The 115,343-nt window shown below is 56.5% G+C and carries 98 protein-coding genes, 1 tRNA gene and 3 rRNA genes (2 of these 102 cut by a window edge); 31 read left to right on the plus strand and 71 right to left on the minus strand.

Features of this window, described 5'->3' with window-relative positions; all coding sequences use genetic code 11:
* From glgA to asd, 5 genes are all read right to left on the minus strand, one after another.
* Window positions 1-240, minus strand: the beginning of a protein-coding gene (gene glgA, locus N2K86_RS20960) for a glycogen synthase GlgA (protein ID WP_260661740.1). The gene continues 1,194 nt to the left of window position 1, outside the view; only the first 240 of its 1,434 coding nucleotides appear in the window; the start codon lies at window positions 238-240; its stop codon lies beyond the left edge, outside the window.
* Window positions 240-1,535 (minus strand): glucose-1-phosphate adenylyltransferase, encoded by a 1,296-nt coding sequence (glgC, locus tag N2K86_RS20965; RefSeq protein ID WP_042718928.1) that lies wholly within the window; start codon window positions 1,533-1,535, stop codon window positions 240-242. The genes glgA and glgC overlap by 1 nt, the downstream gene beginning before the upstream one ends.
* Before the next feature lie 17 nt (window positions 1,536-1,552).
* Window positions 1,553-3,526, minus strand: a complete 1,974-nt coding sequence (glgX, locus tag N2K86_RS20970) for a glycogen debranching protein GlgX (RefSeq protein ID WP_260659835.1) — start codon at window positions 3,524-3,526, stop codon at window positions 1,553-1,555.
* Window positions 3,523-5,709, minus strand: a complete 2,187-nt coding sequence (glgB, locus tag N2K86_RS20975) for a 1,4-alpha-glucan branching enzyme (protein ID WP_260659836.1) — start codon at window positions 5,707-5,709, stop codon at window positions 3,523-3,525. The genes glgX and glgB overlap by 4 nt, the downstream gene beginning before the upstream one ends.
* A gap of 249 nt (window positions 5,710-5,958) precedes the next feature.
* Window positions 5,959-7,062, minus strand: coding sequence for an aspartate-semialdehyde dehydrogenase (gene asd / locus N2K86_RS20980; RefSeq protein ID WP_260659837.1), 1,104 nt, complete (start codon window positions 7,060-7,062; stop codon window positions 5,959-5,961).
* 177 nt (window positions 7,063-7,239) lie between these two features.
* Between asd and yhgN the strand changes: the two genes are divergently transcribed.
* Together yhgN and N2K86_RS20990 are read left to right on the plus strand one after the other, a co-directional pair.
* Window positions 7,240-7,833 carry an NAAT family transporter YhgN gene (yhgN, locus tag N2K86_RS20985; protein WP_003861574.1) on the plus strand — a complete coding sequence of 198 codons (594 nt, stop codon included), beginning with the start codon at window positions 7,240-7,242 and terminating at the stop codon, window positions 7,831-7,833.
* A gap of 426 nt (window positions 7,834-8,259) precedes the next feature.
* Window positions 8,260-8,652, plus strand: coding sequence for a hypothetical protein (locus N2K86_RS20990; RefSeq protein ID WP_260659838.1), 393 nt, complete (start codon window positions 8,260-8,262; stop codon window positions 8,650-8,652).
* A 53-nt stretch (window positions 8,653-8,705) separates the two neighbouring features.
* Here the strand turns inward: N2K86_RS20990 and gntU are convergent, their stop codons facing one another.
* The 5 genes from gntU to N2K86_RS21015 form a co-directional block, all read right to left on the minus strand.
* Window positions 8,706-10,046: a gluconate transporter gene (gntU, locus tag N2K86_RS20995; RefSeq protein WP_010436459.1), complete on the minus strand. Its 1,341-nt coding sequence runs from the start codon at window positions 10,044-10,046 to the stop codon at window positions 8,706-8,708.
* A gap of 3 nt (window positions 10,047-10,049) precedes the next feature.
* Window positions 10,050-10,577 (minus strand): gluconokinase, encoded by a 528-nt coding sequence (gntK, locus tag N2K86_RS21000; protein ID WP_008503362.1) that lies wholly within the window; start codon window positions 10,575-10,577, stop codon window positions 10,050-10,052.
* A 126-nt stretch (window positions 10,578-10,703) separates the two neighbouring features.
* Window positions 10,704-11,699 carry a gluconate operon transcriptional repressor GntR gene (gene gntR / locus N2K86_RS21005; RefSeq protein WP_089598541.1) on the minus strand — a complete coding sequence of 332 codons (996 nt, stop codon included), beginning with the start codon at window positions 11,697-11,699 and terminating at the stop codon, window positions 10,704-10,706.
* A 91-nt stretch (window positions 11,700-11,790) separates the two neighbouring features.
* On the minus strand, window positions 11,791-12,486 hold the full coding sequence (locus tag N2K86_RS21010; protein WP_221552040.1) for a pirin family protein: 696 nt from the start codon (window positions 12,484-12,486) through the stop codon (window positions 11,791-11,793).
* Between the two features lie 123 nt (window positions 12,487-12,609).
* Window positions 12,610-13,647: an oxidoreductase gene (locus tag N2K86_RS21015; RefSeq protein WP_260659839.1), complete on the minus strand. Its 1,038-nt coding sequence runs from the start codon at window positions 13,645-13,647 to the stop codon at window positions 12,610-12,612.
* Between the two features lie 310 nt (window positions 13,648-13,957).
* Here N2K86_RS21015 and yhhY point away from each other — a divergent pair, with 310 nt between their 5' ends.
* The gene (gene yhhY / locus N2K86_RS21020; protein ID WP_260659840.1) at window positions 13,958-14,446 is read left to right on the plus strand and encodes an N-acetyltransferase; all 489 of its coding nucleotides are present in this window, start codon (window positions 13,958-13,960) and stop codon (window positions 14,444-14,446) included.
* A gap of 105 nt (window positions 14,447-14,551) precedes the next feature.
* Here yhhY and ggt read toward each other — a convergent pair whose 3' ends face one another.
* Window positions 14,552-16,297 (minus strand): gamma-glutamyltransferase, encoded by a 1,746-nt coding sequence (ggt, locus tag N2K86_RS21025; RefSeq protein WP_260659841.1) that lies wholly within the window; start codon window positions 16,295-16,297, stop codon window positions 14,552-14,554.
* A 123-nt stretch (window positions 16,298-16,420) separates the two neighbouring features.
* Between ggt and N2K86_RS21030 the strand changes: the two genes are divergently transcribed.
* Entirely contained in the window at window positions 16,421-16,798 is a 378-nt protein-coding gene (locus N2K86_RS21030; protein ID WP_260659842.1) for a DUF2756 family protein, read from the plus strand.
* Here the strand turns inward: N2K86_RS21030 and ugpQ are convergent.
* The 10 genes from ugpQ to livK form a co-directional block, all read right to left on the minus strand.
* Window positions 16,782-17,528: a glycerophosphodiester phosphodiesterase gene (gene ugpQ, locus N2K86_RS21035; RefSeq protein ID WP_260659843.1), complete on the minus strand. Its 747-nt coding sequence runs from the start codon at window positions 17,526-17,528 to the stop codon at window positions 16,782-16,784. The genes N2K86_RS21030 and ugpQ overlap by 17 nt on opposite strands.
* Window positions 17,525-18,595 carry a sn-glycerol-3-phosphate import ATP-binding protein UgpC gene (locus tag N2K86_RS21040; protein ID WP_047360482.1) on the minus strand — a complete coding sequence of 357 codons (1,071 nt, stop codon included), beginning with the start codon at window positions 18,593-18,595 and terminating at the stop codon, window positions 17,525-17,527. Before N2K86_RS21040 ends, ugpQ begins: the two co-directional genes overlap by 4 nt.
* A 1-nt stretch (window position 18,596) precedes the next feature.
* A complete protein-coding gene (ugpE, locus tag N2K86_RS21045; protein ID WP_260659844.1) occupies window positions 18,597-19,442 on the minus strand; it encodes a sn-glycerol-3-phosphate ABC transporter permease UgpE in 846 nt (281 codons plus the stop codon).
* Window positions 19,439-20,326, minus strand: a complete 888-nt coding sequence (gene ugpA, locus N2K86_RS21050) for a sn-glycerol-3-phosphate ABC transporter permease UgpA (protein WP_260659845.1) — start codon at window positions 20,324-20,326, stop codon at window positions 19,439-19,441. Before ugpA ends, ugpE begins: the two co-directional genes overlap by 4 nt.
* 134 nt (window positions 20,327-20,460) lie before the next feature.
* Complete coding sequence (gene ugpB, locus N2K86_RS21055; RefSeq protein WP_260659846.1) at window positions 20,461-21,777, minus strand: sn-glycerol-3-phosphate ABC transporter substrate-binding protein UgpB; 1,317 nt, start codon at window positions 21,775-21,777, stop codon at window positions 20,461-20,463.
* 252 nt (window positions 21,778-22,029) lie between these two features.
* On the minus strand, window positions 22,030-22,743 hold the full coding sequence (gene livF / locus N2K86_RS21060; RefSeq protein ID WP_260659847.1) for a high-affinity branched-chain amino acid ABC transporter ATP-binding protein LivF: 714 nt from the start codon (window positions 22,741-22,743) through the stop codon (window positions 22,030-22,032).
* A gap of 1 nt (window position 22,744) precedes the next feature.
* Entirely contained in the window at window positions 22,745-23,512 is a 768-nt protein-coding gene (gene livG / locus N2K86_RS21065) for a high-affinity branched-chain amino acid ABC transporter ATP-binding protein LivG (RefSeq protein WP_008500101.1), read from the minus strand.
* Window positions 23,509-24,786 carry a branched chain amino acid ABC transporter permease LivM gene (gene livM / locus N2K86_RS21070; RefSeq protein WP_260659848.1) on the minus strand — a complete coding sequence of 426 codons (1,278 nt, stop codon included), beginning with the start codon at window positions 24,784-24,786 and terminating at the stop codon, window positions 23,509-23,511. Before livM ends, livG begins: the two co-directional genes overlap by 4 nt.
* Complete coding sequence (gene livH, locus N2K86_RS21075) at window positions 24,783-25,709, minus strand: high-affinity branched-chain amino acid ABC transporter permease LivH (protein WP_040078237.1); 927 nt, start codon at window positions 25,707-25,709, stop codon at window positions 24,783-24,785. The genes livM and livH overlap by 4 nt, the downstream gene beginning before the upstream one ends.
* Before the next feature lie 46 nt (window positions 25,710-25,755).
* Window positions 25,756-26,865 (minus strand): high-affinity branched-chain amino acid ABC transporter substrate-binding protein LivK, encoded by a 1,110-nt coding sequence (livK, locus tag N2K86_RS21080; protein WP_260659849.1) that lies wholly within the window; start codon window positions 26,863-26,865, stop codon window positions 25,756-25,758.
* Window positions 26,866-27,289: 424 nt separating this feature from the next.
* Here livK and panM point away from each other — a divergent pair, with 424 nt between their 5' ends.
* Window positions 27,290-27,679 (plus strand): aspartate 1-decarboxylase autocleavage activator PanM, encoded by a 390-nt coding sequence (gene panM / locus N2K86_RS21085; RefSeq protein WP_260659850.1) that lies wholly within the window; start codon window positions 27,290-27,292, stop codon window positions 27,677-27,679.
* Window positions 27,680-27,783: 104 nt separating this feature from the next.
* On the opposite strand, the gene livJ is transcribed toward panM, so the two are convergent.
* The 6 genes from livJ to ftsY all read right to left on the minus strand — a co-directional run bounded on the left by livJ (window position 27,784) and on the right by ftsY (window position 34,769).
* Complete coding sequence (gene livJ, locus N2K86_RS21090) at window positions 27,784-28,884, minus strand: branched chain amino acid ABC transporter substrate-binding protein LivJ (RefSeq protein ID WP_260659851.1); 1,101 nt, start codon at window positions 28,882-28,884, stop codon at window positions 27,784-27,786.
* 197 nt (window positions 28,885-29,081) lie between these two features.
* A complete protein-coding gene (locus N2K86_RS21095; RefSeq protein ID WP_260659852.1) occupies window positions 29,082-30,347 on the minus strand; it encodes a 4-aminobutyrate--2-oxoglutarate transaminase in 1,266 nt (421 codons plus the stop codon).
* Between the two features lie 136 nt (window positions 30,348-30,483).
* Window positions 30,484-31,341, minus strand: coding sequence for an RNA polymerase sigma factor RpoH (gene rpoH / locus N2K86_RS21100; protein WP_126545876.1), 858 nt, complete (start codon window positions 31,339-31,341; stop codon window positions 30,484-30,486).
* 251 nt (window positions 31,342-31,592) lie between these two features.
* Window positions 31,593-32,648 (minus strand): permease-like cell division protein FtsX, encoded by a 1,056-nt coding sequence (gene ftsX / locus N2K86_RS21105; protein WP_126545877.1) that lies wholly within the window; start codon window positions 32,646-32,648, stop codon window positions 31,593-31,595.
* Window positions 32,635-33,306, minus strand: coding sequence for a cell division ATP-binding protein FtsE (gene ftsE / locus N2K86_RS21110; RefSeq protein WP_008500091.1), 672 nt, complete (start codon window positions 33,304-33,306; stop codon window positions 32,635-32,637). The genes ftsX and ftsE overlap by 14 nt, the downstream gene beginning before the upstream one ends.
* Window positions 33,307-33,308: 2 nt before the next feature.
* Complete coding sequence (ftsY, locus tag N2K86_RS21115) at window positions 33,309-34,769, minus strand: signal recognition particle-docking protein FtsY (protein WP_260659853.1); 1,461 nt, start codon at window positions 34,767-34,769, stop codon at window positions 33,309-33,311.
* 127 nt (window positions 34,770-34,896) lie between these two features.
* Between ftsY and rsmD the strand changes: the two genes are divergently transcribed.
* Both rsmD and N2K86_RS21125 read left to right on the plus strand, forming a co-directional pair.
* Window positions 34,897-35,499: a 16S rRNA (guanine(966)-N(2))-methyltransferase gene (gene rsmD / locus N2K86_RS21120; RefSeq protein ID WP_069303519.1), complete on the plus strand. Its 603-nt coding sequence runs from the start codon at window positions 34,897-34,899 to the stop codon at window positions 35,497-35,499.
* Complete coding sequence (locus N2K86_RS21125) at window positions 35,483-35,764, plus strand: DUF1145 family protein (RefSeq protein WP_010436509.1); 282 nt, start codon at window positions 35,483-35,485, stop codon at window positions 35,762-35,764. Before rsmD ends, N2K86_RS21125 begins: the two co-directional genes overlap by 17 nt.
* A gap of 60 nt (window positions 35,765-35,824) precedes the next feature.
* Here N2K86_RS21125 and N2K86_RS21130 read toward each other — a convergent pair whose 3' ends face one another.
* Window positions 35,825-36,181, minus strand: a complete 357-nt coding sequence (locus tag N2K86_RS21130; protein WP_260659854.1) for a DUF2500 domain-containing protein — start codon at window positions 36,179-36,181, stop codon at window positions 35,825-35,827.
* A gap of 129 nt (window positions 36,182-36,310) precedes the next feature.
* Between N2K86_RS21130 and N2K86_RS21135 the strand changes: the two genes are divergently transcribed.
* Both N2K86_RS21135 and zntA read left to right on the plus strand, forming a co-directional pair.
* Window positions 36,311-36,937, plus strand: a complete 627-nt coding sequence (locus N2K86_RS21135) for a lysoplasmalogenase (protein WP_260659855.1) — start codon at window positions 36,311-36,313, stop codon at window positions 36,935-36,937.
* Window positions 36,938-37,013: 76 nt separating this feature from the next.
* Window positions 37,014-39,185: a Zn(II)/Cd(II)/Pb(II) translocating P-type ATPase ZntA gene (zntA, locus tag N2K86_RS21140; RefSeq protein WP_260659856.1), complete on the plus strand. Its 2,172-nt coding sequence runs from the start codon at window positions 37,014-37,016 to the stop codon at window positions 39,183-39,185.
* Window positions 39,186-39,280: 95 nt separating this feature from the next.
* Here zntA and N2K86_RS21145 read toward each other — a convergent pair whose 3' ends face one another.
* The 4 genes from N2K86_RS21145 to tusA all read right to left on the minus strand — a co-directional run bounded on the left by N2K86_RS21145 (window position 39,281) and on the right by tusA (window position 42,502).
* On the minus strand, window positions 39,281-40,567 hold the full coding sequence (locus N2K86_RS21145) for a TRAP transporter large permease (protein WP_260659857.1): 1,287 nt from the start codon (window positions 40,565-40,567) through the stop codon (window positions 39,281-39,283).
* A gap of 9 nt (window positions 40,568-40,576) precedes the next feature.
* The gene (locus N2K86_RS21150; RefSeq protein WP_260659858.1) at window positions 40,577-41,086 is read right to left on the minus strand and encodes a TRAP transporter small permease; all 510 of its coding nucleotides are present in this window, start codon (window positions 41,084-41,086) and stop codon (window positions 40,577-40,579) included.
* A gap of 12 nt (window positions 41,087-41,098) precedes the next feature.
* Complete coding sequence (locus N2K86_RS21155; protein ID WP_260659859.1) at window positions 41,099-42,070, minus strand: TRAP transporter substrate-binding protein; 972 nt, start codon at window positions 42,068-42,070, stop codon at window positions 41,099-41,101.
* A 189-nt stretch (window positions 42,071-42,259) separates the two neighbouring features.
* Window positions 42,260-42,502: a sulfurtransferase TusA gene (gene tusA / locus N2K86_RS21160; RefSeq protein ID WP_119937551.1), complete on the minus strand. Its 243-nt coding sequence runs from the start codon at window positions 42,500-42,502 to the stop codon at window positions 42,260-42,262.
* Window positions 42,503-42,669: 167 nt separating this feature from the next.
* On the opposite strand from tusA, the gene N2K86_RS21165 reads away from it, so the two are divergent.
* Both N2K86_RS21165 and N2K86_RS21170 read left to right on the plus strand, forming a co-directional pair.
* Complete coding sequence (locus N2K86_RS21165; protein WP_260659860.1) at window positions 42,670-43,335, plus strand: 7-cyano-7-deazaguanine/7-aminomethyl-7-deazaguanine transporter; 666 nt, start codon at window positions 42,670-42,672, stop codon at window positions 43,333-43,335.
* 72 nt (window positions 43,336-43,407) lie between these two features.
* Window positions 43,408-43,965, plus strand: a complete 558-nt coding sequence (locus N2K86_RS21170) for a DcrB family lipoprotein (protein WP_042713320.1) — start codon at window positions 43,408-43,410, stop codon at window positions 43,963-43,965.
* Between the two features lie 4 nt (window positions 43,966-43,969).
* On the opposite strand, the gene N2K86_RS21175 is transcribed toward N2K86_RS21170, so the two are convergent.
* Window positions 43,970-45,187: an MFS transporter gene (locus N2K86_RS21175; protein ID WP_260659861.1), complete on the minus strand. Its 1,218-nt coding sequence runs from the start codon at window positions 45,185-45,187 to the stop codon at window positions 43,970-43,972.
* A 142-nt stretch (window positions 45,188-45,329) separates the two neighbouring features.
* Between N2K86_RS21175 and N2K86_RS21180 the strand changes: the two genes are divergently transcribed.
* Together N2K86_RS21180 and acpT are read left to right on the plus strand one after the other, a co-directional pair.
* The gene (locus N2K86_RS21180; protein ID WP_260659862.1) at window positions 45,330-46,379 is read left to right on the plus strand and encodes an AI-2E family transporter; all 1,050 of its coding nucleotides are present in this window, start codon (window positions 45,330-45,332) and stop codon (window positions 46,377-46,379) included.
* 104 nt (window positions 46,380-46,483) lie between these two features.
* Window positions 46,484-47,104, plus strand: coding sequence for a 4'-phosphopantetheinyl transferase AcpT (gene acpT / locus N2K86_RS21185; RefSeq protein WP_260659863.1), 621 nt, complete (start codon window positions 46,484-46,486; stop codon window positions 47,102-47,104).
* Here the strand turns inward: acpT and arnF are convergent.
* From arnF to N2K86_RS21225, 8 genes are all read right to left on the minus strand, one after another.
* Window positions 47,037-47,435: a 4-amino-4-deoxy-L-arabinose-phosphoundecaprenol flippase subunit ArnF gene (arnF, locus tag N2K86_RS21190; protein ID WP_260659864.1), complete on the minus strand. Its 399-nt coding sequence runs from the start codon at window positions 47,433-47,435 to the stop codon at window positions 47,037-47,039. The genes acpT and arnF overlap by 68 nt on opposite strands.
* Window positions 47,432-47,758 (minus strand): 4-amino-4-deoxy-L-arabinose-phosphoundecaprenol flippase subunit ArnE, encoded by a 327-nt coding sequence (arnE, locus tag N2K86_RS21195; RefSeq protein ID WP_260659865.1) that lies wholly within the window; start codon window positions 47,756-47,758, stop codon window positions 47,432-47,434. Before arnE ends, arnF begins: the two co-directional genes overlap by 4 nt.
* On the minus strand, window positions 47,755-49,410 hold the full coding sequence (gene arnT, locus N2K86_RS21200; RefSeq protein ID WP_260659866.1) for a lipid IV(A) 4-amino-4-deoxy-L-arabinosyltransferase: 1,656 nt from the start codon (window positions 49,408-49,410) through the stop codon (window positions 47,755-47,757). The genes arnE and arnT overlap by 4 nt, the downstream gene beginning before the upstream one ends.
* Window positions 49,407-50,309 carry a 4-deoxy-4-formamido-L-arabinose-phosphoundecaprenol deformylase gene (arnD, locus tag N2K86_RS21205; protein WP_260659867.1) on the minus strand — a complete coding sequence of 301 codons (903 nt, stop codon included), beginning with the start codon at window positions 50,307-50,309 and terminating at the stop codon, window positions 49,407-49,409. The genes arnT and arnD overlap by 4 nt, the downstream gene beginning before the upstream one ends.
* Complete coding sequence (gene arnA, locus N2K86_RS21210) at window positions 50,306-52,288, minus strand: bifunctional UDP-4-amino-4-deoxy-L-arabinose formyltransferase/UDP-glucuronic acid oxidase ArnA (protein WP_260659868.1); 1,983 nt, start codon at window positions 52,286-52,288, stop codon at window positions 50,306-50,308. The genes arnD and arnA overlap by 4 nt, the downstream gene beginning before the upstream one ends.
* Window positions 52,285-53,268 carry an undecaprenyl-phosphate 4-deoxy-4-formamido-L-arabinose transferase gene (gene arnC / locus N2K86_RS21215; RefSeq protein WP_260661741.1) on the minus strand — a complete coding sequence of 328 codons (984 nt, stop codon included), beginning with the start codon at window positions 53,266-53,268 and terminating at the stop codon, window positions 52,285-52,287. Before arnC ends, arnA begins: the two co-directional genes overlap by 4 nt.
* A 1-nt stretch (window position 53,269) precedes the next feature.
* Window positions 53,270-54,409, minus strand: coding sequence for a UDP-4-amino-4-deoxy-L-arabinose aminotransferase (gene arnB, locus N2K86_RS21220; protein ID WP_260659869.1), 1,140 nt, complete (start codon window positions 54,407-54,409; stop codon window positions 53,270-53,272).
* Between the two features lie 323 nt (window positions 54,410-54,732).
* A complete protein-coding gene (locus tag N2K86_RS21225; protein WP_042717241.1) occupies window positions 54,733-55,239 on the minus strand; it encodes a phenolic acid decarboxylase in 507 nt (168 codons plus the stop codon).
* A 99-nt stretch (window positions 55,240-55,338) separates the two neighbouring features.
* On the opposite strand from N2K86_RS21225, the gene N2K86_RS21230 reads away from it, so the two are divergent.
* The 3 genes from N2K86_RS21230 (at window position 55,339) to N2K86_RS21240 (ending at window position 57,816) form a co-directional block, all read left to right on the plus strand.
* Window positions 55,339-56,220, plus strand: a complete 882-nt coding sequence (locus N2K86_RS21230; protein ID WP_260659870.1) for a LysR family transcriptional regulator — start codon at window positions 55,339-55,341, stop codon at window positions 56,218-56,220.
* 32 nt (window positions 56,221-56,252) lie between these two features.
* Window positions 56,253-57,047: an SDR family NAD(P)-dependent oxidoreductase gene (locus N2K86_RS21235; protein ID WP_260659871.1), complete on the plus strand. Its 795-nt coding sequence runs from the start codon at window positions 56,253-56,255 to the stop codon at window positions 57,045-57,047.
* 106 nt (window positions 57,048-57,153) lie between these two features.
* Window positions 57,154-57,816, plus strand: a complete 663-nt coding sequence (locus N2K86_RS21240; RefSeq protein WP_089598690.1) for an HAD family hydrolase — start codon at window positions 57,154-57,156, stop codon at window positions 57,814-57,816.
* A 60-nt stretch (window positions 57,817-57,876) separates the two neighbouring features.
* Here N2K86_RS21240 and N2K86_RS21245 read toward each other — a convergent pair whose 3' ends face one another.
* Window positions 57,877-58,902: a TerC/Alx family metal homeostasis membrane protein gene (locus tag N2K86_RS21245; RefSeq protein ID WP_260659872.1), complete on the minus strand. Its 1,026-nt coding sequence runs from the start codon at window positions 58,900-58,902 to the stop codon at window positions 57,877-57,879.
* Window positions 58,903-59,005: 103 nt separating this feature from the next.
* Window positions 59,006-60,205, minus strand: a complete 1,200-nt coding sequence (locus N2K86_RS21250; RefSeq protein WP_260659873.1) for an NAD(P)/FAD-dependent oxidoreductase — start codon at window positions 60,203-60,205, stop codon at window positions 59,006-59,008.
* Window positions 60,206-60,433: 228 nt separating this feature from the next.
* On the opposite strand from N2K86_RS21250, the gene pitA reads away from it, so the two are divergent.
* Window positions 60,434-61,933, plus strand: a complete 1,500-nt coding sequence (gene pitA / locus N2K86_RS21255) for an inorganic phosphate transporter PitA (protein WP_042717227.1) — start codon at window positions 60,434-60,436, stop codon at window positions 61,931-61,933.
* Between the two features lie 54 nt (window positions 61,934-61,987).
* Here pitA and uspB read toward each other — a convergent pair whose 3' ends face one another.
* The gene (gene uspB, locus N2K86_RS21260; RefSeq protein ID WP_003861224.1) at window positions 61,988-62,323 is read right to left on the minus strand and encodes a universal stress protein UspB; all 336 of its coding nucleotides are present in this window, start codon (window positions 62,321-62,323) and stop codon (window positions 61,988-61,990) included.
* 283 nt (window positions 62,324-62,606) lie between these two features.
* Here uspB and uspA point away from each other — a divergent pair, with 283 nt between their 5' ends.
* Window positions 62,607-63,044 (plus strand): universal stress protein UspA, encoded by a 438-nt coding sequence (gene uspA, locus N2K86_RS21265; protein WP_003861223.1) that lies wholly within the window; start codon window positions 62,607-62,609, stop codon window positions 63,042-63,044.
* 92 nt (window positions 63,045-63,136) lie between these two features.
* Here the strand turns inward: uspA and rsmJ are convergent, their stop codons facing one another.
* Both rsmJ and prlC read right to left on the minus strand, forming a co-directional pair.
* On the minus strand, window positions 63,137-63,889 hold the full coding sequence (gene rsmJ, locus N2K86_RS21270) for a 16S rRNA (guanine(1516)-N(2))-methyltransferase RsmJ (protein WP_260659874.1): 753 nt from the start codon (window positions 63,887-63,889) through the stop codon (window positions 63,137-63,139).
* A gap of 7 nt (window positions 63,890-63,896) precedes the next feature.
* Window positions 63,897-65,939 carry an oligopeptidase A gene (gene prlC / locus N2K86_RS21275; RefSeq protein WP_260659875.1) on the minus strand — a complete coding sequence of 681 codons (2,043 nt, stop codon included), beginning with the start codon at window positions 65,937-65,939 and terminating at the stop codon, window positions 63,897-63,899.
* A gap of 208 nt (window positions 65,940-66,147) precedes the next feature.
* On the opposite strand from prlC, the gene N2K86_RS21280 reads away from it, so the two are divergent.
* From N2K86_RS21280 to N2K86_RS21290, 3 genes are all read left to right on the plus strand, one after another.
* Window positions 66,148-66,990, plus strand: coding sequence for a 23S rRNA (adenine(2030)-N(6))-methyltransferase RlmJ (locus N2K86_RS21280; protein ID WP_260659876.1), 843 nt, complete (start codon window positions 66,148-66,150; stop codon window positions 66,988-66,990).
* A gap of 71 nt (window positions 66,991-67,061) precedes the next feature.
* Window positions 67,062-68,414: a glutathione-disulfide reductase gene (gene gorA, locus N2K86_RS21285; protein WP_260659877.1), complete on the plus strand. Its 1,353-nt coding sequence runs from the start codon at window positions 67,062-67,064 to the stop codon at window positions 68,412-68,414.
* 183 nt (window positions 68,415-68,597) lie between these two features.
* Window positions 68,598-70,247 carry an alpha,alpha-trehalase gene (locus N2K86_RS21290; protein ID WP_260659878.1) on the plus strand — a complete coding sequence of 550 codons (1,650 nt, stop codon included), beginning with the start codon at window positions 68,598-68,600 and terminating at the stop codon, window positions 70,245-70,247.
* Window positions 70,248-70,306: 59 nt separating this feature from the next.
* On the opposite strand, the gene N2K86_RS21295 is transcribed toward N2K86_RS21290, so the two are convergent.
* A complete protein-coding gene (locus tag N2K86_RS21295) occupies window positions 70,307-71,896 on the minus strand; it encodes an STY4199 family HEPN domain-containing protein (RefSeq protein ID WP_260659879.1) in 1,590 nt (529 codons plus the stop codon).
* Window positions 71,897-72,043: 147 nt separating this feature from the next.
* Here N2K86_RS21295 and N2K86_RS21300 point away from each other — a divergent pair, with 147 nt between their 5' ends.
* Together N2K86_RS21300 and N2K86_RS21305 are read left to right on the plus strand one after the other, a co-directional pair.
* The gene (locus tag N2K86_RS21300) at window positions 72,044-72,583 is read left to right on the plus strand and encodes a GNAT family N-acetyltransferase (protein ID WP_260659880.1); all 540 of its coding nucleotides are present in this window, start codon (window positions 72,044-72,046) and stop codon (window positions 72,581-72,583) included.
* A gap of 71 nt (window positions 72,584-72,654) precedes the next feature.
* Window positions 72,655-72,993, plus strand: coding sequence for a lysozyme (locus tag N2K86_RS21305; RefSeq protein ID WP_260659881.1), 339 nt, complete (start codon window positions 72,655-72,657; stop codon window positions 72,991-72,993).
* On the opposite strand, the gene N2K86_RS21310 is transcribed toward N2K86_RS21305, so the two are convergent.
* On the minus strand, window positions 72,972-73,574 hold the full coding sequence (locus N2K86_RS21310) for a helix-turn-helix transcriptional regulator (protein WP_260659882.1): 603 nt from the start codon (window positions 73,572-73,574) through the stop codon (window positions 72,972-72,974). The genes N2K86_RS21305 and N2K86_RS21310 overlap by 22 nt on opposite strands.
* Before the next feature lie 173 nt (window positions 73,575-73,747).
* A complete protein-coding gene (locus N2K86_RS21315; protein ID WP_260659883.1) occupies window positions 73,748-74,506 on the minus strand; it encodes an SDR family NAD(P)-dependent oxidoreductase in 759 nt (252 codons plus the stop codon).
* Between the two features lie 119 nt (window positions 74,507-74,625).
* Between N2K86_RS21315 and N2K86_RS21320 the strand changes: the two genes are divergently transcribed.
* From N2K86_RS21320 to N2K86_RS21330, 3 genes are all read left to right on the plus strand, one after another.
* Complete coding sequence (locus N2K86_RS21320) at window positions 74,626-75,525, plus strand: LysR family transcriptional regulator (protein ID WP_260659884.1); 900 nt, start codon at window positions 74,626-74,628, stop codon at window positions 75,523-75,525.
* A gap of 52 nt (window positions 75,526-75,577) precedes the next feature.
* Complete coding sequence (gene yhjD, locus N2K86_RS21325; RefSeq protein WP_260659885.1) at window positions 75,578-76,603, plus strand: inner membrane protein YhjD; 1,026 nt, start codon at window positions 75,578-75,580, stop codon at window positions 76,601-76,603.
* A gap of 261 nt (window positions 76,604-76,864) precedes the next feature.
* The gene (locus N2K86_RS21330) at window positions 76,865-78,187 is read left to right on the plus strand and encodes an MFS transporter (protein WP_260659886.1); all 1,323 of its coding nucleotides are present in this window, start codon (window positions 76,865-76,867) and stop codon (window positions 78,185-78,187) included.
* Window positions 78,188-78,280: 93 nt separating this feature from the next.
* On the opposite strand, the gene N2K86_RS21335 is transcribed toward N2K86_RS21330, so the two are convergent.
* Together N2K86_RS21335 and pdeH are read right to left on the minus strand one after the other, a co-directional pair.
* A complete protein-coding gene (locus N2K86_RS21335) occupies window positions 78,281-80,323 on the minus strand; it encodes an AsmA family protein (RefSeq protein WP_218308698.1) in 2,043 nt (680 codons plus the stop codon).
* 65 nt (window positions 80,324-80,388) lie between these two features.
* Window positions 80,389-81,162, minus strand: coding sequence for a cyclic-guanylate-specific phosphodiesterase (gene pdeH / locus N2K86_RS21340; protein ID WP_126545933.1), 774 nt, complete (start codon window positions 81,160-81,162; stop codon window positions 80,389-80,391).
* A 230-nt stretch (window positions 81,163-81,392) separates the two neighbouring features.
* Here pdeH and N2K86_RS21345 point away from each other — a divergent pair, with 230 nt between their 5' ends.
* Window positions 81,393-82,322 (plus strand): sugar kinase, encoded by a 930-nt coding sequence (locus tag N2K86_RS21345; RefSeq protein ID WP_260659887.1) that lies wholly within the window; start codon window positions 81,393-81,395, stop codon window positions 82,320-82,322.
* A 67-nt stretch (window positions 82,323-82,389) separates the two neighbouring features.
* Here the strand turns inward: N2K86_RS21345 and N2K86_RS21350 are convergent, their stop codons facing one another.
* From N2K86_RS21350 to bcsR, 9 genes are all read right to left on the minus strand, one after another.
* Entirely contained in the window at window positions 82,390-83,883 is a 1,494-nt protein-coding gene (locus tag N2K86_RS21350) for a M16 family metallopeptidase (protein WP_260659888.1), read from the minus strand.
* A 224-nt stretch (window positions 83,884-84,107) separates the two neighbouring features.
* A complete protein-coding gene (locus tag N2K86_RS21355) occupies window positions 84,108-85,394 on the minus strand; it encodes a dicarboxylate/amino acid:cation symporter (RefSeq protein WP_221552921.1) in 1,287 nt (428 codons plus the stop codon).
* A gap of 160 nt (window positions 85,395-85,554) precedes the next feature.
* Complete coding sequence (gene hmsP / locus N2K86_RS21360; protein WP_260659889.1) at window positions 85,555-87,561, minus strand: biofilm formation regulator HmsP; 2,007 nt, start codon at window positions 87,559-87,561, stop codon at window positions 85,555-85,557.
* A 119-nt stretch (window positions 87,562-87,680) separates the two neighbouring features.
* The gene (gene bcsC / locus N2K86_RS21365; protein ID WP_260659890.1) at window positions 87,681-91,163 is read right to left on the minus strand and encodes a cellulose synthase complex outer membrane protein BcsC; all 3,483 of its coding nucleotides are present in this window, start codon (window positions 91,161-91,163) and stop codon (window positions 87,681-87,683) included.
* Window positions 91,145-92,251 carry a cellulose synthase complex periplasmic endoglucanase BcsZ gene (gene bcsZ / locus N2K86_RS21370; RefSeq protein WP_260661742.1) on the minus strand — a complete coding sequence of 369 codons (1,107 nt, stop codon included), beginning with the start codon at window positions 92,249-92,251 and terminating at the stop codon, window positions 91,145-91,147. Before bcsZ ends, bcsC begins: the two co-directional genes overlap by 19 nt.
* 6 nt (window positions 92,252-92,257) lie before the next feature.
* On the minus strand, window positions 92,258-94,681 hold the full coding sequence (gene bcsB / locus N2K86_RS21375; protein WP_260659891.1) for a cellulose biosynthesis cyclic di-GMP-binding regulatory protein BcsB: 2,424 nt from the start codon (window positions 94,679-94,681) through the stop codon (window positions 92,258-92,260).
* Between the two features lie 10 nt (window positions 94,682-94,691).
* A complete protein-coding gene (bcsA, locus tag N2K86_RS21380) occupies window positions 94,692-97,307 on the minus strand; it encodes a UDP-forming cellulose synthase catalytic subunit (protein WP_260659892.1) in 2,616 nt (871 codons plus the stop codon).
* Window positions 97,304-98,056 (minus strand): cellulose biosynthesis protein BcsQ, encoded by a 753-nt coding sequence (gene bcsQ / locus N2K86_RS21385; RefSeq protein WP_260659893.1) that lies wholly within the window; start codon window positions 98,054-98,056, stop codon window positions 97,304-97,306. Before bcsQ ends, bcsA begins: the two co-directional genes overlap by 4 nt.
* A gap of 11 nt (window positions 98,057-98,067) precedes the next feature.
* On the minus strand, window positions 98,068-98,256 hold the full coding sequence (gene bcsR / locus N2K86_RS21390) for a cellulose biosynthesis protein BcsR (protein WP_010426045.1): 189 nt from the start codon (window positions 98,254-98,256) through the stop codon (window positions 98,068-98,070).
* 173 nt (window positions 98,257-98,429) lie between these two features.
* Between bcsR and bcsE the strand changes: the two genes are divergently transcribed.
* From bcsE to bcsG, 3 genes are read left to right on the plus strand one after another with little or no spacing between them, the layout of a single operon-like run.
* Window positions 98,430-99,992 (plus strand): cellulose biosynthesis c-di-GMP-binding protein BcsE, encoded by a 1,563-nt coding sequence (bcsE, locus tag N2K86_RS21395; RefSeq protein WP_260659894.1) that lies wholly within the window; start codon window positions 98,430-98,432, stop codon window positions 99,990-99,992.
* A complete protein-coding gene (bcsF, locus tag N2K86_RS21400; protein WP_042713769.1) occupies window positions 99,986-100,183 on the plus strand; it encodes a cellulose biosynthesis protein BcsF in 198 nt (65 codons plus the stop codon). Before bcsE ends, bcsF begins: the two co-directional genes overlap by 7 nt.
* Window positions 100,176-101,855 carry a cellulose biosynthesis protein BcsG gene (gene bcsG / locus N2K86_RS21405; RefSeq protein WP_260659895.1) on the plus strand — a complete coding sequence of 560 codons (1,680 nt, stop codon included), beginning with the start codon at window positions 100,176-100,178 and terminating at the stop codon, window positions 101,853-101,855. The genes bcsF and bcsG overlap by 8 nt, the downstream gene beginning before the upstream one ends.
* A 34-nt stretch (window positions 101,856-101,889) precedes the next feature.
* Here the strand turns inward: bcsG and N2K86_RS21410 are convergent, their stop codons facing one another.
* The 11 genes from N2K86_RS21410 to pepQ all read right to left on the minus strand — a co-directional run bounded on the left by N2K86_RS21410 (window position 101,890) and on the right by pepQ (window position 114,344).
* A complete protein-coding gene (locus N2K86_RS21410; protein ID WP_260661743.1) occupies window positions 101,890-102,882 on the minus strand; it encodes a glycosyl hydrolase family 8 in 993 nt (330 codons plus the stop codon).
* 16 nt (window positions 102,883-102,898) lie between these two features.
* Entirely contained in the window at window positions 102,899-103,861 is a 963-nt protein-coding gene (gene birA / locus N2K86_RS21415; RefSeq protein WP_260659896.1) for a bifunctional biotin--[acetyl-CoA-carboxylase] ligase/biotin operon repressor BirA, read from the minus strand.
* A complete protein-coding gene (murB, locus tag N2K86_RS21420) occupies window positions 103,858-104,886 on the minus strand; it encodes a UDP-N-acetylmuramate dehydrogenase (protein ID WP_260659897.1) in 1,029 nt (342 codons plus the stop codon). The genes birA and murB overlap by 4 nt, the downstream gene beginning before the upstream one ends.
* 134 nt (window positions 104,887-105,020) lie before the next feature.
* Window positions 105,021-105,136: ribosomal RNA gene (gene rrf / locus N2K86_RS21425) — 5S ribosomal RNA — on the minus strand.
* A 69-nt stretch (window positions 105,137-105,205) separates the two neighbouring features.
* Window positions 105,206-108,111, minus strand: a 23S ribosomal RNA gene (locus tag N2K86_RS21430).
* A 182-nt stretch (window positions 108,112-108,293) separates the two neighbouring features.
* Window positions 108,294-108,369, minus strand: a tRNA-Glu gene (locus N2K86_RS21435).
* An 85-nt stretch (window positions 108,370-108,454) separates the two neighbouring features.
* A 16S ribosomal RNA gene (locus N2K86_RS21440) occupies window positions 108,455-109,996 on the minus strand.
* Together the 16S, 23S and 5S rRNA genes with 1 tRNA gene alongside form the textbook arrangement of a ribosomal RNA operon.
* A gap of 354 nt (window positions 109,997-110,350) precedes the next feature.
* Window positions 110,351-110,896: a menaquinone-dependent protoporphyrinogen IX dehydrogenase gene (gene hemG, locus N2K86_RS21445; RefSeq protein WP_211449852.1), complete on the minus strand. Its 546-nt coding sequence runs from the start codon at window positions 110,894-110,896 to the stop codon at window positions 110,351-110,353.
* 10 nt (window positions 110,897-110,906) lie between these two features.
* A complete protein-coding gene (gene trkH, locus N2K86_RS21450; protein ID WP_010436781.1) occupies window positions 110,907-112,358 on the minus strand; it encodes a Trk system potassium transporter TrkH in 1,452 nt (483 codons plus the stop codon).
* A 40-nt stretch (window positions 112,359-112,398) separates the two neighbouring features.
* The gene (locus N2K86_RS21455; protein WP_260659898.1) at window positions 112,399-113,013 is read right to left on the minus strand and encodes an IMPACT family protein; all 615 of its coding nucleotides are present in this window, start codon (window positions 113,011-113,013) and stop codon (window positions 112,399-112,401) included.
* Window positions 113,013-114,344, minus strand: coding sequence for a Xaa-Pro dipeptidase (gene pepQ, locus N2K86_RS21460; RefSeq protein ID WP_089599656.1), 1,332 nt, complete (start codon window positions 114,342-114,344; stop codon window positions 113,013-113,015). The genes N2K86_RS21455 and pepQ overlap by 1 nt, the downstream gene beginning before the upstream one ends.
* A 190-nt stretch (window positions 114,345-114,534) precedes the next feature.
* On the opposite strand from pepQ, the gene fadB reads away from it, so the two are divergent.
* Window positions 114,535-115,343 carry the 5' portion of a fatty acid oxidation complex subunit alpha FadB gene (fadB, locus tag N2K86_RS21465; RefSeq protein WP_260659899.1) on the plus strand. Its footprint extends 1,381 nt past the window's final position, so 809 of the gene's 2,190 nt are visible here — the first part of the coding sequence; its start codon is at window positions 114,535-114,537; its stop codon lies off the right edge, out of view.

Genomic DNA, 115,343 nt, shown 5'->3' on the forward strand with positions numbered 1-115,343 from the left:
GTAAATCCCTACGCCATTGTAATGTCCAAACAGCAGGGTGATGCGTCCGGCGAAGGTTTCACGGCGGGTAACGACCTTTGCATCAGGAATACCACGCCGGATATCCGGGAAGGCGGGCAATAGGACTCGGGTATCCACCCCACCGGCGATTTGCGCCGCCGGTAATGCGCCAAGAACATCCGCCAGCCCGCCCGTCTTCAGCAACGGGAACATCTCAGAACATACGTGTAAAACCTGCATCATCGCTCCTGTTTGATTTGCAGCTTCCGCAACATTTCCCGTGTGACTAACACGATCCCCTCTTCAGAACGGTAGAAGCGACGCGCATCTTCTTCCGCGTTTTCACCAATCACCATCCCTTCAGGGATGACGCAGGCACGGTCGATCACGCAACGGCGAAGACGACACGAGCGCCCTACCCAGACATCCGGCAGCAGGACTGCCGAGTCGATATTACAGAATGAATTTACACGCACGCGGGGGAACAGCACGGACTGCACCACCACGGAGCCGGAGATAATGCACCCGCCGGAAACCAGCGAGTTCAGCGTCATGCCGTGGCTGCCGGAGCGGTCCTGCACGAACTTCGCGGGCGGCAGCGATTCCATATGAGTGCGAATCGGCCAGTTCTGGTCGTACATATCCAGTTCAGGCGTAACGGACGCCAGGTCGAGGTTCGCTTTCCAGTAAGCTTCCAGCGTACCGACGTCGCGCCAGTAAGGTTCCGCATTCGGGTCTGACTGTACGCAGGACAGCGGGAAAGGATGTGCATACGCCATGCCAGCTTTGGTGATTTTCGGGATGATGTCTTTACCGAAGTCGTGGCTGGAGTTTTCGTCTTTGTCGTCTTCTTCCAGCAGCTCATAAAGGTACTCTGCATCAAAGATATAGATCCCCATGCTGGCGAGCGATTTGGTGTCATCTCCTGGCATGGTCGGCGGGTTCGCCGGTTTTTCAACAAAGTCGATAATCTTGTCGTCGGCATCCACGTGCATCACACCAAACGCCGTCGCCTCAGCAACGGGCACCGGCAGACACGCCACGGTGCAGCGCGCCCCTTTTTCGACGTGGTCAATGAGCATGTGGGAGTAGTCTTGCTTGTAGATGTGGTCACCCGCGAGGATGACAATGTATTCCGCACTGTAGCGGCGAATGATGTCGAGGTTCTGGGTCACCGCATCCGCCGTGCCGCGATACCAGTTTTCCCCGTGAACGCGCTGCTGCGCCGGGAGCAGATCGACAAACTCGTTCATCTCTTCGCTGAAGAACGACCAGCCGCGCTGGATATGCTGCACCAGCGTGTGCGACTGATACTGAGTAATGACGCCAATGCGGCGAATGCCTGAGTTCAGGCAGTTGGAGAGCGCAAAGTCGATAATGCGGAACTTACCACCAAAGTGAACGGCCGGTTTGGCGCGCTTGATGGTCAAATCTTTCAGACGGGTTCCACGCCCGCCCGCGAGTATCAGGGCAACAGTTTTTAATGGTAGCTGGCGCGCCAACATTAACGGATCGTTCTTCTCTAATCTAACCATGACTAACTCCTTTTTTATCATCTTTGGAATACGCACACTCCGTGCGCAGGCCCGTGCCAGACAGCCATAACAACCGGATTATCCACTCCGGCAAAGGGGGGAACGGCTCGCCACTCCCCGTCAGGTAAAACAATCTCTGCGACGTCATCCGTCGCGTTCAGCGTGACCAGCCACTTATCCGACAGCAGGATTTGCAGACAGGTTATGCCGTGTTGCCACTCTTGCGCGCTCAGCGGTTGCGCGTCTTTATTCAGCCAGCGAACGTTGCCGTCGCCCTCTTCCCACCAGCTGTCGGCGGTAAGCGCCGGGATTTGCTGGCGAAGGTGGATCAGCGCCGCGGTGAAATGGGTCAACCCGCTGTTTGCTTCTCCCCAGTCGAGCCAGGTTAAGGTGTTATCCTGGCAATAGGCGTTGTTGTTGCCGTGCTGGCTGTGACCGTGCTCGTCGCCCGCCAGCAGCATCGGCGTGCCCTGCGACAACAAAAGCGTCGTCAGCAGCGCGTGAACGCTGGCGCGTCGCCGCTCGATCACATCCAGACTTCCGCCTAACCCTTCTATACCATGGTTAAAGCTATGGTTATTGTTAGTCCCATCGCGATTCTCCTCACCGTTTGCCTCATTGTGTTTCTGATTGAAACAAACGCAGTCGCGAAGCGTGAAACCGTCGTGCGCCGTCACCAGGTTGATGGTGGCCGACGGACGTTTGCCGTCGCGCTTAAAGAGATCGCTGGAACCGGCAAAACGTCCTGCGAATTCCCCCAACGACAGATCGCGCGCCAGCCAGAAGCGGCGGATGGCATCGCGGTAGTGATCGTTCCACTCGGCAAACAGCGGCGGGAAATTTCCCACCTGATAGCCGCCCTCACCAATGTCCCACGGCTCGGCAATCAGCTTCACCTGCGACAACACCGGGCAATTTTTGATTGCCTCAAACAGCGGCGCCTGCTGGCTGAACGCTGGCGTGCGCCCTATTACGGGGGCCAGGTCGAAACGAAAACCGTCGACATGGAAGGTTTCTACCCAATATTTCAGGCACTCATACGCATAATGCGTCACCGCCGGATGGCTGAGATTGAGGGTGTTACCGCAGCCGGTCCAGTTGTAGTAATCACCATCTTCCCTGATCCAATAATAGCTACGGTTATCAATTCCGCGCTGCGAGAGCGTCGGGCCATCGAGATCGCTTTCAGCACTGTGGTTGAGCACCACGTCCAGAATGACCTCAATGCCCGCCGCGTGGAGCGCCTTCACCGCATCGCGGAACTCGTCCCGGGCTTTTTCAGGATCGGCGGCATAGCGGGGTTCAAGGGCGAACATCGCCAGCGGGTTGTAACCCCAGTAGTTGCTCAGCCCAAGGCGCTGTAACCGCGGCTCGCTGGCGAAATGCGCCACGGGCAGCAGCTCCAGCGCGGTGATCCCTAAGTGCTTCAGGTAGGCAACCAGCGTCGGATGCCCGAGCGCTTTATAAGTGCCGCGTATCTCTTTGGGGATCGACGGGTGCAGATACGTCAGCCCTTTCACATGCGCTTCGTAAATGACGGTATTGCCCCACGGCGTGCGCGGCGGGGCATCGTCTTCCCAGTCGTAGAGGTCGTTCACCACCACGCTTTTTGGCGCGAGCGGCGCGCTGTCGCGGTGGTCGGGCTCACCGTAGCCGACGTGGAATATCGGGTCGTCTTTAAACTCGCCGTCCACGCGGTGCGCACACGGGTCAATCAACAGCTTCGCCGGGTTAAACCAGTGCCCCTGTGAAGGCTCCCATGCGCCGTGAACGCGAAAACCATAGTGCATGCCCGGACGCCCGCCGGACAGATAACCGTGCCAGATATCCCCCGTGCGCGCGGGTAAATCGTAACGGTGCTCGTTACCTTCCCCGTCAAACACACAGAGTTCTACCCGCTCCGCGTGCGCAGAAAAGAGCGTGAAGTTCACCCCCTTCCCGTCAAAGCGCGCCCCGAGCGGTTCGGGATTACCTGCCGTAAGCTGCGTCATTCCCCCTCCCGCACCAGCCAGATGGTGCTAAGCGGCGGCAGCGTCAGGCTCAATGAGTTTGGCCGCCCGTGGCTTTCGAGTGCATCGCTCTGCACCAGACCACCGTTACCCGCGTTGCTGCCGTGATAATGCATGGAATCGGTGTTCAGTATTTCGCGCCATTTACCCGCCTGGTTAATGCCGAAGCGGTAATGTTCGCGCGGCACCGGCGTAAAGTTGCTGGCAACGATAATTTCATTGCCCGCTTTATCGCGGCGCACAAAGACAAACACCGAACGTTCACGATCGTCCACCACCAGCCACTCGAAGCCGTACGGATCGAAATCCAGCTCGTGCAGCGCTTTGTGGTGGCGATAGGTCAGGTTCAGGTCGCGCACCAGACGCTGTACGCCGTGATGCCAGTTATCACCGCCTTCCAGCAGGTGCCAGTCGAGGCTGGAATCGTGGTTCCACTCGCGGCCCTGAGCGAATTCATTGCCCATAAACAGCAGCTTCTTGCCCGGGAAAGCGAACATCCAGCCGTAGTAAGCGCGCAGGTTGGCAAACTTCTGCCACGCGTCGCCCGGCATGCGGTCAAGAATGGATTTTTTGCCGTGCACCACTTCATCGTGCGACAGCGGCAGCATAAAGTTTTCGGTGTAGTTATAGAGCAGCCCGAAGGTGAGCTTGTCGTGGTGATACTGACGGTGAACCGGGTCGAGCTTCATATAGTCAAGCGTGTCGTGCATCCAGCCCAGGTTCCACTTGTACCAGAACCCCAGACCGCCCATTGACGGTGGACGCGAGACGCCGGGGAAGTCGGTGGATTCTTCCGCCATCGTCACCGCACCTTCCACCTGCTCGCCGAGAATGCGGTTGGTGCTGCGCAGGAATTCAATGGCTTCCAGATTTTCACGGCCGCCATACTCGTTCGGGATCCACTCTCCCTCTTTGCGGCTGTAGTCGCGGTAGATCATCGACGCCACCGCATCGACGCGTAGGGCATCAATACCGAAGCGCTCGATCCAGTACAGCGCGTTGCCCACCAGGAAGTTTGTTACTTCACGGCGACCGTAGTTATAGATCAGCGTGTTCCAGTCCTGGTGATAGCCTTCGCGCGGGTCGCTGTGCTCGTACAGCTTCGTGCCGTCAAATTCCGATAAACTGAAATCATCAGACGGGAAGTGGCCGGGCACCCAGTCGAGGATCACGTTCAGCCCGGCGGCATGCGCGGCATTGATGAAATAGCGGAAATCATCGCGCGTGCCGAAGCGGCGCGTTGGCGCATACAGCCCGGTAGGCTGGTAGCCCCAGCTTCCGTCGAACGGGTGTTCGTTAACCGGCAGCAGCTCAAGGTGAGTAAAGCCCATCCATTTGGCGTACGGCACCAGCTGATCGGCCAACTCACGATAGCTGAGCCAGAAGTTATTATCGGTGTGGCGACGCCAGGAGCCGAGATGCACCTCATAGACGGAGATTGGCGCGTCGAAGCGGTTGGCCTGCTTGCGTTCTTCCGTCTGGACGATCTTCTCCGGCAGCCCACAGATCAGCGATGCGGTATCCGGGCGCATCTGCGCTTCAAAGGCATACGGGTCAGCTTTAATACGCAGCTTGCCGTTGGCATCGATCATCTCAAACTTATAGAGCTGGCCGTTTTGCGCGCCGGGGATAAACAGCTCCCAGATGCCGGTTTCACGGCGCAGGCGCATCGGATGACGACGGCCATCCCAATAGTTGAACTGCCCGACAACGGAAACCCGCTGGGCATTCGGTGCCCACACGGAAAAGCGCGTGCCGGTAATACCGTCCATGGTATCGGCGTGAGCGCCCAGCGTTTCATAGGGACGCAGGTGAGTCCCTTCGGACAACAGCCAGGCATCCATCTCTTTAAGGAGCGGGCCGAAGCTGTAAGGGTCGTCGATCAGGTTCTGCTGGCCGTGCCAGATGACGGCAAGCTGGTAGCGAAAAGGGTTTTTACGACGGGGCATCACACCCGAGAAGAAGCCACGGGAATCGAGGCATTCCAGATTACCGACCTTGCGGCCGGTTTTGGGCTCAATCACCCAGACTTCGGTGGCATCCGGCAACAGCGCCCGAACTTCCAGTCCAGCCTCCGTTCGGTGCATCCCAAGCACAGAAAAGGGGTCAGCAAAATGACCCGCAATAAGCGCATTAATCACGTCTCTATCCACACGATCGGACATGGTATTCATCCTGTTTTTTATGTCGTCCTTTTTACGCGCTCCGGGACGACTTTTAATGTGACCTGAACGGGACAGCACAAATATGTGCATCCTTTCTGCTCCGTTCGAACCTCAGGTAAGAAATGACTCTTCCTTAAAGCATAGCCAACGCTCTAAATGACTCCTGATAAAAAATAAGACATCCGCGTGTTACTCCATGTAGTACGCAAAAAAAGGGGGTGAAAATCACCCCCGGTAGTTAACAAATTATTACGCCAGCTGGCGCAGCATGCGGCGCAGCGGTTCGGCGGCCCCCCACAGGAGCTGATCGCCGACGGTGAACGCGGAGAGATACTCTGGCCCCATGTTCAGCTTGCGCAGACGACCAACCGGCGTGGTCAGCGTGCCGGTCACGGCGGCCGGGGTCAGTTCACGCATGGTGACATCGCGATCGTTTGGCACCACTTTCGCCCACGGGTTGTGTGCAGCCAGCAGCTCTTCCACGGTCGGAATAGACACATCTTTTTTCAGTTTAATGGTGAAAGCCTGGCTGTGGCAGCGCAGCGCGCCGATACGCACGCACAGACCGTCAACCGGAATGGTGTTCGCGGTCGCGAGGATTTTGTTGGTCTCAGCCTGGCCCTTCCACTCTTCGCGGGTCTGGCCGTTATCCAGCTGTTTGTCGATCCACGGGATCAGGCCACCGGCCAGCGGTACGCCGAAGTTATCCACCGGCAGCTCGCCGCTGCGGGTCAGCTGAGTGACCTTACGTTCGATATCAAGAATCGCGGACGCCGGGTTTGCCAGCTCGGTCGCGACGCTGTGGTGCAGCTGGCCCATCTGGGTCAGCAGCTCGCGCATATGACGCGCGCCGCCGCCGGACGCGGCCTGGTAGGTCGCCACGGAGACCCACTCCACCAGATCCTGCGCGAACAGGCCGCCGAGGGACATCAGCATCAGGCTGACGGTACAGTTACCGCCAACAAAGGTTTTTACGCCGTTGTTCAGGCCATCGGTGATGACGCCCTGGTTCACCGGGTCGAGAATGATGATGGCATCGTCTTTCATACGCAGCGAAGAGGCTGCGTCAATCCAGTAGCCCTGCCAGCCGCTTTCACGCAGCTTTGGATAGATTTCGTTGGTATAATCGCCGCCCTGGCAGGTCACAATAATGTCGAGTGCCTTCAGCGCTTCCAGATCGTAAGCATCCTGCAACGTGCCTGTGGTACCACCAAAGGACGGGGCAGCCTGGCCGAGCTGGGAAGTGGAGAAGAAGACCGGGCGGATGGCGTCGAAATCGCGCTCTTCAACCATGCGTTGCATGAGTACAGAGCCGACCATACCGCGCCAGCCGATAAAACCAACGTTTTTCATAGCATTTTTTTCCTGCTGAGGGTGTGTGCTGATTGTGCAAGCCAGTATTGAACTGGGATATGCTTCACATTACAAAATGCTGCCAAAGTCGCAAGCGAAATTAATCGATGATTGCCCGGCAATCAGAAATACAGCTAATTATCATAATAACCATAGAGAGTTTCAGGGATAATTTACATGAGTGAAATCATTTCCGCGGCGGTTTTATTGATCCTGATAATGGATCCACTGGGAAACCTGCCGATTTTCATGTCGGTGTTAAAGCACACCGAGCCGAAGCGCCGCCGGGCGATCATGATCCGCGAGCTGCTCATCGCCCTGCTGGTAATGTTTATCTTCCTGTTTGCCGGGGAGAAGATCCTCGCATTCCTGAACCTGCGCGCGGAAACGGTCTCCATTTCCGGCGGGATAATTTTGTTCCTGATTGCCATTAAGATGATTTTCCCGAGCGCCGAAGGCAGCAGCAGCGGCCTGCCTGCGGGTGAAGAGCCGTTTATTGTGCCGCTGGCGATTCCACTGGTCGCCGGGCCAACCATTCTGGCGACGCTGATGCTGCTGTCGCATCAGTATCCGAACCAGATGAGCCATCTGGTGATTGCCCTGCTGATTGCCTGGGGCGGGACGTTTATCATCCTGCTGCAGTCATCGCTTTTCCTGCGCCTGCTGGGTGAGAAAGGGGTGAACGCGCTGGAGCGCCTGATGGGGCTGATTCTGGTGATGATGGCGACGCAAATGTTCCTGGACGGAATTCGGGCGTGGATGAAAGGTTAGGATGTAAAAAAGCCGGGTGGCGCTTACGCTTACCCGGCCTACAGGACCTGAGTTTTTTGTAGGTCGGGTAAGCGTAAGCGCCACCCGACACACATACGGTCACTGAGGTCTGTGGCCGCAAAAATTTTAAATATTCATTCGTTTTGCGAGCCGCCTTCCAGAGCCTCTCTTGCCACCCCGCCCCCAACGCAGCATCTTCTTGCCGCGCCTGCAAAATCAGGCGTCAGGGTTGGTCCCCTGTAATCCTCATCCGTGATAAAACGCTTTTTTATCGCGTGGCCAGTTACACCTCAATGGTGGGCTGGACGGTGGCGCCGTAAGGCGCGCCGGTAGCTGATGAGGCCGGTAGGACCAACGCCGTTCAGTCCGCCACCAGTGAGGTTGGTCCCTCCTTTGGCGGTCTCTTCACTCATTCGAGGCAGTCATGTGACGACTACCCCTCACTTTTCTCACGCTTTATTTACTACTCCATTCGATCACACCACTGATTTCACCGAACTGGCAGACAACTGCTCGCAGTTTGTCGGCGTGCTGGTTGAATGTGACGATCCAATACAGAAGATGGTGCTGTGCGGACGGCTCTCAGCCTGCCTCGCACTGCTCCAGCCTACGCTGCTTGAACCTGTTCCGGGATATTTAAAAGCCAGCCTGACGGTGGATGACCTGCCGCTGGACGTGCCGGTATTCGAACCGGAAGTGGATCAGTTACGGCGATATTGCCAGCTGTTAACGCAAATGCTGTTAGCGCACAAAGGAAGGCATCGTGCCGCTGTAAAAAAGCCGGGTGGCGCTTACGCTTACCCGGCCTACGGGACCTGAGTTTTTTGTAGGTCGGGTAAGGCGAAGCCGCCACCCGACAACATACGGCCTCGTTAGCTCAGCAGCGTAAACGCAATCATCCCGACGATCGCACCCGTGGTGCCGAGGATGGTTTCCATCAGCGTCCAGGTTTTCAGGGTTTGCGCTTCGGTGGCGCCGGTAAATTTACCGAACAGCCAGAAGCCTGCGTCATTGACGTGAGAGACCACAATCGAGCCACCCGCGATGCAGATAGAGAGCGCCGCCATCTGCGCACCGGAGTAGTTCAGCTGTTCAATCACCGGCATCACCAGACCGACGGCTGTTAAACACGCCACGGTCGCGGAGCCCTGAATGATACGCACCGCCGCAGCCAGTACGAAGCAGGTGACCGCAATCGGCAGGCCCATTCCGGTCAGCGCTTCGCCGAGCGCCGGGCCCACGCCGGAATCCACCAGCACTTGCTTGAACACGCCGCCCGCACCGATCACCAGCAGGATGATCCCCGCAGGCTGCAGCGCGGCACCACAAATCTCCATCACGCGGTCTTTCGGCATGCCCTGACGCATCGCCAGGCCGTAAATCGCCACCAGACAGGCCACCAGGATCGCCGTGAACGGGTGACCGATGAACTCGAACCATTCATAAGCGCTGGAACCCACCGGCACAAAGCGTGCGGCAATAGTTTTCAGACCCACCAGCACCAGCGGCAGCAGGATCAGCGACAGGCTGAAGCCGAAGGACGGCATTTTGCCCTCGCCCAGGTGCGGCTCGGTGATGTCATCCGGAATGTGCAGCTCAACGTAACGGCTGATGAAGTTGCCCCAGAGCGGACCGGCGATAATCATCCCCGGGATCGCCGCACACAGACCAATCAGGATCATCCAGCCAAAGTCAGCGTGCATCTGGGAGGCCAGCAGCATCGGCGCGGGTCCCGGCAGCAGAAACGCCGCAGCCGCCGCCACGCCCGCAAACAGCGGAATGACCAGCTTCACAAGGTTGGTGCCAGTATGGCGCGCCATGGAGAACGCCACGCTAATCAGCAGCACAACCGCCACTTCAAAGAACAGCGGCAGCGCGCAAATCAGACCGGCCAGGCCAATCGCGTAGTGCGCGCGGCTGTGCCCGAAGGATTTCAGCATCTTGACGGCAATCTGATCGACCGCGCCCGTCTCGTGCAAAATCTTGCCAAACATCGCGCCGAGCGCGACCACAATCGCCAGGAAGCCCAGCGTACCGCCCATCCCTTTTTCCATGGTCGCCGCGATTTTATCGAGCGGCATACCGGAAAAGAGACCTGCACCAATAGAAACCACCATCAAAGCAACGAAGGCATGCATGCGCGCCTTCATCACTAAAAACAGCAGCAGTAAAACGGAACCCACTGCTGTCAAAACAAGCGTTAATGTACTCAAAACTTACTGCCTTTTATTAATGACCTCGATGGTGCTGGCAACAACACCTTCCAGTGACTGATCGATATCAACCACTAAGACGTCTTTCTCATCTTCACCCGGCTCCTGCAGCGCTTCAAACTGCGTGACCAGCATCTGGGTTTTGAAGAAGTGACCTTTACGCGCCTTCAGACGGCTTTCAATCACCTCGAAATCGCCCTTCAGATAGATGAAGGAGAGGTTCGGGTTGCCGTCACGCAGCAGGTCGCGGTAGGTTTTTTTCAGCGCGGAGCAGACGATCAGGGAAACTTTGTTCGTACGCTGCATCGCAAAGGCGGCATCGTTCAGCGCCTGCAGCCACGGTTTGCGATCGTCGTCGTTCAGCGGCTCGCCGGAGGCCATTTTCATGATGTTGCTGCGCGGATGGAGGAAGTCGCCATCAAGAAACGCAGCCTGGAGTTGATGCGCCACTTCGCTCGCCACGGCAGATTTACCGCTACCGGACACGCCCATCAGGACGTAAACGTGGTGATCGTGATTAGTCGTGCTCAAAGGGTGTCCCTCAGTCAATTGTTACGGGTAACAGTTATCGGTAACATTGTCCTGCCGGGGCAAAAGAGAAGCAATATCCAAACGTGCGCGAAGTGAATAAGTGTGAGCTACTTCAAATTTGTCGGATTAAATAGATCCACCCGGTGACAAGGTGAAACCTAAATCTAACATTTTAGGGGTAACTGCCTCACCACGAATGCGCGCCAGCAGGCGTTCTGCACCAATGCGACCCATGCGTTCACGCGGGGTCAGAACGCTCGCCAGACGCGGCTCCATCACCTGGCCTATGTCGTGGCCGTGGAAACCGGCAATCGCCATATCGTCAGGGATCTTCAGCCCCAAACGCTGGCACTCAAACGCTGCGCCAACCGCAAGGTCATCGTTGGTACAGAAAATACCGTCCAGTTGTGGATACTCGCGTCGCGCCTGACGCATCAGCTCAATACCCGACGTATAGGAGGAGGATTGCTCCACCATCACGCTGTACGGGGTTAAACCGGCGTCGAGCATCGCCTGCTCGTATCCCTTCTGTTTGATGATAGTACGTTCATCCAGACGCGCACCCAGATAGGCAATGTGGCGATGACCGCGCGCGATGATCGCCGCCGTCATCTGACGCGCCGCTTCAAAGTTATCGAACCCAACGGCGATGTCGAGGCACGGCGACTGGCTGTCCATCAGCTCCACCACCGGAATACCGGCCACTTCAATCATTTTCAGCGTGCGGGCGGTATGGGTACGTTCCGTTAAAATCAGGCCGTCGATGTTCCAGGAAAGCATGGATTCAAGACGTTCTTCTTCCAGTTCCGGCTTGTACCCGTAGTGCGCGAGCATGGTCTGATAGCCAAAGGCATCGGTCACGCTTTCAATACCGCGTAACACCTCGGCGAAAACCTGGTTGGTCAGGGAAGGAAGGAGGACACCCACCGCACGGCTGGTCGCATTGGAGAGAATATCGGGTGCGCGGTTGGGGATATAACCCAGTTCATCAAGGGCAGCGGCAATCTTGCCACGTAACGCCACGGAAACCTGTTCCGGGTTACGTAAAAAACGGCTGACCGTCATTTTGGTCACACCGACGCGATCGGCGACATCCTGAAGTACGGGGCGTTTCTTTTTCATCGTCCTGAGAAATCTTGAAGTGAGAGATTTTCTCAGTTTATCACGGACAAAGCTCAACCTTCCCCGTTTAAAGGGAAGGTTGAGTAATTATTTATACCGGCGGCAGGTCAAACAGCAGGATTTCGCTTTCGCTGTCGGCATGCACGGAGAGCGCCTGCTCATCCCAGACGGCCAGACCATCGGCGGTTGTTGCTTTGGTGCCGTTGATGGACACTTCACCTTTCACCACCTGGATCCAGACGCGGCGGTTGGCGGCAATCTGATGCACAGACTGTTCGTCTTTTGCCAGCGCCCAACGGTACAGCTCCATATCCTGATGCACTTTCAGGGAACCTTCACGCGCATCCGGGGACAGCACCAGCTGTTTGCCCTGTTTAGCGTCGAAGCGGCGCTGCTCGTAGCGCGGCGTGATGCCGGTCTCTTCTGGAATGATCCAGATTTGATACAGGTGCAGTTTTTCCGTTTTGCTCGGGTTGTACTCAGAGTGACGCACCCCGGTACCCGCACTCATAATCTGGAACTCACCGGCCGGAACCTGCTCTTCGTTACCCATGCTGTCTTTGTGCGCCACGGCACCTTCGAGCACATAGGTCAGGATTTCCATGTCTTTGTGCGGGTGGGTACCGAAGCCCTGGCCAGCATCAATCACGTCGTCGTTAATCACGCGCAGTGCGGAGAAGCCCATGAAGTTCGGGTCGTAGTAGTCGGCAAACGAGAATGAATGCCATGAGTCCAGCCAGCCATGATTCGCGTGACCACGTTCGTTTGCTTTGCGTAAGTAGATCATTGTTTTCACCCTCAGTTCGTTTCGATGGAGTAAGTGTGGACGCAAACGGTCTGGGATCATAGAGGGTGAAAATTGACTCCTCTGTTCAAAAATTATGAACAAGCGCAGAGGAGCCGTTTTTGCTTATTTCTCGAGGGTTATCGTGGCAGGAGAGGCCTGTTCGAAGGCCCGTTCGAGGATTTCAAGGTTGGTCAGTACGTCAGATTCCTTGACGTAATTCGGCGTGCCGGTGGTGAGGGTTTCATACAGCGCATCATAGACGCGGCCATAGTCACCGGTTTCCGGTTTCAGCTCTTCCGTGATCGTCACGCCCTCGTCGTTCATGTACTCCAGCACGCCTACGGAATCATCCGCTGCAAAGCCCGGTTCGCCCGGCATGATATTGGCCTTCAGGCTGGTCTCCTGCTGGTCGATGCCATACTTGATAAACGAGCCTCGGGTGCCGTGAACGATAAATTTCGGATAGTCGATTTTCACCAGATGGCTGGTTTTGACGATGGCTTTCAGGTCGCCGTAGAACAGCTGTGCTTCAAAGGTATCGTCCGGGTTGGCTTTATTGCGCAGGCTGCGGATGTCGTACGCCACGTGATCCGGGCGGCCAAACAGGGAGATGATCTGGTCCATGGTGTGCACGCCAAGACCATAGAACGAACCGTCCTGCGGCAGGCCGGGTTGGGTTTCCGCCACCGGGCGGTAGTAATCAAAGTGGCTTTCGATTTCCACGATGTCGCCGAGCTTGCCGCTTTCAATCGCTTTTTTCGCTGTCAGGAAGCAGCTGTCAAAGCGACGGTTCTGATACGGCGTAACGGTCAGTCCTTTGCTTTTCGCCAGCGCAAAGAGTTCCTTAGCTTCAGCAATGGTCGGGGTGAACGGTTTTTCCACCAGCACGTTTTTACCCGCTTCAAGCGCGCGTTTCGCGTAGTCGAAATGGCTGTCGGCATGGGTACAGACGATCGCCAGTTTGACCTGCGGATCGTTTAACACCTCATCAAGATCGCTGGTGAAATGAATGTGGGAATAGTGCGGAGATTGCTCTTCCGGCTTTGCGCGCCGACGGTAGATATGGGCTACATGCCAGCTGTCTTTACGGTTGAGAACATACGGAAGATGGTAGCGGGTGGTGCTTTTGCCAAATCCAATAAATGCACAATGCAGCGTCATGGCTCAGTCCTTTTGGAAGGTTACTGAGTGCAACCATAGCGCAAATTTTGTCCTCACCCCAGCCCTCTCCCACGGCGAGAGGGAGAAAAAAGACAAAAAAAAGCCAGCTAAAAGCTGGCTAAAGTAATACTGGAAGCAATGTGAGCAATGTCGTGCTTTCAGGTTCCCGTAGGAGGTCTTCCTGAATGCAGAGCAATAATAATCATTCTCATTCGCACTTGTCCAATACTTTTTGCAAAAAATAGCGGTTGACTCAAATTTTAAAGTCACTGATGTTGGAAGGGACTTTTAACTGACTGAGGAACAAGGAATGAGTGAGATAGTGATACGCCACATCGAACCCAGCGATGCAGAAGCTTTACGTGACATCATGTCGCATCCTGATGTGTATCACGACACGCTACAGCTCCCTCATCCTTCTATGGAAATGTGGCACGAACGCGTTGTGACAAAACCAGGCCGGCGCCATCTTGTTGCCTGTCTGGACCAGCGCGTCATTGGACATATGGCGCTGGACGTGATGGAAAACCCGCGTCGCAGCCATGTTGCCACATTCGGCATTAGCGTGGCTGCGGATATGCAGGGACGCGGCGTAGGCCGCAGGCTCATGAGCGAAATGATCAACCTGTGTGACAACTGGTTACGCATTGAACGTATCGAACTGACGGTCTTTGCCGATAACCCCGCGGCTGTTGCCCTCTATAAAAATTTTGGTTTTGAAATCGAAGGGACCGGCAGGAAATTTGCTCTGCGCAACGGCGAGTATGTGGATGCGTATTATATGGCGCGGATGAAGTAAAACACCCCCTCACCCCGGCCCTCTCCCCATAGGGGCGAGGGGGAAATGACCGCACCGTGCAATTCCCTCTCCCCTATGGGGAGAGGGTTAGGGTGAGGGGAACAATCAATACCCCGCCGTCAAATCATCCACCGAACGCGGGTCCGACGCCCCAAACAGCGCGCCGTCCGGCCCCACCATAATGCTCTGGGTACTACCCATCGCCTCTTTCACCGCCACCTTTTGACCGCGCTGTTCCAGCAGCTTGATGGTGTCCGGGCTAAAGCCCTTTTCCACGCGCAGCTCGTCCGGCAGCCACTGGTGATGGAAACGCGGCGCGTTGGTCGCTTCGGCGACGTTCATCCCAAAGTCGATGCTGTTCACCACCATCTGCAGCACGGTCGTGATAATCCGGCTCCCGCCCGGGCTGCCGGTCACCAGCCAGGTTTTGCCGTCTTTCACCACGATGGTGGGCGACATGGACGACAGCGGGCGCTTCTTCGGCCCGACCGCATTCGCATCGCCGCCGACCAGCCCGTAGACGTTTGGTACGCCCGGTTTAGCAGAGAAGTCATCCATCTCGTTGTTCAGCAGAATGCCGCTGTTGCCCGCCACGATGCCTGTACCAAAGGTGGTATTGAGGGTATAAGTCACCGCCACCGCGTTGCCGTCTTTATCCACCACCGAGAAGTGGGTGGTCTGGTTGCTCTCGTACGGCGCCAGCTTGCCGGGACGGATCTCACTCGACGGCTTAGCCTTGTTGATGTCGATCTCATCGGCAATCGATTTGGCATAGGCCTTGTTGGTCAGCGCCTGCCACGGCACCTTCACGAAGTCCGGATCGCCGAGATATTCCGAGCGGTCAGCGTAGGCGCGTTTTTCCGCTTCCGCCATCACCTGCATAGCGTCCGCGCTGCCGAAGCCGAACTTGTGCATATCGAAGTTCTCAAGAATATTGAGGATCTGCACGATGTGAATGCCGCCGGAGGAAGGTGGTGGCATGGAGAAGACCTCATACCCGCGGTAGGTGCCGCTAATCGGCTCGCGCTCCACCGCCTTGTATTCCGCCAGATCCGCTTTGGTGATAAGCCCCCCGTTCTTTTGCATTTCGTCGGCAATCTGATCGGCAATCGCCCCTTTATAGAAGGCGTCCGGGCCCTGCTCCGCAATCAGCTCCAGGCTTTTGGCGAGGTTCTTCTGCACCAGCTTATCGCCCTTCTTCAGCGGTTCGCCCTCTTTCCAGAAGATCGCCTTGCTGTTTTCGTGTTTGGGAATGACTTCACTGCCGTAGGTTTTGAGATCGTCCGCCAGGGCGTCGTTCACCACAAAGCCGTCGCGCGCCAGTTTGATAGCAGGCTGCACCACTTTGTTCAGCGGCAGCGTGCCGTATTTTTCCAGCGCCAGCGAGAAGCCGGCAACGGTTCCCGGCGTGCCGGAGGCGAGGTGCGAGGTCAGGGATTTCTTGCTGTCCGGGTTGCCCTGTTCGTCAAGGAACATATCGCGGGAGGCCTGATTGGGCGCCATTTCGCGGAAGTCGATGGCGGTGGTTTTCCCGTCTTTGGTGCGCAGCATCATAAACCCGCCGCCGCCGAGGTTACCCGCCTGCGGGTGCGTGACCGCCAGCGCGTACCCTACCGCAACCGCTGCATCCACCGCGTTACCACCCTGTTTGAGAATATCGACGCCCACCTGGGTGGCCAGCGCGTCAACCGAGGCCACCATGCCATGCGTCGCCCGCACGGGATGGAAAACATCTTCCTCCACGCCGTAGGAAACAGGCGGTGCCGCGGGCGGGTTGGCCGCCACGCCAAATGTGCCGCCGGCCATCAGCGCAGCGATCGCTACCCAGCGCAAAAACGTTGGTTTCATCATTATTGTTCTCCAGGTGAAAGGGTCCATACTCCCCGCTTAAGCCTGGTTCACAACTCCTAAAAAATCATCGTCATGGTGAAATCGGGGTAAACTTAAGAGAAACCTCAAAAGGAGGAGATGACGATGAAACGCTTGATGATTCTTACGGCACTGCTTCCCTTTGCCGCGCTCGCACAGCCACTCAATACCATGAACAACCCGAACCAGCCGGGTTACGTCATTCCCAGCCAGCAGCGGATGCAAACGGAGATGATGAGCCAGCAACAGCAGCAGAAAGGGATGCTTAATCAACAATTGAAAACGCAAACCCAAATGCAGCAGCAGAGCCTGCAAAACCAGATGAACGCCAATACCCAGCGCATCCAGCAGGGTCAGGTACGCGAGCAGCCGCTGCCGAATAAAAACGGCGGGATGTTAGGTGGGGGGTCAACCCTGAACAGCGGTCAGCAGCATATGCTGCCGCCGCAGTCGAACGGCAGTATGCTTAATCCGCAGAACTAAAGTTCGGGCCGATGCGGTCAATCGCATCGGTACAAATGCTGTCGACGCCCCAGCGCAGCAGTTCGGCTGCACGCTGGGGCCTGTTGACGGTGTAAACCAGAATATGCAGACCTGCCGCTTTCAACATCTTCACCCGCGCTTCGTCCAGCAGCCTGTGGTTCAGGTGGATAGATACGCAGCCTAAGCGGGTGGTCAGCTCGCGCCAGTCCTCGCGCCACTCGTCCAGCAGCAGCCCGCGCGGCAGTTCCGGTACGGCCGCCTGTGCCGCTTCCAGCGCGTCAATTTCAAACGACGACAGCAGCGGCGCGGTCATCCCTTCCCACAGCTCGCGTGCGGCCAGCGCAATGACTTTACCCGTCAACGGCCCGGAGCCGGTGGTCGGTTTGATTTCAATATTGGCCATCATGCCGTGCTGGCGACAGCGATCGGCCACTTCCGCCAGCAGCGGCAGCGGTTCGCCTTTGAATTCGCCGCTGTACCAGCTTCCGGCGTCTACCTTCAGCAGATCGCGCCACGGCAGTTCACCCGCCACGCCCCAGCCGTTGCTGGTGCGTTCGAGGTTATCGTCATGCAGCAGGAAAATTTCGCCGTCTTTCGACAGCTTGGCGTCGAACTCGATCATCGTGTGACCGTAGCGCGCGCCAACGTCAATCGCCGCCAGCGTATTTTCCGGCGCCAGCTTACCGCCGCCGCGGTGGGCGACGACGTGGGGATAAGGCCAGTTGCTCATACTCGTTGTCCTGTTTCACCGTCAAACAGGTGCAGATGGTTTTCCGGCAGGTGTAGCCACAGCGTGCTGCCAGCTTTAGGGCGCTCCTGATGCGGCAAGCGCACCACCATTTTTTGTTCGCCCCAGCGCCCGTGCGCCAGGTTATCTGCACCCAACATCTCCAGCGTGTCCATCACCAGCGGCACGCCGCCGTCCGCCTGAGAGGTTAAACCGATATGTTCCGGGCGGATACCGAGCGTCATCTTACGCCCGGCGTAGCCACGATAGTACCAGTTGATCGGCAATGCCATCCCGCTTTCCAGCTCAAAGTGCGTGCCCGCGCTGCTGATGCGCCCTTCCAGCAGGTTCATGGCCGGGCTGCCGATAAAGCTCGCCACAAAGCGGGTAGCCGGTTTTTCGTACACCTCCACGGGTGTGCCAATCTGCTCGGCGATACCTTTGTTCATCACCATTACGCGCTGGGCGAGGGTCATGGCTTCGACCTGATCGTGGGTCACGTACAGGGAGGTGGTTTTCAGACGACGGTGCAGCTGCTGTAGCTCAAGCCGCATCTGCACGCGCAGCTTGGCGTCGAGGTTTGACAGCGGCTCGTCGAACAGGAATACCGCCGGATCGCGCACGATGGCGCGGCCCATCGCCACGCGCTGGCGCTGGCCGCCGGAGAGCTCGCGCGGGCGGCGCTTGAGCAGGCCGTCCAGCTCCAGAATGCGGGCCGCCTCTTTGACGCGCTCGTCGATATGACCTTTGCCCATGCCGCGGATTTTCAGCCCCCAGGCCATATTCTCTTCCACGCTCATGTGCGGATAGAGGGCATAGTTCTGGAACACCATCGCGATGCCTCTGTCTTTCGGCTCCATTTCGGTGACGCGCTGGCGATCAATCCAGATATCCCCGGACGTCACGCGCTCCAGCCCCGCCACCATGCGCAGCAGCGTCGATTTGCCGCAGCCGGAAGGGCCGACCATCACGATAAATTCCCCGTCCGCCACGTCGAGCGTCAGCGGCTGAATAACCTGGGTTTTGCCGTCCCAGCTTTTGGTGACTGCCTGAAGTTTTAAACCTGCCATTTTATTTCTCGCTATCGACCAGGCCGCGGACAAACGCGCGCTGCATGGCTAAAACAATGACTACGGGTGGGATAAGGGTGAGCAGCATTGCCGCCATCACCTGGTTCCAGAGGGTGGTGCCTTCGCCGGTGGCGATCATACCTTTGATGCCCGCCACGGCGGTGCCGAGGTTGACGTCCTGAATAATCAGCAGCGGCCAAAGATACTGGTTCCAGCCGTAGATAAAGGTGATCACAAACAGCGCCGCGAGGTTGGTTTTCGACAGCGGCAGCACGATGTCGCGGAAGAAGCGCATCGGCGACGCACCGTCGATGCGCGCCGCTTCAATCAACTCGTCCGGCAGGGTCATAAAGAACTGGCGGAACAGGAAGGTGGCGGTCGCCGAGGCCATCAGCGGCAGGGTCAACCCCGCGTAGCTGTCGAGCATCTTGAGGTTGGCAATCACCTCCACCGTCGGAAAGATACGTACTTCAACCGGCAGCATCAGGGTGATGAAGATCATCCAGAAGAAGAGGTTACGCAACGGAAAGCGGAACCAGACGATGGCGAAGGCCGAGAGCATCGACACCGTGATTTTGCCCACGGTGATGCCAAACGCCATGATAAAGCTGTTAAGCATCATCAGCCAGAACGGCGCGCTGTTAGCGCCCACGCCCTGGGTCCAGATGGTCTTCATGTTCTCGAAGAGGTGCCCGCCTGGGATCAGCGTCATCGGCGTATCGAACACCGCTTTGGTGTCCAGCGTGGCGGCCACAAAGGCCACGTACAGCGGGAACAGGATGATGATAATCCCTAAAATCAGCATGGTGTGGCTGAAAATCGTCAGCCCGCGACGGTTCTCAATCATTGGTAGCGCACCTTACTTTCGACATAGCGGAACTGCACCACCGTGAGGATGATGACGAGGAACATCAGCACCACGGACTGCGCGGCGGAGGCCGAGAGATCCAGCCCTGCAAACCCTTCGCGGTAGATCTTATAGATAAGCGTCGTTGTCGCCTGCACCGGACCACCCGCGGTCGCCGCGTCGATCACCGGGAAAGTGTCGAAGAAGGCGTATACCAGGTTAACCACCAGCAGGAAGAAACTCACCGGGGCGATCAGCGGCAGCGAAAGCTTAAAGAAGCGGCGGATCGGGCCTGCGCCGTCTATGGCGGCGGCCTCCACTAGCGAACGGGGGATGGACTGCAGCGCGGCGAAGAAGAACAGGAAGTTGTAGCTGATCTGCTTCCACACCGAGGCAAACACCACCAGGAACATGGCCTGGCCGCTGTTCTGAGCGTGGTTCCAGTCGTAGCCCAGTTCGGCCAGGAAGTGGGTAATCAACCCACGCCCCGGGTTAAACAGGAAGATCCACAATACGGCGGCGACGGCGGGAGCCACGGCGTAAGGCAGCAGCATCAGCGTTTGATAAATACGGCTGCCGCGCACCACGTAGTCCACCAGCGCGGCGAAGAACAGCGAGGCTAAAAGGCCGCTGACGGTAACCAGCGCGCTGAACTTCATCGTCGTCCAGAAGGAGTCCAGGTAGTAGCTGTCGTGGAACAGCGCGGTGAAGTTGTCCAGCCCGACAAACTGGCTGGAGAGCCCGAACGGATCGACGCTTTGTACCGAGTACCACAGCGCTTCGCCCGCAGGCCAGATAAAGAAAATAACGGTGATGACCAGCTGCGGCGCGACCAGCAGGTACGGCAGCCAGCGGGAACGAAACACCGGACGGGATGAGGACATTGAGATTAGATTCCTGAACAATGCCGGGTGGCGGTTTTGGTTTTCTCCCTCTCCCCGTGGGAGAGGGTTGGGGTGAGGGCATCAGGCCGCATTAACCCGAAGGCCCGGTAAGCGCAGCGCCACCGGGCATTTTTTTACGATTTCGTCGACTGCTCAAAGCGGCGCAGTAGCTGATTCCCGCGCTCTACCGCAGCGTCCAGCGCCTGCTGTGGCGTTTTCTTCCCGGTCCACACGCTTTCCAGCTCTTCATCCACGATAGTGCGGATCTGCGGCATGTTGCCCAGACGCAGGCCTTTGGTGAACGGCAACGGCGGCTTGTTCAGCATCTGGCGCGTGGCGATATCCGCCCCCGGGTTCTTGCTGTAGAAGCCCTGCTCGCGGGTCAGGTCATACGCGGCTTTGGTGATCGGCAGGTAGCCGGTCTTCTGGTGCCATTCGGCGGCATTTTCCGGCTTCGCCAGGAAGTCGAGGAACTCGGCTACACCTTTGTAGGTGCCCTTGTCTTTGCCCTGCATCACCCACAGGCTCGCGCCGCCGATGATGGCGTTCTGCGGCGCGCCCTTCACGTCGGCGTCGTACGGCATCATGCCCACGCCGTAGTTAAATTTGGCGTAGTGACGGATATCCGCCAGCGAGCCGGACGAGGCGGTGGTAATGGCGCAGTCGCCGTTGTAGAACTTCTCGGTGGATTCGTCTTTACGCCCGAAGTAGCTGAAGTCACCCTTCTTGTTCAGATCGGCAAGCAGCGCGATGTGCTTCACCTGCTCCGGCTTGTTGAACTCCAGTACCGCATCGGTGCCGTCGAAACCGTTGTTTTTGGTCGCAACCGGCAGGCCGTGCCAGGCGCTGAAGTTTTCAATCTGGATCCAGCCCTGCCAGCCGCTGGCGTAGCCACACTTCATCCCCGCCGCTTTCAGCTTCGCGGTGTACTCCGCCAGGTCCTGCCAGGTTTTAGGCGGCTGCTCCGGGTCTAAACCGGCTTTTTTGAAGGCGTCTTTGTTGTAGTACAGCACCGGCGTGGAGCTGTTAAACGGCTGCGACAGCAGATGGCCGGTTTTGGAATCGGTGTAATAACCAGAAACGGTCGGCACGAACTGGGATTCGTCGAAGTTGATGCCTGCGTCTTTGAACACTTCGTAGACCGGTTTGATAGCTTTAGAGGCCATCATGGTCGCGGTACCCACTTCATAAACCTGTAACAAGGCGGGCGCGTTGCCGGTACGGAAGGCGGCGATGCCCGCGCTCAGGCTCTGCTCGTAGTTGCCTTTGTACACCGGCACAATTTTGTAATCCGGGTGGGTGTCGTTGAAACGCTGCGCCAGGGAGTCAACCTCTTTACCCAACTCCCCTTCCATGGAATGCCAGAACGGAATGGTGGTCACAGCCATTGCGTTCGTCGCAAAAGCCAGACCGATTGCCAGACCCAAAGCTGTGTGTCGTAACGATGTCATTGTCATCTCTCTTATTGTGCCGGATGCGCGATATCACGCGTTTTATGCTCGCGAGGTAACATGACATGCTCGAATGACAGAAAAATAACTGTTTGTTTACAGATAAGTGACAGCCAGGCGTCAGGGGGATGATGGTTGTGTGAAGGGTGTTAGAGGGTTGGGTGCGGTCTGGTGCCCTCACCCCGGCCCTCTCCCACAGGGAGAGGGAGAAAACACTAAAAAAGGCAACTTGCGTTGCCTTTTTGCTTTTACCTATCCGCCTAAATACGCGCTCCGCACCGCCTCGTTTGCCAGCAGCGCGTCGCCGGTATCCTCCAGCACCACGCGGCCGTTCTCCAGCACGTAACCGCGATCCGCGAGCTTCAGCGCCTGGTTGGCGTTCTGCTCGACGAGGAAGATGGTCATCCCCTCTTTACGCAGCTGTTCAATAGTGTCGAAAATCTGCTGGATGATGATCGGCGCAAGACCGAGCGATGGTTCATCCAGCAGCAGCAGACGCGGCTGGCTCATTAGCGCGCGGCCAATCGCCAGCATTTGCTGCTCACCGCCGGACATGGTGCCCGCACGCTGGATGCGGCGCTCCAACAGGCGCGGGAAGAGTTCGTACACCCACTTGATGCGGGTCTGGTATTCATCGCGGTGAGCGAAGAACCCGCCCATCGCCAGGTTCTCTTCCACCGTCATGCGGGAAAACACGCGACGCCCTTCCGGGACAATCGCCACCGCTTCACGCATGATTTTGGCGGTCTGCCAGTCGGTAATGTCTTTACCATCGAACACAATCCGCCCGCTGGTGGCGCGCGGGTCGCCGCACAGGGTACCGAGCAGCGTGGTTTTACCCGCCCCGTTGGCCCCGATCAGGGTGACGATTTCGCCCTGATTGATGTGCAGGCTGACGTCGTGCAGCGCCTGGATCTTGCCGTAGTGCGCGTTGACCTTGTCGAACGTTAACATCGCTTTTTCCATCTTATGCCTCACCAAGGTATGCGCGGATCACGTCCGGGTTGTTGCGGATCTCTTCCGGCGTGCCGTTCGCCAGCGGTGTGCCCTGGTTTACCACGTAGATACGGTCCGAAATGCCCATCACCAGCTTCATGTCATGCTCAATCAGCAGAATGGTGGTGTCGTGATGATCGCGCAGCTCGGCAATCAGCTCGTCCAGCTCTTTGGTCTCTTTCGGGTTGAGGCCTGCCGCCGGTTCGTCGAGCATCAGGATTTCCGGCTGCGTCACCATGCAGCGCACAATCTCAAGGCGACGCTGATCGCCGTAGGCCAGGTTGCTCGCCTGACGGTTGGCGTGCTGCAGCAGGCCGATGCGGTCGAGCCAGGTGGCGGCGCGGTCAAGCGCTTCATCCTGCGCGCGGCGGAAGGCCGGGGTTTTCAGCAGACCGGAGAACAGCCCGGTTTTGAGCTGCTGATGCTGTGCCACCAGCAGGTTCTCAATCACCGTCATCTCGCGGAACAGACGCACGTGCTGGAAGGTACGCACCACGCCCATGCGGGCAATCTGCTGGCCCGGCAACCCTTCCAGGTGCTGGTCGCGCAGCATGATGGTGCCGCCCGTCGGCTTGTAGAAGCCGGTCAGGCAGTTAAACACGGTGGTTTTCCCCGCGCCGTTCGGACCAATCAGGGAGACAATCTCTTTCTTGTGCAGATCCAGATTCACGTTGTTGACCGCCAGCAGGCCGCCAAAACGCATCATCAGACCGTTAACGGATAATAATGGCTGACTCATGCCTGCTCTCCTTTCGCTTCCACATTCTTAAGCTTCAGCTGTGGACGCGTCATCGGCAGCAGACCCTGCGGACGCCAGATCATCATCAGCACCATCAAACCACCCAGCATCAGCATGCTGTATTCGTTAAAGTCGCGCATCAGCTCGCGCGAGACCACCAGCAGGATGGCCGCCAGGATAACGGCGAACTGCGAGCCCATCCCGCCGAGCACCACAATCGCCAGCACGAAGGCGGATTCGGCAAAGGTGAAGGATTCCGGGCTGACGAAGCCCTGACGCGCGGCAAACAGCGTTCCAGCGAAACCGGCAAACGCGGCGCTGATGGTGAACGCGGTCAGCTTGATGCGGGTCGGGTTCAGGCCCAGGGAGCGGCAGGCGATTTCATCTTCGCGCAGCGCTTCCCACGCGCGGCCCAGCGGCATGCGCAGCAGGCGGTTGATCACGAACAGGGTAATCACCACCAGCAGCAGCGCCACCAGATAGAGCCAGATCACGCGGTCGGACGGGTCGTACTTGATGCCAAAGAAGTTGCTGAAGGTGTCCCAGCCACCTTCACGGGCGGTACGGCTGAACTCCAGGCCGAAGAAGGTCGGTTTCGGGATCTGGCTGATGCCGTTCGGGCCGCCGGTCACTTCGGTGTTGTTGAGCAGCAGGATACGGACGATTTCGCCGAAGCCCAGGGTCACAATCGCCAGGTAGTCACCGCGCAGGCGCAGCACCGGGAAGCCGAGCAGGAAGCCCGCGGCGGCAGAGACCAGCCCCGCCAGCGGCAGGCAGGTCCAGAAGCCGAGGCCATAATAGTGGTTCAGCAGCGCAAAAGTGTAGGCACCGATGGCGTAGAAGCCGCCGTAGCCCAGCACCAGCAGGCCGGAGAGCCCCACCACCACGTTCAGACCGAGACCCAGAATCACGTAGATCATGGTCAGGGTGGCGATATCCACGGTCCCGCGCGATACCACAAACGGCCAGGCTACGGCAGCGACCAGCAGCGCCACGAGGAACAGCTTCTGCTTCACGGTCGTACCGTCGATAGCGGGCAGCACAAATTTCGGCCCGGAGACGTTTTTCAGCGTCTTCTGGAAGACCGGACGCAGCAGCTGGAACAGGAACACCACGGCGGTGCCGATAAAGACCCACTGCCAGCGAATATCAGCGGCGGTATCCACCACCAGCTTAGTACCGTCCAGCTCTAACTGGACGCCCATAAAGACGCCCGCCAGCACGAAGAACATGGCGGCAGAGAGCAGCGCCATTGCAAAATGCATCGGTTTCATACTTTCTCTACCTCCGGACGACCCAGAATACCGGTAGGCATCACCAGCAGAACCAGAATCAGCAGGGCAAACGACACCACGTCTTTATATTCTGTGCTCAGGTACGCCGAGGAAAGCGCTTCCGCCACGCCCAGGATCAGGCCGCCGATCATCGCGCCCGGAATACTGCCGATACCGCCCAGCACCGCTGCGGTGAAGGCTTTCATCCCGGCCATAAAGCCGATGTACGGGTTAATTACGCCGTAGAACTGGCCGAGCAGCACGCCTGCCACCGCCGCCATCGCTGCGCCGATCACGAAGGTCAGGGCAATCACGCGGTCGGTGTTGATGCCAAGCAGGCTTGCCATCTTCAGGTCTTCCGCGCAGGCGCGGCAGGCGCGTCCCATCCGGGAGTAGCGGATGAAAATGGTCAGGGCGAGCATCGCCAGGAAGGTCACAATCCAGATAACCAGCTGCATGGTGGTGATAGAGGCAGAGAAGTTTTCGCTGGCTCCCACAATCCACTGGCCGTTAAACAGGCTTGGCAGCGCCACGTCGCGCGAGCCTTCGGTCAGGCTGACGTAGTTTTGCAGGAAGATGGACATCCCGATGGCGGAGATCAGCGCAATCAGACGTTTGGAGCTGCGCACGGGCCGGTAGGCCACGCGTTCGATGCTCCAGCCGTAGGCGCTGGCAATCACAATCGCGCCGACAAACCCGGCGGCGACCAGCAGCCAGCTGCTGTCGATGCCCATCATCATCAGCGCGGCAATGATCATAAAGGAGACGTAGCTACCGATCATGTACACCTCGCCGTGGGCGAAGTTGATCATGCCGATAATGCCGTAAACCATCGTGTAGCCGATGGCGATCAGCGCGTAGGTGCTTCCCAGCGTGACGCCGTTAAACATCTGCTGCAGGAAATAGAGAAACTGCTCGGACATATGCAAACCTTTTTATACCCGCCCGGTGAGCCGGGCGGTGGGATAGTTATTTGGCGGCCGAGGACGAACCGTCGGCGTGCCACTTAAAGACACCAAATTCAAATCCCTTCAGATCGCCTTTCTCATCCCAGTTCAGCGGCCCAATCACGGTGTTCGCCCCGTGTGCTTTTAAATCTTTCACCAGATCCAGCGGCTCTTTGCTGCCGGTACGCTCCAGCGCGGTTGCCAGAGACTGCACTGCCGCGTAGGTGATCCAGACATATGGACCACTCGGATCCTTCTTCTGCGCCTTGAGCGCCTCTACGATAGCCTTGTTGGCCGGATCCTGGTCATAGCGTTTTGGCATCGTGACCAGCATGCCTTCGGCAGAATCGCCCGCGATGTTTGACAGGGAGGCATTGCCCACGCCCTCTGGCCCCATAAACTGGGTTTTCAGGCCGGTGGCGCGCGCCTGGCGCAGCATCTGGCCCATCTCCGGGTAGTAGCCGCCGTAATAAACGAAGTCGATGTTTTCTTTTTGCAGACGGGCAATCAGCGCGGAGAAGTCTTTCTCACCAGCGGTAATGCCGTCGAAGAAGACGATGTTCGCGCCGCCTTTTTTCAGGCCGTCCTGCACGGAGCGCGCCAGGCCTTCGCCGTACTGCTGCTTATCGTGAATGATGGCGATACGCTGTGGCTTGACGGTCTCGAGGATGTATTTCGCGGCGGTTGGCCCCTGGGAGGAGTCCAGACCGGCGGTACGCATGATGTGCTGATAGCCACGCTGGGTCAGCTCAGGATTCGTTGCGCCAGGGGTGATCATCAGAATGCCTTCGTCTTCGTAAATATCAGACGCGGGCTGCGTGGACGATGAGCACAGGTGACCGATGACGTACTGGATACCGTCGTTGACGATTTTGTTGGCAACCGCGACGGCCTGTTTTGGATCGCAGGCGTCGTCATATTCCACGCCCACCAGCTTGTCGCCTTTGATGCCGCCTTTGGCATTGATGTCCTTGATGGCCTGACGTGCGCCGTTGAACTCCATATCACCCCACTGGGCAACAGGACCGGACATCGCACCGACCACAGCAACTTTTATGTCATCCGCCATAGCCGCCTGCGAAATTGCCAGTGCGACCATTCCCGCGATTATTGCTTTCGCGTTCCTTTTCATCTCTGAATCCCCATTCGTGATGTCGTGTATATATTTTGTTTTATTATGGTTAAAAAGCATTCTGTACTTTTAATGAACAACGCTATTTTTACCAGTGCCTTTAATGGTTTAGCGCGGTTTTTTGTCAAAAACCAGACTAATATCTCTATTTTTCAGGCGATTAAGCAAAGATAATATTCTGAATTCGGGCAGAGATAAACAAATAAAAGTGCAGTTTGCAGCATAAAATAACGGTACAAAGCGCCGAATAAATCACTGCCTTTCAGGTTAAAATTCTGCTTAATTTTCGATCCATGTGTTTTCGAACTGCGCAATGCGTTGCCAAAAAACTAATCACCTGGTTAACGGGAATAAAAAGAGAAAGCACCTGAGCAAATAAATTGAGTACACTGGCCCCACTCAACCTGATTTGGACAAGTAGCTAATGAAACTGACTATCGTGCGTCTGGTGACCTTTAGCGACCAGGATCATATCGACCTGGGCAAGATCTGGCCGGAATATTCCCCTTCGTCGCTGGCCGTCGACGAAAATCACCGTATCTATGCCGCGCGCTTTAACGAGCGTCTGCTGGCCGCCGTTCGCGTAACGCTGAGCGGCACGGAAGGGGCGCTGGACTCCCTGCGCGTGCGCGACGTCACCCGCCGCCGCGGGGTCGGACAGTATTTAATTGAAGAAGTCATCCGTGAAAACCCGAGCGTGACCTCATGGTGGATGGCCGACGTGGGCGTGGAAGACCGCAGCGTGATGGCGGCGTTTATGCAGGCGTTAGGGTTTACGGCGCAGGCAAACGGGTGGGAGAAGCGCCAGAGTTGATGGGTGCGGCCTGATCTGTGCGGCCTGATGCCCTCACCCCGGCCCTCTCCCACGGGGAGAGAGCGAAAACATTAAAAAAGGCAACTTGCGTTGCCTTTTTGCGTTTATTTTGCGTCAGTCGCCGTGCCGTTAGCATGCCAGTCAAACACGCCGAACTCGAAGCCTTTCAGATCGCCCTTCTCATCCCAGGACAGCGGCCCCATCACGGTGTCGACGGAATTCGCTTTCAGCCAGGTGGCAATCTCAGCCGGATCGGCTGACTGGTTCAGGCCCGCCTGCAGCGACTGCAGCGCCGCGTAGGTGGTCCAGACGAACGCGCCGCTTGGATCCTGTTTCTTCGCCTTGATGGCATCCACGATAGCTTTGTTCGCAGGGACCTGGTCGTAGTTTTTCGGTTTGGTCACCAGCAGGCCTTCGGCTGATTCACCCGCAATGTTAGACAGGGAAACGTTCGCCACACCTTCCGGCCCCATAAACTGGGTTTTCAGACCCGCAGCGCGCGCCTGGCGGAGGATCTGGCCCATTTCCGGGTGGTAGCCACCGTAGTAAACGAAATCAATATTCTCTTTCTTCAGACGCGCCACCAGGGTGGAGAAGTCTTTTTCACCGGCGGTGATCCCATCGAAGAATACCACGTCGGCATTGGCTTTCTTGAGGTTGTCCTGCACTGAACGCGCCAGACCTTCACCGTACTGCTGCTTGTCGTGAACGATAGCGATGCGCTTCGGCTTCACTTTTTCAACGATGTATTTCGCCGCGGTTGGGCCCTGGTCAGAGTCCAGACCGGTGGTGCGCAGAGTCAGCTTATAGCCACGCGCGGTCAGTTCCGGCGCGGTCGCAGCCGGGGTGATCATCAGAATGCCTTCATCTTCGTAGATGTCAGAGGCGGGCTGAGTAGAAGAAGAGCACAGGTGACCGATAACGTACTTGATCCCGTCGTTCACCACTTTGTTCGCCACCGCGACCGCCTGTTTCGGGTCACAGGCATCATCATATTTTACGATCTGCAGTTTTTCGCCCTTGATGCCGCCCTTAGCATTAATGTCTGCAACCGCCTGCTCAGCGCCGGTAAACTCCTGGTCGCCGTACTGTGCCACTGGACCGGACATCGCGCCAACCACAGCAACTTTGATATCTGCCTGTGCCATGGTGCTGAATGCCATCGCGATACATCCTGCCAGTAACGCTTTACCCTTCATGTTCATCCTGAGATTCCCCATTATTATGGTTATTACGATTGTTGTGATGTTGTTGTGCAGCGCTTTATGTCAGTTATAGGTGTGCTGTCCGCGCTTTTTCAGCATACTCTGCTAAAACATACCCGATTTTTATGATTTTGGAATAGCTAATTTGAAATGAATATATGATAGGCCCGGCAGGCATTTTCGCCGGGCATGTGGCTTTAACGTGTCAGCGACGCGGAGATAATGTCCAGCGCTTTACGGAACTGTACTTCAGGGATAGTTAGCGGATAGAGGAAACGAATGACGTTGCCGTAGACACCGCAGCTCAGAAGAAGCAGCCCTTCGTTCAATGCGCGCTCCTGCACCCGGCGGGTAAATTCCGGAGACGGTTGCCCGGATTGCGGATCGTTGAACTCCACCGCCACCATCGAGCCTTGCGCACGAATGTCGGCAATATACGGGCAGCCATCCTTCGCTTTATTCAGCACCTCTACCAGATGGTGGCCAAGGTGCGCCGCGCGGGTGCAGAGATCCTCTTCGTCAATCACGTCCAGCACGGCGTGCGCCGCCGCAATCGCCAGCGGGTTCCCCGCGTAGGTACCCCCCAGCCCACCTGGCGCAGGCGCATCCATCACCTCAGCACGACCCGACACCGCCGAGAGCGGCATCCCGCCCGCCAGGCTTTTCGCCATGGTGATCAGATCGGGCTTCACGCAGTGGTTTTCCATCGAGAATAGCTTGCCGGTACGGGCGAAGCCGGTTTGGACTTCGTCGGCAATCAGCAAAATCCCGTGGGTGTCGCACAGGGCGCGCAGCGCCTGCATAAAATCGGCGGGCGCAATGTTGAAACCGCCCTCCCCCTGAACCGGTTCAAGGATAATGGCCGCCACCTGGTCGGGTGCGATATCCGCTTTAAAGATGCGTTCCAGGCTTTTTAACGCTTCCGCCGTGCTGACGCCGTGCAGATCGTTAGGGAACTGCGCGTGATACACCGAACCGGGGAACGGGCCGAACCCCAGCTTGTAAGGTGCGACCTTGCCGGTCAGCGCCATGGTCATAAAGGTGCGGCCATGGAAGGCGCCGCCAAAGGTGATAAGGCCGGGGCGTTTGGTATATGCGCGGGCAATTTTGACCGCGTTTTCAACCGCTTCTGCGCCCGTCGAGAAGAAGGCGGTCTTGGCGGGACCGTCAATCGGCACGCGCTGGTTGATGCGTTCGGCAAGCGCGACATAGCCCTCATACGGCACAATCTGGTAGGCCGTGTGGGTGAAGGCATGGAGTTGTTTTTCGATGGCGGCAATGACTTTTGGATGGCGATGGCCGGTATTCAGCACTGCGATCCCGGCGGCGAAGTCGATGTACTCGTTGCCTTCCACGTCCCACACCGTGGCGTTTTCGGCTTTATCGGCATAGAAGCTACACATCACCCCGATGCCGCGCGGCGTTGCCTGTAAACGCCGGTCATTCAGTTCGTTATTTTTCACCCAGTCCCCCTGAGAAAGTCGCCTGCTTAGCGCATCAGTAAGTGTTTGCCAGGGGGAGGGAATTCGCCAGAGCGGGCGCAAAAAAAACAAAACCCCCGGACTCTCATCCAGGGGTTCTCGGTGTACTTCGCTTAGATTACGCTTCGATAGCGGCGCGAAGTTTTTTCATGGCGTTCTTTTCAAGCTGACGGACACGTTCCGCGGAGACGCCGTAGCGGTCGGCCAGCTCCTGCAGCGTGGACTTGTTGTCTTCGTCCAGCCAGCGGGCACGGATAATATCCTGGCTACGCTCGTCGAGGCCTTCCATCGCATAGGTCAGCTTGTTCGCGGCCTGATCTTCCCAGTTGTCCTCTTCGATGCCGTCGGCAAAGTTAGAGGTTTTATCCTGCAGATACAGAACCGGTGCCATTGGCTGGCTGTCGGATGCGTCGTCGTCGGAGGACATATCAAAAGTCATGTCCTGCGCGGCCATGCGGGATTCCATCTCACGCACGTCTTTGCTGGATACGCCCAGCTCGCGCGCCACCATTTCCACTTCATCCTGGTTGAACCAGCCCAGACGCTGCTTGGTTTTACGCAGGTTGAAGAACAGTTTGCGCTGCGCTTTCGTCGTGGCGACTTTCACAATACGCCAGTTACGCAGGACGTATTCGTGAATTTCTGCTTTGATCCAGTGCACGGCGAAGGAGACCAGTCGCACACCCACTTCCGGGTTGAAGCGACGTACAGCCTTCATCAGGCCGATGTTACCTTCCTGAATCAAGTCCGCCTGCGGCAGGCCGTAGCCCGAGTAGTTACGAGCAACGTGAACAACAAAGCGCAGGTGAGACAGGATCAGCGTCTTAGCTGCTTCCAGATCGCCCTGGTAATGCAGCTTTTCAGCAAGCTCCTTTTCTTCCTCGGCCGTTAACATCGGCCAGGTGTTCGCAGCCCGGATGTAAGATTCCAGGTTACCAACAGGGGCTAAAGCTAAAGTTTGCATTTCTTTGGTCATTCATTCCTCTCAATGTTTCTTCTGGTCCAGGCTGTCCCCATCAGGCAACAACCATGCCAAAGCGTTTGAGCAGCGAGATTAGCATTCACACTTTTATCAGACCGTGATTTTATCCACAAGTTCCAGGTGCAACAGTGAATAAATTACGCACAAAATGTGACATGAAGATGATAACAGGGGAAGAGACAACAGGGACGCTTTCCCTGCAGAGCGAACATCTCGGTGCAGGGAAAGATTATATCACGCTTTTATTAGTCGGGAGTAAAGTGGCGTAAATGTTGAACCGTCGCCAGCCATGCGGCTACCCAGCCGATCATGGAGCACACCAGCAGCAACAGCAGGCACTCATCAAACCCTAAGCCACTGATATCAAACTTCGTTCCGAAAACCTGCGCCACTTCAGTCACGGCAGAGGAAAGCCGCATCACCAAAATTTCTGACAATATCAGTGAAAGAAATGCGCCGGAAAAACCGAGCAGCGCGCCGCCGTAGAGGAACGGACGGAGGATGAAACCATCCGTTGCGCCAATCAGTTTCTGCACGTTGATGGTATCGCGGCGGGCGAAGATGCTCAGACGCACGCTGTTACCGATGACGAGGAATACCGCCGCCACCATCAGCACGCCAATCATCGCCGACACGCGCCCCACCAGCCCGGTCAGGGCTGCAAGGCGGGCAAACCAGCTGTCGTCCATGCGCACTTCATCAATCCCGTTGATACGGGTGATGCGGTCACGCAGGGTATTCAGCGAATCGGTGCCCTGGAAATCGAGTTTCGGGATCACCACCGCCACGGCGGGCAGCGGGTTCTCTTCCAGCATATCCAGCGCGCCGCCAAAGCCTGACCAGTTGCGGAACTCGCCCAGCGCTTCATCGCGCGAGAGATAGTTCACCTTCTCGACACCCTGTTCGGCCTGAATTTGCCCGACCACCTGCGCCGCCGCGTTATCATCGAGCGCTTTATCCAGATAGACGGTGATCTGCGGCGACGGATAATACTGCGATGCCGCCTGGTTGACGTTCTTATAGACCATGTAGCAGACGCTTGGCAGCGTCAGGGAGATGGCAATCACCATCACCGTCAGGAACGTCGCCAGCGGTTTACTTTTCAGATCCTGCAATGCCCCCTGGAAGGCATAGCGCACCTGCTCGTTGAACACGTTGGTCTTGCGGGAGTTTGGCTTCGGCGCGGCTTTCGCACGCTTTGGCGTATTACGATTGCCGTCCCCGCCGCCCTGCGGCTTGCGGAAACGGTCAAACCGGTTCCCGAACTGCCGAATCTGGTTCATTGCATCACGCTTGTTCACCGTGGCCTCCGTGCAAATGCCCGTCGCTCAGGGTCAGCATGCGGTACGAACGACGGGAAATGAGCCCGATGTCGTGCGTCGCCATCAATACCGTGACCCCTACGCGGTTGAATTCCTCAAACAGACGCAAAATCCCTTCGGACAGGGCATCGTCCAGGTTACCGGTTGGTTCATCCGCCAGCAGTACGGCAGGCTTGTTCACCACCGCACGGGCGATGCCCACGCGCTGCTGCTCACCGCCGGACAGCTGGATCGGGAAGTTCTTCGCTTTGTCCAGCAGCCCGACCTTATCCAGCGCCGCAGAGACGCGACGGCGAATATCATCGTAGCTGGCGCCGGCAATAATCAGCGGGATAGCGACGTTATCAAAAACGGTGCGATCCATCAGCAGGTGGTGATCCTGGAAAATCATGCCGATCTGACGACGCAGGAACGGCACTTCGCGGTTTTTCAGGCGGCTAATTTCGTGGCCGCTGAAAAAGATTTTCCCGGCGCTGGGCCGTTCGATCCCACAGATAAGCTTGAGCAGGGTACTTTTCCCCGCGCCGGAATGGCCGGTCAGGAATGCCATCTCGCCTGGCTGCAGATGGAACGTTACCCCCTGCAGCGCTTGTCTCCCACCGAGATAGGCCTTGCTGACGTGTTCAAAGCGAATCATTGTTAGTCCTCTCGGGCAAATAATGCCTCAATAAAGTCGTCCGCCTTAAACGGACGCAAATCCTCAATACGCTCGCCTACACCGATGTAACGGATAGGAATGCCGAACTGATCGGCAACGGAGAAGATCACCCCGCCTTTGGCGGTGCCGTCCAGCTTGGTCAGCGCGATCCCCGTCAGTCCTACCGCTTCATGGAACAGCTTCGCCTGACTGATGGCGTTCTGTCCGGTGCTGGCGTCAATGGTCAGCATAATTTCATGCGGTGCGTCTTCGTCCAGCTTCTTCATGACGCGGACGATTTTCTTCAACTCTTCCATCAGGTGCGATTTGTTCTGCAAACGCCCTGCGGTATCGGCAATCAGCACGTCCACGTTACGCGCCTTCGCCGCCTGGATGGCGTCGAAGATCACGGATGCGGAATCCGCGCCGGTATGCTGGGCAATCACCGGGATGTTATTGCGCTGACCCCAGACCTGCAGCTGCTCAACCGCCGCCGCACGGAAGGTATCGCCCGCCGCCAGCATCACCGATTTGCCCTGCTGCTCGAACTGACGCGCCAGCTTGCCGATGGTGGTGGTTTTACCCACGCCGTTCACGCCAACCATCAGAATAACAAATGGCGTTTTGCCTTCAATATTAAGTGGTTCATCAACTTTTGCGAGAATTTCGCCCATCTCGTCTTTCAGCAGGCCGTACAGCGCTTCGGCATCACGCAGCTGTTTGCGGCTCGCCCCTTCGGTCAGGTTGGCGATGATCTTACGGGTCGTTTCCACGCCGACGTCCGCAATCAGCAGCTGTTCCTCCAGCTCTTCAAAGAGATCGTCGTCGATCTTCTTGCCGCGGAACAGACTGATAAATCCGGAACCTAAGTTTTCTTTGGTTTTGAGCAGGCTACGCTTCAGGCGCGCGAAGAAACCTTCTTTGGTCGGTTTTTCCTGCTCCTGAACGATCTCTTCTTCGGCCTGCTCTTCCACCGGCACGACGATAACCGCTTCTTCTGCGGCTTCCGCCGCCAGCGCCTGGGCTTCCAGCTCTTCGTCGGTCAGCTCTGGCTCGAGTGCCGCTTCTTCTTCCACTGCTTCAACAATTTCAACGGTTTCCGCTTCGGCCTGCCACTCTTCGGCAGCAACCTCTTCGGCTTTTACCTCTTCCGGCAGCGGCAGCTCTTCGTGCTCAATAACGGCCTGCGGCGCGTGGGTAATTTCTTCGACGACAACCGGCTCTGGCTTCTCGCTTTCCTGAACCTGTTCAGTGACCTCAACCACCTCTTCAGCAAAGGATTCAATCTCTTCTTTGCTGTGCGCCGTTTCTTCCGCTTCGACAACCGCGGCGGTTTCTACAGGCGTTTCAGCCTGCGACTGCTCTTCAACGGCTTGTTGTTCTTCGGTTTTCTGTTCTGTTTCTTGCTCTTTTTCACCGAAGCCCAGCCAGGAAAAGAAGCCACGTTTTTTTTGTTTTGCCATCTGCGACTACACTCCTCGCGGCGCTATATACATGTAAGCTAAAAAAATGATGAAATAGTCTAACACTTTACTTAATTGACATCACCGCCCGCAATCGCAGGCCAATTGTTAACAGAGCTTTCCTGAGATGAAGAAACCCAACCGCGCCCCGGCCGGTCAAATTCGTATTATCGGCGGTCAGTGGCGAGGCCGGAAATTACCGGTGCCGGACAGCCCCGGTTTACGCCCCACTACCGACCGCGTGCGCGAGACGCTGTTTAACTGGCTCGCCCCGTCAATGGTAGACGCCCACTGCCTGGACTGCTTCGCCGGAAGCGGCGCGCTCGGGCTTGAAGCGCTGTCGCGCTATGCCGCCAGCGCCACGCTGCTGGAGATGGAGCGCGGCGTGGCGCAGACGCTGCAGCAAAATCTGGCGACGCTGAAGGCGAGCAACGCCAAAGTGGTCAACACCAACACGCTGAGCTTCCTCGCGCAACAGGGCACACCGCACAACGTGGTGTTCGTCGATCCGCCGTTCCGCAAGGGGCTGCTGGAAGAGACGTTATCCCTGCTGGAGCAAAACGGCTGGCTGGCGGATGACGCGCTAATCTATGTAGAAAGCGAAGTGGAGAACGGTTTGCCGCCGGTGCCCGCGCACTGGGATCTGCACCGCGAAAAGGTCGCCGGTCAGGTTGCTTATCGTCTGTATCACCGTCAGGCACAAGGAGGATCCGATGCCGGTACTGATTAACCTGGGACGTTTGCTGATGCTGGGCGTCTGGGCATTTTTGATTTTAAACCTGGTGCACCCGTTCCCGCGCCCGATGAACATTTTCGTTAACGTGGCGCTGATTTTCACGTCGTTTATGCACGCCCTGCAGATGGTGATGCTGAAGAACGGCCTGCCGAAAGACGGCCCGCAGATGACGGGCTGGCAGCAGCTGCGCGTATTTATTTTCGGCGTGTTTGAGCTGCTGGTGTGGATGAAGAAGTTTAAGGCGCAGGTGAAGAAGTAAGGTGCGGCCTGTTGCCCTCACCCTAACCCTCTCCCACAGGGAGAGGGAACCGATCGCGCCTTATTCAGGCGTAAAACCTTCGAACCGCGACCCTTTGTAGCTCAGCGTTCCTTTCTCTCCCACCGTCAGCTGATGGTACTGCTGCGCCTCCAGGCGGAAGGTCACCTCCAGCCCGCCCGTTTCCGGCTTAAAGCTCGCTTCATAGCGCATTGCTGTGCCCGCAGGTGTCACCTGCTGCTGGCGCGAGCGGCGATCGTTAATCGTCTTCTCACGCTTGTTCGTCACCACCACGCGCTTTTGCATCAGCGGCGCGGCGTCGTTATCCGCCTTCTCGCGGCGCTGCTGCACGAAACGAAACGAGGCGGCAATGACGATAATCGCCACCACGATAATGAAAAACAGCGGCATCTTGCTCATTGAAAAATCCCATCAGATTATGCGGAATTCAGGATACCTTGCCTTCCCCGTCATTGCCAAACGCCCGCCCGCGTCACTACACTGGATCAGAAACTGATTATTCAGCCTCAACAGATACAGGGAGTTAATATGCTTTGGTCATTTATCGCCGTCTGTTTGTCCGCATGGCTTTTTGTCGATGCGTCGTATCGTGGCCCTACCTGGCAGCGCTGGCTTTTTAAACCCGTCACGCTGCTGCTCCTGCTGCTGTTAGCCTGGCAAGCGCCGATGTTCAACGCCGTCAGCTATCTGGTCCTCGCCGGGCTGTGTGCGTCCCTGATAGGCGATGCGCTGACTCTGCTCCCCCGTCAGCGCCTGCTCTATGCCGTCGGTGCGTTCTTCCTGTCACATCTGCTTTACACCATCTACTTTGCCAGCCAGATGACGCTCTCCTTCTTCTGGCCGCTGCCGCTGGTGCTGCTGGTGATAGGCGCGCTGCTGATTGCGGTGATCTGGTCGCGTCTGGAAGAGATGCGTTTGCCGGTCTGTACCTTTATCGCCATGACGCTGGTGATGGTGTGGCTGGCAGGCGAGCTGTGGTTCTTCCGTCCGACGTCTCAGGCGATGTCCGCCTTCTTCGGCGCGGCGCTGTTGCTCATCGGGAATATCGTCTGGCTGGGCAGCCACTATCGTCGCCGCTTCCGTGCGGATAACGCGATTGCCGCTGCCTGCTACTTTGCCGGGCACTTCCTGATCGTGCGTTCGCTGTATATTTAAATAAGTCTTGACTCTGGAGTCGACTCCAGAGTGTATGCTGCGGTTAATGAGAAAATTATCATTACCGGAGACTGCCATGTCGACTCCAGAAACGTCTAAAAAAGTTCCACAATTCTCGGCACTTAAGCTCAGCCCGGTTCCGCCGAAAGACGACTGCTGCTGCGAGGGGGCGTGCGAAACGCAAACTGAAATGCTGCCTGAAAGCGGCAATCGCTACAGCTGGGTCGTCAACGGCATGGACTGCGCGGCCTGCGCGCGTAAAGTCGAAAACGCCGTCAAGCAGGTGCCGGGCGTCAGCCGCGTCCAGGTGCTGTTCGCCACCGAAAAACTGCTGGTCAGCGCCGAAAGCGACGTAAGCAAACAGGTGGAAGCCGCCGTCAGCAAGGCGGGTTATACCTTGCGTAGCGAAACGGCCCCCGTTGAAAAAACCTCCTCCCTGAAAGAAAACCTGCCGCTCATTTCGCTCATCATCATGATGGCCCTGAGCTGGGGGCTGGAGCAGATTGACCACCCGCTCGGCAATCTGGCGTTTATCGCCACCACGCTGGTCGGGCTGTTCCCGATTGCCCGCCAGGCGCTGCGCCTGATGAAAAGCGGCAGCTGGTTTGCCATTGAAACGCTGATGAGCGTGGCAGCTATCGGCGCGCTGTTCATCGGCGCGACGGCGGAAGCGGCGATGGTGCTGCTGCTGTTCCTGATCGGCGAACGGCTCGAGGGCTGGGCGGCCAGCCGGGCGCGTAAAGGAGTCAGCGCGCTGATGGCGCTGAAACCTGAAACCGCCACACGGGTAAATAACGGCAATCGCGAAACGGTGGCGATTAATACTCTGCGTCCCGGAGACGTGATTGAAGTCGCCGCGGGTGGTCGTTTACCCGCCGATGGTGCGCTTGTTACCGCCACCGCCAGCTTCGACGAGAGCGCCCTGACCGGGGAATCCATTCCGGTAGAACGCGCGGCAGGTGAAAAAGTGCCTGCTGGCGCCACCAGCGTCGACCGTCTGGTGCAGCTTAACGTGCTTTCTGAACCCGGCGACAGCGCCATTGACCGTATCCTGAAACTGATTGAAGAGGCTGAAGAGCGCCGCGCGCCAGTAGAGCGTTTTATCGACCGCTTCAGCCGGATTTACACGCCCGCCATCATGCTGGTTGCCCTGATGGTTACGGTGGTTCCACCGCTGTTCTTCGGCGCGCCGTGGGAAGGCTGGCTTTATAAAGGCCTGACGCTGCTGCTGATCGGCTGCCCCTGCGCGCTGGTGATCTCCACGCCTGCGGCGATTACCTCCGGGCTGGCAGCGGCGGCACGTCGCGGCGCGCTGATTAAGGGCGGCGCGGCGCTGGAGCAGCTGAGCCAGGTTCAGCATATCGCGTTCGATAAAACCGGCACGCTGACCGTCGGCAAGCCGCAGGTCACCGGCGTGTATCCGCAGGACATCAGTGAAGACGAACTGCTTACGCTGGCTGCCGCCGTTGAGCAAGGTTCCACTCACCCGCTCGCGCAGGCGATTGTGCGTGAAGCGCAGTCGCGCGGGCTGACTATTCAGGCGTCAACGGCACAGCGGGCGCTGGTTGGGTCGGGGATTGAGGCCACCGTTGACGGTAAAAAGGTGCTGATTGTCGCGGCGGGCAAGTCTTCTACCCCAGAGGTTGAGGCGTTAGAACAGACCGGACAAACTGTCGTGACCGTCATGCAGGACGGCGTCGCGAAAGGGATGCTGGCACTGCGCGACACCCTGCGCGATGACGCCAAAGAGGCCGTGACGGCGCTGCATCAGCTTGGCGTACAGGGCGTGATCCTGACCGGCGATAATCCGCGTGCGGCGGCGGCAATTGCCGGTGAACTGGGGCTGGAATTTAAGGCCGGATTGCTGCCCGCGGATAAAGTCAGCGCGGTCACGGAACTGAACGCATTCGCCCCGCTGGCGATGGTCGGTGACGGCATTAACGATGCGCCTGCGATGAAGGCTTCCACCATCGGCATTGCAATGGGCAGCGGAACCGACGTGGCGCTGGAGACGGCGGATGCGGCGCTGACCCACAACCGCCTGACCGGGCTGGTGCAGATGATTGGCCTGGCGCGGGCGACGCGGGCCAACATCCGCCAGAACATCGGCATTGCGCTGGGGCTGAAAGGGATATTCCTCGTGACCACCCTGCTCGGCATGACCGGCCTCTGGCTGGCGGTGCTGGCGGATACGGGTGCAACGGTGCTGGTGACGGCGAACGCGCTGCGGCTGCTGCGCCGCCGGTAAAAACGCCCGGTGGCGGCTGCGCCTTACCGGGCCTACAACATCTCCAAACCGTAGGCCGGGTAAGGCGCAGCCGCCACCCGGCAAAAAAAACGGCGTCACTGCATCCCTAACACCCTCGGCAACCATAATGAAATCGCCGGAATGTACGTCACCATCCCCAGCACTACCAGAAGCATGCCGTAAAACGGCAGCATGGCGCGCACCACGGTTTCAATCTTCTGCTTACTCACCGCGCTCGCCACAAACAGCACCGACCCGACAGGCGGGGTGATCAGCCCGATCCCCAGGTTCACCATCATGATCATCCCGAAATGCACCGGGTCGATCCCCAGCGAATTGGTCACCGGCAGCAGCACCGGGGTCAGGATCAGGATGATCGGCGCCATGTCCATCAGCGTGCCAATCAGCAGCAACATGATGTTGAGGTACATCAGGATCACGTACTTGTTATCGGAGAGCGAGGTGAAGAACTCGGTGATGCGGGTCGGGAGCTGCATGTAGGTCATCACCGCACCAAATGCCGCCGCAAAGCCAATCAAAATCATCACGATGGTGACGGTTTTCACCGTCCGGCACAGCAGCTTCGGCAGTTCGCTCCACTTATAATCGCGGTAGATGAACATGGTGACGAAGAACGCCCACAGGCAGGCCACGGCGGCGGATTCGGTTGCCGTGAAGATGCCGGACAATATCCCGCCGAGGATGATCACGACCGTCATCAGCCCCCACAGGGCATCCAGCATGATTTTCAGCGCCTGCCAGAAAGGGATTTTGTCCCCTTTCGGATAGCCGCGCTTGCGGGCGAAGCATAGACAGAGCACCATCAGGCTCACGCCCAGCAGCAGTCCCGGCAGCACGCCCGCGATAAACAGCGTGGCAATAGAAACCGTCCCCCCCGCGGCCAGCGAGTAAATGACCGAGTTGTGGCTGGGCGGGATCAGAATCGCCTGCACGGAACCGCTGGCCGTCACCGCCGCCGCATATTCGCGCGGGTAACCTTTCTTCTCCATCTCCGGGATCATCACGCTGCCGATAGAGGCCGTATCTGCCACCGACGAGCCGGAAATCGCGCCGAAGAACGTTGAGGCGACAATGTTCACCAGCGACAGCCCCCCGCGAATAAAACCAACAAACACGTAGGCGAAATTCACCAGCCGTCGGGCAATGCCCCCTTCCGCCATGATCGCCCCGGCGAGGATGAAGAACGGGATCGCCAGCAGGGTAAACTTGTTCACCCCGCTGGTGATCTGGATCATCAGCGCCTCCAGCGGCAGATCAATCCACAACGCCCCCGCCACGGCGCTTAACCCGACGGCGAAAGCCACCGGCATCCCCAGCGCCAGCAGAATGGCGAGGGTGAATAACAAAACGAATGCATCCATTGTTCACCCCTAACTGTGGTTGCCGATGAGCACGACGGGACGGTTTTCCTGCGAGCCAAACAGCAGGCGTTCAACAACAAACAGGATCAGAATCGCCGATCCGACCGGCAGCGGCAGATAGCTTTCGCCAGAGGTCAGGAGCGGGAATTCCGCGACCGGCTGTTCCCAGAGGTCGACGCACAGCCAGAGGCTGTACCAGAACATCAGGGCGGAGATCAGCAGCATCAGCAGGTCGACCACGCGGGCGCAGAGGTTTTTCAGCGCCTCGGGCAGCCGGTCGGTGAGCATGTTTACCGCGATGTGCGACCCGGCGCGATACCCCACCGCCGCACCAATAAAGGTAAAGGTCACCATGCAGATAATGGCGATCGGCTCCGGCCAGGACTCCCCGCGGTTGAGCGCGTAGCGCGAGAAGATGCCAATCGGGATCACTATCGTCATCACCAGCAGCGAGATACCCGCCACGGTCATGGCGAGCAGGTATAGACGGTCCATCCACTTCAGGTAGAGTTCGGACATACGTACTCCGTTTTACTGGACGTCAGCGATGGCTTTCATCAGATCCTGATGCTTGTCGCCATACTGGGCGCGCACCGGCTCTGTGGCTTTGATAAACACCGTTTTGTCGATGTCGTGGAACTGCACCCCACCCGCCTTCATTTTCGCCAGTGCCTGGTCGTTATAGGCCTGCCAGAGCTTGCGCTGCTCGAACTGCGCTTCGCGGGCCAGAGTCAGTATCTTTTGCTGTTCGTCGGCGCTAAGCTTGTCCCATTTCACTTTTGAGTAGAGGATCATTTCCGGAGTGATGAAGTGGCCGCTGAGGGTATAGTTTTTGGCGACCGGCATGTAGTTGTGGGCGATAAAGGTTGGCGGGTTGTTCTCCGCGCCGTCGATCACGCCGGTCTGCATGCCGCTGTAGACTTCGCTCACGCCCATCGCGACCGAGTTCGCCCCCATGTCTTTCAGCGTGGCGAGCGCCACCGGGCTACCCTGCACGCGGATCTTCTTCCCTTTCAGGTCTTCCGGTTTAACGATCGGCTCTTTGGTGATCAGGTTGCGGGTACCGGAATCCATCCAGCCGAGGAAGACCAGGCGTGATTTTGGGTTCGCGGTCAGCTTGTCGCCGATCTGCTTGCCGATATCCCCGTCGATCACCTTGTGCATGTGGTCTTCATCGCGAAACACGTACGGAAGCGTGAAGACTTCGATATCCGGCAGGATGGCGGCAACTGGTGCCATTGAGACGCGGATCATGTCGATGGCACCCATCTGCGCCTGCTCAATCATCTGCTTTTCATCCCCGAGTACGCCGCCGGGGAAGACTTTGATCTCCAGCTTGCCGTCGGTTTGCTGTTTGAGTTTTTCACCCATGTGCTGAACCGCCACCACGTTCGGGTAGCCTTCGGGATGAACATCGGCAGCTTTGATGGTTTGAGCAGAAACGGTGCAGGCAAAAGCAGACAGACACAGCGCGGCCAGTAACGGCTTGAGGGTCGTTTTCATCGGGTCAACTCCAGGGTAGTGAGATAAGCGTTAAAACGGCGTTTTATTTTTATACGCTTAAAAATTAGACTACGGCTGGAAAAGCGGAGGTGAAGCGCCTCACAAAAGCGCGAAAATTTGAAACGATGGTTTAGAAAGTTTTTCCCTCTCCCCGTGGGAGAGGGTCAGGGTGAGGGCATCAGGCCGCACTCAACCCTTACGAATCACATACCGGTACGGCAGCGCGTCCGTTTCTTGCGCCACCAGCTCATGCTCCATAAAGGTACAAAAGCCGGGGATATCGCGGGTAGTGGCCGGATCGTCAGCGATGATCAGCAGCGTTTCGCCGGTCTGCATATTGCGCACGGTTTTGCGCACCATCATTACCGGCTCCGGGCAGCGGAGGCCCTGGGCGTCAAGGGTGTGGTCTGGGCTGGAAAACAGGTCGGTCATGGTCTTCTCGATCAAAATAAAACGGCTGTAGTTTACGCCCGGTTGCCGCCAATGCAAACCAGGTTAACGGTTGCGTGAAAATTAGCCATTGCAAAGTCCCGTCAAAGCAGTATCATGCGGCGGTTTTTATTGGGTTCCCTCACCCCAACGTATAAAAAGGTCACAATATGACGCAGTTTTCTCAATCGCAGCGCGTAAAAGCGTTGTTCTGGCTTTCGCTTTTTCATCTGCTGGTGATCACCTCCAGCAACTATCTGGTGCAGCTCCCGATCTCCATTTTTGGTTTCCATACCACCTGGGGCGCGTTCAGTTTTCCGTTTATTTTCCTCGCCACCGATCTGACCGTGCGAATCTTTGGCGCACCGCTGGCGCGTCGCATCATTTTTGCGGTGATGCTCCCGGCGCTGTTCGTGTCGTATGTGATCTCTTCCCTGTTCTACATGGGAAGCTGGCAGGGCTTTGAGGCGCTGACGCACTTCAACCTCTTTGTCGCCCGTATCGCCGCCGCCAGCTTTATGGCCTACGCGCTGGGGCAGATCCTCGACGTTCACGTGTTTAACCGCCTGCGTCAAAATCACCGCTGGTGGATGGCGCCGACGGCCTCCACGCTGTTCGGTAACGTGAGCGATACGCTGGCCTTCTTCTTCATCGCCTTCTGGCGCAGCCCGGATGCTTTTATGGCCGAACACTGGATGGAAATCGCGCTGGTGGATTACTGCTTCAAGGTGCTTATCAGCATTGTGTTCTTCCTGCCGATGTACGGCGTGCTGCTGAATATGCTGCTGAGAAGGCTGGCAGATAAATCTGAAATCACCGCATTGCAGGCAGGTTAAAGGTTCGCTTTATCAGTTGTGATAAGATGAGCGAATGAGCCGTTATGGCCGTTTATCGAAAGGAAGAAGTCAATGCGCAATCTGGTTAAATATGTCGGGATTGGCCTGCTGGTTGTTGGCCTTGCAGCCTGTGATAACAGCGATACCAAAACGCCTGCACAGGGCGCGTCCGCAGAGAGCAACGCAACCGGGCAGCCGGTAAGCCTGCTGGACGGAAAACTCAGTTTCTCTCTGCCTGCGGATATGACCGATCAGAGCGGCAAGCTGGGTACCCAGGCGAACAACATGCACGTGTATTCCGACGCAACCGGTCAGAAAGCGGTGATTGTGATTGTGGGTGACGACACCACTGAAGAGCTGAGCGTGTTGTCCAAACGTCTGGAAGATCAGCAGCGTAGCCGTGACCCGCAGCTTCAGGTGGTGACCAATAAGTCTATCGAACTCAAAGGCCACACGCTGCAACAGTTGGACAGCATTATCTCTGCGAAAGGCCAGACCGCTTACTCTTCCGTGGTGCTGGGTAAAGTCGATAACAAACTGCTGACCCTGCAGATCACGCTGCCTGCGGAAGACCAGCAGAAAGCGCAGACTGCCGCAGAAAACATCATTAACACCCTCGTGATTCAGTAATCTTTCACGAGGATGACGTGGCCTCCGGTGCGTGCTCCGGGGGCCATTTTTTTAGCCGCCACGTCAGCATCAGCGCCAGCACCACCAGTCCTGCCGCCGCCAGATAGATAACCGGCACGCCAGCCCAGGCCATCACCAGCCCTGCCAGCGGCCCGGTGATCCCCAGCGACATATCCATAAACACCGTATAGGTGGCGAGCGCGGCCCCCTGATTTTGCTGCGGCACGGCTTTCACCGCCACCACGCCCAGCGCCGGGAAGACCAGTGAGAAGCCCGCCCCCGCGAGAAAGACGCCGATTTTCGCCATCCACGGCGCAGCGGCGATCCCGGTCAGCAACAGCCCGACGATTTCGACCGCAAAGCAGATCATCGCTACATTCAGCCCGCCCAGACGGTTAATGCCGTTCGGGAAGAGCAGACGCGCGCCGACAAACGCACAGCTAAACAGGGTTAAGGCAAAGGCCGCGCCGTCCCAGCCTTTGGCGTCGTAAAACAGGGTGATGAAGGTGGCGATCACACCAAAGCCAGTGGTGGCCAGCGCCAGCGCCATGCCGTAGGGCCAGACGCGCCCCAGCACCGCGCGAAACGGCAGCGGCTTGCCCTTGCTGGCTTTCACTTTCGGGCGCGGCAGCGCCAGCAGGATCGCCAGCAGCGCGACCGCCATAATGGTGAGGGACAGGCCGTACAGCCCGCCCCAGGCGTAGCACACCACGCCAAGCGGCGCGCCAATCGCCATGGCGCCGTAGGTGACAATCCCGTTCCAGGAGATCACCCGTCCGATGTGCGATGCGCCGACGACGCCCACGCCCCAGAGCGTTGACCCGGTACCCGCCAGGCTTTGCCCGATCCCCAGAATCACGCGGCCCAGGCACAGCAGCACCAGACTGACCAGCGGCCACTGGCTGGCGGTGGCCGCCAGAAAGTAACCCAGCCCGCTCAGAAAGCAGCCACACAGCCCCACGACGACAATGCTCTTCGGCCCAAACAGATCGGCGTAGCGTCCCGCGTGCGGACGGCTTATCAGCGTCGCGAAGTATTGCAGGCTAATGACCAGCCCGGCCCAGAAGGCGCTAAAGCCCATTACGTCGTGAACGTAGCCCGGCAGGATCGCCAGCGGCAGGCCAATCGTCAGATAGCTGGCGAAGTTAAAAATCACAACAGAAACAATGCGCAGATTGAGGCGCACTCCGCTCAGTGCCGGTTCGGCGGAAGGTTCGGGCATGGGTTTAACCTGGATTTTTGCAACAGTGTTTCACTATTACCATGAAGAGAGATGAAAATCAGCAGTGACTTTCAGAGTAACACCCCAGACGAAGGGGATCCGGCGCACTACAATAAACAAGCCCCCCGAAAAAGGAATTCGTATGACAGCCAGCCCGCCCGATAAAGCAGGACTTCACATTTTGTTAAAACTCGCCTGTCTGGTCGTGATCCTGGCAGGTATCCACGCTGCGGCTGATATCATCGTTCAGCTGTTGCTGGCGCTCTTTTTTGCCATTGTGCTCAACCCGCTGGTGACCTGGTTTTTACGCCGCGGCGTCAGCCGTCCGGTGGCGATTACTATCGTCGTCATCGTCATGCTGATCGTTCTCACGGCGCTGTTTGGCGTGCTGGCAGCCTCCCTGAGTGAATTCTCGACCATGCTGCCGCAATACAACAAAGCACTGACCCGCAAGCTGGTTGATTTGCAGGAGATGATGCCGTTTATCAACCTGCATATTTCGCCAGAACGGATGCTGCGCCGGATGGATTCAGAGAAGGTGATGACCTACGCCACCACGCTGATGACCGGTCTTTCCGGTGCGATGGCCAGCATTCTGCTGCTGGTGATGACGGTGGTGTTTATGCTGTTCGAAGTTCGCCACGTGCCCTACAAACTGCGCTTTGCACTGAACAATCCGCAAATTCACATTGCCGGTTTGCACCGCGCATTAAAGGGCGTCACCAAATATCTGGCGCTGAAAACGTTATTAAGCCTGTGGACCGGGATCATTGTCTGGCTGGGGCTGATGTTAATGGGCGTGCAGTTTGCGCTGATGTGGGGCGTGCTGGCGTTTCTGTTAAACTACGTGCCCAACATTGGCGCGGTGCTCTCCGCCGTGCCGCCCATGGTCCAGGCCTTCCTGTTTAACGGGTTTTACGAATGCATGCTGGTCGGGGCGCTTTTCCTTGTCGTGCATATGGTGCTGGGGAATATTCTCGAGCCGCGCATGATGGGCCACCGCCTGGGCATGTCGACGCTGGTGGTGTTTTTATCGTTGCTGATTTGGGGCTGGCTGCTGGGTCCCGTCGGGATGTTGCTGTCGGTGCCGCTCACCAGCGTCTGTAAAATTTGGATGGAGACCACCAAAGGCGGCAGTAAACTCGCCATTCTGCTGGGTCCAGGTCGACCAAAAAGCCGGTTGCCGGGCTAATCCCTTGCACGGTTAGCTATTAACGGGGGCAATGGATTATAGTAATGGTTTCGCTGCGAAACTTTGTCGCTCTCTCTCTGTTTTGACTGAAGGCCAGACGTTACATGTACCAGGTTTTACTGGGAAAGATCTCCTCGCTGAGCACCGATCGTTGGGCAGAAGCCCTCTCTCGCCACGCGCCTGATGACGCGCGGCGCACTCGCTGGCTGGCTGAGCACGGCATTCTGGCCCGTCTGTTTGCGCCACTGCCGCTGCCCGAGATTATCCATAGCAATGAGGGTAAACCCGGCTTCGCCGGAGACTATCCGCTGTGGTTCAGCGTGAGCTACTGTGAAGATGATATTGCATTGATTATCAGCGATGAAGGCGATGTAGGCTGTTCTATAGAGCAGATCCGTCCGCAAGATAACTGGCGTACGCTGGCCAATGCCGTGTTCAGCAATGCCGAACACGCGGAGCTGGAAACGGCTCCCCCAGGGCAGCAGCTTGCCGCTTTCTGGCGTCTCTGGACCCGAAAAGGCGCCATCGTGAAGCAGCGCGGCGCCTATTCCTGGCAAATTGTCAGCATCGACAGCACCGCCACTGCGCTCCACTTCGTCAGTGACTGCCAGATCGGCTCTCTGAGCCTGGCTGTTTGCACCACTACGCCCTTCACGCTTACGGCAGATTTGATCCATCCGGCTGACGACGGGCTGGCGGGAAAATTACCAGCACGCCGAGAATAATCAAGCCAACGCCCGCCAGCCCGCGCCAGGAAAAGTGTTCTCCCCAGCCGGGCAGCAAAACGGCGGCACCCCACACCAGAATGTAGCTGAGGCTCAGCAGGGCATAGGCTCTACTGAGCGCCATGCGCTGCAGGGCCAGAAACCAGCAGCCCATCGAGGCGACATAGCCAGTGAGACCCAGCATCAAGGTTCCCGTCCCGGGCGCGGTGTGCCAGAGTGCAGCAAAAAAGGCGTCACTCACCGGCGGCAGCGTCACCATGGCGTGGCGCAACACCAGCTGCGCCACGCTGACCAACACCACGCTGCATAACGCCCAATATGCCCCCTTCACAGGCTTCCTCCCAGCAGGATAATCCCGACGATAATCAACCCGACGCCCAGCCAGTGGCGTGACGGGACAGACTCATGCCAGACGACTTTCGCCGCCAGCGTGACCCAGACAACGTTCAGGCTCAGCATAGGGTAAGCCACGCCGACGGGCAGATGCTGCAACACCACCAGCCAGGCAAGCATCCCGCAGCCAAGCGTCAACAAGGCCAGCCCAAGCCACAGGACAGCCCGCTGAGCGCCCTTCGCCCGGGTTGCCTGTTTCTGACACAGCTGCCCTGCGCAGCTCAGCAGACTTGCCAGTACCAGCCAGATCCAGGCCATCATTGCGGCAGATATTGCAGGTAGGCCAGACGCCCCTGAATCGTCAGGTTGTCCGGTTTTGGCAGCCCGGCGCGGGCTATGTCATCGTTTTTTGAAAGCAGGATCACCAGTGATACCGGCCCCTGTTGACGATGCGCTTCAAGCCATTGTGCGATGTCGCCATTGCTCACAAACCGTCCTTTCACATCCGGGTAACCGAGGCCATATTTCAGCTCCCCGGTCTGGCCAAAAAGAATGATGTCATGACGATTCAGTTCCCACGCCAGCCCCGACGCCACGCCAACGTTGTTTGCCAGCACAAACCGGCTCTCCTCCAGCGGCATGCGCACGGTATCCACCAGCGACTGCGGCTGTTTGGAATCCACCACCAGGTTAGGGATGGCAAAACCAATGAGCAGCGCAAGACCGGCAGGACAGAGTGCCGCGAGCCACCAGCGCTGCGCGCTCTGCTTCAGCGTAAACCAGCCCACCGCGGCCCAGATAAGAAAAGCGACCACGGCACAGAAGACTTTGTACAGTTCAACCGGTGTCCAGACCGGATGTTTAGCGAGTCCCCACGGCGACACCACCAGCGCCGCCACCACGCCGATAACGCCAAACGCGAGGTTGATGCCGCCGTTGACGCGCAGCACGCGGGCCCCTTTTTCCGCCATCGTGCAGGCGTAGCGCGCCATCAGGATAGCCAGCGGCGCGAAGCACGGCAGGATATAGGTGGGCAGCTTGCCTTTGGCGATGCTAAAGAACAGCAGCGGCATCACCACCCAGCCCAGCAGATAGAGCCCCGCCCCCTCATTTTTCCTCTCACGCCAGCCGAGGCGCAGTGCACCCGGCAGCAGCGCCAGCCATGGCAGACTCCCCGCGACGAGAAACGGCAGGTAGTACCAGAACGGCGCTTTATGCTGGGCATCGCTCTGGGCGAAACGCTGAATATGCTCCACCCAGAAGAAGTAACGCCAGAAATCCGGTTCGCGCTGGGCGATCGCCATCCCCCAGGGCAGGACGATAAGCACGCAGCTCAGGATCGCCAGCCAGCCGAAAACAAGCACCTCTTTCCAGCGTTTCTGCGCAATCACCCACGGCAGCACGCCTATCACCGGGACCGCCAGCGCCAGGAAGCCTTTGGTCATGACGCCCATGCCGCAGGCCAGCCCCAGCAGAACGTAGCCCCCCGCTTTTCCGGCCACGGTTTTCGATTGTGCGGCCAGCCAGAAGCTGCACATCGCCACCGCCAGCCACAGGGCGATAATCGGATCCAGCACGGCGTAGGTGCCGATGCCATAAACCAGGAACAGCGTTAAGAAGATAAGGCCGGAGAAAATCGCCACCCGCTTATCCTGCCAGAGGCGCCAGGCGAGCCAGATGACCAGCAGCGCCGTCAACCCGGTGGAGAAGATCGCCCCGGCGCGCACGGCAAAGTTGGAGTGTCCAAACAGCAGTTGCCCGATGCTGTTAACCCAGTAACCGGCAATCGGCTTTTCAAAGTAACGCAGGCCGAGAAAATGCGGCACAATCCAGTCGCCCGAGGCGAGCATTTCACGGCTGATTTCCGCGTAGCGCGTCTCGTCCGGCTGCCACAACAGGCGGAGATCGACCGGGATAACGTAGTAAACAATAAACAGTGCGAGAAGCGCTAAGCCATAACGGGCTGCTTTCATGATACCGGGCTCACGGTTTGTTGATAGCCAAGCCAGCCTTCCCGACCGGCCATTTCATTGCGCACAATTTTGCCGACGGGCAAGGTGCTGAGATCGTCTGGCAGCATGTCGCTGAGCGGGCAAAAGTGAATGCCCTCGGCGGCAGCCATCGTCAACAGCGCATCAAAATCATGCTGATACGCGATCCCTTCTACCTCGGCGTGAATAGTGTAGACCGGCGTACCCTCATCGCGATGCATGCAGTCCAGTATGTAGCGGTTAAACCCTGCGGCACTGACGTCGCGCCCGACCACTTCATCCCAGGTCGGAAGCGTAACCGGAATTTGAACCGTACCGGTGCGACCGTTCCCTAACAGCGGTAAAAACGGGGCGGTACCGCGACAATCGCTGTTATAGCGAAAGGCGAAGGTCTCCTTGGCTTTCACCACGCGCTGGTCGGCACGCCATCCCGCCGCGGCGGAACAGCGCACGGGCTGGCCGGTAATCGCCTCCAGTTCCTGCACGCCGCGCTCAACGTCTTGTTCCAGGCGCGGAATATCCCAGATGCCCGCCCAGACCTGCCAGGCATGATGATCCCAGGCGTGAAGCCCCACTTCGTGCTGATGCGCCGCCTCACAGACGATCGCTTCATTCCCCGCCCCGATGCGCCTGCCGGGCCAGGCGGTCCCCGCCAGCAAAATATCCCAGCCGTAGAGGGATGCCGCGCGCGAGCGCAGCATTTTGAGCAGAAAGGCCGGTTTAACCAGGCGCCACAGATGACGCCCCATGTTGTCTGGCCCGACGCTGAAGAAAATGCTGGCACGCACGCCGTGCTTGCTCAGCAGTTCCAGCAGCCGCGGGACGCCGTCGCGGGTGCCGCGAAAGGTGTCGACATCAATGCGTAAACCGACTTTTTTCATGATGCCTGTTCCGACAGCTCCACGGTGCGCAGAAAGAAGTCGAGCGTTTCATCAATGGTCTGCTCCATCTTCACGGTTGGCGTCCAGTTCAGGCAGCGCTTCGCGTTGCGGATGCTCGGCTTGCGGTGCTCAACGTCCTGATAGCCTTTGCCGTAGTAGCTGCTGCTCTCCACTTCGCGGAACCCGGCAAACGGCGGGAACTGGCTGCGCAGCGGATGGCGTTCAAAGCTTGCCAGCAGCATTTCAGCCAGCTCGCGGATGCTCGCTTCGTTGTCCGGATTGCCGATATTGATGATCTCCCCGTTGCAGCGGCCGTCTTTGTTTTCGATGATGCGGAACAGCGCTTCGATGCCGTCGCTAATATCGGTGAAGCAGCGTTTCTGTTTGCCGCCTTCGATAAGCTTAATAGGCGACCCTTCCACCAGGTTCAGGATCAGCTGGGTGATGGCGCGGGAGCTGCCGATACGCGCGGCGTTCAGGTTATCCAGACGCGGCCCCATCCAGTTAAACGGACGGAACAGTGTAAAGCGTAGCCCCTCTTTCTCGCCGTAGGCCCAAATCACGCGGTCCAGCAGCTGCTTGGAGACGGAATAGATCCAGCGCTGTTTGTTGATCGGCCCGACCACCAGGCTGGAGGTGTCCTCGTCGAAGTTCTTATCGGTACACATGCCGTACACCTCAGAGGTGGACGGGAAGATGATGCGCTTATCGTATTTGACGCAGTCGCGGATAATCTTCAGGTTCTCTTCGAAATCCAGCTCGAACACGCGCAGCGGGTTACGGGTGTACTCAATCGGTGTGGCAATCGCCACCAGCGGCAGCACCACGTCGCATTTCTTGATGTGGTATTCGATCCACTCCGAGTGGATGCTGATATCCCCTTCGACGAAGTGGAAGCGCGGATTACCGAGGAAACGACCGATCGCATCGGATCCAATGTCCAGACCGTAGATCTCGTAGCCGTCGTCTTTCAGCAGGCGCTCGGTGAGGTGGTTACCGATAAACCCGTTCACCCCGAGGATCAGCACGCGCGTGCGCCGTTTGAGCGCCACCACCGGCGCGCTGGTGATCAGCGCCCCCGCCACCAGCCCCAGAGACTGCGCCAGCTGCGCTCCCTGAACGTACAGGCCGCTGTCGGTTTGTCCGGTGACGATCTCCAGCGCCTGCTCGCCGCAGCTCACAATCAGCGGGGAGACCGAAACGACGGTGCCCGGTTTGGCGGCAGGGATGTCGTCACGCACGCGGGATTTCCAGACGATGAATTTACTCACGCCCGCAAAGCTGTACGCCCCCGGCCACGGGTCGGTCACGGCGCGCACCAGGTTGTGCAGCTGACGCGCCGGTTTGTTCCAGTCCAGACGGCCATCTTCCGGCGTGCGGCGACCGAAGCAGCTGGCCTTGCTTTCATCCTGCGCGGTTTCGGTAAAGGTTCCCTGAAGGATCGTCGGCAGCGCGTCGCGCAGCAGGCTTTGCGCGGCGGTGCAGAGCTTGCGGTGCAGCTCCAGCGCCGTCTCATCGGCGTCAATGCTCACTTTCTGCTGCGCCACGATACCGCCCGCATCGGCACGTCGCACCATTTTGTGCAGCGTTACGCCGGTTTCCGTTTCACCGTTAACCAGCGCCCAGTTCAGCGGGGCACGGCCACGGTAGGCTGGCAGGAGGGAGCCGTGCAGGTTGAACGCCCCTTTGTCTGCCACGCTCAGGATCGCGTCGCTGAGCAGGTTGCGGTAATAGAACGAGAAAATCACATCCGGCGCGAGTTTCTGAATGCGATCCACCCACAGCGGGTGGTTCACGTCGTCCGGGGCGTACACCGGGATACCGTGTTCAGCCGCAATACGCGCCACCGAGCCAAAGAAATGGTTTTCTCCAGCCACGTCCGGATGCGTGAAGATGGCAGTAATGTCGAAGCCCGCGTCCAGCAAGGCTTGCGTGCCCGAGCACCCCATATCGTGATAGGCGAAGACGACAGCTTTCATGGGTGTTTTTCCTCTTGAGATGCGGTGTGTTCCTGACGGACAACCCGTTGAATAAAGTAGCGCGGACGCGCGCGAACATCGTTGTAAATACGGCCGATGTATTCACCGAGCAGGCCCATACCAATGAACTGGGCGCCGATGAACATGAACAGCACGGCAAACAGCATAAAGACCCCTTCCGCCGCCCACTGCGGGCCAAGGGCCAGCCGCAGCACGACCAGCAGAACGGAAAGCGCAAACCCGGCCAGCGCGATAACGCTGCCGAAAACGCTCAGCAGGCGCAGCGGCGTGGTGGTCAGGCAGGTGATGAGGTCGTACATCAGGTTGATCAGACGCATAAAGCTGTACTTTGACTCCCCGTGCTCGCGCTCGGCGTGCAGCACCGGGATCTCCGTCGCTTTACGGGCAAAGGTGTTCGCCAGAATCGGAATGAAGGTACTGCGCTCGTGACAGTGCAGCATGGCGTCGATGATGTGGCGGCGATAGGCGCGCAGCATGCAGCCGTAATCGCCCATCGCTTTACCGGTGGTGCGCTGGATCAGCCGGTTAATGGTGCGTGACGCCAGCTTGCGAAAGAGGGTGTCCTGACGGTTTTGCCGCACGGTGCCGACCACGTCGTAGCCTTCATCGGCTTTGGCAACCAGACGCGGGATCTCCTCCGGGGGGTTTTGCAGGTCAGCATCCAGCGTAATCACTAAGTCGCCCGTCACATGGCTGAACCCGGCCATGATTGCCGAGTGCTGGCCGTAGTTACGGTTGAGCAGCACGGCAACAATGTGGCTCCCCTCCGCCTGTGCGGCGTCGGTCAGCATCATTGCGGAGTCATCGCTACTGCCGTCATCCACCAGCAGAATTTCATATGCCTTACCGAGCGTCTCGCAGGCAGCGGTTGTGCGCCGGATCAGCTCCGGCAGGCTCTCCTGTTCGTTGTAGACCGGGATCACCACGGAGACTTTTTGAACGGGCGGCGCGCTGAACATATCAATGTCCTGCAAGCTGATGGAGCGCGGTAATGACGCGGGTTGTGTCGTCATGGGTCATGTCCGGGAAAAGAGGGAGAGAACAAATGCGCGCGCTGTTCCATTCAGTGTTCGGCAGCGACACCTCCGGAAAACGCTCGCGGTAATATTTTTGCGTGTGGGCCGCGCGGAAATGCAGACCCGTCCCGATGCCCTGCTCTTTCAGCGCGGCCATCAGGGCATCGCGCGAGATGCCGCACCGGGCCTCATCCACGCGAATAATAAACAGGTGCCAGGCGTGCAGATGCGGCCAGGCCGGGATGCCCAGCGGCTTGAAAGGGGTATCCACGAGTTCGAGTCGGTAGCGGTCGGCAATGTCGCGACGGCGCTTGTTCGCCTCGCCCAGCTTGCCCAGCTGCACCAGCGCCAGCGCGGCGTTGATATCCGCAAGGTTGTATTTGAAGCCAGGGGTGATGACCTCCGCCTGCGGCGCGCGGCCGTGGGTCTGGCGGTCATACGCATCTACTCCCAGACCGTGGAACTTCAGGCTGCGGATTTTCTGTGCCAGCTGTGCGTCATCCGTCACCACCAGGCCACCTTCGGCGCAGGTCATGTTTTTGATGGCGTGAAAGGAGAAGATGGCCGTGCCCTGCCAGCCCACGTGACGGTTGTTGTAGTAGGTTCCGGCGGCATGCGCGGCATCTTCAATGACGGGAATACCGTGGCGTTCAGCGACGGCGCGAATGGCGTCGATATCGCACGGCGCGCCCGCATAATGCACCGGCACAATGGCTTTCGTGCGGGGCGTAACGGCGGCCTCGACCAATTCAGGCGTCACCATCAGCGTCTCTTTGTCGACGTCGATCATCACCGGCGTGGCGCCCAGCAGCACGATCATGTTCAGCGTCGACACCCAGGTCAGGGAGGGGGTAATCACCTCATCGCCGGGACCGATATCCATCGCCATCAGGGTGACGTGCATCCCCGCCGTGGCGGAGGAGACGGCAATCGCATGGCGGTTTCCCGTAAGCGTACAAAACGCGTCTTCCAGCGCCTGATTTTTCGGCCCGGTGGTGATCCAGCCGGAGGTTAATACCGCCTGCACTGCGGCAATTTCCTCAGCGCCCATTGAAGGACGGGAAAAAGGCAAAAAATCACGCATTATTCATTTCCTTGAGATGTGTAAGGCAACTATTTGATATTAACCAAATGCCGACGCGTTTATTTCAACGAACCATAAACTCATCTCAAGGTAACGTTCATTTCTTAGGGAAAAATTAAGATAGCGAAAAAGAGGAATAACCAAACGACTAAAATTAATTAATAAACAAAGACTTATTAAATTATGAATTATTTATTTTTTGATTACGTTCACCGCTAACGCGCTTTTTATCTAAACCAAACATCAACAAACAAAAAATTCCCGGCCATTTCGAATAAATATGAAATGAACCGGGAACTTTTCTTTTTAGTTAATTGTCGCGCTTATTTTAAATTATCAGGAAAGTTTTTTGGAAGTTCACTGGCTGCACACGCAATAACGCTCTCATTGTTGGCACCGCAGTCGCGAACAAAAGTAATAGTGGCAAATTCATCAATCACTTCGGTTGGATATGCCGGGCCCGCATCGCGATAGCTATTCATCAGCGGAATGTGATCGTTCTGGAAGCAGACGGTTTTTTCCGGATTGTTCATCACCCAGCGCGGGAAGAAGATCGTGCCGTGGAACAGGCTGTCGCCCAGGTTCACAATCAGGCTCACGTCGGTGCCGGTTGGCTCGGTCCAGGAGATTTTATAGATGCTCTCCCCAACGCGGACGATATACGCCTGCTGATCTTTCACCCAGCGGTTGCCAACCAGGCCGCTGTGAATACGGTAGTCGAGGGTGTTTTCATTTTTGACATAAATTTCATAGTTCCAGCCATTATCGTAGGTATAAACCAGATGTTTGCCGACGAAGCCGCTTAAATCATGTTTGTCGAAAGTGTTCATAAGATGTCTCCTTTGTTTTGATGAGACGATCTTATTCCTTCAAAAAACGAATGAATAACGCTATGTTTGAATCAAATTCATCCAAATTTTAGATTGATTATGCACAAGACGACGCTCGAACAATGGGCTTTGCTGGAGAGAGTGGTGGAGGCGGGCAGCTTTGCGAAAGCAGCGGAAGAGACCCACCGCAGCCAGTCTTCGGTCAGCTATAACCTGTCGCTGCTGCAGGAGCGCCTGGGCGTGGCGCTGCTGATGGCGGAGGGAAGACGGGCCGTGCTCACCCCCGCAGGGGAATTGTTACTGAATCAGGTTAAACCGCTGCTGAAGGCGTTCTCATACGTCGAGACGCGCGCCGCGACGCTACAAAGCGGCATGCGGACCCGCCTCGACCTCATGGTCGACAGTATTTTCCCGCGTCGCCGCCTGTTCGCCATTTTGCGGCAGTTCCAGCAGCGCTATCCGCAAACGCAGGTGCGGCTTACCGAAGTGCTGGAAAACAGCCGCGACGATGCGCTGAATGATGAAGCCGACGTGATGATCCTCACCCGCCGCCAGGACATTACCGGACTGGGCGAATGGCTGATGAATATCGACTTTGTCGCCGTTGCCCATCACGCGCACCCTCTGTTTGCACTTGATGCACCGCTGAACGATGAACTGCTGCGCCCGTGGCCGCTGATCCAAATTGCGGACAGCCAGCCGGCTGCCCGTCCTGCTGGCGGATCCTGGACATTTTCCACCATTGATGCCGCTATCGAAGCGGTGATGAACCAGGTTGGATACGGCTGGCTGCCGGAAGAGCGTATTCAAACGCAGCTGGAACAAGGCGTTCTGAAAGCGCTGCCGCTCAGCCACGGCGTACGCCGCGCGACGCCGCTGCACCTCATCGTTAAACGTTCGCTCAGCCCGCTGGACGAGCAGGTGGACACCCTGCTGCACCTTTTTAAACAGGAGCCGTCATCCTCACCTGCTACGCTTTAAGGTCTGAACGTTAAAACCACAAGGAGCGGAGCATGAAAATCGATTTTACGGGGAAAGTGGCGCTGGTGACCGCCTCAACCGGCGGGATTGGGTTCGCTATCGCCCGAGGGCTGGCTGAAAGTGGTGCGGAAGTGATTGTGAATGGCCGCAGCATGGACTCGGTGAACAAGGGTATTCAGCAACTCCAGCAGGTCGTGCCCGGCGTGCAGGTGCGGGCGGCCATTGCCGATCTCAGTACACCGGAAGGGGTGGACGCGCTGCTGAACGTGGCCACGAACGTCGACATTCTGGTCAACAACGCGGGGATTTACGGCCCGCAGGATTTCTACTCCACCGACGATGACACCTGGGAGCGTTACTGGCAGACCAACGTGATGTCCGGCGTGCGCCTCTCCCGCGCCCTGCTGCCCGGCATGGTACAGAAAGGCTGGGGGCGCGTGGTGTTTATATCGTCCGAATCGGCCTGCAATATTCCGGTGGATATGATCCACTATGGGGTGACCAAAACGGCGCAGCTCTCGCTGGCGCGCGGGCTGGCGAAATTTGTGGCCGGAAGCGGCGTCACGGTTAACAGCGTCCTGCCAGGACCGACGATGTCTGACGGTTTTGCCGAGATGATGAAAGACGAGATCGAGAAAACCGGGAAATCGCTGGAGCAACTGGCGAAAGAGTTTGTGATGGCTAATCGCCCCAGTTCGGTGATTCAGCGCGCCGCGACGGTGGAAGAAGTGGCGAATATGGTGGTGTATGTCTGTTCGACGCAGGCCTCCGCCACTTCCGGCGCAGCACTGCGTGTCGATGGTGGCGTGGTGGATGACATCGTTTAACACGTCAGGCCACAAGTTCGAGAAAAAATGAGGCCTGCTATGAGGACTATGAAGGTAAAGCAGGTAAACTAGTGAGCAGAATGTGTATTTCAGCTAAGACGTATTTATGACCAATATGATTGCCGACGACGCCGTGGCCAAATCCCACGTGCTCTCTGTCTTTGACTTTGATGGAACATTGACGCATCACGACAGCTTTATCCCTTTCCTGCGCTTTGCCTTTGGCAAGCGTTACTTTGCGGGACGGCTGGTGCGGATGGCGTTACCGACGCTCCACTGCGTCCGCCGCAAGCTAACGCGTGATGAGCTGAAAGAGGTGTTGATCAAAACGTTCCTGACAGGGGTGGACGAACACTGGTTACGTCAGCAGGCGGAAGCCTTTTGTGAAAAATACTGGAACAAGCTGATGCGCCCTGAAGGGGTTTTAGCCGTTGCGGCTGAGGTGAATTCCGGTGCGGAAGTGACTATCTGCTCCGCCTCCCCGGCACTGGTGCTTCAGCCGTGGGCGGATAAGCTCGGCATTAAGCTGATTGGTACGCAGCTGGAAGTGAAAAACGGGAAGCTGACCGGACGTATCACCGGCAATAACTGCCGCTGTGCACAGAAAGTGGCGAGGCTGGAAAAGGTCTACGGCGATCTCAATACCTACCACCTGCGCGCCTGGGGTGATACCCGTGGTGACCACGAACTGCTGGCGGCAGCGCAGGATCCACACTGGCGTCACTTCCATCATCCGCGCAAGCGTCGGAATTCACCGATTAAGGGTTAGGTGCGGTCTGGTGCCCTCACCCCGACCCTCTCCCACAGGGAGAGGGAGAAAAACGGTGTATCAGGCAGTACGTTTCCCAGGGAACATCACGCTCGCAATAATCCCCAGCGCCAGCACGCCCAATACCACAAACAGACTGGCCGTCGCGCCAATGCTGTAACCGTGATGCCAGAAGTGATCGGTGGCATTCAGACCCAGCTTGAACGCCACAAAGAACAGCAGCAGCACCACAGCCTTCTCGAGGTGCACCAGATACTGCTTCAGCGCTTCCAGCACGAAGTAAAGGGTACGCAGGCCGAGGATAGCGAACATCATGGCGCTGTAGATAATCAGCGGTTCGCGGCTCACCGCGATAATGGCCGGTACGGAGTCAAAGGCGAACATCACGTCCGAGAGTTCCACCACCGCCACACAGAGCAGTAACGGCGTCGCGTAGCGCTTCGCTTTCTTCACGCGGCCAACCATGACGTCCTGGTTTTCTGGCTTCTCCAGCTCAGCGTCCACCTCTTTTTGCGTCAGGATAAACGCGTGGCTGCTGATTTTCGGCCAGACCGGGTAAAAGCGTTTTACCAGACGATAAGCCAGATGATCGGAGTAATCTTCAACTTCATCGCTCTCTTCATTGCGCCTGAGCATCATCACCGCCGTCCAGCCGACGACCAGTGCGAAAACGACCTCAACGTACGGTCCCAGGCTTAACAGGCTGGTGCCGATAGCCACAAAGATGCCGCGGAAAACAATCGCCCCCAGCACGCCCCAGTAGAGCACACGGTGACGGTATTTATCCGGCACGCCGAACCAGGCGAAGATCGCCATCATCACGAACAGGTTATCAATGGAGAGAACTTCCTCCAGCGCGTAACCGGTAAGGAACAGGCTCGCCATTTCGGCACCGTGGTGGATATACAAGAACCCGGCAAACGCCATCGCCATCGAGAACCAGAAAACGGACCACATCGCCGCGCTTTTCAGCGAGACAGGTTTATCGTGACGGTGCATAAAGAGGTCGATAAACATCGCCCCAACGGCCATTACGACAAAGACAACAACGGTTTCCGTCGGGAAACCGAGATGAGCAGCAGACATACACAACCCTTTTATAGAGGCAAAACACAGCACCATGCAGACTGGCCGGAGCCAGTAGAGAAAAAGAGTGCCTTTAAAAGAGCGGCACTCTAAAAAATCAATATTAACCGTTCTTTTCAGCCAGCGCCTGCGCACATGCCCAGGCACTTGCCCACGCCCACTGGAAGTTGTATCCGCCGAGCCAGCCGGTGACGTCCATCACTTCGCCAATAAAATAGAGCCCCGGCACGTTACGCGCTTCCATGGTGCGGGAAGAGAGTTCATTCGTATCGACCCCACCCAGCGTCACTTCTGCGGTGCGGTAACCCTCCGTGCCGTTTGGCTGAACGCGCCAGGCTGTCAGCGTCTCAACCAGCAGCTCCTGCTCCCGGCTATTAAGCTGCTTGAGCGACACATCCGGGATCTGCCCCAGCACCTGCAAACATTCCACCAGACGTTTTGGCAGCTGCATTGCCAGGGTATTTTTCAGGCTTTGATTCGGGTGCGCGGTACGCTGCTCGTTGAGGAAGGCATCCAGATCGCTGTCCGGGAGCAGATTAACCGTGACAAACTCTCCCGGCTGCCAGTAGCTGGAGATTTGCAGTACCGCCGGGCCGGAGAGACCGCGATGGGTAAAGAGCAGATTTTCACGGAACACGGTGCCGTCTTCGGCGGTAATGACCGAGGGGACGGACACGCCAGACAGCGTCTGAAGCTGTTCGAGAAGCGGTTTATGCAGCGTGAACGGCACCAGCCCGGCGCGCGTAGGCAAGACTTTCAGGCCAAACTGTTCGGCAATCTTATAGCCGAACGGGGAAGCACCCAGCCCCGGCATCGACAGGCCGCCGCTGGCGATCACCAGGCTGTCTGCGCTGACGGTTTCACCGTTCAGCTGTAGCGTGTAACCCTGCTCGTTGCGGGCGACCTCCAGCACTTCCGTGCGCAGGCGCATCGTCACGCCACCCTTCTCGCACTCGGCCACCAGCATATCGACAATCTGCTGCGCGGAGTCGTCGCAGAACAGCTGGCCCAGCGTCTTCTCATGCCACGCAATGCCGTGCTTGCCGACCAGATCGATAAAATCCCACTGGGTATAACGCGCCAGCGCGGATTTACAAAAATGGCGATTCTGGCTCAAATAGGCCGCGGGTTCGACATAAAGATTGGTGAAGTTGCAGCGCCCGCCGCCGGACATCAGGATCTTGCGGCCAGGCTTTTTGCCGTTATCCAGCAGCAGTACGCGACGACCCGCCTGTCCGGCCATCGCCGCACAAAACATACCCGCCGCACCGGCGCCAATTACCACGGCATCAAACCTTTCCACGTCAAAATCCTCTTCGTTAACTGCCGCGGATTGTAAAGTTTCCTCTGTGGTCACACCAGCGCAAAAAGATATTACAAAGCCATTTCATTGATATTTAAAGATTATCCTTTCGGGCGCTTTTCTCAAATCAGGTGGTATGTCAAAAAAAGTCTATATTTCACTTTGCCCGCCGTGCATTTGTCCTGGATAATGCGCCGCGTTCATGTCCTCAAAATGGCGTAACGTCCTATGCTACATTTGTTTGCCGGCCTGGATTTACATACCGGGCTTTTATTATTGCTTGCTCTGGTTTTTGTACTGTTTTACGAAGCGATCAACGGCTTCCACGACACTGCAAACGCAGTAGCAACGGTTATCTACACTCGCGCAATGCGATCGCAGCTTGCGGTTGTTATGGCGGCGGTATTTAACTTTTTCGGTGTCCTCCTGGGCGGACTGAGCGTTGCGTATGCGATCGTGCATATGCTGCCAACGGATCTGCTTCTCAACGTTAGTTCTGGCCATGGCCTTGCTATGGTGTTCTCAATGCTGCTTGCTGCCATTATCTGGAACCTCGGTACCTGGTATTTCGGCCTGCCTGCATCCAGTTCTCACACTCTCATCGGCGCGATTATCGGTATCGGGTTAACCAATGCCCTGATGACCGGGACGTCCGTTGTTGATGCGCTGAACATCCCGAAAGTGTTGGGGATTTTCGGCTCTTTGATCATCTCACCTATCGTGGGTCTGGTGGTTGCGGGTGGATTAATTTTCATCCTGCGTCGCTACTGGAGCAACACGAAAAAACGTGCGCGTATCCACCTGACGCCAGCAGAGCGTGAGAAGAAAGACGGCAAGAAAAAGCCGCCATTCTGGACGCGTATTGCCCTGATCATTTCCGCTATCGGCGTGGCGTTCTCTCACGGCGCGAACGATGGTCAGAAAGGGATTGGCCTGGTGATGCTGGTACTGATTGGCGTCGCACCGGCGGGTTTCGTGGTCAACATGAACGCCTCCGGTTACGAAATCACCCGTACCCGTGATGCGATTAACAACGTCGAAGTTTACTTCCAGCAGCATCCTGCGCTGCTGAAGAAAGCGACCGGCGTTGACCAGTTGATTCCGTCTCCTGAAGCGGGTGCCACCACCGCGCCGGGCGAGTTCCACTGCCATCCGGCAAACGCGATTAACGCGCTGGAACGTGCCAAAGGCATGCTGGGCGACATCGAAAGCTATGACAAACTGGCTGTTGAACAGCGTGGTCAGCTGCGTCGCATTATGCTCTGCATCTCTGACGTGACGGATAAAGTCGCGAAGCTGCCAGAAGTGAATGCTGACGACAAACGTCTGCTGAAGAAACTGAAAAGCGATATGCTCAATACCATTGAGTACGCGCCAATCTGGATCATCATGGCCGTCGCGCTGGCACTGGGTATCGGTACAATGATTGGCTGGCGTCGTGTGGCGACCACCATCGGCGAGAAGATCGGTAAGAAAGGCATGACCTATGCGCAGGGTATGTCTGCGCAGATGACGGCGGCGGTTTCTATCGGTCTGGCGAGCTACACCGGTATGCCAGTCTCCACCACCCACGTACTCTCTTCGTCCGTGGCAGGTACCATGATTGTTGACGGCGGCGGTCTGCAGCGCAAAACCGTGACCAACATTCTGATGGCCTGGGTGTTTACACTCCCGGCATCCATCCTGCTGTCTGGCGGTTTGTACTGGATTTCGCTGAAGCTGATTTAATCGGTTGAAGGCGATAAAAAAGCGGGCCAGGAAACTGACCCGCTTTTTTTATGCTCAGTGCCAAATCATCAATGCAATCATACTGACCACGACCAGCCCGCACAGGGCGCTGGTCAAAATGAACTGACGACGCAGACGCTCGCAACGACGGATAAACTCTTCATCGTGGTGATCGCGGTAACGCTGGTAGTAGATGTATCCCACCAGACGCATCTGTTTGCTGGGCTGTCCATGCGAGGTGAAGAACCCTCCACCGTCCACATACTGATAAAGCAACGGATCGCAACCACGAAGTACCACTAACAGCGCACGTAACGATGAGAAGTAGCGCGCCATATTCACTATGCAAACTACGCATAACGCCCAAAACAATGCGACGGTGCTAATCATACATCCTCCCCGGCGTCCGCCCACGAAGCAAGGCTTCTGAGCAACCGCACTCCAATGCCCTGACAGACAGTTCAGTGAAAGAATGACCAAAAGTCGATCCGGTTCGCGTTTTCATATCCGAACGGTTCATTAAATAGTGTAGGAGATCCGTTAATTTTTTTGCCACAAGGTTAATCGTTATCAACACCAAAGCTTGAAAAATATGTTTAACTGGGCCGTAATGAAAGTATCAGACGACGGCATTCTCTTTTAGTCATCGATAACTTAAGGAAGGAGTAACACTATGGCTTACAAACACATTCTCATCGCGGTAGACCTCTCCCCGGAGAGCAAAGTGCTGGTTGATAAAGCGGTATCCATGGCACGTCCCTACAACGCGAAAGTTTCGCTGATTCACGTTGATGTGAACTACTCCGACCTTTACACCGGTCTGATCGACGTAAACCTTGGCGATATGCAGAAACGCATCTCCGAAGAGACTCACCACGCCCTGAGCGAACTCTCCACCAACGCGGGCTATCCGATCACTGAAACCTTAAGCGGTAGCGGCGATCTGGGCCAGGTGCTGGTTGATGCGATTAAGAAATACGATATGGACCTGGTGGTATGCGGTCATCACCAGGACTTCTGGAGCAAGCTGATGTCTTCTGCGCGCCAGCTGATTAACACCGTTCACGTGGATATGCTGATTGTTCCGCTGCGTGACGAAGAAGACGAGTAAGTGCAAAAAAGCCCGGTGGCGCTAACGCTTACCGGGCCTACAAGCGGCACTAAATGTAGGCCGGGTAAGGCGAAGCCGCCACCCGGCTTTTTTTATTCCGGCGTGCCTGAGTAGATATCAAACCGGTGCCCTTTGGTGATCACCGCATTGGTCGTGGCAACGTCCGCCAGCGGCGGCGCATAGTCCGGCCGTTTCACCACCACCCGCTTCGTTGCAAGCTGACGAGCAGGCTCCAGCAGGCCATCTGCATCTAAATCCGGCCCTACCAGCGACTGAAACACCCGCATCTCTTTCTTCACCAGCGCGCTTTTCTGCTTATGCGGGAACATCGGGTCCAGATAGACCACCTGCGGTCGCGGGGTGATGTCGGTCAGCGCCGTCAGGCTGGAGGTGTGGATCAACTGCAGGCGTTCCTGTAGCCACGAGCCGATTTCCGGGTCCGCGTAGCCGCGCGCCAGCCCGTCGTCGAGCAGCGCAGCGACCACCGGATTGCGTTCCAGCATCCGCACGTGACAGCCGACAGACGCCAGCACAAAGGCATCGCGCCCCAGCCCCGCCGTGGCGTCCACCACGTCCGGAAGATAGCTCCCTTTGATGCCAACCGCTTTAGCCACCGCCTCGCCGCGACCGCCACCGAACTTGCGCCGGTGCGCCATCGCGCCGCCGACAAAGTCGACAAAAATCCCGCCGAGCTTCGGTTCGTCGCGCTTGCGTAATTCCAGGTGCGCTGTCGTCATCACCAGCGCCATCAGGTTATCTTCATCGTGCTCCAGCCCCCAGCGGGCCGCCAGAACAGATAAGGCGCCGTCTCCGGCGCCTGTTTCATCCACTAAGCAGATCTTCACGTAACAATCAGCCTTTGATCCCGTAATGCTCCAGCATCGCATCCAGCTGCGGCTCGCGGCCACGGAAGCGTTTGAACAGCACCATTGGCTCTTCAGAACCGCCGCGGGTCAGGATGTTGTCGAGGAACGACTGGCCGGTATCGCGGTTGAAGATCCCCTCCTCTTCGAAGCGAGAGAAGGCATCCGCCGCCAACACGTCGGCCCACAGGTAGCTGTAGTAGCCCGCTGCGTAGCCGCCTGCAAAGATGTGGCTGAAGGCATGCGGGAAGCGGCCCCAGGTTGGCCCTGGAATAACGGCAACCTGCTTTTTAATCTCGGCCAGGGTTTCGAGGATTTTCGCGCCCTGCTCCGGACTAAACTCGGCGTGCAGGCGGAAGTCGAACAGGCCGAACTCCAGCTGACGCAGAATGAACATTGCCGCCTGGTAGTTTTTCGCCGCCAGCATTTTATCCAGCAGCGCCTTCGGCAGCGGTTCGCCGGTTTCATAGTGGCCAGAGATAAACGCCAGCGCGTCCGGCTCCCAGCACCAGTTTTCCATAAACTGGCTTGGCAGCTCGACCGCATCCCACGGCACGCCGCTGATACCGGCTACGCCTGCGGTTTCGATACGGGTCAGCATGTGGTGCAGACCGTGACCGAACTCGTGGAACAGAGTGATCACTTCGTCGTGGGTGAAGAGCGCAGGCTTGCCGCTCACCGGACGGTTGAAGTTACAGGTCAGGTAAGCGACCGGCTTCTGCAGGGAGCCATCGGCTTTACGCATCTGGCCCACGCAGTCGTCCATCCACGCCCCGCCGCGCTTGTTCTCACGCGCGTAGAGATCGAGGTAGAAGCTGCCGCGCAGCTCGTTTTTCTCGTCGTACAGTTCGAAGAAGCGCACGTCCGGGTGCCAGACGTCGATATCGGTACGCTCTTTCGCAGTGATGCCATAGATGCGTTTCACCACTTCGAACAGGCCGTTAACGGCTTTGTTTTCCGGGAAGTACGGGCGCAGCTGCTCGTCGCTGATGCTGTAGAGGTGCTGTTTCTGTTTTTCGCTGTAGTAGGCGATGTCCCACGGCTGCAGCTCGTCCACGCCGAACTCCGCTTTCGCGAAGGCGCGCAGCTGGGCCAGCTCTTTCTCACCCTGAGGACGGGCGCGTTTCGCCAAATCGGTCAGGAAGTCGAGCACCTGCTGCGGGTTCTCCGCCATTTTGGTGGCGAGGGATTTATCGGCGTAGTTTTCAAAGCCCAGCAGCTGTGCCAGCTCGTGACGCAGGGCAAGGATTTCCGCCATTACCGGGCTGTTGTCCCACTTACCGGCATTCGGCCCCTGATCGGAGGCGCGGGTGCTGTACGCGCGGTACATCTCTTCACGCAGCGCCTGATTGTCGCAGTAGGTCATCACCGGCAGATAGCTTGGGATATCCAGCGTTAACAGGAAACCGTCCTGCTCTTTCGCCTCGGCCTGGGCTTTTGCCGCCGCCAGCGCGCTTTCCGGCATACCCGCCAGCTCCGCTTCGTCGGTAATCAGCTTCGTCCAGCCCATGGTGGCGTCGAGCACGTTGTTGCTGTACTGGTTGCCCAGCTCGGACAGGCGCGCGGCAATTTCACCGTAGCGGGTCTGCTTCTCTTTTGGCAGACCAATCCCGGACAGCTCAAAATCACGCAGGGCGTTATCAACCGATTTTTTCTGCGCCGTGTTCAGTTCGGCATAGTGGTCGCCGTCGCGCAGGTCGCGGTAGGCTTTGTACAGCCCTTCGTGCTGTCCAACCCAGGTGCTGTACTCAGAAAGCAGCGGCAGGGTTTGCTCGTAGGCTTCGCGCAGCTCCGGGCTGTTTTTTACCGAGTTCAGGTGGCTGACCGGGGAGAAGATACGCCCCAGCACGTCGTCCACTTCGGCCAGCGGCTGACACAGATTTTCCCAGGTGTACGGCGCGCCCTGCGCAACCACGCGTTCTACCGCCGCGCGGCAGTTGTCCAGCGATTGCGTTACGGCTGGAACCACATGCTCAGGGAGGATTTTAGAAAACGGCGGCAACGAAAAAGGCGTCAGTAATGGATTGGTCATAAACGCTGTCCTGTTGAAATAGGTGAATGAAGCGCGCATCCGGCGCTGTGCACATTGTTTTCTGTAATGGGGTTAAGTGTAGAGGATTTCAATGCCGGACGTTGTCGAAAAGAGCCCGGTGGCGCTGCGCTTACCGGGCCTACGGGTAATCTGCACCGTTCTGCTGTAAACTGTGGCAAATCGTCAATTCAGCGGAATATCATTACCCATGCTCAGTTATCGCCACAGCTTCCACGCTGGCAACCACGCCGACGTCCTTAAACACACCGTTCAGAGCCTGATCATTGAAGCGCTCAAAGAGAAAGAGAAGCCGTTTCTTTATCTCGACACCCACGCGGGCGCGGGCCGTTATCAGCTGAGCGGCGAGCATGCCGAGCGTACCGGTGAATACCTTGAGGGCATCGCCCGCATCTGGCAGCAGGACGACCTGCCCGCCGAGCTGGAGCCGTACATCGGCGTGGTGAACCACTTCAACCGCAACGGCCAGCTGCGCTACTACCCTGGCTCCCCGCTGATTGCCCGCCAGCTGCTGCGCGAGCAGGACAGCATCCAGCTGACCGAGCTGCACCCGAGCGACTTCCCGCTGCTGCGTTCTGAATTCCAGAAAGATAATCGCGCCCGCGTGGAAAAAGCCGACGGCTACCAGCAGCTGAAAGCCAGGCTGCCGCCGGTCTCCCGTCGCGGCCTGGTGCTGATCGACCCGCCGTACGAAATCAAAACCGACTATCAGGCGGTGGTGACGGGTATCCACGAAGGCTACAAACGCTTCGCCACCGGGACATACGCCCTGTGGTATCCGGTGGTGCTGCGCGCGCAAATCAAACGCATGATCAAAGATCTGGAAGCGACCGGCATCCGCAAAATCCTGCAGATTGAGCTGGCGGTACGCCCGGACAGCGATCAGCGCGGCATGACCGCTTCCGGCATGATTGTGATCAACCCGCCGTGGAAGCTCGAAGCGCAGATGAACAACGTGCTGCCGTGGCTGCACAAAACGCTGGTACCTGCGGGTACAGGCCACGCCACCGTCAGTTGGATCGTGCCGGAGTAATCGCAGCCATCGGTGGAAACTATTGATTTCAGGTATACAATCGCGGCAATTCACGATTAAGGATAAAAGCTATGACTAAGCATTATGACTACATCGCAATCGGCGGCGGCAGCGGCGGCATCGCCTCGATCAACCGCGCGGCCATGTACGGCCAGAAGTGTGCGCTGATTGAAGCCAAAGCGCTGGGCGGCACCTGCGTGAACGTGGGTTGTGTACCGAAAAAAGTGATGTGGCACGCGGCGCAAATCCGCGAAGCTATCCATATGTACGGTCCGGATTATGGCTTTGACACCACCATCAATAACTTCGACTGGGACAAGCTGATCGCCAGCCGTACCGCTTATATCGACCGTATTCACACCTCGTACGACAACGTGCTGGGCAAGAATAACGTCGACGTTATCCACGGTTTCGCCCGCTTTGTGGACGCGAAAACGATCGAAGTGAACGGTGAGACGATCACCGCCGATCACATCCTGATCGCTACCGGCGGCCGTCCGAGCCACCCGAGCATCCCGGGCGTGGAATACGGCATCGACTCCGACGGTTTCTTCGAGCTGCCAGCCCTGCCAAAACGCGTTGCCGTTGTTGGCGCGGGGTACATCGCGGTGGAACTGGCCGGCGTGATTAACGGCCTGGGGGCGGAAGCGCACCTGTTTGTGCGTAAACACGCGCCGCTGCGCAGCTTTGACCCGCTGATTGTCGACACCCTGGTTGAAGTGATGAACACCGAAGGCCCGACCCTGCACACTAATGCCGTGCCAAAAGCGGTGGTGAAAAATGCGGACGGCAGCCTGACGCTTGAGCTGGAAGATGGCCGCAGCCAGACCGTCGACTGCCTGATCTGGGCGATTGGTCGTGAACCGGCGAACGATAACTTCAACCTGGCTGTAACGGGCGTGAAAACCAACGATAAAGGCTACATCGTCGTTGATAAGTTCCAGAACACCAGCGTACCGGGCATTTACGCGGTCGGCGATAACACCGGTGCCGTTGAGCTGACGCCGGTAGCCGTTGCGGCGGGCCGTCGTCTTTCCGAGCGCCTGTTTAACAACAAGCCGGACGAGCATCTGGATTACAACCTTATCCCAACCGTGGTCTTCAGCCACCCGCCAATCGGCACCGTCGGTTTAACCGAGCCGCAGGCGCGCGAGCAGTATGGCGACGACCAGGTGAAAGTGTATAAATCGGCGTTTACCGCGATGTATACCGCCGTCACCTCTCACCGTCAGCCGTGCCGCATGAAGCTGGTGTGTGTAGGCCCGGAAGAGAAGATTGTTGGTATCCACGGCATCGGTTTCGGTATGGACGAAATCCTGCAGGGCTTTGCCGTGGCGCTGAAGATGGGTGCAACGAAGAAAGATTTCGATAACACCGTAGCGATCCACCCGACTGCGGCGGAAGAGTTTGTGACCATGCGTTAATGCATAAGCCCCTCTCAGGAGGGGCTTTTTTTATTCACATTCATAAATCGTTGCAAAACGAATGCTCCGAAAAGAGTGATCTACCGCACATATCCCTCCCCAACTACCGAAGCGAATGTCTACGCTTATAAGACGCCCGGAAAAACCTGTCTTTTGAACACACAACCGGAGGTCCTTATCACCATGTTCAACCAGAAACTACAGGCTACCGAGAACATCGAGTTCGAGATTGCAGAAGAGCTGCGCTACGAGACCGATCCCTGCGAGTTGAAACTGGATGAAATGATTGAGGCGGAGCCGGAACCCGAAATGATCGAGGGGCTACCCGCCTCCGACGCCCTGACGCCCGCCGATCGCTATCTTGAACTCTTCGAGCACGTGCAGTCGACGCGGCTGTTTGCGGACAGCAAAACGTTTCCCGACTGCGCGCCGAAAATGGACCCGCTGGATATCCTGATCCGCTACCGAAAAGTGCGTCGTCATCGCGATTTTGACCTGGCACGCTTTGTGGAGAACCACTTCTGGATGCCGGAAACCTACGGTACAGAATATGTCTCCGATCCAGGTCTCTCCCTGAAAGAGCACATTGATAATCTGTGGCCCGTGCTGACGCGCGAACCGCAGGATCATATTCCCTGGTCGTCCCTGCTGGCGTTGCCGCAGGCGTATATCGTACCAGGCGGGCGATTCAGCGAGACGTACTACTGGGATTCGTACTTCTCCATGCTTGGGCTGGCGGAGAGTGGCCGTAACGATCTGCTGAAGTGTATGGCGGATAACTTTGCGTGGCTGATTGAACGCTACGGCCATATCCCGAACGGCAACCGTACCTATTATCTCAGCCGCTCCCAACCGCCCGTATTTGCCCTGATGGTGGAGCTGTTTGAGGAGGACGGGGTGCGTGGCGCGAAGCGTTATCTTGAACACCTGAAGATGGAGCATGCCTTCTGGATGGACGGGGCCGAGTCGCTGCTGCTTAACCAGGCTTACCGAAGTGCTGTGCGTATGCCGGATGGCTCACTGCTAAACCGTTACTGGGATGACCGCGACACGCCGCGCGACGAGTCGTGGATCGAGGACGTGGAGACGGCGCGTCACTCTGGCCGTCCGCCGAATGAGGTATACCGCGATTTACGCGCCGGGGCTGCGTCTGGCTGGGATTACTCCTCCCGCTGGCTTCGTGAGCCGGGTCGACTTGCCAGCATCCGCACCACGCAGTTTATCCCTATCGATTTGAACGCCTTCCTGTTCAAGCTGGAAAGCGCCATCGCTAACATTTCAGCGTCGAAAGGCGATAAAGAGACGGCCGACCTGTTCCGCCAGAAAGCCAGCGATCGCCGCGCGGCAGTTAACCGCTATTTATGGGATGACGAGAACGGCTGTTATCGGGATTACGACTGGCGACGTGAAGATATGGCGCTGTTCTCAGCGGCCAGCATTGTGCCACTGTATGTTGGCATGGCAACGCACGAGCAGGCTGAACGCTTGTCAGATGCGGTTAAAGCGCGGCTGCTGACGCCGGGCGGGATTCTGGCGACCGAGTACGAAACCGGCGAGCAGTGGGATAAGCCCAACGGCTGGGCACCGCTGCAGTGGATGGCGATTCAGGGGTTCAAGCAGTACGGCAACGACTCTCTGGGCGACGAGATCGCCTGGAGCTGGCTGCACACGGTGAACCATTTTTATCAGACTCACCATAAGCTGATTGAGAAGTACCACATCGCCAGCAGCACGCCGCGTGAAGGTGGCGGTGGGGAGTACCCGCTTCAGGACGGCTTCGGCTGGACGAACGGCGTGGTGCGGCGGCTAATTGGGCTATATGGGGAGCCTTAAGCGGGGTGCGGTTTGGTGCCCTCACCCCGGCCCTCTCCCACTGGGAGAGGGAGGAGAGGTCAGCGAATCACTTCATAAATTGCGGTCTGAATAGACTGCCATTTTTTCGTTTCAGAACCCGGCTGTGCCTGCGCACGGCGCTTCGCCATATCCGCGTCGTGCTGCTGGCGCTTCACCACGGCAGGCACGGTGCAGAACGCTTTGAGATACTCTTTACGAACCGAGGTCAGAGACTCGCCATTCGCCATCGCGTGGCTAAGCGTGTTGATAAAACGACGGCACGGCTTCTCTTCCACCATGTTTTGCCGATAGTGCAGCATCAGTTCCAGCACGTCGTCATGGTCTGACGACATCGCCTCTTCCGTCCATGACAGCTTCCAGTCCATGCCACCCTGCAAGAAAAGCAGCGCCACGCGGGTGTCATTGCGGTTGATGGCTGAGCGGAAATTATTCTCGTCCCAGGTGACGCCCATGCGCGTCAGCGTCTCACGCGAGGAAGGCGTTTCACGCATCTCCTGTACCGGAGGCGCGACTGCTGCACTCGCCGCGACGGGCTGCGGTTTGCCGCTGGTCACAAGCCAGACGCCACCGGCAATAATCGCGATGACCATGACGCCAACCGCGCCCCACAGCACGCCGGAAATGAGCTGCTCGCGCTGTTCGGGCGTTCGCGGTGCGCGCTGGGTGGGCTTTTCAATGGTGTCACGCACCTCGAACAGATCGCCGCCCGTGACCCGGTCCATTTTCTGCGCCTTTTCCCAGAATGCATGCAGTTCGCTGGCATCCACGGCCAGTAATCCCGCCGGATTGATGCGTGTTCTTCCCTCTTCAAACGCGCGCTGAACGGGTCGGGTGATTTGCGTGTAATAGCGATCGAGAAGCAGGATCTGCGCGGAACTTAATGCCCGCTGCACGGTAATGCTGTTGCGGATTTGACGGATGTCATCAAGGAAGGTTTGCAGGGTGATGCGCGGCTCCACCAGCAGCGTCAGCATGGCGGGATCGCTAAACAGTGACGCGTAGTAACGGCTAAATTCTTTTTTATCCACCAGCAGCTGCGCCAGCTCGCTGAACATCATGCCGCTCAACACATCATTAATGTCGCCCAGCTTCAGCCAGCGACGAACGCGATCGGCATTAAACAGGGTCTTGAGATGGTTATTGAGCCGCACCTGATCGGGCCACGCCTGCTGGATCAGCCCCTTCATCATCAATTCGATAGCACGCACCTGCTTATGCGCCTGCTGCTGTTGGATTTCGCTACCGTGCGCCAGTTCAGTGTTATAAGTCAGAAGAGGCTGCTGGAGACGAAGATGCTCCAGAGTCGTCACAAACCGCATCGCCGCAATCAGCTGATTTTCAGTGACATCCTGCCCGCTTTCATACTGAGGAACACGCTGCTGCAGCAGGCGCAGCTGTAGCGTAAATGTCGACATTTCTGCATCGTTCAGGTTGAGTTGCTTCGCAACAGCAGTCCATCCCCCCAGACCTAAGCGGGCGCTGTCCAATTGTTCCAGAAACCAGCGTGGATCTTTTCCTTCAGAAGCATGTACATTCAGCAGGAGCAGAATTTCGACTGACGCCTGACGAATAACCGCAAGACAGTGTTCAAACTGTTCGCGAATGGGGTGTGATGTGCTGAGAGTCATTGTATTCCTTCAGAGACAATGAAAACGCCTGGGCCAGGCATGAAACAGCTTTTTTTCTTTTATTTATACGACGTTAAACATACCTGACTTTCTGTTGAAATAAAGTGACAACCTTATAATCATTTAAAATGTTTCAGGAGAATCTGAATGCCCGTATTAACGACCGCGCGTCTCACCTGTTCACCGCTGCACGAGCAGGACTGGCCATTTTTTCTCGCGCTACAGCACGATCCCGACGTGATGCGCTTTGTGGCGGAAAACCGCCCTCTGGCAGAGATCCGCGCCGCATTCGATTCTCGTCTCGTCCCATGGTCGCCGGGCAGTGCGCACTGGCTTTGCCTCACCGTGCGTGATGCGGCCTCGCAGGCTCCGCTGGGCGTCACGGGTTACATTCATCGGGACGAGGATTGTGCCGAAGTCGGATTCCTTTTCGCGCCTGCGGCACAGGGGAAAGGTTACGGCTTCGAATCGCTGCGGGCGCTTTGCGATTATGCCTTTCTTCAGGGCGGTATTCGTCGGCTTACCGCCACCGTCACAGCGGGAAATATCGCGTCAAAACGTGTACTGGAAAAAACAGGTTTTCAACTGGAAGGCGAACTGCGCGAAAATTATTACCTTGGCGGTCAGTGGCAAAATGACTGGCTATTTGGCTTATTGAAGCATGAATACCTGAATAATAATCCCTGAGCAATAGCCATTTGGCGGATATTTCTCCCGCGTCGTTTCCTCTACAGTGTCGCCATTAAGAGGAAACGAATATGAAAGGTTCTACGCTAAAGATATCGTCTGCTGCGATAACGTTAATTAAAAAAAATCAGGGACTTTCCCTGGAGAAATATCGCGACGAAAACGGGTTATGGGTTATCGGATATGGCCATACGATCCGTCAGTGGGAAGCATTTCCCCGTCTCATCACACCTGACGAGGCGGAATATCTACTTCACGACGATTTGAAATTATGCGAGACGCTGCTGCGGGAAAATATGACCCAACTCTTAACCCAACAGCAGCATGACGCGCTGGTATTGATGATATTCAGCTTCGGTGAAATACCGACGCTGGTAAAAGCATTGCTTCAGGCCGTTGAGCGGGTGTAGTACATGGCCGCCTGCGTTCTGTTTTTGACATCCAGCCGACGGAAAAGCGCTTCCAGATGTGCTTTTACCGTTGCCGCGCTGATATTCAGGCTGCGGCTAATTTCCTTATTTGACTCCCCGGCAGCCAGGCGTTTCAACACTTCACGCTGACGCTCGCTTAGCGTTAATAAAGCCTCCTGCGAAGCCTGCTGCCTGAGCCACTCCCCGGGAAAACAGATCATCCCCCTGGACACAGAATCCAGCACGGCGGCAAAACGCTCCGGGCTTGCATTGCGGGGAATAACAGCCATCACGTTTCGCTGCATCACCTGCTCGCCCCAGCGGCTCTCTTTTTTCGCCAGAACCATCACCACGCGGAGTGCCGGGAAGCGATGTATGATTTCCTCCAGGAAAGCGATGCCTTCATTCTGAATGACATTCCCGTCAATCATCACGATAGCGGCGGGTGACGCGGACAACTGCGCCCATAATTCATCAGCCTGACGGGTCCCCGTCATATCTATTTCCGGAATTAACCTTTGCAGACTGTGTATCGCTCCATGAATAAATATCGACTGCCTGTCAAACATGATTACTCGCATCGTTTTTCTCCCTCTGAGAATAGCGAGGGGGGATTCTACAGAGGCACTATTTGAGAAAAAACTCAATGAATGGAGAGGTTACAAATCCACCCGCTTTCTTTATATCTACCCGTATCTGGACACATTTGTCTTAAGGATGTCCTTAAGAGGTTCCCTCCCCTTAAGCGTGCGTATTAGAGGAACATACCGCCTGACACTTCAATACGTTGCGCGTTCATCCAGCCCAGCTTATCGCTGAGTAGCGCGGCAATGGCATCGCCAATGTCGTCCGGCAGGCCCACGCGACCCAGCGCCGTCTGTGACGCCAGGAGTTGATTAAGCTCGGCGTTATCACGCACGCGTCCGCCGCCAAAGTCGGTTTCAATCGCGCCAGGGGCGATAATGTTGACCGCGATCCCACGAGCCCCCAGCTCTTTCGCCTGATAACGGGTCAGCACTTCCATCGCCCCTTTCATTGCCGCATAGGTACCCGAGCCCGGCTGGGTAAAACGGGCCAGACCGCTGGAGACGTTCAGAATGCGTCCACCATCCTTTATCAGAGGCAGCAGGGTCTGAGTCAGGAAGAACGGTCCTTTAAAATGGATGTTCATTGCGTCATCAAACTGGGCTTCCGTCGTCTCGGTATAGGGCGCGTATAAACCTGTACCCGCATTGTTTAATAAATAATCAAAGGTGTCACGCTGCCAGACCGTCTTCAGGCTTTCCTGCACTTTTTTAGCAAAGTCAGCGAAAGTGGAGATTTCACCGACGTTAAGCTGTAATGCCACCGCCTTAACCCCTTTTTGTTCAATTTCACGCACGACGTTCTGCGCTTCCTGCTCGCTGCTGTTATAGGTCAGGATGATCCCCGTCCCTTCTGCCGCCAGCTTCAAAACCGCGTTTTTACCCAGGCCACGGCTACCACCTGTCACTAATGCAATACGTTCACTCATGGGAAACCTCGTTTCGGCTGTTATGGAGATTGAGAAAGAGCTTATTAGGTGATAGAAAAACAATAAAGACAGTGGATAACGCTTCACTGTTTCATCAAGAACAACAATGAGCGCCGCCTATGGATAAAATTCACGCAATGCAATTGTTCATCCGTGTCGCAGAACTGGAGAGTTTTTCCCGCGCGGCGGAGACGCTGAGCCTGCCAAAGGGCAGCGTTTCACGGCAAATCCAGGCGCTGGAAAATCAGCTGGGCACCCAGCTATTGCACCGTACCACCCGCCGCGTCAGCCTGACGCAGGATGGGATGGTCTATTACGAACGCACAAAAGATCTGCTGGCAAACCTCGACGAACTGGACAGCATGTTCCTTCATGACCCTTCCAGCATCAGCGGACGGTTACGTGTCGATATGCCCGTCAGCGTTGCACAAAATTTAGTCATCCCCAAACTGCCCGCCTTTCTGCAACAGTATCCCGGCATCGAACTGGAACTCAGCAGTAGCGACCGTCTGGTGGACGTAATTCGCGAGGGATTTGACTGCGTGGTGCGCGTGGGTACGCTGAAGGATTCAGGGCTGATAGCCCGACCGCTGGGCAAGCTGTCCGTCATCAACTGCGCCAGCCCGGCGTATCTGACGCGCTTCGGCTATCCCGAGACGCTGGAGGATCTGGCATCGCATGCCGTGATCCACTATGCCGCCACGCTGGGCACACGCCCACAGGGCTTTGAGTTTTATAACGGCAGTGCGACGCAGTGGGTCAAGACGGGCGGTGTATTAACGGTCAACAGTACGGAGACCTACCAGGCTGCCTGCCTTGCGGGGTTAGGCATTATTCAGGTTCCGCGGGTTGGGGTGCGTGATTTACTGCGCGTGAAGAAACTGGTTGAGATCCTCCCGCAGTACCGGGCTGAACCTATGCCCGTTTCGCTGATTTATCCTCACCGCCGTAACCTCTCCCGCCGGGTACATCTGTTTATGGAGTGGCTAACTGAACTCACAAAAGCTTACGTGGACTAGTCGCAAGCTATAATTCAAAAACACATCCAGCTCAACGAAAAGGAAAATGCGCGTGACGCCGGAAAACAATCCGCAACGACCGACTCAACATTTAGAGTATGAACCCATCAAAAAGATGGAGACCGAGCCTGAAGCGCCGACCTCGCCAGGAACAGCCAGCAAAGCGCTGGGTACGGTTACCAGCATGGCAGAAAAAATTCAGCAGCTTCCCATGATTGCGCATCTGATACGCGCCACGGAACGGTTTAACGACCGCATGGGTAATCAGTTTGGGGCGGCCATTACTTACTTTTCTTTCTTATCGATGATCCCGATCCTGATGGTGTCGTTTGCTGCTGCCGGTTTTGTGCTGGCGTCACACCCGACGCTGCTGCAGGACATTTTCAATAAGATCCTGATCAACGTCAGCGACCCAACGCTCGCCTCCACGCTGAAAAGCACCATCAATACCGCCGTTCAGCAGCGTACTACCGTCGGTATCGTCGGTTTATTGATTGCCCTTTATTCCGGGATTAACTGGATGGGCAACCTGCGTGAGGCTATTCGCGCCCAGTCGCGCGACGTGTGGGAGCGCACGCCGCAGGATCAGGAGAAGATTTGGGTTAAGTATTTTCGTGATTTTGTATCGCTGATTGGTCTGCTCGTTGCGCTGATCGTGACGCTTTCCATCACCTCCGTGGCGGGCTCGGCGCAGCAGATGATCATCTCCGCGCTGTATCTTGATTACATCGAATGGCTGAAGCCCGCATGGCGCGGGATTGGCCTGGCCATCTCCATTTTTGCCAACTACCTGCTGTTCTTCTGGATCTTCTGGCGCCTGCCGCGCCATCGTCCACGTAAGAAAGCGCTCATTCGCGGGACGCTCATTGCGGCGATTGGCTTTGAGGTGATCAAAATCGTGATGACCTACACCCTGCCGTCGCTGGTGAAGTCCCCGTCCGGCGCGGCGTTTGGCTCCGTACTGGGGCTGATGGCGTTCTTCTACTTCTTCGCTCGCCTGACGTTATTCTGCGCGGCGTGGATCGCCACCGCAGAGTATAAAGATGACCCGCGCATGCCGGGAAAAACCCACCGCTAAGCCCCCTGTCGGGCTGATATTTCAGCCCGACCAATCATTTCAGCATATAAATCCAGACCGTAACTTTTATTTAACCAAAAACCAGTTTTAATCACTAATATTTGAAAAGTGTGAAGCATTTCATGGAAGGTATTTTGCTGGTCTGAAAATTATCCGCTTTTTGTTGATTTTATCACCGCCTCGCGACTTTGTTACAGATTGAAATGTCGCTTTTGCTATGCGTAATATGGCCTTTCGTTCGTCCAAAAATAAGAAAATATTATGCAAGCAACAGCCACAACACTTAACGAAGGGGCGGAAAACGTTCCGGTCAACTCGCGTAACAAAGTTGTCGTCGCATCGCTGATTGGCACCGCCATTGAGTTCTTCGACTTTTATATTTATGCCACCGCAGCGGTTATCGTCTTCCCGCATATTTTCTTTCCACAGGGCGACCCGACGGCGGCAACGCTACAGTCTCTGGCAACCTTTGCTATCGCCTTCGTGGCGCGTCCAATTGGTTCAGCGGTCTTTGGTCACTTTGGCGATCGCGTTGGCCGCAAAGTGACGCTTGTGGCGTCGCTGCTGACGATGGGGATCTCCACCGTGGCCATCGGTCTGCTGCCAACCTATGAAACCATCGGCATTCTGGCACCGGTTCTGCTGGCGCTGGCGCGTTTTGGTCAGGGTCTGGGCCTGGGCGGTGAATGGGGTGGCGCGGCGCTGCTGGCCACCGAGAACGCCCCGGCGCGCAAGCGTGCGCTGTATGGCTCATTTCCACAGCTGGGCGCACCGATTGGCTTCTTCTTCGCGAACGGCACCTTCCTGCTGCTCTCCTGGCTGCTGACGGATGAACAGTTCATGAGCTGGGGCTGGCGTATTCCGTTTGTCTTCTCTGCCGTACTGGTGCTGATTGGTCTGTATGTGCGCGTCTCTCTGCACGAAACGCCGGTCTTTGCCAAAGTCGCGGCAGCGAAAAAACAGGTAAAAGTGCCGCTGGGAACGTTGCTGACCAAACACGTCCGCGTGACCGTGCTGGGCACCTTTATCATGCTGGCGACGTATACGCTGTTCTACATCATGACCGTCTACTCAATGACGTACAGCACCGCCGCCGCGCCGGTGGGGCTGGGTCTGCCGCGTAACGAAGTACTGTGGATGCTGATGATGGCGGTGATTGGCTTTGGTGTAATGGTGCCGATTGCGGGTCTGCTGGCGGATAAGTTTGGTCGCCGCTCAAGCATGATTGTGATCACCACGCTGATTATTCTGTTCGCGCTGTTCGTCTTCCCGCCGCTGCTGGGTTCCGGGAGCCCTGCGCTGGTGATGGCGTATCTGCTGGTTGGCCTGAGCCTGATGGGCCTGACCTTCGGCCCGATGGGTGCGCTGCTGCCGGAGCTGTTCCCGACGGAAGTGCGCTATACGGGCGCGTCGTTCTCCTATAACGTTGCCTCTATTCTGGGCGCGTCCGTTGCGCCGTATATCGCTACCTGGCTGCAGGCGAACTATGGTCTGTTCTACGTGGGCGTCTATCTGGCGGCCATGGCGGCACTGACGCTAATTGCGCTGCTGCTGACGCACGAGACGAAGCACCAGGCTCTGTAAGCTAATGCCGGGTGGCGGCTACGCCTTACCCGGCCTACATTTGAATCGTAGGCCGGTTAAGCGCAGCGCCTCCCAGCAAAAACAGACCGCACCCTACTTCTTCATCTGCGACAAAATGTTCCGGCACTGATTGGCATCCCCTTCTGACGGCGAAATCAGCGCCAGCAGCGCCGCAGCGGGCGTCACCAGCGTGGCAAGCGCTGCCGCTACTGCACCGCGCGCAATCAGCGGCCCGGGCTTCACGCCCGCCTGCGGGTTTTTGAAGGTACCGCGCACGTAAAGCGGTGAGCGCAGGGTGATGATACGAATCCCCTTACTTTCCGGGTCGATGGTGAGATCAAGTTGCTCAGAGGCCATACTGGCCGTCCCGGTCACGTTGATCACCGCGTTCTCCGTATCGAAGGCGAAAATCTGCGGGCGCGCCACGCCGTTGACCAGATCCACGTTTGCCGCCGCGCAGTTCACGCGGACTTCATCGTCGCCGAAAATCTGGCCGATGATAAAGTTACCGACGTTCAGCCCCAGAATTTCCATCAGGTTGCGACTGATCAGCCCGTCGTTCATCAGAAGCTTCAGGTTACCATTACCGCTGCCCAGCAACGCCGCCACGGAGTTGCCCACGCCGCGAATGTCGGCATCGCCGTTCATCTCACCGAGGGTTTTCTGCATCAGTTCGACGTCAGGCATCAGCTCTTTTAGCTTAAGCCTGCGCGCCTGAATCTCTGCTCGTCCCTGCATCGGCTTTTTGTCGCCTTCCAGATGAATGTTCGAGGAAATCGTTCCGCCCGCCATGCCAAACTTCAGCGGCTGCAGGCGCAGATCGGCGTTTTTCAGAATGATATGCGTCGAGAGATCGCTCAACGGCAACGTGCTGCCATGCTCAATTTTGCGTCCTTTGAAGCGGACATCCGCATCCATCACGTCCCACTTATCGGTCTCAAAGCGATCGTAAGGCAGCACTTTTCCCGCAGGCTGGATGTCCTTTTTCACCTCTTTTGATTTGGTGCCTTTGCCGGAATCCACGCCAATCAGCGGGCCGAGATCGGCCAGACGCAGCTGCCGGGACTCAACGTCACCTTCCAGTTTCGGACGCGGTTTACCGGTGGTGTAGGTCAGCGAACCGTGGATATCGCTGTCGCCAATACGGCCATTAAAATCCCGGTAATCGAATACCGATGATTTCTCGGTGTCGATTTTTGCCACCAGATGCCCGTCCGTTTCAAACGGTGGGGTATCCGGCAGCAGCACGCCGGTCAGTTCATACAGCTCACCCAGTGAATCACCGGCAAACTTCAGCTGCAGGTCAACACCGCCCATGTTCATCGGGTCGTTAACCGTCCCCACGAACGCCACGCGGGTATTGCCGGAACGGAAATCCGCCTGCACCGGGAACGGCGTGCCTTCACTCCTGAGCGCCAGCATGCCGCCAATTTTCCCTTTCCCGGTCAGCGGCTGGTCGTTATAGCGCCCTTTTGCCGTCAGACCGAAAACGTAATCGCCCGCTTTGGCGCTGTCGCCTTTGGCCTTGCTGCCCGTGACTTCGCTAAACGGCAGCGGCTTGCCGAGCGGATCGACCAGGATCTCCACGTCCGCTTTGCTGACCTTATCGTCAATGGCGATCCGCCCGCGATCGAAAAGAATGTTATCGAGGCGGAATGACCACGAAGAGGGCTGCGCATTGGGATCTTTCTCGCCGTCGCTGGCAAGGTTAAACGTCCAGTTGTTGTTCTTTTCAGAAAGGCGGATCAGGCGTGCGTCGGGCTGCTGGAGTTTGATCCACGGCAGGTAAACCGTTTTGGTCAGCAGCGCGAGCGGTGCCAGCGTGGCTTCAACGCGCGGCAGGTGAACCATTGTCACGTCAGGGATGTCCGGCGGGTTGCCCAGAATAATGTCATCGGCGTGCACGTGCGGCCAGGGCACCCAGCTTCGCCAGCCGGTCTCCTCTTTCTGCCGTTCCCATACCACACCCAGATCGCCGCGTATGGCAAAGGGTCGGTTCAGCTCAGTTGAGACTTTCTGGTTGATGGTCGGCTTAAGACGGTTCCAGTCGAATGTCGCAATAATGATGATGGCGACCACGATCAACAACAAGAAAATCCCTGAGATCCAGGCGATAACCCTGGTTGTCTTTGTCATTTTTGTCCCCTTTCCTGATGACCTGTCCTGTAAAACTATAGTCCAGACAAAGGGAAGCGGGCAGTTCAGAGCGTCGTTATCACCGTTTCGAGCGTATCCATCGGCACCGGACGAGAGAGGAAGTAGCCCTGCGCAGCGGCGGCAGGAGAGTTTTGCACATCACGCCACTCTTCCAGCGTTTCGACACCTTCAACTATCACGCCCTGGCAATAGCGATTCATCAGCTGCAGCAGCAGCGTGAACAGGTTTCGACCTTCCTGCGTCTGGCGCAGCATGATAAAGAGGTCGCGGGCCACTTTGATGTAGTCGTAACGAACTTCGCTAAGGGCCGAGAAGTTTGCCATGCCGGTGCCGAAATCATCCAGCCACAGCGGGCCAAACTCGCACATGGAGGCAAATGAGGAGTCCTGCGGCAGGCGGACATGCTCCACCAGTTCAAAACGCATCCACGGCAGGGAGGCAATCAGCGCCTGCAATTTCTCATTCTGGCGCAATGCCAGAAGGGTGGGACCGTCTACATTGACCGAGGCAAGGATACCGTGCCGGGCGAAAAATGCCTGCTTCGTTGCCAGCATCCGGAGTTGTTCTTCCAGCACATCCAGGCGCTGGCGAACCGCCACCTCCGCAAAATAGCGGTCAGGCGCAATACGCTGTGAAGGATTCGATGGGTGTGTAACGACCGTTAAAATCTCAATCGCCATCAGCCGACCATCGGTGCGATAGATGGGTTGATAGGTGTACGCTCGATCACATTGCAGCCAGTAGCGATGCTCCTGCAAGTTCTCAATACTTGCCTCTGGCGTAGTGTTCAGCCGCTGGATAACCTGCTCTGACTTCATTTCAGATGTCCTGTTTTATGGGATGACCTTTTTGGACTCGTCACTGGGTTATCGGCGCGCTAATTGAGAACTTTATGTTCAATTCGCCGGGAAAATGAAATTAAGATGACAGAAATTTGCAGGAACACGCGCTGGCTCAAAAAAAATATTGGAACGTCGTTTTAATATAGTTGACCATCAAATTCACTCAACGCACACTACCGTAAATTACTCTGTTCAGGTTCACGACTATGTCCAAAAAAATTGCCGTGATTGGCGAATGCATGATTGAGCTGTCCCAAAAAGGCGAGGAAGTCAGCCGCGGTTTTGGTGGCGATACATTAAACACATCTGTTTATATTGCCCGTCAGGTTGCTCCTGACGCACTGAGCGTGAACTACGTTACTGCGCTTGGGATGGACAGCTTCAGCGAGCAGATGCTGGCGTCCTGGCAGGCAGAGAATGTCCAGACGTCACTGATTCAGCGCATGGAAAACCGCCTGCCGGGCCTGTATTACATCGAAACTGACAGCACCGGCGAGCGCACTTTCTACTACTGGCGTAATGAAGCCGCCGCCAAATTCTGGCTGGAAAGCGATGCCGCCGCCGCCATCTGCGAAGAGCTGGCAACCTTTGACTACCTCTATCTGAGCGGGATCAGCCTGGCGATCCTGAGCCCGGAAAGCCGGGAAAAGCTGCTGTCTCTGCTGCGCGAATGCCGCGCCAACGGCGGCAAGGTGATCTTCGATAATAACTATCGCCCTCGCCTGTGGGCCAGCCGCGAAGAGACGCAGCAGGTTTATCAGCAGATGCTGGAATGCACCGACATCGCATTCCTGACCCTGGATGACGAAGACGCGCTGTGGGGTGAGAAGCCCGTGGATGAGGTTATCTCACGCACTCAGGCCGCTGGCGTGAGCGAAGTGGTGATTAAACGCGGTGCGGATTCATGCCTGGTTGCCATCGCGGACGAAGCGGTGGTTGAGGTACCTGCGGTGAAACTGGCGAAAGAGAAAGTGATTGATACGACGGCGGCGGGAGATTCTTTCAGCGCGGGGTATCTGGCGGTACGCCTGACGGGTGGGACACCTGAAGCGGCGGCACAGCGTGGTCACCTGACGGCGAGTACCGTGATTCAGTATCGCGGGGCGATTATTCCACGTGGGGCGATGCCTGTTTAAGAACTGTGCGAGCTGATGCCCTCACCCTAACCCTCTCCCAAGGGAGAGGGAACAAAGAACCAGGGTCTTACTGACCCTGCGGAATATCGCTCGCATCCTGGTGCAAATCATCCGCCGATGCAGCCTGTGCAGGCTGCGCTTCAGGCGCCATGATCGCATCCCAGGTCGCTTTCAGTTCCTTCATGTTATATTCCGGCTCGCCGTTCGGCTGCAGCAGAATCAACGCCATATCCTGCGATAACTGCTGACGCAAATCCTGATTTAACATCTCGACGGTCAGACCGCTGAGGAAATCCTGGCGCAGCTTTTGATACTGCTCCGGCGCGATATCGACCACCTGGTTTTGCAGGGATCGAATACGCTGGCTGATCAGAATATCGGTATCGGCGCGAGCATAGGTAGCAAACAGTTTCTGCAGTTCAAGTGATTTCTGCGCGACCAGCGCGTTGAACTCCTCTTCAGAGAGCCCCTCTTTACGCACTTTTGCCAGCTCTTTCGCCACCACGCCCAGGTTCGTATTCAGCTTATCGCCCGGCGATTCAACGTTAATGGCGCACTGCGCCCGCTGGAACAACACGCGGCAGTCAAAGCCCAGACCAATATTCTTTACGTTGTTTTTACTGAGCGTTTGTTGAACGTGCCAGAACAGCGCTTCACGCGCCAGGTCTGCACGCCAGTAGCGCAGCAGCGCCGCGGATTCGCGAATAGGCTGCCAGGCGGTGTCCCACATCATAGAGAGACGATCCTGACGCACGGTGTCCGTCATGATGCTGACAGATTCAGGACGCAGCGGCGAAAGGGTCGGTACGGGCGCAGGCGTTTCACGCTTGCCCTTAAGCTCGCCAAATACTTTGTTGATTTGCTCAACGACCGCACGGCTATCCACATTTCCAACCACGATCAGGGTCATCGCATCCGGGGTGTACCATTTCTGGTAGAACGATTTGACCTGTTCAGCATCCACAGGCTGCTTCAGCGGCTCTGCCGGATCGTGACCGAGCAGCGTTGACCCTTTCAGGCGATAGCGCCACCAGCCCTCTTTAGTATCGACAGGCCAGGTCGCCACCATGTCACTGTTACTCAGCGCATAGTTGACGGTTTCCGGCGTCACCGACAGGTTACCGGTGGCGTCGGAGAGATAGGTCAGCGCTTCTTTCAGCAGGTCGTTACGGTTATTCGGCAGACTCAGGTTGAACATGGTGTAGTCGTATGACACAACCGCAGGGGGCAGAGGACGTTTCGGGTCGATGGCCTGTTGCCAGAGCGAACGCACCTGTACCGCCTGCAAACTGCCGCTCTGGGTGAGCGCCAGTCGAGGAATAAAGTGGCTGAAGCCAGTCTGCTGGGTGCTTTCAGTGAGGGAACCCGTATTCACTGACAAACGAATTTCAATACGATCGCTGGGACGCTGCGGGGTCGCTAACAACTGCCACTGAAAACCATTCGCCAGGGTCCCTTGTTGCCAGGCCGGGTCTGGCTGGAGCGCATCTGCCTGCACATAACTGGCTGCTGCCATCATCAGCAAACCGCCGGTTAAGAGTCGAATTTTTGTGCCCTGCATGTGAACCCCTGATCAACATTCCTGGTTAAAAAGAGTGTCTCGTGAGGTGAGCACTCTAAAGATGACGATGAAAACACTCCGATTAGACCGCGTGTTAAGCCAAACGTCACGGAGGGAAGTGAAATATACCCAAAAAAAATCTTGTCGAAGTATGACAGGTATGAAGCATTATTATGCGCAGGAGCCCGCATCCCGACAAGGGAATGCGGGCAATTATGACGTGATTAAGAGGATAAACCTGCTGATTTGCTGTCAGCTGGGCGATTATTTAACGTATCGGTGAGCTTTTTGTGATCCAGCTCTTTCACCCATTTCGCCACCACCACCGTGGCCACACCGTTACCCACCAGGTTGGTTAAGGCGCGCGCTTCAGACATAAAGCGGTCAATACCCAGGATCAGCGCCAGGCCAGCCACCGGCAGGTGTCCCACCGCTGAAATGGTCGCCGCCAGCACAATGAACCCGCTTCCGGTTACACCCGCCGCCCCTTTCGAGGAGAGCAGGAGCACCACCAGCAGGGTGATTTGATGGAAGATATCCATATGGCTGTTGGTCGCCTGGGCGATAAACACTGCGGCCATCGTCAGGTATATCGAGGTGCCGTCCAGGTTAAAGGAGTAGCCCGTCGGGATCACCAGCCCCACCACCGACTTCCGGCAGCCCAGTTTCTCCATCTTATCGAGCATACGCGGCAGCGCCGACTCAGAGGACGAGGTGCCCAGAACAATCAGTAACTCTTCGCGGATGTAGCGGATGAACTTGAAGATGCTGAACCCCGCCGCACGGGCGATTGAGCCCAGCACCACCACCACAAACAGAATACAGGTGATGTAGAAGCAGATAATCAGTTGGCCCAGCTGTACCAGCGTGCCGACGCCGTATTTACCGATGGTAAACGCCATCGCGCCGAAGGCACCGATCGGGGCCAGACGCATGATCATGTTGATGATGCCGAAGATGACCTGCGAGAAGCTTTCAATGACGTTGAAGATGAGCTGGCCTTTGCTGCCCAGACGGTGCAGGGCAAAGCCAAACATCACGGCAAACAGCAGCACCTGCAGGATATTGCCACTGGCGAATGCGCCGATAACGCTGCTCGGGATCACGTCGAGCAGGAAGGCGACAACCCCCTGATCTTTCGCTTGCTCGGCGTAAACGGCTACCGCCTTCGCATCTAGCGTGGCCGGGTCAACGTTCATTCCCGCGCCAGGCTGAACGACGTTAACAATGATAAGGCCGATAATCAGGGCAAGCGTACTGACCACTTCGAAATAGAGAAGTGCTACTGCACCGGTACGTCCGACCGCCTTCATGCTTTCCATGCCAGCGATACCCGTCACCACCGTACAAAAGATGACCGGGGCAATGACCATTTTGATGAGCTTCACGAATGCGTCGCCAAGCGGCTTCATTTGTGCGCCCAGTTCAGGGTAGTAGTGACCAAGCAGAATACCGACTGCGATGGCTGTCAGGACCTGAAAGTAAAGGCTTTTGAAGATTGAGGTTTTCATAGGGTGTCCTTGGGGAAGAAAAACCACAGGCTTTTTAAGGTTATGGTTAACCTGCGGCTCTAAAATAACACCCACATAACAGGACAGAAATAAACCAGGTTCAAATTTGAAACACAAATGTTAAGAACTTTGAACTGACTCGCACAAGCCAGCAACAAAATTACACTTTTGCGTTATTGCCCATATCGGCAAGGTAGCTTTTTTCGAAGATGTCCGACGGCACGGCTCGGCCAAATAAGAAGCCCTGACCGCCCTCCACACCCGCTTTAGCCAGCCAGTCGCGCTGGTCTTCATTTTCGATACCTTCAGCAATCACATGCAGGTTGAGACTGCGCGCCATCTGAATAATGGCCTCGACCATACTGCTGTCCTCCGGTAGTCCATCAACAAACGTTTTGTCGATTTTCAGCACGTCGACCGGCAGCGTTTTCATATGCTGAAGCTGGCGCAGTCCGGCATAGCCCATACCGAAATCGTCCAGCGCGATGCGAACACCCGCGTTACGCAGCGGTTTCAGAATCGCCACGGCTTCGTTCGGGTCGTCAATACGACGGCTCTCCGTCACTTCCAGAATCAGCGTATCCGGCTGGATGCGATAGCGGTGGATCAGCTCCAGCAGCTCCGACACCATGGTCGGGTGCATCAGCTGTAAGGCAGAAAGGTTTACCGACAGCGGCAGGGTGATGCCCCGCTCCTGCCAGGCCGCAAGCTGGCGGCAGGACTCTTCGAGCACCCAGTACCCGACGCTGACCATCAGACCACAGGATTCGATCCGGTCTATCAGCCCCTCAGGCAGCTCCCACGAGCCATCCGGCTGCTGCATACGCAGCAACGCTTCGGCACTGTTCACTTCACCGGTGAGCAAATTGACCTGCGGCTGCAGCCAGATGGCAAACTGGCGGTTGTCCAGCGCGGTCAGTATGTCGCTCTCTTCAGTCAGACGCTGCTGCGCCTTTTCCATCTGCTCCGGGTCGAAGAACTGGATCTGATTCTTCCCTTTGCGTCGCGCGGTGAAGGCCGCTGAGAATGCGCGACGGTAAAGCTGCTCTGCCGTCAGGTCGCCGTAGAACATCGCAATCCCGATACTGGCGCTCGGACGAAGCTGGATCCCCTGAATCGGTAACCGCTCATTAATGACAGTGAGCACTTGCTGACCTAGCGTGATAGCGTGCCACGGCTCTTTCACGCCATGCGCGATGATCACCAGGTCATAGCCGCTAACCTGAGTCAGCACCATGCGCGGGGCAAGCACCGATTTCACCTTTTCCACCAACGTCAGGAGCAGCATTTCACGCTGGCTCTCCTTGAGCACGCCCGCCGTATCCTGCAAAGTTTCGCAGGCGACCACCATCAGCGCGGTGGTCTGTTGGCGGGCAACCGTCTGCTCCAGCATCGCCATCAGGAAGGCTTTATTTGGCAGATCGGACACCGGGAAACGGGTGGCACTGATATTGAGTTCATCCTGCTGGCGCATGATGCGCTGCTGATTGATGTTGTAACTGCGCACCAGCATGCCGATTTCATCATCATGATGCAGACGCGGCAGCGCAATCTGGTGGCCTATCTGCTCCTGCGGCGGGAGGTCGTTCAGCTCTCTGGCGATGCGGCGTAGCGGATGCACAATCAAACGGTTAATACACCAGGTGAGCGCGACGCTCAAAATAAGCGTTAAAAGTAAGTAAGCAGTCACCAACGTCGCAACCCAGCTCATGACAAACTTATACATGCGATATGAGTCTGACTGAAGGATAAGGTAGGCTAACGGCTGAGGGTTGGCCGGACGTTCCAGTGAATAGATGGGCAGGGAAATTTGCACCGGTAGCTCAAACATGCGCATGACCATGACCGGGACGGGACGTTCAGGAATGAAGCGCATCCGTAACGCCTGAAACTGATTAGGCAGAACGACATCCGCGCGGCTGACAATACCCGCAGGCTGGATGCGTTTTAAAATGGTTTCCGCGTCGGGAATGTCCCCTTTCAGGATCGCGGCCGACAGCGGCTCACGCACCTCACGGGCGATACTTTCGAGTTGCGAAGCCGTGTTGTAGCGATTCTGCTGTACGGCATGAAACAGCAAAATAACGCTGAAGAGAAAGACAAACAGCATCGTGACGGCTGAAACCATCGCCATCTGTTTGATCGTTAAAGAACGGCTAACACGCAAAATGACTCTCCACAGAACTCGAAGCGCAGGGCGCACCAGGGAGTGAACCTGGTGCGCCTGAGTATACCCGATTGCTGCACTTTTAAGAGAGACTTACAATTGGATTAAGTTAAATCCGATTACCAGTCGGCGTAAGGGACCAGCGGCTCTGGCGGCAGGTCCATATCGCCCTGCCAGCCTGCAGCAGAATAACGCACGTAGAGCAGCGCATGGCTCGGGGTATAGTCTTTTGCTTCCTGAATATCCACGCCCAGACCGACAAACCAGTTGGAGGTCACGCGGCGCTCGATAATCGCCCTCGCGGTATAACCTGTACCGGAAGAGCTGCTACCGGTTTCCATTTCGCCTCTGTCGGTATAGCGGCCAGGCTCATCGGTTGGGATCAGACCCTGCTTCGGATAACGCAACTCATCTTTCGTCTTCGAATGCGACCAGGAGACCGAACCGCCCAGCTCCCATGACCAGTTCTCAGTACGCTTACGCCAGGTGACGGGCAACGCAAAGGAGACATACTCCTGCGGGCTGTAATAGCCACCTTGTCCCAGCGTGTAGCCACTGAGATCTTTGTCGTAATGCCATAGCATGTTAGACACACCGACCGTCAGACGCTCGTTGTTCTCGTTGATCAGTTTGTAGTAATAGCCGGTCATCCAGCGGATGCGCCAGTTATCTTCCACATTTTTACCGGTCAGGCTGTCCATGTTCAGGCTCGACCAGATACCGTTCGCCTCGCCTTTGTCATAGCTTACGCTTACACCGCCACCGGTCGAACGGACGCCGCCCCAGGTGGTGTTGGTATTGGTATCTTTTTGCCCAGCGAAGGCCAGCACAGAACTGGAGATAGGACGACGATGCGCGTTCAGGGTGTAGCCAATCGGCCCCAGGTCACTGCTGTAGCTCACGCCCCCGACAACATCCACCACGTCGAAGCCCATTGGCGTCGTACCCAGATCCCACGCCCAGGTTTTATTCTGCCAGCCAACGGCCACGCTAGCGCCGTTCGCCGACTGGTTCGTATTGCCGCTACACGGCGTTTCGGCGCAGGTACCCCATTTCGGGTCGTAGGTGCCGTTATTGGTGGCAAACGAGCCAGCGTCCATATTGACCAGATCGCTTCGGAAGAACATGCGTCCATCTGACAATGGCGCGTCGACCTGCAGCATCGTGGTGTGCGCTTTCAGGTCGGAATAGCCACCGGTGCCGCTGGAGCCCCAGTAGTCGTGTTGCAGCGTGACGTTCACATCCTGCTGGCGGTACAAATCACCGGCATCGCTGCGCACGCCGCGCTTCAGCCAGTCATCTTTTTCATCATTTCGCGTCAGGCGGGTGAAGCTGTCGTTATCCGCCGGGCGAGTTGACGTGATGCCGGACGACACCATCGCATCTTTATAGGTTTCCAGCGCCTGCTGCGGCTGACCGTTCTGGGCCTGGAAACGTGCCGCATCACGCAGCACCAGCGCATTGTCCATCGATGCGGGCTGCGATTTGGCCTGAGGGATAATCTTGCTGAAGGTTTGCTCTGCGGCGGCGGAATCGCCCAGGCCAGCCTGCGCCATGGCGATCCGACGTTGCATATTGAGCGACGGCGGTTGACCATTTTGCGCGGCAGGCAGTTTTGCCAGCTCGGCACGCGCCGCGTCTTTATCACCTTGCGCGATATAAACTTCGGTCAGCCCGAGGAGCGCATCTTCGTTTTGCGGCTCACGCTGGAGCACGGTGCTATAGGCCGTTTTCGCGGCGTTATGATCGCCACGCTGTTCTGCCCAGTCTGCCAGCGTTAAATCGATACGCGTGGAGGCGGGCTGCTGACGAAGCAGGTCTTCAGCCTCCTGTGCTTTCCCGCTGTCACGCAGGCGGTTAGCGGTTTCCAGCACCTGATTGCTCTGCAGTCGGTCTGCCAGCTCCTGAATATTGCCGTTCCACTTGTCGCGCGGCAGGGTATCCAGATGCGCCAGCGCGGCGCGATCCTGATCGTTACCCGAGAGATACAGCCCGTTGGCGTAGACCTGATCCGGATCGCCCGGCTTCTGGCTTGCCAGCTGACGCATGAGAGTATCCGCCTGACTGCGCTGACCCGCGCTGTAGAGATCGCGCGACAGACGGTAGGTGATCCACACGTCTCCCGGCGAGAGCGCAAGGCGTCGACGCTGAATTTCTGCGGCCTGGGCGTATTGTCCCTGGTTTTCCAGCTGCTCTGCCTGCGCGGAAAGCTGCTCGTTGGTCAGGCTACGTTCAATATCATCTATGCTGCGACGCTGGCTGGCCGAGAGTGACTGAATAAACTGCGTCGCCTTCTCCGGTGACTGCGCGCGATACACATTGGCGAGGCCGCGCACCGCATTGCTGTTGCCGCCGTCCATGCGCAGCGCCTGACGGTAATACCGCTCGGCAGCGTCGTTATCTTTGCGCGCGGCGGCAACATCGCCCAACCCCAACACCGCATAGCTGTCGGTATTATCGATATTGCGCGCCTGCTGGAAATAGCGCTCCGCCTGGGCAGTATTGTTAGCTTTCAGCGCCGCATCACCCTGCTGGATCAGCAGCCAGTAGCGATTGACCTTCAGCAGGCTGTCCCACTTGCCCCGATTATCGCTCTGCGGATCGAGGGCAATGGCCTTTTCAAACTGCGCCACCGCGCGAGCGCGGTCACCTTTTTGTGAATAGGCCTGGCCCAGTGCGCCCACGGCTTCACTGTCGGCATGGTTGGCGCTGACCGCTTTTTGCAGTTCTGCCACCGCTTTACCACCCTGCCCGGCATCCACTGCGGCTAGCCCTTCGGCTTTCGCGCGGAACGTCGGGTCGGCAAGTTGCTTTTGCTGTGCGTCAAGCTGGGCCCGCGCCGCCGTCACGTTGTCGCCATCGCTAAACACCGTGAGGTATTTCTTCAGCGCGCTGACGCTGGCACTGCTGGCAGGCTGATCTTTAATTTGCTGATACCACATATCAGATGCCTGACTGCGGCCACTGTTAGATTTCGCCATCGCCTGCAACACCGCAAAGCCTTCATCGCGGCGTCCACTCTGGAACAGGAGTTGCGCCAGCGCAGCCTGCTGCTGCGTATTGCCTGGATGACTGGCATTAATTTTCTTCAGCTCATTAATGGCGGCATTCCGTCTGGCGGGCTCTTTGGCTACAAGCGTCCAGTATTCTGCTGCCAAATCGCCATCCGGCGGATCGCCAGCAAACAGTTTGTCATAGGCGGCAATGGCTTCCTGCGTATGACCTGTCGTCGCCAACAGGCGGGCCTGCTGTAAGGCCTGGCGGCCATCCGGCGTGGAGAGCAGCATCGTGTTGCGGGACGTTTTGTATGCGCTGGAGCTCGGCGCCATGCCTTTCAGGCGGTCCAGCTCTTTTTGCGCGCCCGCGTTATCTCCCTGACGTAAGAGATAACGGAAACGTGCGGCAATCACGTCCGGGTTATTCGGGTCGATCAGCTCCAGGCGGTAAAGCGACTGGCGAACCAAATCCTCACGCTGCGTCGATTCGCCCAGACGAACCTGCTCCAGCAACTGTTGCTGCTGGGGGGAATTGGCGGCCCCGGCCATTGGCATCAGTGCCAGGCCGAGCGATAAACTGAGTAGATTTATTGTGAACTTGCGCATTCCTGGCCCCAATTCGGTATTAATTCACCCTGTGTGGTGAAGCGAAAACGATGCTGATCCCACCCTTGCCCAAAGAGGGTCAGTACATAGCTGTAATAGGCATTATTATCAGGAAAATGATCGGCGACGCGCTGTCGTTGCACTGCCTGCGCGTCCCGATTCTGTAAAAAAGGTAGCAGAGAGGCAGAAAAACCGACCGGGCCTTTATCCGTCCGTTTACCGGTTGCGACATCGACTTTCTCCGGCGGTACGCCCTGCTTTGCCGTTACCGTTGCCATTGGCTTAAAGCGTGCCAGCAGCCGAGCCTTTTGCGGGTCTTTATCATTCATCATGCCCACCCAGAGATAAACGCGAATGGCGTCGTAACTGCCCACCAGCGATTTATCCTGACTGAGCTGCCAGCCTTTGTTTTTCTGATATTGCACCCAGTTTGGGGAGAAACCTTTCGGTGCCGTCTCCAGCAATAAACGCAGATTGGTTTCACGAAGCGTGGTCCACGGCGTACCCAATCGGGTGAAATAGTTCGCTAGCTGTGGCGGGAGGTAGCTGGGGTTAAAGCGCCAGGCGTTCTCTTCGGCAAATCCGGTTTTACCCGGCAGCAGCATGAAGCCCAGACCCGGCACTTTCACCACTTCCTCGCTGACGATGCGTTTAAGCAGCCCCTTGCCTGTGCGGGTGTAGTCCTGATTTTTCCACAGCCGTCCCGCTTCCAGCAGCGACCAGGCAATCCAGATATCGGCATCGGACGCGGAGTTAGGATCGATAACCGCCCAGGTCTCTTTGTCCTTTTGCCCCCACAGCCATGCAGGCAGGTTGGCCGCTAAATCGCCCCCGGCGAGATTATCGCGCGTCCACGCCAGCAGCAGATCGAACGCTTTACGATCGTTTGCAGCCAGGGCAAAGAACAGCGCATAGCTTTGCCCTTCAGAGGTGGTAATTTTTCGCGCGTCACTGGGATCGATAACGCGCCCGCTTTCGCTGATGTAGTCCTGTTTAAACTGTTCCCAGGCAGGCCAGCTACAGGCGGCGCGTAGATTCGTCGCCGCCAGCATCAACACGGCGAGTACACACCAGCGAAAGCCTTTCATCACAGCTTACTCATGATCCGGATTCAAACGACGACGGCTGATGATACGCAGCAGACGCCACAGCACCCATGCCAGCAATATCACACTTACTGCAGCCAGAATCGCCAGCAGGACCGGATGGTTGGACAAGGCATACCACAGACGTTCGAACCACGGCAGATGACCTACATAGTAAACATCGCCGACGCGCAGGCTGTTGACGCCCGCCTCACGAATAACGGAGACAGAACCAAACATGGCGGCTCGTTTACCGCTGTCGTTCATCGCCGTGTTTAACAGTTCATACCCGCGAGGGCTGTCTGCCAGCAGGGCGATCACGCTGCGCTGATCGTTATACGGTGACTGGAAGCCCACGATAGCCGCCATCGGGCCCGTTGAGCTTACGCTGGTTCTCACGTTGGCCTGGCGGTCACCACTGTCCGGCATGATGCTCGGGAACTCGGTCTGGCGCAGCGGCGTTTTCACCCACGATTGCGCAGCCTGCACCAGCAGATCGACGCGCTTATCATCCTTCAGCTTGTCCGGAATATTGCCAATGATCATGACATCGGCATCTTTATTCTGGATTTGACTGCCGTCGTCGGTGAGCGTCACGTTAATGGCCGGTAAACCCGTTTGCGCCCCAACGGTTCCCATCGTATCCAGCAGCGTCGACACCTGCCCCTCATTTGGCGCTTTCGGCATCACAACAATGGACTCAGACAGGTCGGCCATGCGGCTGAACGGGAAGCTGGCGTTGGCAAACGCACGCAGATCCGGCATCGCGATAAAGTGATAATACTTCGAGAAGTCGATAGTGGACTCATCGCCAATCACGACATGGTTCTGTACCGGCTGGAAGGTGATGCAGTTATCGACCGAGCCGCCTGGCATCGGGTTCATGTACTGGAAGTCGAAGCGCAGCTGGTTTATCGCGCCAAGTTTCAGCGCCGGGATGGACACATCGGTTTTACCGTCCAGCAGCCCCTGCAGCACAGGCAGGCGGAGCATCAGGCGGTTGGTATCCTGGGTGCTCGTCAGACTGAATGATTGCAGGAACTGGTTGTTAAGGCTGATATCCATGCGCGAGCTGTCTTTGGTCGACGGCGCGGTGTAACGGTAGTTCAGGTTGATATCAATCCCGTTGGTGCGCAGCAGATACAGATCCGGCGGCAGATTCAGAGACAGACTGACCGGGGAAGGTTCAAGCCCGGTCGACTGCAGCTGCTCTTCATACGTTTTCAGCTCGCCAAAAGTAATGGCACGGTCGGTTCGGACCCAGTTCGGCGCATCATAAGGCTTACGCGCCAGCAACGGTTTCACCTCATCCACGGTGACGCTGTTGCCACGGAACAGGATATTGCCCTGCGCAATGCCTTTTGCCGCCTGCACCAGATCTTTATCATCACGCCCGAAGACGATCAGCAGCTTCACATACGGATTGTCCGGGTGGTTGATCATTTCAATCGTCGGCGCTTTAACGTCCGGGTGTTCGCGCAGGAACGCCGGGCGTTTGGCGTTAGTGGCAAACACAATGGCGTTTTTGTCCGGCATTTTGTCGTACATGACCGGGAAGCTCTGACCGCGCCAGCCGGAGCGAGAGCCAAACCAGGAGGCCACGATGGTGGCGGCTAGCTGTTCCGTCACATCAGGTGCACCCGCAAAGACCATCGGCAAGTTTAACGGGCGATTGTCACGCGGGTCGAAGAACGGGACCGGGAAGGCAGAGAGATCGTTTTTCAACGCCAGCGGCTGATAGGTCAACTGCAGCGAGGAGTTACGACCAATATCCATCCACAGCGTGTTGCTGGCCGGGTTTTCACATACATCACGATAGTGGCCGACGAATTCCAGACGGACACGGTTAAAGTCGGTGATGAACAGCGGGTTGATCGGCACCTGAGCCAGGGTTTTCTTACCCAGCTGCTCTTTGGTGACCGGCAAAACGTCCATCAATTCATCGTTCAGATAGACCTTCAACTGAGACTGAACGGGCAGCAGTGACGGTGACGGCGTGTATTCCAGATTCAACACCGCATTCGATACCACTTCGTCGCTACGCATCCCAAACTCAACGCCGCCATTAGGATTGATGCCACGCAGCACCATGCTGCCCGGCGGCGGTGCAATCTGGGCGAACGACAGCTTCACATCGCGCGACGGCACATTTTCGGCGACAACAGGCGCACTGGCACCACGTACGCCTGGCATCACCTGCCCAACGACCTGGCTGTCGGCAGGTAAGGTATTCCCCGCCGTCGGCTTATTCGGGACCACGTTTTCCGTTTGCCCCGGTGCTGCCGTGACAACAGGATCGGTCGCTTGCGCGACCACCGGAACCGTAGGGGCAGGCGTGGCCGCTGCGTTATCAGGCGCTGCGTTAGCCATTGTTGCAGGGAGCGCACTCATCCCCATTGCCACTGCACATAACCAGGAAAGTTTTGTTTTCATCGCGTTATCATCATTGTTGAGCCATAACCGGGTCTGCCTGCTTCGCTTCATCTCGCTCAGGTCGACGCGGAATGAACGACACGACCCAGGAAACCAGTGAAGTAAGTGACCGGAAAATTAATTTCACCGACGACGGGGCAAATTCTGCAAGGTGACGATAGCCACGGAACCCCAGCTTCAGAATATCCAGCAGGCTTTCCAGAGGTTTATCTTCCGGGAAGCTGTCCTGCCAGAGAGCCCACGTGTCCGCGCGGGCAAACGTACACTGCACAAAATCAATATGTTGCTTTTTGGTCAGCGGCATCAGCTTCAGACCCACTTCATCACCCGCCACACGCGCTACCTGCGTAGGGAAGACATACTCCTGCTGACCGCGCTTGAGCAGAAGATTGACCTTTTGCCCTTCCAGCACTTTCGCCTGACCGTTGATTTTGATGCCCAAACCACCGTCAGAGAAGTCGTGCACGGTACAGGAGAAGAGGTGACCATCTTCGCGGGCTATTGCTGCCGGCATGCTGATTTCGACGCGGTGCGCACGACGTACCTGTTTGCTCTCGACCGATACGGCTACCGCACCACCGAGGATAATCAGGTTGTAGAACACCCACGCCATACTCACGAATACCGTCAGGATCTCGTTTTCCGGGCCGTAGAAGTAACGCCAGATGCCTACGATGACGCCAACGATGTTAAGCAGAACCAGGAAGATATACGGACGGGAGATCACCCAATCGACATACTCCTCTTCCACCAGCCCACCTTTCGCGGTGACGTTAAACTTACCTTTGTGCGGGTTGATCAGCGCCACCATGGTTGGCGGGGCAATGTACCAGGCCAGCACGGTTTCGTAGATTTCACTCCAGAACGAATGGCGATATTTCCCCTGGATCTTCGAGTTCGTCAGGCTCGCGTGGATCATGTGCGGCAGAACAAACAGCGCGATCATCAACGCCGGAGCGTAAATGATGTAGGCATGAAGCAGCAGGAACGCCAGCGGCGCGGTGAGGAAGATAAGCCGCGGAATACCGGATAAAAAGTGGAACATGGCGTTGACGTAGCACAGGCGCTGCGCCAGCTTCAGTCCTTTGCCCATCAGTGGGTTATCGAGACGGAAAATTTGCACCATGCCACGCGCCCAGCGAATACGCTGGCCGATATGCGCCGACAGTGATTCTGTCGCCAGCCCTGCCGCCTGTGGAATGCGCATGTACGCGGAGGTATAGCCAAGGCGGTGTAGACGCAGTGACGTGTGGGCATCTTCCGTCACCGTCTCAACGGCGATACCGCCAATCTCATCCAGCGGTTTGCGGCGGATAACAGCACAGGAGCCGCAGAAAAAGGTGGCGTCCCACATATCGTTTCCGTCCTGCACCAGGCCATAGAACAGCGTGCCTTCGTTCGGGGTTTTGCGGAAACGACCGAGGTTACGTTCAAACGGATCCGGTGAGAAGAAGTGGTGTGGCGTCTGCATCATCGCCAGCTCTTTCTCTTTCAGGAACCATCCCATCGTCATCTGCAGGAACGAGCGCGTAGGCACGTGATCGCAGTCAAAGATGGAGACGAACTCCCCGGTAGCATACTTCAGGGCGTTGTTAATGTTACCGGCCTTCGCATGTTCATGCGTGGTACGGGCGATGTACTCCACGCCGACCTCCTCCGCAAACTGGCGAAACTCGGCGCGGCCACCGTCATCCAGGATCCAGATTTTGAGCTTATCTTTCGGCCAGTCGATACCTAACGCGGCATAAATGGTGTTTTTCACCACCGTCAGGTCTTCGTTGTAAGTGGGTACAAAGAGATCCACCGACGGCCACTGGGTGGTGTCTTTTGGCAGCGGAACCGGCTGGCGGTTCAACGGCCAGATAACCTGGAAATAGCCCAGGACCAGCACAATCCACGCGTAAGTTTCAGCAAACAGCAGAACCAGACCGCACACCAGGCTGACCGGGTCATCCCAGTTCAGCGTTGATGTATAACGCCACCAGATATACCGGCAGGAAACCGTCAGTGACAGTACGATCAGCATCAGGGCGGAGAAGCGTCCCGGGATGCGCCGCACCAGCAGCGCCACGCCCCAGAGCAAGATCAAGAAGGTGAACTGCGCCAGCGGGTTGAACGGCTGCGTGATACAGACCAGTGCCAGAATGAGCGAGAACACCACAATGACGCCGAGAATAAAACGCCTGAAGCCCGGGTGCAGGTGCCCGAGCTCTTTATGATTATCCAGATGACTGGTTTTGTCGCCGACGCGGTCGGGAAGCCTGTCCAGCCACTGGTGATAGCGTTCACGTAAGTTCTGCACGCGATCAAAGCGACGCCAGCGCGGCGTGGATTTTTCCACTCTGGCCGATGTCGCTGCCAGCCAGACGGCCTGAATCGCATAGCGTGCGGGATCGAGAGGCCTTGGACGGTCGGGGTTAATGTGCGGATAGAGTTCACTGTGACGCGCACGAATACCCTGCCAGCGAGGGTGTTCGAGTGGAATAAATATCCAGGCCAGGATTAACCAGAAGCAACCGAGCGTGGCACTCAGCGACGACGCGCCGTGTCGACGGTAGTGCCGGTAGCGCTCGCTTAAACGCGAACTGACCGGCGGGATAAGTAACCCGTTAGACAGGCGACTCATACCGTACTCCCGGCAGGTTCCGGTCTTTTCGCGAAGTGCAACAAGCACCAGTTCGCCAGCGTCAGGATCTCTTCGGCTGCCAGCGAATCGCTCCGATATTCACCGAGCGGCTGCTTTGAGGCGAGACATTCCGCCATTCCCTCATCGCGATGGATAACAATCGGCAGCAGGCGACGCTGGCTTTGCAGCCAAACCTGGTAGAGATCGTCCTGGATCTGGCTGTTGATGCGAAGATCGTTAATCAGAAGATGGGCATTTGTGGGCAACGGCTGTTGGTGTAAGCGGATGTGGCAATTCGCATCCACATTCACGATGGAGAGGACATGGTCACATTGCGCGATAAGCTGGCGGGTCAGCGCGGCGGCACCGTGCGGCAGATCCAGCAATATCCACTGATACTGTCCTTTTTCCTCCAGCCTCTTCAACGCGGTCGTAAATTGCGAAAGCAGACGCTGATACGCGGCTTCATTCTCACGCTCAGCTTCAGTCAATTGACCATAAGGAAGTAAATCAAGCTGGGAGGTATAGCGCATTCCCGCGTCACGCCAGTCTTTATCGTCGAGCAGCGCGCGGGCCCAACCCTTTGTATGCGTAAAGTCGACATTAAATGACATGCGCAGCAAATTATCGGAGCAGGCATCAATGACCAGCACCGATTCGCCTAACAGCTGTAATGACCACGCCAGCGCCGCGGTAATGGATGTTGTACCTACACCACCACGGACGCCCTGTAATCCTAGTATGGCCATCAATGGCTCCCTTATTGTTGTTGGGCAAACTCAGCTAATAACGGCCAGCGTTTAATAGCCGCGGCCAACTGTTCCCGCTGGGAAATATCGGTGTAATCTATTTCGGGTAAAGAGAAAGCCTGCGTCAGCGCCAGAAAATCGTTTTGAAATGTGTAACCCAGGCTTGAGTCTACAGGCGTTCCGGATTCGTTATTATGCATGATTAATTCATCCCTTAGCGTAAAATCACACGATCAGATGTAGTGAGGCGTCCTGCCCACGAAATTTCATTTACATGCTAAATCTGATGCTCTTTAATTTCAATGTTAGGTTTATTTCTACGCTTTCGCTAGTAAACTGAGATACAGATAAATTCGACGAAAAGAGGGATACCGTGGACTCCATATTTTCTATTGGCATCCAGTCATTATGGGACGAATTGCGCCACATGCCAGTCGGAGGAGTCTGGTGGATTAATACGGATCGCAACGAAGATGCCATAAGTCTGGTAAACCAGACGATCGCCGCGCAGGATAAGGATTCCCGCGTGGCTGTCATAACGATGGGCGAAGAACCTAAAAATATCATCAGGCTCGAAAACGACCGTGGGCCACAGACCGTACGATTATTTTCCATGTCTTCGGAGGCGGATAGTCTATACTTTTTGCCCCGCGATATTCAGTGCTCGATTGATCCGGACCACTATTTACTGATTCTAAAATGTTCGAATAACACACTGCAAAATATCCCCTCAGAAAAACTGCTGCGCTGGTTGAACAGAATCAATAAGTGGGCAAAAAATCAAAACTGCACGCTATTGGTTGTTAACCCCAGCAGTAATAACGACAAGCTTTTTTCACTGTTAATGGGCGAATATCGTTCTCTTTTCGGTCTGGCAAGTATCCATGACCAGACAGATAGCTATCTTTACGATATTGCGTTCTGGTGCAATGAAAAAGGGGTTAGCGCTCGTCAACAGCTCACCCTTAAACATATCGAGGGAGAGTGGCATCTCGCCCGGCAAGAAGAAACCGTGGTTCAGCCACGCAGCGATGAAAAACGCATCCTGAGCCACATTGCGGTATTAGAAGGTGCGCCTGCGCTCTCTGAAAATTGGTCACTGTTTGAAACTAACGAAGCATTATTTAATGAAGCCCGCACGACGCAGGCCGCTACGATTGTTTTTTCTCTTATGCAGAATAACCAAATCGAAACGCTGGCGAGGCACATTCACACGTTACGCCGTCAACGCGGTAGTGCGTTAAAAATCGTGGTGCGTGAAAATAATACCAGCCTGCGTGCCACTGACGAACGGCTGCTGCTGGGTTGCGGCGCAAATATGGTCATACCCTGGAATGCGCCGCTGTCGCGCTGCCTGACACTTATTGAGAGCATACAGGGACAGCAGTTTAACCGCCATGTTCCTGAAGATATCGGCACCTTGCTCTCAATGACGCAGCCAATGAAACTGCGCGGTTTTCAAAAGTGGGATACCTTCTGTGATGCCGTCGGCAACATGATGAGTAATACGCTGCTGCCAGCAGACGGAAAAGGGGTCATGGTTGCCCTGCGTCCGGTGCCAGGTATTCGTGTTGAGCAGGCGCTCACGCTATGTCGCCCTAACCGCATCGGAGACATCATGACGATTGGCGATAACCGTCTGGTGCTGTTTTTATCCTTCTGCCGGGTAAACGATCTCGATACCGCGCTCAACCATATCTTCCCTCTGCCGACTGGCGATATTTTCTCTAACCGCATGATTTGGTTCGAAGATAACTTGATTAGTGCTGAACTGGTGCAAATGCGCGCCCTGACGCCAGAACAATGGGCGAAACCATTACCCATGGCAAACGATGTCAAACCGATCCTGAATGCGAAGCATGACGGGCATGTCTGGCGTCGGATACCCGAACCACGACGCCTATTACCTGAGGGCGAGGAGAGCGCATCATCATGAATCTCAGCGATATCATTCAACTGGTCGTTCTGTGTGCGCTGATTTTTTTCCCGCTGGGCTACTATGCGCGCCATTCCCTGCGTCGTATTCGCGATACGGCCAGATTGATGTTTTTAAAACCCCGCTACATTAAACCAGCCGGAACACTGACACGCGCTCCGAACGTCAAGGCAGACCGAAAACATGACTAACTCTACCTATACCACGTCGGCGCCCTCGCCGCTCTGGCAATACTGGCGCGGACTTTCCGGCTGGAATTTCTACTTTCTGGTGAAATTTGGCCTGCTCTGGGCAGGCTATCTTAATTTCCACCCTCTGCTTAACCTGGTGTTTATGGCATTCCTGCTGATGCCTATTCCCAATATCAGGCTGCATCGTTTGCGTCACTGGGTCGCTATCCCGATTGGGTTCGCGCTCTTTTGGCATGACACCTGGTTACCGGGTCCGGAAAGCATAATGAGCCAGGGCTCGCAGGTTGCGGGCTTCAGTACCGACTATATGCTTGATCTGGTTGAGCGCTTTATTAACTGGCAGATGATTGGCGCGGTGTTTGTGCTGCTGGTCGCCTGGCTGTTCCTGGCACAGTGGATCCGCGTGACGGTGTTTGTCGTCGCGATTATGGTCTGGTTAAACGTGCTAACGCTGGCAGGGCCGAATTTCTCCCTGTGGCCAGCCGGTCAACCGACCACAACGGTCACCACCACTGGTGGCACGGCGGCAGCAACCGTCACGACGGCAGGCGATACGCCGGTGGTTGGCGATATTCCTGCGCAAACCGCACCACCCACGTCCACCAATCTGAACGCGTGGCTCTCCAGTTTCTATACCGCTGAAGATAAGCGTCAAACCAAATTCCCGGATGCGCTACCTGCGGACGCCCAGCCATTTGAACTGCTGGTGATCAACATCTGTTCTCTCTCCTGGGCGGATGTGGATGCAGCCGGATTAATGTCGCATCCGCTGTGGGCGCATTTCGATATTCAGTTTAAAGATTTCAATTCTGCGACCTCCTACAGCGGCCCGGCAGCGATTCGCCTGTTACGTGCAAGCTGCGGCCAACCTTCGCATAAGAACCTCTATCAGCCCGCAGGCAACCAGTGCTATCTGTTTGATAACCTGTCCAAACTGGGCTTTACGCAGCACCTGATGCTGGGTCATAACGGTCAGTTTGGTAACTTCCTGAAAGAGGTGCGTGAACAAGGTGGTATGCAGGCACCGCTGATGGACCAAACGGGTCTGCCGGTCCCCCTGTTGGGCTTCGATGGCTCTCCGGTTTATGACGATACTGCCGTGCTACAGCGCTGGTTGCAGACCGTCAGCAAAGAAGAGGGTTCGCGTAGTGCAACATTCTATAACACCCTGCCGCTTCACGATGGTAACCACTTCCCGGGCGTGAGCAAAACGGCGGATTACAAAGTTCGCGCACAAAAGTTCTTTGATGAACTGGACGCGTTCTTTACCGAGCTGGATAAATCAGGCCGTAAAGTGATGGTTGTTGTGGTACCTGAACACGGCGGCGCGCTGAAAGGCGACAGGATGCAGGTATCCGGCCTGCGTGATATCCCGAGCCCGTCGATTACCAACGTTCCTGCCGGGATTAAATTCTTCGGGATGAAGACCCCGCATCAGGGTGCGCCAATCGAAATCACTCAGCCAAGCAGTTATCTGGCGATTTCAGAACTCGTTGCCCGCGCGGTTGACGGTAAGCTGTTTGTTGAAGATAGCGTGAACTGGGATCAGCTCACCAGCGGCCTGCCACAAACGGCAGAGGTTTCGGAGAACGCCAATGCGGTGGTGATCCAGTACCAGAACAAACCGTATGTTCGCCTGAACGGCGGAGACTGGGTACCGTATCCGCAGTAATAGACCCGGCCCGCTCTCCCTCGGGGAGCGGGCCTTATTGTTCTGAGATCCACACCAGCATTTTCAGACTTGCCGAATAGTAATCATCATTTGCAGTAATGTCGGGCTCGCCGACCCTCTGTCCCATCGTTAAATCACGCACTGCCAGCAGACCGCCAGCCATCATGTAGGGGGCGTATTCATTCGTCGTGACGTTAACCCATGCGGGTGTTTGTTCACGCGGAAACTGAGCGAACCAGGCGCGCCACGGGGTCAGCAAGGGGCTTTTCGAGTTGGACCAGCTGATGTACAGCGGAATGCGGATGGCGTCATAACTCATGCGGGGCGGCCAGGCGTTTGCGGGGGCCAGCGTCCCTTTCGTGTCAAGAGAGACCCAGTCAGTTGGCAGATTGGCTTTACCCGTCCCCATTTTCTTCAGCAGCCGCTGTCCGTCCTGCGCGAGCTGTCGCCATATTTGCAAATGGCTGCGCTCAGCAAATGCCTGCCAGGCAGGAAATACGAAGTAGGAAGGATTAAGCACAACGTTATTGTCCTGCTTAAACCCGTGTGAGCCTGGCACCATCACGCGATAACCCGCATAGCGGATAACGTTATGGGCAAGCAGCGCTTTGGTAATGGCATCCGATGCCGCGCTGTAGCCTTTGTCATGCCAGCGCGCGTTCGCTTTTAACAGAGCCCAGGCAATGAGCACATCGCCATCGGAGGCATTGTTTTTGTCGGCAATCGGGTCTGCCTGAGCGGGATTATAACGCCAGTAAAAAAGACCGTTCTCTTTATTCTTCAGCGTACTGCTCGTCCAGTGCCAGAGTTTATCAAAGGTCGCTTTATCATCGTTTGCCACCGCCATCAGCATGGCAAAACCCTGGCCTTCGGTATGGGAAACGTTACCGTTGCCGGTATCGACGATTCGCCCATCCGCCTTAAAGAAGCGCGCTTTGTAACTCTCCCAGGCCTGACCTGCCTGAGAGAAAGGAGTGAACAGCAAACTCATCATGACAGCCAGCGTGGCGCATGCGGGTTTTCGCATCATTAATACAATCCGGTTATTCTGCGCTGCGTAAGGAGATTTCCCCGCCCATCCAGGGTTTGATCGCACCATCCTGTTCCAGGAGCAGCGCCCCCTGCGCATCAATTCCGCGAGAAATGCCGTAGATTTCTTTATCCCCAATCAGCAGTTTCACCGGGCGGTTGATAAAGTTATCCAGCTTTTCCCAGCGAGGCATGAACGGTGCCAGCCCGTCTTGTTCAAAGAGCCTTAGCGAGCTTCGCAACTCTTTAATCATTCGCGCGGCCAGGATATTGCGGTCGATAGTGAGACCCGCTTCCTGCAGGTTAGTCCAGGCCTGGTTCACCACATCGTTCTGCACATTACGCATCACCATGTTTAACCCGGCGCCAATGACGATCTGCGCGGCATCGCCGGTCTTTCCCGTCAGCTCAACCAGAATACCCGCCAGTTTTCGATCGTTCAGGTAGAGATCGTTAGGCCATTTTACCCGCACCTTATCCGCGCCCAGATCGTGCAGGACTTCCGCCATCACAATCCCGATGACCAGGCTTAGCCCAATCGCCGCAGCCGGGCCCTGATCGAGTCGCCAGTACATGGACAGGTACAGATTCGCACCAAACGGCGAGAACCACTTACGTCCACGACGACCGCGACCGGCCTGTTGATATTCAGCAACGCAGGCATCGCCGGATTTCAGTTCAGGCAGGCGATCCAGCAGGTACTGGTTCGTCGAGTCAATCACTGGCAGCACCGCGACATTGCCGTGTCCAATCTGGCTGCGGATCGCTTCTTCATTCAGCAATTGAATAGGCTCCGGCAGGCTGTAGCCTTTTCCGGGCACCGTGAACACATCAACACCCCAGTCGCGGAGCGTCTGGATATGTTTATTAATGGCAGCACGGCTCATGCCCAGCTGCTCACCCAGCTGCTCGCCAGAATGAAACTCACCGTCCGCAAGGATGCTAATCAGGGTTAAAGGGATCGTGTTGTCTTTCATGCGATAGTCTCCACGGCGTTGACTTCACCCGTACGGCCAATAAAGCGAACTTCAGGCTCCAGCCAGACGTTGAATTTATCACCCACACGCTGACGGACATGGTGCGCCAGCTTCACAACATCGTCGCTGGTTGCATTGTTTTGATTGATCAGCACCAGCGCCTGCTGGCGATGAACAGCAGCACCACCCATCGTAGTTCCTTTTAATTCACACTGGTCGATAAGCCAACCTGCAGCCAGCTTCACGCTGCCATCAACCTGGGGATAGTGCGGGGCCGTTGGCCATCCGGTGAGAAACGCTTTCGCGTTTTCGCTGCTGATGACCGGATTTTTGAAGAAACTGCCCGCATTTCCGTTCACTTTTGGATCCGGGAGTTTGGTCATTCGCATATGGCAAACCGATTCAAACACGTCGCGCGGGGTGACGGTGACCGGATCGAGACGGGTGAGATCGCCGTAGGTAAGGACGGGGTTCCACTGCTTCGCCAGACGCAGACCAACGGCAACAATGACGAAACGATCCTGGTAGTCATGTTTGAAGATACTGTCACGATAACCAAATCGGCACTGTTCTGCGGTTAAACGTTGTGCATTTCCCGTTGCCAGCTCAATGCAGTCAACGTATTCACAGACGTGTTTCAGTTCGATGCCGTAGGCACCGATATTTTGAATGGGTGACGATCCAGCGCAGCCTGGGATCAATGCAAGATTTTCCAGGCCAGGCATCCCTTTTTCGAGGGTAAATTGCACCAGGTGGTGCCAGTTTTCTCCGGCCCCCACGTGCAGATGCCAGCTCTCTGCGCTCTCTTTAACGTCGATTCCCATGATGCGGTTGACGATCACGGTCCCCGCAAAATCATCGAGAAACAGGACATTACTTCCTTCGCCCAGAATCAGTACAGGTTCACCGTTTTCTGTCGCGTTTTGCCATGCATTCAGCAATTGCTGAGCATTATCGGCACGTACAATTTGTTTAGCATTACGTTGAATGCCAAAGGTATTCCAGGGCTTAAGGGAGTGGTTCATAGACGCTATCCTGATGCAAAAACGCGGATAGTTTACCGTATATACGGGGGGATAGGTGATTTGTTTATGGAAACGAGGGATGTACAAAAACGCAAAAAGGCCATCCTTACGGATGGCCTCTTCACTTGTTTGATGCCTGGCAGTTCCCTACTCTCACATGGGGAGACCCCACACTACCATCGGCGCTACGGCGTTTCACTTCTGAGTTCGGCATGGGGTCAGGTGGGACCACCGCGCTAAAGCCGCCAGGCAAATTCTGTTTATCTGTATCAGGCTGAAAATCGTGTCTGTCTCTTCGCCAAAACACCTTCGGCGTTGTAAGGTTAAGCCTCACGGTTCATTAGTATCGGTTAGCTCAACGCATCGCTGCGCTTACACACCCGACCTATCAACGTCGTAGTCTTCAACGTTCCTTCAGGAGACTTAAAGTCTCAGGGAGAACTCATCTCGGGGCAAGTTTCGTGCTTAGATGCTTTCAGCACTTATCTTTTCCGCATTTAGCTACCGGGCAGTGCCATTGGCATGACAACCCGAACACCAGTGATGCGTCCACTCCGGTCCTCTCGTACTAGGAGCAGCCCCCCTCAATTCTCCAGCGCCCACGGCAGATAGGGACCGAACTGTCTCACGACGTTCTAAACCCAGCTCGCGTACCACTTTAAATGGCGAACAGCCATACCCTTGGGACCTACTTCAGCCCCAGGATGTGATGAGCCGACATCGAGGTGCCAAACACCGCCGTCGATATGAACTCTTGGGCGGTATCAGCCTGTTATCCCCGGAGTACCTTTTATCCGTTGAGCGATGGCCCTTCCATTCAGAACCACCGGATCACTATGACCTGCTTTCGCACCTGCTCGAGCCGTCACTCTCGCAGTCAAGCTAGCTTATGCCATTGCACTAACCTCCTGATGTCCGACCAGGATTAGCTAACCTTCGTGCTCCTCCGTTACTCTTTGGGAGGAGACCGCCCCAGTCAAACTACCCACCAGACACTGTCCGCAACCCGGATCACGGGTCTACGTTAGAACACCAGCCATTAAAGGGTGGTATTTCAAGGATGGCTCCACGCAGACTGGCGTCCACGCTTCAAAGCCTCCCACCTATCCTACACATCAAGGACCAGTGTTCAGTGTCAAGCTATAGTAAAGGTTCACGGGGTCTTTCCGTCTTGCCGCGGGTACACTGCATCTTCACAGCGAGTTCAATTTCACTGAGTCTCGGGTGGAGACAGCCTGGCCATCATTACGCCATTCGTGCAGGTCGGAACTTACCCGACAAGGAATTTCGCTACCTTAGGACCGTTATAGTTACGGCCGCCGTTTACCGGGGCTTCGATCAAGAGCTTCGCGTTGCCGCTAACCCCATCAATTAACCTTCCGGCACCGGGCAGGCGTCACACCGTATACGTCCACTTTCGTGTTTGCACAGTGCTGTGTTTTTAATAAACAGTTGCAGCCAGCTGGTATCTTCGACTGATTTCAGCTCCACCCGCAGGGGCTTCACCTACATATCAGCGTGCCTTCTCCCGAAGTTACGGCACCATTTTGCCTAGTTCCTTCACCCGAGTTCTCTCAAGCGCCTTGGTATTCTCTACCTGACCACCTGTGTCGGTTTGGGGTACGATTTGATGTTACCTGATGCTTAGAGGCTTTTCCTGGAAGCAGGGCATTTGTTACTTCAGCACCGTAGTGCCTCGTCATCACACCTCAGCGTTAATAAGGTACCGGATTTACCTGGAACCTCCGCCTACATGCTTAAACCGGGACAACCGTCGCCCGGCTAACATAGCCTTCTCCGTCCCCCCTTCGCAGTAACACCAAGTACAGGAATATTAACCTGTTTCCCATCGACTACGCCTTTCGGCCTCGCCTTAGGGGTCGACTCACCCTGCCCCGATTAACGTTGGACAGGAACCCTTGGTCTTCCGGCGTGCGGGCTTTTCACCCGCATTATCGTTACTTATGTCAGCATTCGCACTTCTGATACCTCCAGCAACCCTCACAGGCCACCTTCAACGGCTTACAGAACGCTCCCCTACCCAACAACGCATAAGCGTCGCTGCCGCAGCTTCGGTGCATGGTTTAGCCCCGTTACATCTTCCGCGCAGGCCGACTCGACCAGTGAGCTATTACGCTTTCTTTAAATGATGGCTGCTTCTAAGCCAACATCCTGGCTGTCTGTGCCTTCCCACATCGTTTCCCACTTAACCATGACTTTGGGACCTTAGCTGGCGGTCTGGGTTGTTTCCCTCTTCACGACGGACGTTAGCACCCGCCGTGTGTCTCCCGTGATAACATTCTTCGGTATTCGTAGTTTGCATCGGGTTGGTAAGCCGGGATGGCCCCCTAGCCGAAACAGTGCTCTACCCCCGAAGATGAGTTCACGAGGCGCTACCTAAATAGCTTTCGGGGAGAACCAGCTATCTCCCGGTTTGATTGGCCTTTCACCCCCAGCCACAAGTCATCCGCTAATTTTTCAACATTAGTCGGTTCGGTCCTCCAGTTAGTGTTACCCAACCTTCAACCTGCCCATGGCTAGATCACCGGGTTTCGGGTCTATACCCTGCAACTTAACGCCCAGTTAAGACTCGGTTTCCCTTCGGCTCCCCTATACGGTTAACCTTGCTACAGAATATAAGTCGCTGACCCATTATACAAAAGGTACGCAGTCACACCACGAAGGTGCTCCCACTGCTTGTACGTACACGGTTTCAGGTTCTTTTTCACTCCCCTCGCCGGGGTTCTTTTCGCCTTTCCCTCACGGTACTGGTTCACTATCGGTCAGTCAGGAGTATTTAGCCTTGGAGGATGGTCCCCCCATATTCAGACAGGATACCACGTGTCCCGCCCTACTCTTCGAGTTCACAGCAAGTGTGCTTTCGTGTACGGGACTATCACCCTGTACCGTCGGACTTTCCAGACCGTTCCACTAACACACAAGCTGATTCAGACTCTGGGCTGCTCCCCGTTCGCTCGCCGCTACTGGGGGAATCTCGGTTGATTTCTTTTCCTCGGGGTACTTAGATGTTTCAGTTCCCCCGGTTCGCCTCGTTAACCTATGTATTCAGTTAACGATAGTGTGTCGGAACACACTGGGTTTCCCCATTCGGACATCGCCGGGTCAAAGGTTCATATCACCTCGCCGGCGCTTTTCGCAGATTAGCACGTCCTTCATCGCCTCTGACTGCCAGGGCATCCACCGTGTACGCTTAGTCGCTTAACCTCACAACCCGAAGATGTTTCACTTCTGATTGCGAAAATTTGAGAGACTCGAACACACATAACATGTGTGTCGTTTCAATTTTCAGCTTGATCCAGATTTTTAAAGAGCAAATATCTCAAACATGACTCGCAAGTCAGTTTTGAGATATGACGGCAGGTGACTTTCACTCACGAACCAGCAAGTGGCGTCCCCTAGGGGATTCGAACCCCTGTTACCGCCGTGAAAGGGCGGTGTCCTGGGCCTCTAGACGAAGGGGACGTGTCAGTCTCAATCGCAAGACGCCTTGCTATTTACTTTTCATCAGACAATCTGTGTGGACACTACAAAGGCAGGTTCTTTAAGGTAAGGAGGTGATCCAACCGCAGGTTCCCCTACGGTTACCTTGTTACGACTTCACCCCAGTCATGAATCACAAAGTGGTAAGCGCCCTCCCGAAGGTTAAGCTACCTACTTCTTTTGCAACCCACTCCCATGGTGTGACGGGCGGTGTGTACAAGGCCCGGGAACGTATTCACCGTAGCATTCTGATCTACGATTACTAGCGATTCCGACTTCATGGAGTCGAGTTGCAGACTCCAATCCGGACTACGACGCACTTTATGAGGTCCGCTTGCTCTCGCGAGGTCGCTTCTCTTTGTATGCGCCATTGTAGCACGTGTGTAGCCCTACTCGTAAGGGCCATGATGACTTGACGTCATCCCCACCTTCCTCCAGTTTATCACTGGCAGTCTCCTTTGAGTTCCCGGCCGGACCGCTGGCAACAAAGGATAAGGGTTGCGCTCGTTGCGGGACTTAACCCAACATTTCACAACACGAGCTGACGACAGCCATGCAGCACCTGTCTCAGAGTTCCCGAAGGCACCAATCCATCTCTGGAAAGTTCTCTGGATGTCAAGAGTAGGTAAGGTTCTTCGCGTTGCATCGAATTAAACCACATGCTCCACCGCTTGTGCGGGCCCCCGTCAATTCATTTGAGTTTTAACCTTGCGGCCGTACTCCCCAGGCGGTCGACTTAACGCGTTAGCTCCGGAAGCCACGCCTCAAGGGCACAACCTCCAAGTCGACATCGTTTACGGCGTGGACTACCAGGGTATCTAATCCTGTTTGCTCCCCACGCTTTCGCACCTGAGCGTCAGTCTTTGTCCAGGGGGCCGCCTTCGCCACCGGTATTCCTCCAGATCTCTACGCATTTCACCGCTACACCTGGAATTCTACCCCCCTCTACAAGACTCTAGCCTGCCAGTTTCGAATGCAGTTCCCAGGTTGAGCCCGGGGATTTCACATCCGACTTGACAGACCGCCTGCGTGCGCTTTACGCCCAGTAATTCCGATTAACGCTTGCACCCTCCGTATTACCGCGGCTGCTGGCACGGAGTTAGCCGGTGCTTCTTCTGCGGGTAACGTCAATTGCTGAGGTTATTAACCTCAACACCTTCCTCCCCGCTGAAAGTACTTTACAACCCGAAGGCCTTCTTCATACACGCGGCATGGCTGCATCAGGCTTGCGCCCATTGTGCAATATTCCCCACTGCTGCCTCCCGTAGGAGTCTGGACCGTGTCTCAGTTCCAGTGTGGCTGGTCATCCTCTCAGACCAGCTAGGGATCGTCGCCTAGGTGAGCCGTTACCCCACCTACTAGCTAATCCCATCTGGGCACATCTGATGGCAAGAGGCCCGAAGGTCCCCCTCTTTGGTCTTGCGACGTTATGCGGTATTAGCTACCGTTTCCAGTAGTTATCCCCCTCCATCAGGCAGTTTCCCAGACATTACTCACCCGTCCGCCGCTCGCCGGCAAAGTAGCAAGCTACTTTCCGCTGCCGCTCGACTTGCATGTGTTAGGCCTGCCGCCAGCGTTCAATCTGAGCCATGATCAAACTCTTCAATTTAAGTTTGATGCTCGTGAATTAAACTTCGTAATGAATTACGTATGTTCACTCAGAGACTTGGTATTCATTTTTCGTCTTGCGACGTTAAGAATCCATGTCACTTTGAGTGCCCACACAGATTGTCTGATAAATTGTTAAAGAGCAGTGCCGCTTCGCTTTTCGCAGCGGCGCGGGGTGTGCATATTACGCTTTCCCGCTTCAGAGTCAAGCGTTTATTTTCGCTTTTCTCTGCTGACCCGGCGGCGTGTGTGCCGTTGTTCCGTGTCAGTGGAGGCGCATTATAGGGAGTAATTCTGAGGTGACAAGCACAAAATACAAAAAACTTTCCGTTCGCTCACTTTTCAAACTTAACGCTTATTTAAGTCGCGAATCGCCCGTTATATGCGCGATTTCCCGCGCAAAACTGGCTACCTGCGACCAGTCGGTGTACACCACTTCTTTATGCGTATCGGTTTCACCGCCTGTCATCTTCATAATCAAGCGGATCATAAAGCGGTCATACCAGCGGTAGCGCGGATAGCGCAGCGCCCCGGCAAAGACCGCGCAAAGCGTTGGCTGCCACGGAGAGTTAAGTAAAAACTTACGCGTGTAGCTGTTCGTTTGCGGCGTGCGCTTTTCTGCTTTACGGGCAACCAGATTGACCGAGTAGAAGGCACTGGGCAGCTTATTGAGCACATCCTTATGTTTCTTCACAAAACGATCCAGCGCGGGATGGAAATGCCCGTAACGAATAGACGCCCCAATCACCACTCGATCGTACTCCTGCCACGCGATGTGTTCCGCACGGTTCAGGTTCACAACATCCGCATAAATGCCCAGCTCTTTTAATTCAGAAGCCAGATAAGCGGCAATCTCGCGCGTTTGTCCGTCTCGCGTAGAGAAAAGAACTAATGTTTTCATTAATGACTCCTTACTCGCGCCAGAATGTTGGGGTAAACAGCACCAGCAGCGTAAAGACCTCAAGACGCCCAAACAGCATGTTAGCGATAAGGATCCACTTCGCCACCGGGTTCATACTGGCAAAGTTATCCGCCACCACACCCAGCCCAGGACCGAGGTTATTAAGCGTCGCCACAACGGAGGCGAATGCGGAGAAATCATCCACACCGGTAGCAATAATAGCCAGCATACTGACGATAAAGACCAGCGCATAAGCAGAGAAGAAACCCCACACCGCTTCGAGAATACGTTCTGGCAGTGCACGATTTCCCAGCTTGATGCTATAAACCGCATTCGGGTGAACCAGACGCTTCAGCTCGCGGTTGCCCTGTTTGAACAGCAGCAGGATACGAATGACCTTCAGGCCACCGCCCGTAGACCCCGCACACCCCCCGATAAAGGCCGAGCACAGCAAAAGCACCGGCAGGAACAGCGGCCAGCGCGCAATGCTGTCCGTGGTAAAGCCCGCCGTAGTCGCCATCGACACCACCTGGAAGAAGGCCTGGTTTAGCGTGGTCATCGCCGAGTTATAAACATCGTGGAACCAAAGCACCAGGGTACAGATGATCACCAGCGTCAACTGGACGCCAATAAACATGCGGAACTCCGGATCGCGCCAGTACACCTTCAGGCTGCGCCCGCTCAGTAAGGAGAAGTGCAGCCCGTAGTTACAACCGGAGATCAGCAGGAAGATAGCAATAATAGTGTTAATCGTCGGGCTGTCGAAGTAGCCCACGCTGGCATCGTGCGTGGAGAACCCACCGATAGCGATAGTCGCAAAGCTGTGCCCGATGGCATCGAAAGCGGGCATTCCTGCAAACCACAGCGCCAGGGCACAGGCGACCGTCAACAAGACATAGATCAGCCACAGGGTTTTTGCCGTCTCCGCAATACGCGGGCGCATTTTGTTATCTTTTAGCGGGCCGGGCATTTCTGCCCGATAAAGCTGCATCCCACCGACGCCCAGAATTGGCAGGATAGCCACTGCCAGGACGATGATCCCCATACCGCCGAACCACTGCAGCATCTGGCGATAAAAGAGAATGGCATGCGGGAGAGAATCCAGCCCCACCAGCGTCGTCGCACCGGTAGTTGTTAAACCAGAGAACGATTCAAAAAAGGCATCCGTGATGCTCAGATTGGGCTGTTCAGAGAAGATAAACGGGAGCGAACCGACGCTTCCCAGCACCGTCCAGAACAGCACAACGATCAGAAACCCTTCGCGAGATTTCAGCTCGCCTTTCTCACGACGGTTTGGCCACCAGAGCAGCGAGCCAATCGCCAGCGCGACAAAAAATGTCTGGGTAAACGCACGCCCCGCACCGTCCCGGTAGATAAGTGCCACCAGTCCAGGGAGAATCATCGTCCCGGAAAAAAGTATGACCAGCAGTCCAACGATTCGGGTTATGGCACGAAAATGCATCTCTGCCGCTTCCTTTGGTATTCAAAAAGTGAGGTGGGGATTATTCTTCAATCGGCAGCAATTGCAACGAACCACGACTAAAATCAGCGAGTTTTGCTGAAAAAGAAGCCAGTTCCGCCTGAGGAAGCGCCACGTGTAATTGCACCATCGCCTGGTAATCACTGTGCACAATCACGCCGTTAACGTGCTTCAGTAACGCTTCAATGCCCGCAAGCTGCGAGTACTCGCATAACAGAGTATATTCGGTAAGTGGCGTTTTGCGGGTGGTTATCAACAGATTAAGAGCCTGCTGGACACCCCCGCCGTAGGCTTTAACCAGCCCACCCGTGCCTAACAAAATGCCGCCGTAGTAGCGAACCACTACGGCGGTGATCTCACCCACGCCGCTGCCCATCAGCTGCGAAAGCATAGGTTTACCGGCCGTGCCAGCCGGTTCACCGTCATCAGAAAACCCCAGCTGTTGCGAATCGTCCGGCGGTCCTGCCACCCACGCCACGCAGTGGTGACGTGCATCAGGATGCTCCGCGCGAACGGACTCGACAAACGCCTTCGCCGCCTCCACCCCATCGGTGTGCGCCAGCAGCGTAATAAAGCGGCTTTTCTTGATTTCCTCAACAACGGTGACCGGTTCAGCCGGTATCAGCCAGCTTTCCATCAGGCCAGCTTCAGGTCTCGCGTCATATTCTCGACACCGTTCTCGTGAATAACCACGTTATCTTCGATACGAATGCCGCCAAACGGTTTCAACGCGTCAATTTTTTCCCAGTTGAAGTGCTTGCTGAACTGCCCTTCACGCCACGGTGCCAGCAGAGATTCAATAAAGTAGATCCCAGGCTCGATGGTCAATACCATGCGCGGTTCAAGAATACGGGTGCAGCGCAGGTAAGGATATTTAGACGGTGCCGCCAGGTGCGTGCCGGTATCATCCTGCATAAAGCCTGCAACATCGTGAACCTGCAGGCCCAGCGGGTGGCCGATACCATGCGGCATAAATGGCCCGGTCAAATCGTTTTCGACCATCGCCTCTTCGCTCATGTCTTTCACAATCTGATGCTTACGCAGCAGTTTAGCGATGCGCTGATGGAACTGGATGTGATAATCCACGTAGCTGGTTCCGGCCTTCATGGTGCCAATCAGCGCCAGCTGTTCATCGTTCACGTCTTTAATCAGCTGCGCGAAATCGGTATCCCCATTAGCCGCCCAGGTGCGCGTCAGATCGGCCGCGTAGCCGTTATACTCTGCCCCTGCGTCCAGCAGGAAGCTGCGCATTTCCGACGGCACCTGGTGATCCAGTTTGGTGTAGTGAAGGACAGACGCATGCTCGTTCAGCGCGACGATGTTGCTGTACGGCACGTCGGTATCGCGGTGACCGGTTGCGGTCAGATAGGCAAGATTGATGTCGAACTCGCTCATGCCCGACTGAAACGCTTCGTGTGCGGCACGGTGGCCATTCACCGCCGTTTTTTGCGCTTCACGCATGCAGTAAAGTTCATAGTCGGTTTTATACGCGCGGTAATAGTGGAGGTAATCCAGCACCCCTTTCGGGTTGAGCTTGTCTGCCGGAATATCCAGACCCAGCGCACGCTCTGGAACAGGACCAATATAGCCGATGTTGCCACGCGCCGCAGGCAGCTGGCTGCCAATACCGTCCGCTTTCGGCAGCGCAATTACGTCAATTTCTTCGGTCCAGAAAGAGGTCGGCAGCGGTTCCACGTTGTGCCAGTAATCCACCGGCAGATAAAACCACAGTTTCGGCTTGTTCACGCCATCCACCAGCAGCCAGCAATTTGGCACCTGTGTCACCGGTACCCAGGCTTTAAACTGCGGGTTGACCTTAAACGGATAAGCATGGTCATCAAGAAACGTGTTCATCAGCTCGCCGGAGTGGATCAGCAGGGCATCCAGCTTGAAGCGCGCCAGTACATCGCGGGTACGTTCCTGTAGGGTAACGATATGATTTTTATAAAGCGAAGCCAGTGAGTCCATCATTCTTCCTTTCGTTTTTTTGACCTCAAGTCATCGCATCTTAGCACACCTCACTCCGGCTGCGTGATTTCCACCGACCGTGATCAACGCAGCAATTTCTTAATGAGAAATTTGCATTTTATTAACATAAATTCCACACTCCGTCTCATCTGGTATGACCAGATCCACTTGCTGGATTCAGGAGACTGACATGCTTTACAAAGGCGACACCCTGTACCTCAACTGGCTGGAAGATGGCATTGCCGAACTGGTGTTCGATGCCCCCGGCTCAGTGAATAAGCTTGATACCGCGACGGTGGCCAGTCTTGGCCAGGCGCTGGATGTTCTTGAAAAACAATCTGAATTAAAAGGGCTGCTGCTGCGCTCGAACAAAGCGGCCTTTATTGTCGGTGCCGATATCACCGAATTTCTCTCGCTTTTCCTGGTGCCTGAAGAACAGCTGAGTCAGTGGCTGCACTTTGCCAACAGCGTCTTTAATCGTCTGGAAGATCTGCCTGTCCCAACGATCTCCGCCGTGAACGGCTACGCGCTGGGCGGCGGCTGTGAATGTGTATTAGCCACCGATTACCGTCTTGCCACGCCGGATCTGCGTATCGGCCTGCCGGAAACCAAGCTGGGCATCATGCCGGGCTTTGGCGGTTCCGTGCGTATGCCGCGCATGCTGGGTGCCGACAGCGCGCTGGAGATCATTGCCGCGGGTAAAGATGTCGGCGCAGAACAGGCGCAGAAAATCGGCCTTGTAGACGGCGTGGTTAAGCCTGAAAAACTGATTGAGGGTGCTATCGCCATCCTGCGTCAGGCCATCAATGGCGACCTCGACTGGAAAGCCAAACGCCAGCCGAAGCTGGAGCCGTTAAAGCTCAGCAAAATTGAAGCCACCATGAGTTTCACCATCGCTAAAGGCATGGTGATGCAGACGGCGGGTAAACACTACCCGGCGCCGATCACAGCGGTGAAAACCATTGAAGCCGCGGCCCGCTTTGGCCGCGACGAAGCCCT

Source organism: Enterobacter mori (genome assembly GCF_025244905.1).
Lineage (GTDB): Bacteria > Pseudomonadota > Gammaproteobacteria > Enterobacterales > Enterobacteriaceae > Enterobacter > Enterobacter mori_A.

Excerpts from the sequence above, each read along its gene's own strand:
- glgC (WP_042718928.1), bottom strand. The coding sequence starts at position 1,535 with ATGGTTAGATTAGAGAAGAACGATCCGTTAATGTTGGCGCGCCAGCTA.
- glgX (WP_260659835.1), bottom strand. The coding sequence starts at position 3,526 with ATGACGCAGCTTACGGCAGGTAATCCCGAACCGCTCGGGGCGCGCTTT.
- glgB (WP_260659836.1), bottom strand. The coding sequence starts at position 5,709 with ATGTCCGATCGTGTGGATAGAGACGTGATTAATGCGCTTATTGCGGGT.
- asd (WP_260659837.1), bottom strand. The coding sequence starts at position 7,062 with ATGAAAAACGTTGGTTTTATCGGCTGGCGCGGTATGGTCGGCTCTGTA.
- yhgN (WP_003861574.1), top strand. The coding sequence starts at position 7,240 with ATGAGTGAAATCATTTCCGCGGCGGTTTTATTGATCCTGATAATGGAT.
- gntR (WP_089598541.1), bottom strand. The coding sequence starts at position 11,699 with ATGAAAAAGAAACGCCCCGTACTTCAGGATGTCGCCGATCGCGTCGGT.
- N2K86_RS21010 (WP_221552040.1), bottom strand. The coding sequence starts at position 12,486 with ATGATCTACTTACGCAAAGCAAACGAACGTGGTCACGCGAATCATGGC.
- N2K86_RS21015 (WP_260659839.1), bottom strand. The coding sequence starts at position 13,647 with ATGACGCTGCATTGTGCATTTATTGGATTTGGCAAAAGCACCACCCGC.
- yhhY (WP_260659840.1), top strand. The coding sequence starts at position 13,958 with ATGAGTGAGATAGTGATACGCCACATCGAACCCAGCGATGCAGAAGCT.
- ggt (WP_260659841.1), bottom strand. The coding sequence starts at position 16,297 with ATGATGAAACCAACGTTTTTGCGCTGGGTAGCGATCGCTGCGCTGATG.
- N2K86_RS21030 (WP_260659842.1), top strand. The coding sequence starts at position 16,421 with ATGAAACGCTTGATGATTCTTACGGCACTGCTTCCCTTTGCCGCGCTC.
- ugpQ (WP_260659843.1), bottom strand. The coding sequence starts at position 17,528 with ATGAGCAACTGGCCTTATCCCCACGTCGTCGCCCACCGCGGCGGCGGT.
- N2K86_RS21040 (WP_047360482.1), bottom strand. The coding sequence starts at position 18,595 with ATGGCAGGTTTAAAACTTCAGGCAGTCACCAAAAGCTGGGACGGCAAA.
- ugpE (WP_260659844.1), bottom strand. The coding sequence starts at position 19,442 with ATGATTGAGAACCGTCGCGGGCTGACGATTTTCAGCCACACCATGCTG.
- ugpA (WP_260659845.1), bottom strand. The coding sequence starts at position 20,326 with ATGTCCTCATCCCGTCCGGTGTTTCGTTCCCGCTGGCTGCCGTACCTG.
- ugpB (WP_260659846.1), bottom strand. The coding sequence starts at position 21,777 with ATGACATCGTTACGACACACAGCTTTGGGTCTGGCAATCGGTCTGGCT.
- livF (WP_260659847.1), bottom strand. The coding sequence starts at position 22,743 with ATGGAAAAAGCGATGTTAACGTTCGACAAGGTCAACGCGCACTACGGC.
- livG (WP_008500101.1), bottom strand. The coding sequence starts at position 23,512 with ATGAGTCAGCCATTATTATCCGTTAACGGTCTGATGATGCGTTTTGGC.
- livM (WP_260659848.1), bottom strand. The coding sequence starts at position 24,786 with ATGAAACCGATGCATTTTGCAATGGCGCTGCTCTCTGCCGCCATGTTC.
- livH (WP_040078237.1), bottom strand. The coding sequence starts at position 25,709 with ATGTCCGAGCAGTTTCTCTATTTCCTGCAGCAGATGTTTAACGGCGTC.
- livK (WP_260659849.1), bottom strand. The coding sequence starts at position 26,865 with ATGAAAAGGAACGCGAAAGCAATAATCGCGGGAATGGTCGCACTGGCA.
- panM (WP_260659850.1), top strand. The coding sequence starts at position 27,290 with ATGAAACTGACTATCGTGCGTCTGGTGACCTTTAGCGACCAGGATCAT.
- livJ (WP_260659851.1), bottom strand. The coding sequence starts at position 28,884 with ATGAACATGAAGGGTAAAGCGTTACTGGCAGGATGTATCGCGATGGCA.
- rpoH (WP_126545876.1), bottom strand. The coding sequence starts at position 31,341 with ATGACCAAAGAAATGCAAACTTTAGCTTTAGCCCCTGTTGGTAACCTG.
- ftsE (WP_008500091.1), bottom strand. The coding sequence starts at position 33,306 with ATGATTCGCTTTGAACACGTCAGCAAGGCCTATCTCGGTGGGAGACAA.
- ftsY (WP_260659853.1), bottom strand. The coding sequence starts at position 34,769 with ATGGCAAAACAAAAAAAACGTGGCTTCTTTTCCTGGCTGGGCTTCGGT.
- rsmD (WP_069303519.1), top strand. The coding sequence starts at position 34,897 with ATGAAGAAACCCAACCGCGCCCCGGCCGGTCAAATTCGTATTATCGGC.
- N2K86_RS21125 (WP_010436509.1), top strand. The coding sequence starts at position 35,483 with ATGCCGGTACTGATTAACCTGGGACGTTTGCTGATGCTGGGCGTCTGG.
- N2K86_RS21130 (WP_260659854.1), bottom strand. The coding sequence starts at position 36,181 with ATGAGCAAGATGCCGCTGTTTTTCATTATCGTGGTGGCGATTATCGTC.
- N2K86_RS21135 (WP_260659855.1), top strand. The coding sequence starts at position 36,311 with ATGCTTTGGTCATTTATCGCCGTCTGTTTGTCCGCATGGCTTTTTGTC.
- zntA (WP_260659856.1), top strand. The coding sequence starts at position 37,014 with ATGTCGACTCCAGAAACGTCTAAAAAAGTTCCACAATTCTCGGCACTT.
- N2K86_RS21145 (WP_260659857.1), bottom strand. The coding sequence starts at position 40,567 with ATGGATGCATTCGTTTTGTTATTCACCCTCGCCATTCTGCTGGCGCTG.
- N2K86_RS21150 (WP_260659858.1), bottom strand. The coding sequence starts at position 41,086 with ATGTCCGAACTCTACCTGAAGTGGATGGACCGTCTATACCTGCTCGCC.
- N2K86_RS21155 (WP_260659859.1), bottom strand. The coding sequence starts at position 42,070 with ATGAAAACGACCCTCAAGCCGTTACTGGCCGCGCTGTGTCTGTCTGCT.
- tusA (WP_119937551.1), bottom strand. The coding sequence starts at position 42,502 with ATGACCGACCTGTTTTCCAGCCCAGACCACACCCTTGACGCCCAGGGC.
- N2K86_RS21165 (WP_260659860.1), top strand. The coding sequence starts at position 42,670 with ATGACGCAGTTTTCTCAATCGCAGCGCGTAAAAGCGTTGTTCTGGCTT.
- N2K86_RS21170 (WP_042713320.1), top strand. The coding sequence starts at position 43,408 with ATGCGCAATCTGGTTAAATATGTCGGGATTGGCCTGCTGGTTGTTGGC.
- N2K86_RS21175 (WP_260659861.1), bottom strand. The coding sequence starts at position 45,187 with ATGCCCGAACCTTCCGCCGAACCGGCACTGAGCGGAGTGCGCCTCAAT.
- N2K86_RS21180 (WP_260659862.1), top strand. The coding sequence starts at position 45,330 with ATGACAGCCAGCCCGCCCGATAAAGCAGGACTTCACATTTTGTTAAAA.
- acpT (WP_260659863.1), top strand. The coding sequence starts at position 46,484 with ATGTACCAGGTTTTACTGGGAAAGATCTCCTCGCTGAGCACCGATCGT.
- arnE (WP_260659865.1), bottom strand. The coding sequence starts at position 47,758 with ATGATGGCCTGGATCTGGCTGGTACTGGCAAGTCTGCTGAGCTGCGCA.
- arnT (WP_260659866.1), bottom strand. The coding sequence starts at position 49,410 with ATGAAAGCAGCCCGTTATGGCTTAGCGCTTCTCGCACTGTTTATTGTT.
- arnD (WP_260659867.1), bottom strand. The coding sequence starts at position 50,309 with ATGAAAAAAGTCGGTTTACGCATTGATGTCGACACCTTTCGCGGCACC.
- arnA (WP_260659868.1), bottom strand. The coding sequence starts at position 52,288 with ATGAAAGCTGTCGTCTTCGCCTATCACGATATGGGGTGCTCGGGCACG.
- arnC (WP_260661741.1), bottom strand. The coding sequence starts at position 53,268 with ATGTTCAGCGCGCCGCCCGTTCAAAAAGTCTCCGTGGTGATCCCGGTC.
- arnB (WP_260659869.1), bottom strand. The coding sequence starts at position 54,409 with ATGCGTGATTTTTTGCCTTTTTCCCGTCCTTCAATGGGCGCTGAGGAA.
- N2K86_RS21225 (WP_042717241.1), bottom strand. The coding sequence starts at position 55,239 with ATGAACACTTTCGACAAACATGATTTAAGCGGCTTCGTCGGCAAACAT.
- N2K86_RS21230 (WP_260659870.1), top strand. The coding sequence starts at position 55,339 with ATGCACAAGACGACGCTCGAACAATGGGCTTTGCTGGAGAGAGTGGTG.
- N2K86_RS21235 (WP_260659871.1), top strand. The coding sequence starts at position 56,253 with ATGAAAATCGATTTTACGGGGAAAGTGGCGCTGGTGACCGCCTCAACC.
- N2K86_RS21240 (WP_089598690.1), top strand. The coding sequence starts at position 57,154 with ATGACCAATATGATTGCCGACGACGCCGTGGCCAAATCCCACGTGCTC.
- N2K86_RS21245 (WP_260659872.1), bottom strand. The coding sequence starts at position 58,902 with ATGTCTGCTGCTCATCTCGGTTTCCCGACGGAAACCGTTGTTGTCTTT.
- pitA (WP_042717227.1), top strand. The coding sequence starts at position 60,434 with ATGCTACATTTGTTTGCCGGCCTGGATTTACATACCGGGCTTTTATTA.
- uspB (WP_003861224.1), bottom strand. The coding sequence starts at position 62,323 with ATGATTAGCACCGTCGCATTGTTTTGGGCGTTATGCGTAGTTTGCATA.
- uspA (WP_003861223.1), top strand. The coding sequence starts at position 62,607 with ATGGCTTACAAACACATTCTCATCGCGGTAGACCTCTCCCCGGAGAGC.
- prlC (WP_260659875.1), bottom strand. The coding sequence starts at position 65,939 with ATGACCAATCCATTACTGACGCCTTTTTCGTTGCCGCCGTTTTCTAAA.
- N2K86_RS21280 (WP_260659876.1), top strand. The coding sequence starts at position 66,148 with ATGCTCAGTTATCGCCACAGCTTCCACGCTGGCAACCACGCCGACGTC.
- gorA (WP_260659877.1), top strand. The coding sequence starts at position 67,062 with ATGACTAAGCATTATGACTACATCGCAATCGGCGGCGGCAGCGGCGGC.
- N2K86_RS21290 (WP_260659878.1), top strand. The coding sequence starts at position 68,598 with ATGTTCAACCAGAAACTACAGGCTACCGAGAACATCGAGTTCGAGATT.
- N2K86_RS21295 (WP_260659879.1), bottom strand. The coding sequence starts at position 71,896 with ATGACTCTCAGCACATCACACCCCATTCGCGAACAGTTTGAACACTGT.
- N2K86_RS21300 (WP_260659880.1), top strand. The coding sequence starts at position 72,044 with ATGCCCGTATTAACGACCGCGCGTCTCACCTGTTCACCGCTGCACGAG.
- N2K86_RS21305 (WP_260659881.1), top strand. The coding sequence starts at position 72,655 with ATGAAAGGTTCTACGCTAAAGATATCGTCTGCTGCGATAACGTTAATT.
- N2K86_RS21310 (WP_260659882.1), bottom strand. The coding sequence starts at position 73,574 with ATGCGAGTAATCATGTTTGACAGGCAGTCGATATTTATTCATGGAGCG.
- N2K86_RS21315 (WP_260659883.1), bottom strand. The coding sequence starts at position 74,506 with ATGAGTGAACGTATTGCATTAGTGACAGGTGGTAGCCGTGGCCTGGGT.
- N2K86_RS21320 (WP_260659884.1), top strand. The coding sequence starts at position 74,626 with ATGGATAAAATTCACGCAATGCAATTGTTCATCCGTGTCGCAGAACTG.
- N2K86_RS21330 (WP_260659886.1), top strand. The coding sequence starts at position 76,865 with ATGCAAGCAACAGCCACAACACTTAACGAAGGGGCGGAAAACGTTCCG.
- N2K86_RS21335 (WP_218308698.1), bottom strand. The coding sequence starts at position 80,323 with ATGACAAAGACAACCAGGGTTATCGCCTGGATCTCAGGGATTTTCTTG.
- pdeH (WP_126545933.1), bottom strand. The coding sequence starts at position 81,162 with ATGAAGTCAGAGCAGGTTATCCAGCGGCTGAACACTACGCCAGAGGCA.
- N2K86_RS21345 (WP_260659887.1), top strand. The coding sequence starts at position 81,393 with ATGTCCAAAAAAATTGCCGTGATTGGCGAATGCATGATTGAGCTGTCC.
- N2K86_RS21350 (WP_260659888.1), bottom strand. The coding sequence starts at position 83,883 with ATGCAGGGCACAAAAATTCGACTCTTAACCGGCGGTTTGCTGATGATG.
- N2K86_RS21355 (WP_221552921.1), bottom strand. The coding sequence starts at position 85,394 with ATGAAAACCTCAATCTTCAAAAGCCTTTACTTTCAGGTCCTGACAGCC.
- bcsC (WP_260659890.1), bottom strand. The coding sequence starts at position 91,163 with ATGCGCAAGTTCACAATAAATCTACTCAGTTTATCGCTCGGCCTGGCA.
- bcsZ (WP_260661742.1), bottom strand. The coding sequence starts at position 92,251 with ATGAAAGGCTTTCGCTGGTGTGTACTCGCCGTGTTGATGCTGGCGGCG.
- bcsB (WP_260659891.1), bottom strand. The coding sequence starts at position 94,681 with ATGAAAACAAAACTTTCCTGGTTATGTGCAGTGGCAATGGGGATGAGT.
- bcsA (WP_260659892.1), bottom strand. The coding sequence starts at position 97,307 with ATGAGTCGCCTGTCTAACGGGTTACTTATCCCGCCGGTCAGTTCGCGT.
- bcsQ (WP_260659893.1), bottom strand. The coding sequence starts at position 98,056 with ATGGCCATACTAGGATTACAGGGCGTCCGTGGTGGTGTAGGTACAACA.
- bcsR (WP_010426045.1), bottom strand. The coding sequence starts at position 98,256 with ATGCATAATAACGAATCCGGAACGCCTGTAGACTCAAGCCTGGGTTAC.
- bcsG (WP_260659895.1), top strand. The coding sequence starts at position 100,176 with ATGACTAACTCTACCTATACCACGTCGGCGCCCTCGCCGCTCTGGCAA.
- N2K86_RS21410 (WP_260661743.1), bottom strand. The coding sequence starts at position 102,882 with ATGCGAAAACCCGCATGCGCCACGCTGGCTGTCATGATGAGTTTGCTG.
- birA (WP_260659896.1), bottom strand. The coding sequence starts at position 103,861 with ATGAAAGACAACACGATCCCTTTAACCCTGATTAGCATCCTTGCGGAC.
- murB (WP_260659897.1), bottom strand. The coding sequence starts at position 104,886 with ATGAACCACTCCCTTAAGCCCTGGAATACCTTTGGCATTCAACGTAAT.
- hemG (WP_211449852.1), bottom strand. The coding sequence starts at position 110,896 with ATGAAAACATTAGTTCTTTTCTCTACGCGAGACGGACAAACGCGCGAG.
- trkH (WP_010436781.1), bottom strand. The coding sequence starts at position 112,358 with ATGCATTTTCGTGCCATAACCCGAATCGTTGGACTGCTGGTCATACTT.
- N2K86_RS21455 (WP_260659898.1), bottom strand. The coding sequence starts at position 113,013 with ATGGAAAGCTGGCTGATACCGGCTGAACCGGTCACCGTTGTTGAGGAA.
- pepQ (WP_089599656.1), bottom strand. The coding sequence starts at position 114,344 with ATGGACTCACTGGCTTCGCTTTATAAAAATCATATCGTTACCCTACAG.